Annotated in this window: 98 protein-coding genes, 2 pseudogenes and 1 riboswitch (1 of these 101 running past the window's edge); of the genes and pseudogenes, 52 read left to right on the top strand and 48 right to left on the bottom strand. The window is 71.8% G+C overall.

Annotation, left to right across the window (positions count from 1 at the left end):
• The 3 genes in view from IEZ11_RS07635 to IEZ11_RS07625 are tightly spaced (at most 52 nt apart) and all read left to right on the top strand, a layout consistent with a single transcriptional unit that may run on beyond the window.
• Positions 1-1064, top strand: partial view of an MFS transporter gene (locus tag IEZ11_RS07635; RefSeq protein WP_189261847.1) — the 3' portion only. 646 nt of this gene lie to the left of the window's left edge; the window shows 1064 of its 1710 coding nt (coding positions 647-1710); its start codon lies beyond the left edge, outside the window; it ends in the stop codon at positions 1062-1064.
• A gap of 30 nt (positions 1065-1094) precedes the next feature.
• A complete protein-coding gene (locus IEZ11_RS07630; RefSeq protein ID WP_189261846.1) occupies positions 1095-2057 on the top strand; it encodes an alpha/beta fold hydrolase in 963 nt (320 codons plus the stop codon).
• A 52-nt stretch (positions 2058-2109) separates the two neighbouring features.
• Positions 2110-3024 (top strand): squalene/phytoene synthase family protein, encoded by a 915-nt coding sequence (locus tag IEZ11_RS07625; RefSeq protein ID WP_189261845.1) that lies wholly within the window; start codon positions 2110-2112, stop codon positions 3022-3024.
• Positions 3025-3036: 12 nt separating this feature from the next.
• Here IEZ11_RS07625 and IEZ11_RS07620 read toward each other — a convergent pair whose 3' ends face one another.
• Entirely contained in the window at positions 3037-4938 is a 1902-nt protein-coding gene (locus IEZ11_RS07620; protein ID WP_189261844.1) for a glycoside hydrolase family 97 protein, read from the bottom strand.
• Between the two features lie 25 nt (positions 4939-4963).
• Positions 4964-7279 carry a glycosyl hydrolase family 95 catalytic domain-containing protein gene (locus IEZ11_RS07615; RefSeq protein WP_189261843.1) on the bottom strand — a complete coding sequence of 772 codons (2316 nt, stop codon included), beginning with the start codon at positions 7277-7279 and terminating at the stop codon, positions 4964-4966.
• Positions 7280-7520: 241 nt separating this feature from the next.
• On the opposite strand from IEZ11_RS07615, the gene IEZ11_RS07610 reads away from it, so the two are divergent.
• On the top strand, positions 7521-8183 hold the full coding sequence (locus IEZ11_RS07610) for a polysaccharide lyase family 7 protein (RefSeq protein ID WP_189261842.1): 663 nt from the start codon (positions 7521-7523) through the stop codon (positions 8181-8183).
• 94 nt (positions 8184-8277) lie between these two features.
• Positions 8278-8850 (top strand): MarR family winged helix-turn-helix transcriptional regulator, encoded by a 573-nt coding sequence (locus IEZ11_RS07605; protein WP_189261841.1) that lies wholly within the window; start codon positions 8278-8280, stop codon positions 8848-8850.
• Positions 8851-8885: 35 nt separating this feature from the next.
• Here IEZ11_RS07605 and IEZ11_RS07600 read toward each other — a convergent pair whose 3' ends face one another.
• From IEZ11_RS07600 to IEZ11_RS07555, 10 genes are all read right to left on the bottom strand, one after another.
• Positions 8886-9587 (bottom strand): gamma-glutamyl-gamma-aminobutyrate hydrolase family protein, encoded by a 702-nt coding sequence (locus tag IEZ11_RS07600; protein ID WP_189261840.1) that lies wholly within the window; start codon positions 9585-9587, stop codon positions 8886-8888.
• The gene (locus IEZ11_RS07595; protein WP_189261839.1) at positions 9584-11074 is read right to left on the bottom strand and encodes an aldehyde dehydrogenase; all 1491 of its coding nucleotides are present in this window, start codon (positions 11072-11074) and stop codon (positions 9584-9586) included. The genes IEZ11_RS07600 and IEZ11_RS07595 overlap by 4 nt, the downstream gene beginning before the upstream one ends.
• Positions 11075-11134: 60 nt before the next feature.
• Positions 11135-12580: an APC family permease gene (locus IEZ11_RS07590; protein WP_229712865.1), complete on the bottom strand. Its 1446-nt coding sequence runs from the start codon at positions 12578-12580 to the stop codon at positions 11135-11137.
• A 186-nt stretch (positions 12581-12766) separates the two neighbouring features.
• Positions 12767-13393 carry a TetR/AcrR family transcriptional regulator gene (locus IEZ11_RS07585; RefSeq protein WP_189261837.1) on the bottom strand — a complete coding sequence of 209 codons (627 nt, stop codon included), beginning with the start codon at positions 13391-13393 and terminating at the stop codon, positions 12767-12769.
• 43 nt (positions 13394-13436) lie between these two features.
• On the bottom strand, positions 13437-14282 hold the full coding sequence (locus tag IEZ11_RS07580; protein WP_189261836.1) for a fumarylacetoacetate hydrolase family protein: 846 nt from the start codon (positions 14280-14282) through the stop codon (positions 13437-13439).
• A gap of 10 nt (positions 14283-14292) precedes the next feature.
• On the bottom strand, positions 14293-15228 hold the full coding sequence (locus IEZ11_RS07575; RefSeq protein ID WP_189261835.1) for a 3,4-dihydroxyphenylacetate 2,3-dioxygenase: 936 nt from the start codon (positions 15226-15228) through the stop codon (positions 14293-14295).
• Positions 15221-16681 carry an aldehyde dehydrogenase gene (locus IEZ11_RS07570; RefSeq protein WP_189261834.1) on the bottom strand — a complete coding sequence of 487 codons (1461 nt, stop codon included), beginning with the start codon at positions 16679-16681 and terminating at the stop codon, positions 15221-15223. The genes IEZ11_RS07575 and IEZ11_RS07570 overlap by 8 nt, the downstream gene beginning before the upstream one ends.
• 96 nt (positions 16682-16777) lie before the next feature.
• The gene (locus IEZ11_RS07565) at positions 16778-17590 is read right to left on the bottom strand and encodes an acetoacetate decarboxylase family protein (RefSeq protein WP_189261833.1); all 813 of its coding nucleotides are present in this window, start codon (positions 17588-17590) and stop codon (positions 16778-16780) included.
• Positions 17591-17600: 10 nt separating this feature from the next.
• Positions 17601-18806, bottom strand: a complete 1206-nt coding sequence (locus tag IEZ11_RS07560) for an NAD(P)/FAD-dependent oxidoreductase (RefSeq protein ID WP_189261832.1) — start codon at positions 18804-18806, stop codon at positions 17601-17603.
• Positions 18807-18808: 2 nt separating this feature from the next.
• Positions 18809-18997: a ferredoxin gene (locus tag IEZ11_RS07555; protein WP_089104962.1), complete on the bottom strand. Its 189-nt coding sequence runs from the start codon at positions 18995-18997 to the stop codon at positions 18809-18811.
• A 362-nt stretch (positions 18998-19359) separates the two neighbouring features.
• Here IEZ11_RS07555 and IEZ11_RS07550 point away from each other — a divergent pair, with 362 nt between their 5' ends.
• Both IEZ11_RS07550 and IEZ11_RS07545 read left to right on the top strand, forming a co-directional pair.
• Positions 19360-20709 (top strand): glutamine synthetase family protein, encoded by a 1350-nt coding sequence (locus IEZ11_RS07550; protein ID WP_189261831.1) that lies wholly within the window; start codon positions 19360-19362, stop codon positions 20707-20709.
• 40 nt (positions 20710-20749) lie between these two features.
• Positions 20750-22024, top strand: a complete 1275-nt coding sequence (locus IEZ11_RS07545; protein ID WP_189261830.1) for a cytochrome P450 — start codon at positions 20750-20752, stop codon at positions 22022-22024.
• 9 nt (positions 22025-22033) lie between these two features.
• Here the strand turns inward: IEZ11_RS07545 and IEZ11_RS07540 are convergent, their stop codons facing one another.
• Positions 22034-22588: a cysteine hydrolase family protein gene (locus IEZ11_RS07540; protein WP_189261829.1), complete on the bottom strand. Its 555-nt coding sequence runs from the start codon at positions 22586-22588 to the stop codon at positions 22034-22036.
• Between the two features lie 180 nt (positions 22589-22768).
• Between IEZ11_RS07540 and IEZ11_RS07535 the strand changes: the two genes are divergently transcribed.
• Positions 22769-23383, top strand: coding sequence for a TetR/AcrR family transcriptional regulator (locus tag IEZ11_RS07535; RefSeq protein ID WP_189261828.1), 615 nt, complete (start codon positions 22769-22771; stop codon positions 23381-23383).
• Positions 23384-23480: 97 nt separating this feature from the next.
• On the opposite strand, the gene IEZ11_RS07530 is transcribed toward IEZ11_RS07535, so the two are convergent.
• Positions 23481-24371, bottom strand: coding sequence for an NADP-dependent oxidoreductase (locus tag IEZ11_RS07530; RefSeq protein WP_189261827.1), 891 nt, complete (start codon positions 24369-24371; stop codon positions 23481-23483).
• A 125-nt stretch (positions 24372-24496) separates the two neighbouring features.
• On the opposite strand from IEZ11_RS07530, the gene IEZ11_RS07525 reads away from it, so the two are divergent.
• Positions 24497-24901, top strand: coding sequence for a winged helix-turn-helix transcriptional regulator (locus tag IEZ11_RS07525; protein ID WP_189261826.1), 405 nt, complete (start codon positions 24497-24499; stop codon positions 24899-24901).
• Positions 24902-24930: 29 nt separating this feature from the next.
• Here IEZ11_RS07525 and IEZ11_RS07520 read toward each other — a convergent pair whose 3' ends face one another.
• Positions 24931-26226, bottom strand: coding sequence for a hypothetical protein (locus IEZ11_RS07520; protein ID WP_189261825.1), 1296 nt, complete (start codon positions 26224-26226; stop codon positions 24931-24933).
• A 1106-nt stretch (positions 26227-27332) separates the two neighbouring features.
• Between IEZ11_RS07520 and IEZ11_RS07515 the strand changes: the two genes are divergently transcribed.
• The 3 genes from IEZ11_RS07515 to IEZ11_RS07505 all read left to right on the top strand — a co-directional run bounded on the left by IEZ11_RS07515 (position 27333) and on the right by IEZ11_RS07505 (position 32835).
• A complete protein-coding gene (locus IEZ11_RS07515) occupies positions 27333-29603 on the top strand; it encodes a M4 family metallopeptidase (RefSeq protein WP_189261824.1) in 2271 nt (756 codons plus the stop codon).
• Between the two features lie 142 nt (positions 29604-29745).
• Positions 29746-30957: a glycoside hydrolase family 3 N-terminal domain-containing protein gene (locus IEZ11_RS07510; RefSeq protein ID WP_229712864.1), complete on the top strand. Its 1212-nt coding sequence runs from the start codon at positions 29746-29748 to the stop codon at positions 30955-30957.
• Positions 30958-31095: 138 nt separating this feature from the next.
• A complete protein-coding gene (locus tag IEZ11_RS07505; RefSeq protein WP_229712863.1) occupies positions 31096-32835 on the top strand; it encodes an esterase in 1740 nt (579 codons plus the stop codon).
• 102 nt (positions 32836-32937) lie between these two features.
• Here IEZ11_RS07505 and IEZ11_RS07500 read toward each other — a convergent pair whose 3' ends face one another.
• Entirely contained in the window at positions 32938-33729 is a 792-nt protein-coding gene (locus tag IEZ11_RS07500; RefSeq protein WP_189261823.1) for a COG4705 family protein, read from the bottom strand.
• 296 nt (positions 33730-34025) lie between these two features.
• On the opposite strand from IEZ11_RS07500, the gene IEZ11_RS07495 reads away from it, so the two are divergent.
• From IEZ11_RS07495 to IEZ11_RS07485, 3 genes are read left to right on the top strand one after another with little or no spacing between them, the layout of a single operon-like run.
• Complete coding sequence (locus IEZ11_RS07495; RefSeq protein WP_189261822.1) at positions 34026-34694, top strand: DedA family protein; 669 nt, start codon at positions 34026-34028, stop codon at positions 34692-34694.
• Entirely contained in the window at positions 34691-35383 is a 693-nt protein-coding gene (locus IEZ11_RS07490) for a response regulator transcription factor (protein WP_229712862.1), read from the top strand. Before IEZ11_RS07495 ends, IEZ11_RS07490 begins: the two co-directional genes overlap by 4 nt.
• A complete protein-coding gene (locus tag IEZ11_RS07485) occupies positions 35380-36756 on the top strand; it encodes a sensor histidine kinase (RefSeq protein ID WP_189261821.1) in 1377 nt (458 codons plus the stop codon). The genes IEZ11_RS07490 and IEZ11_RS07485 overlap by 4 nt, the downstream gene beginning before the upstream one ends.
• 46 nt (positions 36757-36802) lie before the next feature.
• Here the strand turns inward: IEZ11_RS07485 and IEZ11_RS07480 are convergent, their stop codons facing one another.
• Positions 36803-37651, bottom strand: coding sequence for a COG4705 family protein (locus IEZ11_RS07480; RefSeq protein ID WP_229712861.1), 849 nt, complete (start codon positions 37649-37651; stop codon positions 36803-36805).
• A 313-nt stretch (positions 37652-37964) separates the two neighbouring features.
• On the opposite strand from IEZ11_RS07480, the gene IEZ11_RS07475 reads away from it, so the two are divergent.
• Entirely contained in the window at positions 37965-38597 is a 633-nt protein-coding gene (locus IEZ11_RS07475) for a TetR/AcrR family transcriptional regulator (protein WP_189261820.1), read from the top strand.
• Positions 38598-38634: 37 nt separating this feature from the next.
• Here the strand turns inward: IEZ11_RS07475 and IEZ11_RS07470 are convergent, their stop codons facing one another.
• Both IEZ11_RS07470 and IEZ11_RS07465 read right to left on the bottom strand, forming a co-directional pair.
• Positions 38635-39642, bottom strand: coding sequence for a zinc-dependent alcohol dehydrogenase family protein (locus tag IEZ11_RS07470; protein WP_189261819.1), 1008 nt, complete (start codon positions 39640-39642; stop codon positions 38635-38637).
• A 123-nt stretch (positions 39643-39765) separates the two neighbouring features.
• Entirely contained in the window at positions 39766-40122 is a 357-nt protein-coding gene (locus tag IEZ11_RS07465; protein WP_229712860.1) for an ArsR/SmtB family transcription factor, read from the bottom strand.
• 372 nt (positions 40123-40494) lie between these two features.
• On the opposite strand from IEZ11_RS07465, the gene IEZ11_RS07460 reads away from it, so the two are divergent.
• Entirely contained in the window at positions 40495-40923 is a 429-nt protein-coding gene (locus tag IEZ11_RS07460; RefSeq protein WP_189261818.1) for a VOC family protein, read from the top strand.
• 88 nt (positions 40924-41011) lie between these two features.
• Here the strand turns inward: IEZ11_RS07460 and lpdA are convergent, their stop codons facing one another.
• Both lpdA and IEZ11_RS07450 read right to left on the bottom strand, forming a co-directional pair.
• Positions 41012-42409: a dihydrolipoyl dehydrogenase gene (gene lpdA, locus IEZ11_RS07455; RefSeq protein ID WP_189261817.1), complete on the bottom strand. Its 1398-nt coding sequence runs from the start codon at positions 42407-42409 to the stop codon at positions 41012-41014.
• 66 nt (positions 42410-42475) lie between these two features.
• Complete coding sequence (locus IEZ11_RS07450; protein WP_189261816.1) at positions 42476-43174, bottom strand: SDR family oxidoreductase; 699 nt, start codon at positions 43172-43174, stop codon at positions 42476-42478.
• A gap of 150 nt (positions 43175-43324) precedes the next feature.
• Here IEZ11_RS07450 and IEZ11_RS07445 point away from each other — a divergent pair, with 150 nt between their 5' ends.
• The 3 genes from IEZ11_RS07445 (at position 43325) to IEZ11_RS07435 (ending at position 45461) form a co-directional block, all read left to right on the top strand.
• Positions 43325-43825: a winged helix-turn-helix transcriptional regulator gene (locus IEZ11_RS07445; RefSeq protein WP_189261815.1), complete on the top strand. Its 501-nt coding sequence runs from the start codon at positions 43325-43327 to the stop codon at positions 43823-43825.
• An 80-nt stretch (positions 43826-43905) separates the two neighbouring features.
• A complete protein-coding gene (locus tag IEZ11_RS07440) occupies positions 43906-44412 on the top strand; it encodes an SRPBCC family protein (protein ID WP_189261814.1) in 507 nt (168 codons plus the stop codon).
• Positions 44412-45461, top strand: a complete 1050-nt coding sequence (locus IEZ11_RS07435) for an LLM class flavin-dependent oxidoreductase (RefSeq protein WP_189261813.1) — start codon at positions 44412-44414, stop codon at positions 45459-45461. Before IEZ11_RS07440 ends, IEZ11_RS07435 begins: the two co-directional genes overlap by 1 nt.
• 31 nt (positions 45462-45492) lie before the next feature.
• On the opposite strand, the gene IEZ11_RS07430 is transcribed toward IEZ11_RS07435, so the two are convergent.
• Positions 45493-45780, bottom strand: coding sequence for a hypothetical protein (locus IEZ11_RS07430; RefSeq protein ID WP_189261812.1), 288 nt, complete (start codon positions 45778-45780; stop codon positions 45493-45495).
• A gap of 390 nt (positions 45781-46170) precedes the next feature.
• Between IEZ11_RS07430 and IEZ11_RS07425 the strand changes: the two genes are divergently transcribed.
• Together IEZ11_RS07425 and IEZ11_RS07415 are read left to right on the top strand one after the other, a co-directional pair.
• Positions 46171-47145 (top strand): alpha/beta hydrolase, encoded by a 975-nt coding sequence (locus IEZ11_RS07425; protein ID WP_189261811.1) that lies wholly within the window; start codon positions 46171-46173, stop codon positions 47143-47145.
• Positions 47146-47971: 826 nt separating this feature from the next.
• Positions 47972-48742 (top strand): polysaccharide deacetylase family protein, encoded by a 771-nt coding sequence (locus tag IEZ11_RS07415; RefSeq protein WP_189261810.1) that lies wholly within the window; start codon positions 47972-47974, stop codon positions 48740-48742.
• A 26-nt stretch (positions 48743-48768) separates the two neighbouring features.
• Here the strand turns inward: IEZ11_RS07415 and IEZ11_RS07410 are convergent, their stop codons facing one another.
• Positions 48769-49215, bottom strand: coding sequence for a GNAT family N-acetyltransferase (locus IEZ11_RS07410; protein WP_189261809.1), 447 nt, complete (start codon positions 49213-49215; stop codon positions 48769-48771).
• A 124-nt stretch (positions 49216-49339) separates the two neighbouring features.
• On the opposite strand from IEZ11_RS07410, the gene IEZ11_RS07405 reads away from it, so the two are divergent.
• Positions 49340-51697, top strand: coding sequence for an FUSC family protein (locus IEZ11_RS07405; RefSeq protein WP_229712859.1), 2358 nt, complete (start codon positions 49340-49342; stop codon positions 51695-51697).
• Positions 51698-52003: 306 nt separating this feature from the next.
• On the opposite strand, the gene IEZ11_RS07400 is transcribed toward IEZ11_RS07405, so the two are convergent.
• Entirely contained in the window at positions 52004-52792 is a 789-nt protein-coding gene (locus IEZ11_RS07400) for a sugar isomerase domain-containing protein (RefSeq protein WP_189261808.1), read from the bottom strand.
• A gap of 165 nt (positions 52793-52957) precedes the next feature.
• On the opposite strand from IEZ11_RS07400, the gene IEZ11_RS07395 reads away from it, so the two are divergent.
• The 6 genes from IEZ11_RS07395 (at position 52958) to IEZ11_RS07370 (ending at position 62249) form a co-directional block, all read left to right on the top strand.
• Positions 52958-53842 (top strand): MurR/RpiR family transcriptional regulator, encoded by an 885-nt coding sequence (locus IEZ11_RS07395; protein WP_189261807.1) that lies wholly within the window; start codon positions 52958-52960, stop codon positions 53840-53842.
• A 122-nt stretch (positions 53843-53964) separates the two neighbouring features.
• On the top strand, positions 53965-58230 hold the full coding sequence (locus IEZ11_RS07390; protein WP_189261806.1) for a glycoside hydrolase family 38 N-terminal domain-containing protein: 4266 nt from the start codon (positions 53965-53967) through the stop codon (positions 58228-58230).
• The gene (locus tag IEZ11_RS07385; protein ID WP_189261805.1) at positions 58227-58856 is read left to right on the top strand and encodes a peptidyl-prolyl cis-trans isomerase; all 630 of its coding nucleotides are present in this window, start codon (positions 58227-58229) and stop codon (positions 58854-58856) included. The genes IEZ11_RS07390 and IEZ11_RS07385 overlap by 4 nt, the downstream gene beginning before the upstream one ends.
• Before the next feature lie 137 nt (positions 58857-58993).
• The gene (locus tag IEZ11_RS07380) at positions 58994-60364 is read left to right on the top strand and encodes an extracellular solute-binding protein (RefSeq protein ID WP_189261804.1); all 1371 of its coding nucleotides are present in this window, start codon (positions 58994-58996) and stop codon (positions 60362-60364) included.
• 131 nt (positions 60365-60495) lie between these two features.
• Complete coding sequence (locus IEZ11_RS07375) at positions 60496-61374, top strand: carbohydrate ABC transporter permease (RefSeq protein ID WP_229712919.1); 879 nt, start codon at positions 60496-60498, stop codon at positions 61372-61374.
• The gene (locus IEZ11_RS07370) at positions 61371-62249 is read left to right on the top strand and encodes a carbohydrate ABC transporter permease (protein ID WP_189261802.1); all 879 of its coding nucleotides are present in this window, start codon (positions 61371-61373) and stop codon (positions 62247-62249) included. The genes IEZ11_RS07375 and IEZ11_RS07370 overlap by 4 nt, the downstream gene beginning before the upstream one ends.
• Here IEZ11_RS07370 and IEZ11_RS07365 read toward each other — a convergent pair.
• The 3 genes from IEZ11_RS07365 to IEZ11_RS52375 all read right to left on the bottom strand — a co-directional run bounded on the left by IEZ11_RS07365 (position 62213) and on the right by IEZ11_RS52375 (position 66025).
• Positions 62213-64324 (bottom strand): glycoside hydrolase family 3 N-terminal domain-containing protein, encoded by a 2112-nt coding sequence (locus IEZ11_RS07365; protein ID WP_373294873.1) that lies wholly within the window; start codon positions 64322-64324, stop codon positions 62213-62215. The two genes, IEZ11_RS07370 and IEZ11_RS07365, sit on opposite strands and share 37 nt — an antisense overlap.
• Before the next feature lie 83 nt (positions 64325-64407).
• Entirely contained in the window at positions 64408-65655 is a 1248-nt protein-coding gene (locus tag IEZ11_RS07360; protein WP_229712858.1) for a BadF/BadG/BcrA/BcrD ATPase family protein, read from the bottom strand.
• 4 nt (positions 65656-65659) lie between these two features.
• Positions 65660-66025, bottom strand: coding sequence for a hypothetical protein (locus tag IEZ11_RS52375; protein WP_373294850.1), 366 nt, complete (start codon positions 66023-66025; stop codon positions 65660-65662).
• Here IEZ11_RS52375 and IEZ11_RS07355 point away from each other — a divergent pair.
• On the top strand, positions 66005-67015 hold the full coding sequence (locus IEZ11_RS07355; protein ID WP_373294849.1) for a glycoside hydrolase 5 family protein: 1011 nt from the start codon (positions 66005-66007) through the stop codon (positions 67013-67015). The genes IEZ11_RS52375 and IEZ11_RS07355 overlap by 21 nt on opposite strands.
• Here IEZ11_RS07355 and IEZ11_RS07350 read toward each other — a convergent pair.
• On the bottom strand, positions 66951-68447 hold the full coding sequence (locus IEZ11_RS07350) for a glycoside hydrolase family 3 N-terminal domain-containing protein (protein ID WP_189261799.1): 1497 nt from the start codon (positions 68445-68447) through the stop codon (positions 66951-66953). The genes IEZ11_RS07355 and IEZ11_RS07350 overlap by 65 nt on opposite strands.
• A 313-nt stretch (positions 68448-68760) precedes the next feature.
• Here IEZ11_RS07350 and IEZ11_RS07345 point away from each other — a divergent pair, with 313 nt between their 5' ends.
• Positions 68761-69423: an aggregation-promoting factor C-terminal-like domain-containing protein gene (locus tag IEZ11_RS07345; protein WP_189261798.1), complete on the top strand. Its 663-nt coding sequence runs from the start codon at positions 68761-68763 to the stop codon at positions 69421-69423.
• A gap of 30 nt (positions 69424-69453) precedes the next feature.
• On the opposite strand, the gene IEZ11_RS07340 is transcribed toward IEZ11_RS07345, so the two are convergent.
• The 9 genes from IEZ11_RS07340 to IEZ11_RS07300 all read right to left on the bottom strand — a co-directional run bounded on the left by IEZ11_RS07340 (position 69454) and on the right by IEZ11_RS07300 (position 80753).
• The gene (locus IEZ11_RS07340) at positions 69454-70359 is read right to left on the bottom strand and encodes a hypothetical protein (protein WP_189261797.1); all 906 of its coding nucleotides are present in this window, start codon (positions 70357-70359) and stop codon (positions 69454-69456) included.
• A gap of 4 nt (positions 70360-70363) precedes the next feature.
• Positions 70364-71446, bottom strand: a complete 1083-nt coding sequence (locus IEZ11_RS07335) for a C40 family peptidase (RefSeq protein ID WP_229712857.1) — start codon at positions 71444-71446, stop codon at positions 70364-70366.
• A 412-nt stretch (positions 71447-71858) separates the two neighbouring features.
• A complete protein-coding gene (locus tag IEZ11_RS07330) occupies positions 71859-75932 on the bottom strand; it encodes a beta-galactosidase (RefSeq protein ID WP_373294872.1) in 4074 nt (1357 codons plus the stop codon).
• Positions 75933-76323: 391 nt separating this feature from the next.
• Entirely contained in the window at positions 76324-76530 is a 207-nt protein-coding gene (locus IEZ11_RS07325; protein WP_189261794.1) for a hypothetical protein, read from the bottom strand.
• Positions 76531-76728: 198 nt separating this feature from the next.
• Positions 76729-78021 carry an ergothioneine biosynthesis glutamate--cysteine ligase EgtA gene (egtA, locus tag IEZ11_RS07320; protein WP_189261793.1) on the bottom strand — a complete coding sequence of 431 codons (1293 nt, stop codon included), beginning with the start codon at positions 78019-78021 and terminating at the stop codon, positions 76729-76731.
• 174 nt (positions 78022-78195) lie between these two features.
• Positions 78196-78441 carry a hypothetical protein gene (locus IEZ11_RS07315; protein WP_189261792.1) on the bottom strand — a complete coding sequence of 82 codons (246 nt, stop codon included), beginning with the start codon at positions 78439-78441 and terminating at the stop codon, positions 78196-78198.
• A gap of 76 nt (positions 78442-78517) precedes the next feature.
• On the bottom strand, positions 78518-79408 hold the full coding sequence (locus tag IEZ11_RS07310; protein ID WP_189261791.1) for a sulfurtransferase: 891 nt from the start codon (positions 79406-79408) through the stop codon (positions 78518-78520).
• Complete coding sequence (locus IEZ11_RS07305) at positions 79405-79680, bottom strand: hypothetical protein (RefSeq protein ID WP_189261790.1); 276 nt, start codon at positions 79678-79680, stop codon at positions 79405-79407. The genes IEZ11_RS07310 and IEZ11_RS07305 overlap by 4 nt, the downstream gene beginning before the upstream one ends.
• Positions 79681-79937: 257 nt before the next feature.
• A complete protein-coding gene (locus tag IEZ11_RS07300) occupies positions 79938-80753 on the bottom strand; it encodes a DUF427 domain-containing protein (RefSeq protein WP_189261789.1) in 816 nt (271 codons plus the stop codon).
• A 115-nt stretch (positions 80754-80868) separates the two neighbouring features.
• Positions 80869-80982: riboswitch (SAM riboswitch) on the top strand.
• Between the two features lie 34 nt (positions 80983-81016).
• Here IEZ11_RS07300 and IEZ11_RS52370 point away from each other — a divergent pair.
• The 5 genes from IEZ11_RS52370 (at position 81017) to IEZ11_RS07280 (ending at position 86590) form a co-directional block, all read left to right on the top strand.
• On the top strand, positions 81017-81133 hold the full coding sequence (locus tag IEZ11_RS52370) for a putative leader peptide (protein ID WP_373294847.1): 117 nt from the start codon (positions 81017-81019) through the stop codon (positions 81131-81133).
• Positions 81134-81363: 230 nt separating this feature from the next.
• Entirely contained in the window at positions 81364-82983 is a 1620-nt protein-coding gene (locus IEZ11_RS07295; protein ID WP_189261788.1) for an ABC transporter substrate-binding protein, read from the top strand.
• Positions 82984-82986: 3 nt separating this feature from the next.
• On the top strand, positions 82987-83946 hold the full coding sequence (locus IEZ11_RS07290; protein ID WP_189261787.1) for an ABC transporter permease: 960 nt from the start codon (positions 82987-82989) through the stop codon (positions 83944-83946).
• On the top strand, positions 83943-84866 hold the full coding sequence (locus IEZ11_RS07285; protein WP_189261786.1) for an ABC transporter permease: 924 nt from the start codon (positions 83943-83945) through the stop codon (positions 84864-84866). The genes IEZ11_RS07290 and IEZ11_RS07285 overlap by 4 nt, the downstream gene beginning before the upstream one ends.
• On the top strand, positions 84863-86590 hold the full coding sequence (locus tag IEZ11_RS07280; RefSeq protein WP_229712856.1) for a dipeptide ABC transporter ATP-binding protein: 1728 nt from the start codon (positions 84863-84865) through the stop codon (positions 86588-86590). The genes IEZ11_RS07285 and IEZ11_RS07280 overlap by 4 nt, the downstream gene beginning before the upstream one ends.
• Positions 86591-86784: 194 nt before the next feature.
• Here IEZ11_RS07280 and IEZ11_RS07275 read toward each other — a convergent pair whose 3' ends face one another.
• Entirely contained in the window at positions 86785-87291 is a 507-nt protein-coding gene (locus IEZ11_RS07275) for a cupin domain-containing protein (protein WP_189261784.1), read from the bottom strand.
• A gap of 140 nt (positions 87292-87431) precedes the next feature.
• Between IEZ11_RS07275 and IEZ11_RS07270 the strand changes: the two genes are divergently transcribed.
• The 14 genes from IEZ11_RS07270 (at position 87432) to IEZ11_RS07205 (ending at position 102453) form a co-directional block, all read left to right on the top strand.
• Positions 87432-87866, top strand: coding sequence for an RrF2 family transcriptional regulator (locus IEZ11_RS07270; protein ID WP_189261783.1), 435 nt, complete (start codon positions 87432-87434; stop codon positions 87864-87866).
• Positions 87863-88807: a DsbA family oxidoreductase gene (locus IEZ11_RS07265; RefSeq protein ID WP_189261782.1), complete on the top strand. Its 945-nt coding sequence runs from the start codon at positions 87863-87865 to the stop codon at positions 88805-88807. Before IEZ11_RS07270 ends, IEZ11_RS07265 begins: the two co-directional genes overlap by 4 nt.
• A gap of 396 nt (positions 88808-89203) precedes the next feature.
• On the top strand, positions 89204-90784 hold the full coding sequence (locus tag IEZ11_RS07260; protein ID WP_189261781.1) for an ABC transporter substrate-binding protein: 1581 nt from the start codon (positions 89204-89206) through the stop codon (positions 90782-90784).
• A gap of 46 nt (positions 90785-90830) precedes the next feature.
• A complete protein-coding gene (locus IEZ11_RS07255) occupies positions 90831-91928 on the top strand; it encodes an ABC transporter permease (protein WP_229712855.1) in 1098 nt (365 codons plus the stop codon).
• A gap of 2 nt (positions 91929-91930) precedes the next feature.
• Positions 91931-92848 (top strand): ABC transporter permease, encoded by a 918-nt coding sequence (locus IEZ11_RS07250; protein WP_189261780.1) that lies wholly within the window; start codon positions 91931-91933, stop codon positions 92846-92848.
• Complete coding sequence (locus IEZ11_RS07245; RefSeq protein ID WP_189261779.1) at positions 92848-93720, top strand: ABC transporter ATP-binding protein; 873 nt, start codon at positions 92848-92850, stop codon at positions 93718-93720. The genes IEZ11_RS07250 and IEZ11_RS07245 overlap by 1 nt, the downstream gene beginning before the upstream one ends.
• On the top strand, positions 93717-94778 hold the full coding sequence (locus IEZ11_RS07240) for an ABC transporter ATP-binding protein (RefSeq protein WP_229712854.1): 1062 nt from the start codon (positions 93717-93719) through the stop codon (positions 94776-94778). The genes IEZ11_RS07245 and IEZ11_RS07240 overlap by 4 nt, the downstream gene beginning before the upstream one ends.
• A 77-nt stretch (positions 94779-94855) precedes the next feature.
• Positions 94856-96196: an NtaA/DmoA family FMN-dependent monooxygenase gene (locus IEZ11_RS07235; protein WP_189261778.1), complete on the top strand. Its 1341-nt coding sequence runs from the start codon at positions 94856-94858 to the stop codon at positions 96194-96196.
• Positions 96197-96304: 108 nt separating this feature from the next.
• Positions 96305-97087 carry an alpha/beta hydrolase gene (locus tag IEZ11_RS07230; RefSeq protein ID WP_189261777.1) on the top strand — a complete coding sequence of 261 codons (783 nt, stop codon included), beginning with the start codon at positions 96305-96307 and terminating at the stop codon, positions 97085-97087.
• 70 nt (positions 97088-97157) lie between these two features.
• The gene (gene ssuE / locus IEZ11_RS07225) at positions 97158-97715 is read left to right on the top strand and encodes an NADPH-dependent FMN reductase (RefSeq protein ID WP_189261776.1); all 558 of its coding nucleotides are present in this window, start codon (positions 97158-97160) and stop codon (positions 97713-97715) included.
• A gap of 328 nt (positions 97716-98043) precedes the next feature.
• Positions 98044-99210, top strand: a complete 1167-nt coding sequence (locus tag IEZ11_RS07220; RefSeq protein ID WP_189261775.1) for an acyl-CoA dehydrogenase family protein — start codon at positions 98044-98046, stop codon at positions 99208-99210.
• A 300-nt stretch (positions 99211-99510) separates the two neighbouring features.
• A complete protein-coding gene (dacB, locus tag IEZ11_RS07215; RefSeq protein ID WP_189261774.1) occupies positions 99511-100845 on the top strand; it encodes a D-alanyl-D-alanine carboxypeptidase/D-alanyl-D-alanine endopeptidase in 1335 nt (444 codons plus the stop codon).
• A 260-nt stretch (positions 100846-101105) separates the two neighbouring features.
• Positions 101106-101432 (top strand): hypothetical protein, encoded by a 327-nt coding sequence (locus IEZ11_RS07210; RefSeq protein ID WP_229712853.1) that lies wholly within the window; start codon positions 101106-101108, stop codon positions 101430-101432.
• Between the two features lie 190 nt (positions 101433-101622).
• Entirely contained in the window at positions 101623-102453 is an 831-nt protein-coding gene (locus IEZ11_RS07205) for an SDR family NAD(P)-dependent oxidoreductase (protein ID WP_189261773.1), read from the top strand.
• A gap of 70 nt (positions 102454-102523) precedes the next feature.
• On the opposite strand, the gene IEZ11_RS07200 is transcribed toward IEZ11_RS07205, so the two are convergent.
• Positions 102524-102787: a hypothetical protein gene (locus tag IEZ11_RS07200; RefSeq protein ID WP_229712852.1), complete on the bottom strand. Its 264-nt coding sequence runs from the start codon at positions 102785-102787 to the stop codon at positions 102524-102526.
• A 760-nt stretch (positions 102788-103547) separates the two neighbouring features.
• Positions 103548-106268: an ATP-binding protein gene (locus tag IEZ11_RS07195; protein WP_189261772.1), complete on the bottom strand. Its 2721-nt coding sequence runs from the start codon at positions 106266-106268 to the stop codon at positions 103548-103550.
• A gap of 346 nt (positions 106269-106614) precedes the next feature.
• Between IEZ11_RS07195 and IEZ11_RS07190 the strand changes: the two genes are divergently transcribed.
• Positions 106615-107400 (top strand): alpha/beta fold hydrolase, encoded by a 786-nt coding sequence (locus IEZ11_RS07190; RefSeq protein ID WP_189261771.1) that lies wholly within the window; start codon positions 106615-106617, stop codon positions 107398-107400.
• A 19-nt stretch (positions 107401-107419) separates the two neighbouring features.
• Here the strand turns inward: IEZ11_RS07190 and IEZ11_RS07185 are convergent.
• The 4 genes and pseudogenes from IEZ11_RS07185 to IEZ11_RS07170 all read right to left on the bottom strand — a co-directional run bounded on the left by IEZ11_RS07185 (position 107420) and on the right by IEZ11_RS07170 (position 110343).
• Positions 107420-108267 (bottom strand): annotated as a pseudogene (locus IEZ11_RS07185) (IS982 family transposase).
• Positions 108268-108324: 57 nt separating this feature from the next.
• Positions 108325-108822 carry a VOC family protein gene (locus IEZ11_RS07180; RefSeq protein WP_189261770.1) on the bottom strand — a complete coding sequence of 166 codons (498 nt, stop codon included), beginning with the start codon at positions 108820-108822 and terminating at the stop codon, positions 108325-108327.
• Between the two features lie 281 nt (positions 108823-109103).
• A complete protein-coding gene (locus tag IEZ11_RS07175; protein ID WP_189261769.1) occupies positions 109104-109619 on the bottom strand; it encodes an SRPBCC family protein in 516 nt (171 codons plus the stop codon).
• Between the two features lie 28 nt (positions 109620-109647).
• Positions 109648-110343, bottom strand: coding sequence for a type 1 glutamine amidotransferase domain-containing protein (locus tag IEZ11_RS07170; RefSeq protein ID WP_189261768.1), 696 nt, complete (start codon positions 110341-110343; stop codon positions 109648-109650).
• 157 nt (positions 110344-110500) lie between these two features.
• On the opposite strand from IEZ11_RS07170, the pseudogene IEZ11_RS07165 reads away from it, so the two are divergent.
• A pseudogene (locus IEZ11_RS07165) lies at positions 110501-111423 on the top strand (LysR family transcriptional regulator).
• 167 nt (positions 111424-111590) lie between these two features.
• Here the strand turns inward: IEZ11_RS07165 and IEZ11_RS07160 are convergent.
• From IEZ11_RS07160 to IEZ11_RS07145, 4 genes are all read right to left on the bottom strand, one after another.
• The gene (locus IEZ11_RS07160) at positions 111591-113084 is read right to left on the bottom strand and encodes an MDR family MFS transporter (protein WP_189261767.1); all 1494 of its coding nucleotides are present in this window, start codon (positions 113082-113084) and stop codon (positions 111591-111593) included.
• Positions 113081-114013, bottom strand: coding sequence for an aldo/keto reductase (locus IEZ11_RS07155; RefSeq protein WP_189261766.1), 933 nt, complete (start codon positions 114011-114013; stop codon positions 113081-113083). Before IEZ11_RS07155 ends, IEZ11_RS07160 begins: the two co-directional genes overlap by 4 nt.
• On the bottom strand, positions 114013-114642 hold the full coding sequence (locus tag IEZ11_RS07150; protein WP_229712850.1) for a carboxymuconolactone decarboxylase family protein: 630 nt from the start codon (positions 114640-114642) through the stop codon (positions 114013-114015). Before IEZ11_RS07150 ends, IEZ11_RS07155 begins: the two co-directional genes overlap by 1 nt.
• 203 nt (positions 114643-114845) lie before the next feature.
• A partial coding sequence (locus IEZ11_RS07145) for an alpha/beta hydrolase-fold protein (protein ID WP_268239901.1) occupies positions 114846-115343 on the bottom strand: 498 nt, incomplete at its 5' end.

Genomic DNA, 115343 nt, shown 5'->3' with positions numbered 1-115343 from the left:
GCGAGGGGTTCCTCACCGCTCTCCTCGCGGCCCGCCGCTATGTGTGGAACGCCCCCGGCATCCGCCGAGTGCTGCTGCGCACCGCGCTGTTCATACCCGGTGCCGCCGCCGTGTGGTCGCTGCTGCCGCTGGTCGCCGGTGACTCGCTCGGCCTGGGCTCCGGCGGATACGGCCTGCTGCTGACCGCGGTCGGCTCCGGCGCGGTCGGCGGCGCCTTCCTGCTGCCCCGTCTGCGGAAGCTGCTCGGTGCCAACGGCGTGCTGGCCGCCGGCGCCGTCGTCTTCGGCGTGGTCCTGGCCGTCCTGGCCACGGTGCACGTCACCTGGGTGGTCGCGGTCGTGCTGCTGCCCGCCGGAGTGGCCTGGATCGCGGTCCTGTCCACGCTCAACGCGGCGACCCAGATTCGGCTGCCAGGCTGGGTGCGCGCCCGCGGACTCGCCGTCTACCTGCTGGTCTTCCAGGGCGGACAGGCCCTCGCCGCCCCGCTGTGGGGCGCGCTGTCCCAGGGCGCGGGGCTGTCGGCCGCCCTGCTCGTCGCGGCAGGCCTGCTGCTGCTCAGCGCCGTCACCGTCCCGCTGTGGCCGCTGTACGACGCCGCGCGGATCGACCCGACCCCGTCCGACCACTGGCCGACGCCACCCCTGGTCCACGAGCCCGGCCCGGCCGACGGTCCGGTCCTGGTCTCCATCGTCTACCACGTGGCCCCCGACCACCGGGCGGCCTTCGCCGACGCCATGGCGGACGTGGCCCGCTCCCGGCGCCGTACCGGGGCGCTCACCTGGGGTCTGTTCGAGGACGGCAACGAACCCGGCCGGTTCGTGGAGAACTACCTCGTCGGGTCGTGGGCGGAGCACCTCGCCCAGCACCACACCCGGCAGACGGTGACCGACCGGCGCTTCGAGGAGCTGGCCCGTTCCTTCCTGCTGCCCGGTACCAGCCCTGAGACCACGCATGCCTTCGACGCCGCCCTCGCCGCGGGAAGGGGCCACCGGCCGCTCGCGCCGCCGGCTCCGGACGCCGCGCCCGCGCCCGGGGCCGGGGCCGGGGCCGGGCAGGACGGGTAGCCGAAGATCGTCACGCGTACGCTCGTGCACATGGTTCAGCATCGAATGGTCGACGTGAACGGGATCCGGCTGCACATCGCCGAGGAGGGTTCCGGCCCGCTGGTCGTGCTGCTGCACGGCTTCCCCGAGTCCTGGCACTCCTGGCAGCACCAGTTCGGCCCGCTGGCCGCGGCCGGTTTCCATGTGGTCGCCCCCGACCAGCGCGGGTACGGCAGCAGCGATCATCCCGCGGACGTCGAGGCGTACAGCATCTTCCACCTGGTCGGCGATGTCGTCGCACTGATCCGGGAGCTGGGCGAGGAGACGGCGTTCGTCGTCGGGCACGACTGGGGCGCGCCGGTGGCCTGGCACACCGCGCTGTTCCGGCCCGACCTGGTGCGCGGTGTGGCCGGGCTGAGCGTGCCGCCGCCGTTCCGCGGGGAGCAGCCGCCGTTGCGGACGATGGACAGGAGGTTCGGCGGCCACTTCTACTGGAACTACTTCGACCGTCCGGGTGTCGCCGACGCCGAGTTCGGCCGTGACCCGCGCACCGCGCTGCGGAAGTTCTTCACCATGGCGTCCGCGGAGGGTGCCGGCACCGGTGAGATCAGGCAGCCGCTGGTCGACCCCGAGCGCGGCTGGCTCGCGGACATGCCGGATCCGGAGAAGCTGCCGCAGTGGTTCACCGAGGCGGACCTGGACGCGCTGACCGAGAGTTTCGCGCACGGCTTCACCGGGGCCCTCAACTGGTACCGCAATCTCGATCGCAACTGGGAACTGAGCGCACCCTGGCAGGGCGCCGTAGTCACCCCGCCCGCGCTGTACGTCTACGGCGACCGCGACCTGGTCCCGGCGTTCCCCGGCACGCCCGAACTCATCGAGCGCCTCCCGGCCCTGATGCCCAACCTGGTGCGCGAGCCCCTCAGGCTGGCGGGCTGCGGGCACTGGACCCAGCAGGAGCGGCCCGACGAGGTGAACGCGGCGCTTCTCGACTTCCTCACGTCCCTTTCCTGAGCCTCCTCGGCGGTCGGGCTCCGCCGAACGCGGGTGCCTCTACGATCATCTTGTGAGCACGTGGAACAAGACCCTGACCGCGGCGGGCATCACGGAGCCGGAAACGCGCCGGGACTACGGCATCCAGCGGCGGCGGGTGCGGCAGTACCGGCGCAGCGCCTACCTGGCCTGCCGGGTGCTGCTGCCGCCTGCCGTGCTGCCGCATGTGGTCGCCGCGACGGCCGTGATGCACCACGGGGACGAACTCCTGGACAGCGGTCCGAAGCCGGAGCGGGCGGCGGCCTGGGCCGCCTGGGAGCGGCGGGTGCGCACCGCGCTGGAGACCGGCTCCAGTGACGATCCGCTGATCCGGACCCTGCTGCACACGGTCTCCGCGTTTCCGCGGCACCGGGAGGCCGTCGAGGCGTTTCTGACCACGGCCGCGGTCGAGTTGGGGTTCGACGGCTTCGCGACGGAGGCCGACTACCAGGCCTATGTGGACGCCTACTCGCTGCCCGCCTTTCTGCCGATCGCCGGGCTGCTGGGGCCCGAGAGCGACACCGACGGGCGGTTCCGGGCGGGTTGCCGCACGCTCATCGACGGCAGCCAGCGGCTGGACTTCGTCAACGACCTGGCCGAGGACCTGCGGGAGGGGCATCCAGGGATCCCGGCGGAGACGCTGAAGCGCTTCTCGGTCACGGTCGAGGACCTCGAAGCGGGCCGGGCCTCCGAGGGGCTGCGTTCCCTCGTGGAGCACGAGGTCGAGACGGCCCGGACCGATCTGCGGTCGGGGCGGGAGGTGTTGGCTCTGATGCCGGCGGCGCACCGGCCGATGGTGCACGCCCTCATCGAGATCGAGCTGATGACCGCCGAGGCGGTACTGGCCCGCGGCACGGGGGTGCTGCGGGGTTCGGCGGCACCGTCCACGGCGGGCACCCTCAAGCTGTTGCTCGGTGCCCGCCGGGCGGCGGTGCGCGCTCGACGGTAGGGCGCTGCGCGCTCAGCGGTAGCAGGTGGTGACGCCCGGGTGCCAGCGGCAGGCGATCGCGGCGAAGCCGCCGTTGGCGACGACGTCGACACTCAACTCGTCGCCACCGCGGAGCACTTGCCGGTCCTGGACGAGGCCGTCGGCGCCGTCCCGGATCGTCTCCACCAGCCAGCGGCCCGGGCCGATGGTCAGGGGCACGGTGGCGGTGCGGGCGGCTCCGGCGTAGACCCCGCCGAGGAACCAGCGGTCCCCGCTGCGGCGGGCGAGGACGGCTTCCTGTCCGGGGCTGCCGGCCAGCAGCCGGGTGTCGTCCCAGGCGGCGGGCTCCTGGTCCATGAAGTCCCGGGCGAGCGGCCGTGCGTCGTACGACTCCGGGGTGCCCGCGAACATCTGGAGCCCCGACTCGTAGGCGACGGTGAGTCCGACCTCGGCCGCGTCGGAGTCGGGGCGCAGGCCGACGCGCTGGAAGCCGCCGGGGGTGAAGTCCATGGAGCCGATGACGTTGCGGGTGAAGGGCAAAGTGGTGAGGTGGGTGGCGGTGTTGGTGCGCTTCTCCTCGCCGCCGACGGCCTCCATGCTCATCACCTGGGGCCAGGTGCGCTGGATGCCCTTGGGCAGGGTGGCGCCGTGGAAGTCGACCATGAGGTGGTGGGCGGCGGTCTCCGCGAGGATGGTGTCGTACCACTGGAACATGGACTGCGCCTCGGAGTTCATGAAGTCGATCTTGACTCCCTTGACGCCCCAGCGCTCCAGCGTGGGTAGCCACTGAGCCCGTTCCTCGGGGGTGTCGAGGTCACGCTGGTGGATCCAGACGATGATCCCGACGCCCTTCGCCCGCGCGTAGTCGACGAGTTCGGGCATCCAGCTGTCGGTCTGCCAGTCGGGGTCGGTGACGTCCCACTCGTCCTTCTTGAAGTACCAGCCGGAGTCGACGGCCTCGTAGGGCCAGTGGTGTGCGGCCGCGTAGTCGACGTACGCCTTCTGCGCGTCGAGGCTCTGCCCTGCGGTGCGGCCGCCGGCCAGCCAGGTCCACAGCACGGTGCCGGGGCGGATCCAGGAGGTGTCGGCGACCTTGGAGGCCGGGGCGAGGTCGTCGGTGAAGGTGGATCCGGTGACGGTGGCCAGGTCGCCGGTGATCATGGCCCGCCAGGGGGTGGCGAGCGGGCCGTCGGTGTGCACCTGGCTGTCGGCGAGCTTCACGCGGTAGCTGCCGGTGCCCTGGGTGTGCGCGAGCCGGGCGCCGGAGTAGCTGCCGGTGAGGTCGGACTCGGCGAGCAGGGTGTAGCCGCCGTCGGTGGCGAACAGGGCCTGGTCCGAGTACTCGCCGGTCGGGGCGGTCGCGGCGGTGTACTGGTTGAACTGGCCCTCGTTGTCGACCCGGTAGGTGCTGAGCCAGGCATCCGCGTCCGCCGGCAGGTTGAACGCGGAGCTCTCGCCGAGGACGTCGCCGTACCCGGCGGGCAGCACGTACCGGTAGGCGATGCCGTCGGCGGCGGCGCGCACGACGAGGTCGAGCCGGGCACCGGCGACGGTGGCGAAGGAGAGCCGGGTCTCGTTCATCCGCACCCGGCGGTCCAGGCGCTTGCCTGACTTCGCCCGGTAACGCTCCTCGACCGTACGGTCCTTGCGGTGCAGGAAGCGCAACCCCTGGGAGAAGTCGGCCTGTTGGGTGACGATGCCGACGGGCGACGGTGCGATGACGGTACGGCCGGCCCGGGAGACCGTGAGGCTGAGGCTGCCGGTGGTGTCGTCGAGGGCTATCCGGGCGCGGGGCGCGTGCGCCGCCTCGGCCACTGTCCAGGTGTCCGGCTGCCGCGGCTCGGACCGTGCGGGCCCGGTCGCGGTCGCGAGGAGGGTGGCCGCCAGCCCGGTACAGAGCGCGGCGGCCATGGTTCTGGTGAGGGGAACTTCCATGAGAACCCTGCCTTCCGGTCGGTGGTTACGGCAGTCCCCACGCCGCGCCCGGTTCGCTGACGGCGACGGGGGCGATGACGAGGTCGGGGCGGGAGCCGGAGTGCACGAGGACCTCGCGGCCGCGGGGCAGGTCGATGGCGAGGGTGCCGTCGCCGAGGTCGTGGGTGCGGGCCGGGGTGCCGTCGTCGAGCAGGACGGTGAGCCGGCCGGTCAGGCCGTGCCGGAGTTTGAGCGGCTCGCCGGCCAGGCTGCGGATCCGGATGAACCGGGTGCTGCCCGCCTTGCGCACCGCGCTGACCAGGAAGGCGCCCTGGGTGCGGAAGTCGTGCAGGGTGAGGTCCGCCCAGGCGGTCGGGACGGCCGGGAAGACCCGGATGATCCCGCCCCAGCTCTGGCAGAACATGTCGTGCAGGGACTGCGAGGCGGACAGCGGGGTCTCGATGACCGGACCGGCCTCGGTGTAGTGGGTGTTGGCCCGGCAGGGATAGCGGGTCGTGGGGTCGAAGAACTTCCGCAGGTATCCGATGGCCGTGTCGCCGTCGCCGGTCATCGCGTACATCGAGGCGGCCCCGGTGTAGCTGTAGCCGCGGTGGGCTCCGGTCAGCGCGTGCCAGCGCACCACGGACTTCGTGATCAGGTCGCGGTTCTCGGGCTGGTCCCAGTTGACGAGGTACAGCGGGTACACCATCAGCAGGTGCGAGTAGTGGCGGTGGGACTGGTCGTACGGGGTGTCGGCGCCGATCATGAAGCCGTTGGCGTCGACCGGGTACGGGGTGAGCTTTGCCAGGATCTCCTGCCAGCGGGGCTTCAACTCGTCGTCGATGCCGAGCAGTTCGGCGGAGTCGAGGAGGGTCTGGCAGCCCCAGCGGATCAGGGCCAGGTCGTAGTTGGTGTCCTGCGGCGGGACGACCGGGTACTCGGGCGAGAGGGTGCTGGGCAGGTGCAGCCTGCCGTCGCTGCCCGGGGTGAGGAAGTGCCAGTAGTAGTTGATCGTGCGGCGCAGCAGCGGGTAGATCGTGTCGCGGAGCAGGGACCTGTCCATGGAGTGGCGGTAGGAGAGCCACACGTTGTGCAGGGCCCAGGTGAGGTCGCCGGTCTCGGCGCCGGTGCCCGGACGTCCCACCTCGCGGTCGGCGAACATGTCGGAGCTGCGGCCGATCCCGGAGCTGTCCGAACGGTAGGCGGCGGGCACGTTGGCGGTGAGCTGTTCCTGGCTCTGGCGCAGGGTGCTGGCGAGGGAGTCCAGTTCCGGGTGGTTGAAGGCATGGATCAGCCAGTATTCGAGCTGGACGTTGAGGTTCCACCAGACCGCGGGCCAGGGGGTGGGCTCCAGCCAGGGGCCGGAGGTGGCCATCACGGGGCCGTCGGTCCGGCTGGCGGAGGCGACCTTGTAGAGCTGGATCCAGTGGAAGCTCTGCAGCCGCTGGTCGGGGAACGAGACGAAGCTCTTCCGGTAGAAGGCGTGCCACCAGCGGGTGTGGCGGCGCCTGAGAGCGCGGTAGGACACGGCGCTCCGCAGGTTCCGCCGGGAGTCGGCCTCGGCGGCGCTGTCGGAGGGGAAGCTGTGGCCGACGCTCAGCAGCAGTTCGTCGCCGTTGCGGCGGTAGGAGGTGGCCGTCTGGCCGCCGCCGGTGAGCGGTTGCAGGACCTGCTCGGTGCCGTCGGCCGTGGTCTGCTGGGTCCAGGGCGGGTTGGCGGTGTAGCCGGCGGGCGGCGACTCCTGGATCTTGCGCGGGCTGATGGCCTCCTCGGGGTGGAAGGTCCAGGTGACGCGCTCGCCGCCGGCGGCCGTGGCACGGACGGCGAGGACCTCGTCATGGATGAGGGCGGCGAGGGTGAGGGTGCCGGCGCTGGTGGTGACGGTGCCGGTGAGCTCGGCGTTCCACAGGCTGAGGCGCCAGTCGACGGCGGTGATGGTGCCGACCGGTTCGAGGGTGAGGTGCCCGACGGGCAGGCGGGCGGTGCCCCAGCCACTGCCGAACTCCGGGCGGTGGTCCTGGACCCGGCCGTGCTGGACGGTGAGACGGATCTGGTTGGCGCCCGGCTCCTGGTAGACCATGCTGCCGAGCAGCCCGTCGCCGAGGAACGGCCCCTCGTACCAGAGGGTCGGCAGTCTGCTCCACAGCAGGTCCTGGCCGCGCAGGAACCGGTCCCAGGCGCCGTCGGTGGTCATGGTGTCGCGGAGTCTCCAGGGGCGTGCGGCGGCCCCGGCGGCGGCCGGTCCGCCCGCCGGTGCCGCGTGGGCGCTGCCGGGCAGGGCCGCGACCGCCGCACCGCCCAGCGCCGTGCCGAGCACGGCTCTGCGGGGCATCGGTAAACGGTTCTCCGGGTGCGAGGTCATCATCGTCCTCCATACCTGACGGACCCTCGATACATCGGGTGTATCCCGGAACCTAGGCACCCGACTTGCACCTGTCAACCGCCTCAACATCACCAACAGCATGCCCACTCGAGCCATTCCGTCGGCTTGAGCTTCGGGTTCACATCAATAACCCTGACTCAAGTCCTTGACTCCTCCGATGTCTTGAGGTTGCCTGCGTTCGCGCACTCCCGCTCGACTCCCTCACCGGAAAGGACACTCGATGAACCGGAGATCCTTCTTACGGGTCGGCACCGGAGCCCTGCTGGCCCTCCCGCTGACCGATGCCGTCGCCTTCGCGGCCGTCGCCCCGACCGACGGCTGGACGCAGACCTCGTTCAGCTACAGCTGGCAGAAACCCTGGAACCTCGATCTCAGCGACCGGCACAGCTCCAGCGGGGGCGTCGAGCGCATGTGGGTGTACGCCACCGACGAGCCGTTCGAGGAGGGCAGCGACACCGATCCGCGTACCGAGATGCGCTGGAAGGTCGACTACAGCACGGGCGACCACATGTGGGACGCCGACGTCTATCTGCCGTCCGGCACCGACGGCGCGACCTTCGTGCAGATCCTGCGCAGCGTCCATCCCTCGGGCACCCCGGCCACGGACATCATGCTGGACGTCTACGACACCGGCGGCGGCACCGTGCGGCGCTACGACGGCACGGTGCTCAGGACGGACGCGTACGACACCTGGTTCAACGTGAAGATCGCCCACCAGGCGAGCACCGGGACCGGGACCCTCAAGGTCTACTTCGACGACTCCCTGGTCCTGACCGTGGACGACCGGGGCCCGGCCACCCGCTACTTCAAGAACGGTGTCTACAACCACGGCTCCGGCCGGGCCGAGGCCCGTTTCCGCAACCTCCGCTACTGGACGAGGTGACCGGCTGAGAGACCACCGACGTCACCGTGACCGGGGTCGGCGCACTTCGTTCCGTACAATTTGAGACCGAACGAAAGTCGCGAAGGAGTCGCCCGTGCCCGGTCAGCGGTCCATCACCGAAGCCGAGAAGCTCGCCTCGGCGAAGCTCGGCGGGATCCCGATCCGCCGGGAGCAGATGGCGGCCGTGGCCAACGTCCACCGGGCCGCCTCCGCCGTGCGCCAGCACCTGGAGAACTCCGTGCTGCGCGGCTCGGACCTCACCTGGACCGCGTTCGTGGTGCTGTGGGTCGTCTGGGTGTGGGGCGAGTCGGAGACCCGGCATGTGGCGGAGGAGGCCGGGATCTCCAAGGGCACGCTCACCGGGGTGGCCCGCACCCTGGAGTCGCGCGGGCTGCTCGGCCGCGCCGGGCATCCGGGCGACGGCCGCCTGGTCCTGCTCAGCCTCACCGACAAGGGCGAGGAGCTGATGCAGCGGGTGTTCCCGGCCTTCAACGAGGAGGAGGCCTTCGTGACCTCCGGGCTCAGCGACGACGAGTGCCGGACCCTCGCGGATCTGCTGCGGCGGGTGGTGCTCCAGGTCGAGGACCACGGCGAGGAGCGGCGCCGGGAGCTGCTCGACGGCGCCGAACCCGCACCGCGCCGCAGCGGGCGGCGCGCGAAGGCCTGACCAGGCCTCCCGAAGGGGACCGGCCAGGCCCGCCTTCAGGCCGCCGCCCTTACGAACGCGTCGAACAGGCGCTGCTGCGCCGGGTCTTCGTGCGCGGTGTCCTCCGGGTGCCACTGCACGGCGGTGAACCAGCCCCGGGCGCCGGTCAGTTCGAGACCCTCGACGGTGCCGTCCGCCGCGCCGGCGGTGACGGTGAGGCCGCTGCCGAGGCGGTCCACACGCTGGTGGTGGTAGCAGGAGGCGTCAACCTTCGCCTCCCCCACCGCCTGTTCGACGTGCGAGCCGGGACGGACGGTCACCGGATGACGCAGGTGCCGGTGGGTGCGGTCCGGACCGCCCATGTCCTGCTCCAGCGTGCCGCCCAGCGCCACGTTCACGGCCTGCAGCCCACGGCAGATCGCCAGCAGCGGCAGCCCGGACTCCAGTGCGTGGCGGGCGACCCGGAGGTCGAAGGTGTCCTGGAGGTCGTCGACGTCGTAGACGGTGTCATGGGTCTGCGTCGCTCCGTAGCGGTACGGGGCGAGGTCGCCGCCGCCGGGCAGCAGCACGCCGTCGAAGCGGGCGAGCCGACCGGGCACGTCGGTGTCGGCGGGGTGGATGCTCGCGGGTTCGCCGCCGGCCCGCCAGACGGCCTCGATCAGGGCACGGGCGTTGACCTCGGCGGCGAAGCGCAGCGCCGAGGTGGTGGCGGAGAACCGGGCGGGCACGGCGATGAGCGGACGGGGCGCACGGGTCACAGCTGGATCCAGGTCGTCTTGAGTTCGGTGTACTTGTCGATCGCGTGCGCGGACTTGTCCCGCCCGTTGCCGGACTGCTTCATCCCGCCGAAGGGCACGGTCAGGTCGCCCTCCTCGTAGCAGTTCACCCAGACGGTGCCGGCCTTCAGGGCGCGGGAGACCTGGTGCGCGGTGGACAGGTCGGAGGTCCACAGGCCGGCCGCGAGCCCGTACTCGGTGGCGTTGGCGAGCCGGACCGCCTCCTGAAGGTCGTCGAAGGCGAGGACGGACAGCACCGGGCCGAAGATCTCCTCGCGGGCCAGCCGCATGCCGGGGTCGACCCGGTCGAAGACGGTCGGCTGCAGATAGCTGCCGCCACTCTCGGGCAGGGCGCGTTCGCCGCCGGTGCGCAGCCGGGCACCCTGCTCACGCCCGGTGGCGATGTGCCCCCGCACGCGCTCCAGGTGGGCCTCCCCGACCAGTGCGCCCATCTCGGTCGCCGGGTCGAGCGGGTCGCCGATGCGGAGTTCCTCGGCGCGGCGGACGACGGCGTCCGTGACGCGCTCTGCGATCGAGGAGTGGACCAGGAGCCGGGAGGGCGCGGTGCACATCTCGCCCTGGTTGAAGAAGATCCCCCAGGCGGCGGTGGCTGCGGCCCGGTCCAGGTCGGGGGCGTCCGGGAGGATGATGTTGGGCGACTTGCCGCCCAGCTCCAGCCAGACCCGCTTGAGGTTGGAGTCGGCGGAGTAGCGCAGGAAGTGGCGGCCGACGGCGGTGGAGCCGGTGAAGGCCAGTACGTCGACGTCGGGGTGGAGGCCGATCGCCCGCCCGGCCGTCGGGCCGTCGCCGGTGACGACGTTGAGGACGCCGGGCGGCAGGCCTGCCTCGGTGCCGATCCGGCCGAGGAGCAGGGCGGAGAGCGGGGAGGACTCGGAGGGCTTCAGGACGACCGTGCAGCCGGCCGCGAGCGCCGGGGCCACCTTCCAGCCGGCCAGGGTGAGGGGGAAGTTCCAGGGGACGACCGCGCCGACGACGCCGGTCGGTTCACGGGTGACCAGGGCGAGGGCGTCGGAGGCGGTGTGCGGGGACTCGTCGGTGAGCTTGTCGGCCAGCTGTCCGTACCAGCGGAAGGTGGTGATCGCGGCGCGCAGTTCGATGGCGTACGCCTCGGTGATCGGCTTGCCCGTCTCCAGGGTGATGGTGAGGGCGAGTTCCTCGCGGTGCGCTTCGAGGAGTTCGGCCATGCGCAGCAGGATCCGGCCGCGCTCGGCGGGTGCCAGGCGGGGCCAGGGTCCGGAGTCGAAGGCGCGGCGGGCGGCGGCCACGGCGTGGTCGACCTCGGCCTGACCGGCGTCGGCGACCTGGGTGAGGAGCTGTCCGTCCCGGGGTGAGACGACGGCGAAGGCCGCTCCGCCGCCCGGCTCGTCGGTGCCGTCGATGTGGTGCTGTGCGGGCAGGTCGAGGGCCTTGGCCCGGCCGAGCAGTTCGTCGGGGGTGAGGTCCAGCATGGTGTTCCCAATCGAGGGGTGGGGGCCCGGCCGTGCGGGGGCCGGGCCCGGCGGGGTGCGTCAGCGGCGGTGGACGAGCCGTGCGGTGCCCGCCCCGAGACCCAGGACGGCGGGGACGGCGAGGACGAGCCAGACGGCCGTGCTGGTGGCGCCGCCGATGAGGGTCGTGAAGTTGGCCAGGATCACCCAGATCATGGCGGCGATGCCGAGGGCACCGAGGGCCGGGGCGATCACCGTGTTCCAGAGCCGGGTGTCGAGGCGCTCGCGGCGGAAGAAGACGATCACCGAGACCGAGGTCAGGAAGTACAGCAGCATGCAGGCCAGGACCCCGACACCGCTGAACCAGGAGAAGAGGGTGAGGACCGGGTCCTTGTCGGCGAGGGCGAAGGGCATCACCAGGAGCACCGCGATCGCCGTCTGGACCAGGCCCGCGACCCACGGCGAGTGCCGGTGGTTGAGGGTGCGCAGCCGGCCCGGCAGCAGGCCTTCGCGGCTGAGGGAGAACAGGTAGCGGTTGGCGGAGTTGTGGAAGGCGAGGATGCCCGCGAAGAGGGAGGTGGCGAGCAGGATCGGCAGCACGTCGTTGACCCAGCCGCCGAACTGGTCGGCGATCGGCGCGAAGACGAACACCGTGGAGTCGCCGCCGGCCAGTGCCTTGCCCGCGGCCGCGGTGACCTTCGAGGGGCCGTACGAGGAGACCAGCATCCACGACACGAAGGCGAAGAAGCCGGTGACCACGGCCACCGAGAGGTAGGTGGCCCGGGGGACGGTCTTGCGGGGTTCGCGGGCCTCCTCGCCGTAGATGGCGGTGGCCTCGAAGCCGAACATCGAGGCGACGGCGAACATCAGGGCCACGCCGGGTGCGCCCTGGAGCACCGCACTCGGGGAGAAGGTGCCGCCGAAGTCGAGCCCCTCGGGCCCGCCGCCCTTGACGAAGGTGACCAGGGCGAAGGCGAGCAGGATGCTGAACTCGGCGAGCACGAACACCGCGAGCACCTTGGCGCCCAGCTCGATCCCGGCGGCGCCCAGCACCTGGACCACGACCATGGTCACCAGGGTCCACACCCACCAAGCGATGTGCGTGCCGGAGTAGTGCTCGACGAGCCCGCTGACGGTGTACCCGTACAGGCCGTACATCGCGGCCTGGACCGTGCAGTAGGCGAACAGCGCCACGGCGGCGCTGCCGCTGCCCGTCGTCCGGCCGAGTCCCTTGCCGATGTACGTGTAGAAGGCGCCGGCGTTGACCACATGCCGGCCCATGGCCACGAAGCCCACCGAGAACAGCAGGATCACCGCTCCGGCGAGGGCGTAGGCGGCCGGGGCTCCGGCGCCGTTGCCGACGGCGACCGCGATCGGCACGGCGCCGGCGATGCCGGTGAGCGGTGCCTGGGCGGACAGGACGAAGAAGAGGATGCCCAGGACACCCAGGGCGTTGCGTTTGAGGGCGGCCGCGGGCTGGTTGCCCGCTCCGGCCTGCGGAGAGGCGTCGACCGTCTGACTGTCCACTCGGATCACCTGCTGAGGGGAAGGGAGAGTTTTCGTTTTGAGCCAAACGAGTTGCCCCATGGTGGGCCGGAACTATCCATCTGACAAGGGGGTGGGAAGGGGAATTTACGCCAGGGAAACCGCTCTGCCCAGGGCATGGCAAACCCCCCGGCGCGACCGCGACGGGGGGTTCGGGGACGGGCACGCTCAGTCGCGGTTCTCCGGCGGCCGCTCACCGAGAGTGTGCAGGAGGGCACGCAGCTCGGACAGGGCCGCCTCGGTGTCGGCGCGGTCGCCGATGCCGGTGAGCTGGTGCAGCACCAGGCCGTCCAGCGCGGCGAAGACCAGCCGGTTGAAGGCCGGGCTCGCGCCGCCGGGCAGGATGCGGTCCAGCTCGCGCTGGGAGGCTCCGAAGTACTCGTCGTAGAGCGCGCGGACCTGCGGCAGCAGCTCGGGGCGGCGGCGGGCTTCCAGCAGCAGCTCGTACTGGTACGCCTGGCCGTCCGCGTCGTCCTCGACCATGTCCGTCAGCCCGGCCACGAAGTCCTCGGGCTTCCCGGTGCCGGGCTCCAGCAGGCTGCTGCTGAGGCTGAGGCGCACGGCGTAGGCGAGGGACTCCTCGATCAGCGCGTCCCGAGAGCCGAAGTGGTGGACGACGAGGCCATGGGTGACCCCGGCCTCCTCGGCCACGGCGCGGTAGGTGAGGTGCCGCAGGCCGCGTGCGCCGACGACCCGGACCGCGGCCTTGAGCAGCGCCTCGCGCCCCTCGCCGTAGCCGAGCCGTCTGCGCGACCGGTCGTCGGGGTGCTGCGAGGGCTCGGCGGATTCGGTCATGGCCGCGACCCTACCCGCCGGTTCCCGGCGCCTGCCGTGGCGTCTACCTGCGGGGCGCGCGGATGCCACGGAACTCCCAGTCGCCGCCGAGCGCCGTGGACAGCACTTCCTCGGACTCGGTGGGCTGGGCGCCGACGTCGGTCCGGATCGGGGTGGGTCCGGTGACGATGTGGTTGCTGAGCCGCCCGAGGCCCTCCACCTCGACCTCGACGACATCGCCGGGCCGGACGGGCCGTGAGTTGGCCGGGGTGCCGGAGAGCAGCACGTCACCCGGGTACAGGGTGATCGTTCGGGCGATGTCGGCGACGAGGTAGTGCATGTCCCACTTCATCTCGTCGGTCGAACCGTCCTGCACCACCTCGCCGTTGACGAAGGTACGCAGCCGCTTGCCGTGGAAGTCCCAGTCGGTGACCAGGCCGGGGCCCAGCGGGCACAGCGTGTCCGACCCCTTCACGCGGAGCATGGAGCCGGCGTCGGTGTCCCGGAAGTCGTGCAGCCCGTAGTCGTTGGCGACCGTGTACCCGGCGATGTACTCCCCCGCCTCGGCAGGCGAGATGTTCCGCGCGGTCCGCCCGATGACGATGGCGACCTCGCCCTCGTAGTTGAGCCACTTGCAGCCCTCGGGCCGGACGACGGCGCCCCGGTGGGAGTTGAGGGCGGAGGTCGGCTTGTGGAAGTAGGTCGGGGTGTCGGGCAGCCCGATCCGGAACTCCTCCACCCGGCTGCGGTGGTTGAGATGGACGGCGATCACCTTGGACGGCACGACCGGCGGCAGGTGGTGGGCCTCCTCGGTCTTGACGCGGCGGCCGTCCCCGGCGACGAGTTCGTCCCCGTCGACGGTGACCTGGACGGCGGCGCCGTCCAGAAGGATGCGGCGGAATTCGGGCATGGCGGCCTTCCTAGGGGCGACGGTGCGGATTGTTCGGCGCGGCTGTCACGGGCGCGCCGGTGCCGGTCCAGCCCGCTGCGGGCCGGTCGAACCAGAGGTGCGCCTGGCCGGTGCCGACGGAGTTCTCGTACTCGCCGTACTGCCGGGCCGGGGCGGCGCAGGACTGCTCGCCGAGGGCGCCGGCCAGCATCAGGTAGTGGGAGAACCGGGCCTCCGGCTTGAACTTCCAGAACGCGTCCATGGTGTCGAGAACCTTGTCGTGCCGGCCCTCCTTGAACCACTCGATGCGCTCGATGTCGGCCTCCCGGGCCTCCGGCGTACGGATGTGCACCGGGTCGCTGGCCTCGTGGTCGCGCAGCTCGCGCAGCGGCCAGAAGGTGTGCGACAGGGCACCGGAGGCGATGAGCAGCACCCGCCGCCCCGGCAGGGCGGCGATCCCGTCGGCGAGCGCCCGCCCGAGCCGCAGATGGTCCTCCATGTCGCCGGTCTGGCACACCCCGATGGTCACCCACCGCTTGTCCGGCAGGCCCTCCCCCAGGAACTTCCACAGATTGACGGTGGCGTAGTAGATCGGCAGGTACTCGTCGTCGATCGGGGTGATCCACGTGCCGTGCCGGTCGGCGAACGAGGCGATGCTGTGGGCGAGTTCCGGGTCACCGGGGAAGTCGTACGGCATCCGGCACATCCCGCGCGGCAGTTCCTCGGAGGTGAACAGCCCGGCCCTGCGCTGCTGTGCGCTGACGACGAACTCGACGGTGGTCGCCCAGTGGGAGTCGAGGACGACGACGGTGTCGTAGTCGTCCCGCTCGAAGACGTCCCTGCGGAGCTGCCGGAGGCCGGTGACGAGGGTGATCTCCTTGCCCTCGTTCAGCTCCAGCCGGTCGGCCTCCGGCAGCACGATGGTGGGGACGTGGGCGAGGAGCCCCGCCCCGACGATCTCACCCATGGTCCTTCCAGCCCTTCGGTGCGGTGACGGTGTTCTTCAGGTCGCAGTAGAAGTCGAAGCTCCAGGTACCGCCCTCGCGCCCGACACCGGAGAGGCGGGAGCCGCCGAAGGGGGCCTGGAGGTCGCGGACGAAGAAGCAGTTGACCCAGACGGTGCCGGCGACCAGCGCCGCGGTGACCCGTTCGGCGCGCTCGGGGTCTCCGGTGGCGAGGGTGGCGGCGAGCCCGAACCGGGTGTCGTTGGCCAGCCGGACGGCCTCGTCCTCGTCGGCGAAGGTCTGGAGGGTGAGGACGGGCCCGAAGACCTCCTCCTGCACGACCTCGCTGTCCTGCGCGACGTCGGTGAGCAGGGTGGGCGCGTAGAACTGCCCGTCCCGGCGGTGCCCGCCGATCACGGCCCGCGCCCCTGCGTCGACGGCCCGCCGTACGAACCCGTCGATCTTCTCCAGCTGACGCGGATGGATGTTCGGCCCGATGTCGGTGGCCTCGTCACGGGGGTCGCCCTGGCGCAGCGCGTCGGCCCTCGCCACGAACCGCCGGGTGAACTCCTCGGCGACGGACTCCTCGACCAGCAGCCGAGTGCCCGCCAGGCAGACCTGTCCGGCGTTGTCGTACTGCTCCACCGCCAGGTCGACGGCGAGCTCCAGGTCCGCGTCGGCGAACACCAACAGGGGTGACTTGCCGCCGAGTTCGAGACTCAGGGGAGTCAGGTTGGCGGCGGCCGAGGCGGCGATGCGGCTCGCCGTGGGCACGGACCCGGTGAAGCTGATCCGCCGCACGTCCGGATGGGAGGTGAGCGCGTCGCCGACCTCGGCGCCGTATCCCTGCACGACGTTGAACACACCGGCCGGCAGTCCCGCCTCGGCGGCGATGTCGGCGAGCAGGGAGGCGGTGAGCGGGGACCACTCGGCGGGCTTGAGGACGACGGTGTTCCCGGCGGCGAGGGCCGGGGCTACCTTCCAGGTCGCCAGCATGAGCGGGGCGTTCCACGGGGTGATCAGCACACAGGGGCCGGCGGGGTCCCAGCTGACGTGGTTGCGGTGGCCTCGGGTATCGAAGTCCTCGTGGTCGAGCCTGAGCAACCAGTCCGCGAAGAAACGGAAGTTGTGGGCCACGCGGGGCATGACACCGTGTCGGTGCGAGCGCAGCAGGGCCCCGTTGTCGGTGGTCTCGACGATGGCGAGCTCTTCGACGCGCTTGTCGACACCGTCGGCGATGGCGTGCAGGATCCGGGCACGTTCGGCACGGGGGGTGGCGGCCCAGGAGGGGAAGGCGTCACGGGCGGCGGCGACGGCGGCCGCGGCTTCGGGGGGACCGCCGCGGGCGATCTCGCCGATCGGCTGCCCGTCGATGGGCGAACTGTCGGTGAACGTCTCGGCAGAGGCGACCCGTCGGCCGCCGATCCAGTGCCGGGTGTCGACTGACACTCCGGAGACGACGATCTTTTCAGTCATGAGAGGGGCTCCTGACAATGGGGGGAAACTGGACCTGCTCAGGGGCGCGGGGAACTGCGCGACCAGCCACAACGCACCCGCACCCGACCACGCACCTCACCCGGCAACCACTGCGGACGTCCCGCTCTCCAGCAGCCGCCCCCCGTCCCAGACCACCCCGACCTGCCGGTAGTACGCGGCGACCGGCTCCCGGACCTCCAGCCGCGCCAACTCCTCGGTGGGCGCCTCGAACAGCTCCAACTCGGCCTCTCCCACCCACGGTTGCCCCCCTTCGAAGTCCGCGGCCCCCGTCTCGATCAACTCGTCGAGAGCCGGTCCCGCGCCCTTCTCGATCCCCGGCAGCCACCGGTGATGAGCCATCGGATGCGCGTTGACGAACCCGTTCGTCGCGGACGGCTCCCGCAGCGTCACCACCGCCTGTGCCAGCCGCCGGTCGGCCGCCGCCAGCGTCGCCCCGAACCGCGCCCCGGCCTCGATCCGGGGCGCCGGCCCGTACGGATGCGGCCGCGTCTGGTGGATCGATCCGAGCTTCTTCGGATACCCCTGGTGCAGCCCACGGGCGATGGCGAAGTCCTTGTCGACCCAGATGTAGACGCACCGCGAGTACGTCCGGCCCCGGAACGTGCAGCGCACGACCGCGAAGGCCTCCTTGTACTGCGCCCGCACCGGGTCGAGCAGTTCGTCCCCGGCCGCCGCGCAGGACTGCCAGTCGGCCCAGATCAGCGCGACCGCGCCGGGGTCCTCGTCGGCGAGCTCCAGCGGCTCGGGGAGGAGTTCACGCACCCGCGCGGGGTCCGTGCGGTACTCGACGGTGAGCAGGTCACCGGAGTACCGCCAGGGCGGCGCCGGGATCAGCGACGACGCTCCGGTCGCCGTCCTGGGGTGGAAAAAGCCACGTACACCGGTCACTTGGGGCTCCTTAGCCGGAAACGGTCTCGGTCAGGGCGGGCTGCTTCAGCAGCTCGGCGCGGTAGCGGGCGGCGGACGCGGTCATGGCCTGGCCGCCGAGCGCGACGACGCCGACGAGCCGGCCGTCGTGGTGGTAGCCGACGAGCACGTCCCCCTCCGGGTCGCCGTCGAGGACGCGGACGTCCCCCTTGCCGAGCACCGGCGCCCCGAAGGACTGGAGCCGGAAGTCGTGCTGGTCGCTCCAGAAGGACGGCAACGGCGCGAAGGGCACCGGCTCGGCGTCGCCGACCAGCGTCTTCGCCGCGTGCTTGGCGGTGTCGGTCGGGATGCACCAGTGCTCGACCCGGCGCGGCACACCGTCGTAGCGGGCGTTGGGGAACCGGGCGACGTCTCCCACCGCGACCACGTCCGGCCGGCCGCCGGCCCGCAGACGGGCGTCGGTGAGCACCCCGTCGGCCAGGTCGAGCCCGTTTCCGTCGAGCCACTCGGTGTTGGCGACCGAGCCGACCGACTCGACCACCACGTCGGCGGCCAGCACGGAACCGTCGCTCAACTCCACGCCGGTCACCCGCTCCTCGCCCGTGAACCCGGCGACCCCGGTCCCGAGCGCGAAGCGCACCCCGCGTGCCTCGTGCCGCTCCAGCATGGCACGGCCCAGCAGTTCGCCGAGCGGCCCGGCCATCGGCAGCGGCAGCGGATCGACGACCGTCACCTCGGCGACGCCGAGACCCACCGCGGTCGCGGCGACCTCGCAGCCGATGAATCCGGCACCGACCACGACGACCCGGGCACCGGGCCGGGTGAGCGCCTCGCGCAGACCGCGGGCGTCGTCGAGGGTACGGACCGTGTGGCGGCCGGCCGCCGGTCCCGGGCAGTCCAGGCGCCGGGGGCGCATCCCGGTGGCGACGACCAGCCCGTCGTACGACAGCTCGGTGCCGTCGTCGAGCCGTACCGTCCGCTCGTCCAGAGCCGCGGCGACGGCCTTCCGGCCCAGCCGCCACTCGACGTCGGACACGCTGGCGCGGGGCCGGAAGGCCAGCGACTCGAAGGAGGCCTTCCCGGCCAGGACCTCCTTGGACAGGGGCGGCCGGTTGTAGGGCGGGTGCGGTTCGTCGCCGACGAGGGTGATCGCGCCGCGCCAGCCCGCCGCGCGCAGTTGCTCGGCCGCACGCAGGCCGGCCATGGAGGCACCGGCCACGACGATGCGCGCAGTCACGGTCAGGCCTCGATCCGGATGGCCTGGAGCGGGCAGACGTCGGCCGCTTCCTCGACCTCGTCACGCAGTGCGTCGTCCGGGTCGGAGACGTAGGCGAGGTGGCCGGCGTCGTCCAGGGAGAAGACGTCGGGGGCCGCGAAGACGCACTGGCCGTGGTCCTGGCACTTGTTCATGTCGACGACGACCTTCATGGCCGGTCCTCCTGGGGGAGCGGGAGCGAAGGGAGTGGGAGAGGGGTAGTGGGCCCGGCCGGTCGTGCCGACCGGGCCCCGCCAACGGGTTGCGGCGAACCGCGTCCCGGACTCGTTTGGCTTCAAACAAGGTAGGCAGCCGCCACCCCCTGGTCAATACCTATCCGTATGGATAAATTCTTTGCGTCGCCCTCTTGCGGCAAGGTGCACCCCTGCCTACCGTTTGGCTTCAAACAGCAGGCCGGAGAGCTCCGCGTCATCGCGCCCCGGCCCTCGCCTCCCACTCCGCCCGCCTCCCGGATCCCCGGTTCACCGGCTCCCCCGGGCGGTGTCCCGACGTCCGTCCGCCCGAGGAGACAACGGTGAGCGATCAAGACCAAGCAGAAGTCCGCCGGCACCTGGACCGGCTCGCCGCCGACGGCATCGATGTCGTCCGGGTGACGTATCCCGACCTCATCGGCACGGACCGGGCACGTGACGTGCTCGTGGAGGAGCTGCCCCGGGCCCTGGAGCACGGGCTGGCCTTCTGCCGGGCCGTGTACCACACCAGTCCGCAGGGGGACGTGGTCCCGGTCAGCGGCGGCCTGGACGCCGGTCTGCCGGACGTCTGCGTACGGCCCGACCTCACCACCCTGGTCGCGCTGCCCTGGGAGCCGGGCGTGGCGGCCTGCCTGGCCGATGTCGTCGATCCGGCCACCGGGGCGCCCGCCCCCGAGTCACCGCGCGACCTGCTGCGGTCGGTCCTGGAGCGGTGCCGGGAACACGGGCTGAGCCCGGTCGTCGGACCCGAACTGGAGTACTTCCTGTGCGAGCCGGACCAGGCCGGCGGCTGGCGGCGCTACGGGAACACCCCCGGTGTCGTCTACACCGCGGGCCTGCGCGCCGACCCCGACAACCACCTGCTGCGCACCCTGCGACAGGTGCGCGACCTGCGCATCGGGGTGCTGAGCGGGAACCACGAGTTCGACGGCGGGCAGTTCGAGATCAACCTGCTGCACTCCGAGGCCCTGTCCGCCGCCGACCGGGCGTTCCGCTTCAAGGCCGCGGTGAAGGAGCTGGCCCGGCGCGAGGGGCGGCTCGCCACCTTCATGGCGAAGCCCTTCAACGACGCGGGCGGCTCCGGCTTCCACCTGCACCTCTCCTGTTCCGACGCCGAGGACCGCAACACCTTCGACGACCCGTCCGGCGCGTACGGCCTCTCGGCCACCGCCCGGCACGCCGTCGCCGGCGTCCTCGCGCACGCACCCGCCCTGGCCGCGCTGCTGAACCCGACCGTGAACTCGTACAAGCGCTTCGGGCCCGACACCCTCGCCCCCTGGCTGATCGACTGGGGCCTGGACAACCGCAGCGCGATGGTCCGCATACCGCCCGAGCGCGGCGCCGGGGCCCGGCTCGAACTGCGGCTCGGGGACGCGAGCGCCAACCCGTATCTGGCGATCGCCGCGACCACGGCCGCCGCCCTGCTCGGTGTCCTGGCCTCCGAGGAGCCGCCCGCCCCGCTGGAGGGCTACGGCTACGACACCGCGAAGGCGGCCGTGCTCCCCATGGAGCTGTCCGCCGCGCTGGACGCACTGGAGGCGGACACCGCCCTGGCCGAACTGTTCGGCAAGGACTTCACCGCGTCGTACCTGACCTACAAGCGCAACGAGGTCGAACGCTTCCGACGGCACGTCACCGACTGGGAGTTCACCGAGTACGCCTACCACCTGTGACCGCCTGCGCCGACCTGCGACCCCCCGTGAAGGACCAACGATGACCACAGCCACCGGCGTCGAGGCCATGCGCCTCGCCGATGTCGACCTCGCGAACCTCGACAACTTCACCGACGGGGTCACGCCCTGGCGGATGTTCCACACCCTGCGCCATCAGGACCCGGTGCACTGGCAGCCGGAGGAGGCGCCCAACTCCGGTTTCTGGGCGCTGACCCGGCACGCCGACATCGCGCGGGTCGACCGGGACGCCGAGACGTTCACCTCCACCCGGTTCGTGAACCTGGAGGAGCTCGACGAGGACCAGATCCGCAAACGCGCCTCGATCCTGGAGCTGGACGGGGTGCGCCACCGCGCCCTGCGCAGCGTGATCCAGCGGCAGTTCGGGGCGGGGATCATCAACAGCTACACCGACTTCCTGCGCGGACTGACCGCGAAGACGCTGGACGCGGCGCTGGCCAAGGGGACCTTCGACTTCGTGAAGGAGGTCTCTGCGGACTTCCCGATCAACGTGCTGGCCCGGCTCCTCGACGTGCCGCCGGAGGACAACCAGCAGCTCATCGACTGGGGCAACCGCATCATCGGCAACACCGACCCCGACTACGCGGACGTCCTGCTGCACAGCGCGGACAGCGAGAAGTACCGCGACCTGCCGTTCCGTTCCCCCGCCTCGCTCGAAGTCTTCGAGTACGGACGGGAGCTGGCCCGGCAGCGGCGCGGCGGCGCGGGGACGGACCTGGTCTCCAGGCTGGTCAACACCACCCCGCGCGACGGAGTCCCGCTCTCCGCACAGGACTTCGACAACTACTTCCTGCTGCTGGTGGTGGCCGGCAACGAGACCACCCGGCACACCATCACCCACTCCATGCTGGCCCTTCTCCAGCACCCCGAGCAGCTGGCCCGGCTCAGGGACGACCCGTCGCTGATCCCGACGGCGGTGGAGGAGTTCCTGCGCTGGGCGTCCCCGGTCTACCACTTCCGCCGTACCGCGACCCGGGACGTCGAGCTCGGCGGCAAGCGGATCAGGGAGGGCGACAAGGTCGTCATGTGGTACGCCTCGGGCAACCGCGACGAGGAGGTCTTCGGCAACCCGTACGACTTCGACGTGGCCCGGCAGGACAACGACCACGTCACCTTCGGCAAGGGCAGTCCGCACCTGTGCCTGGGCAACCTGCTCGCGCGCACCGAGATCCGGATCATGTTCGAGGAGCTCATCCCGCGGCTCGCCGGCATCCGGCTCGTCGGCGAGGTGCCGCGGGTGCGCTCGAACTTCGTGAACGGCATCAAGAGGCTGCCGGTGGAGGTGACACTCGCCTGACGGCCCGGCTCAGAGTGCCGCCGCCCAGGCGTCGACGGTCGTGACCTCGGCCTGCATGGGGAACACCTTCTCCGTGAGCACCCGGTGCACCTCCGGGTCGGAGTCGAGGCAGCCGTCCGACAGGACGGTGAGCTCGAAGTCGAGGTCGGCGGCCTGGCGCAGGGTGGAGAGCACGACACCGCTGGTGGCGATGCCGGTGAGGACGAGGTGATCGATCCCGCCGGCCCGCAGCAGCATGTCGAGGTCGCTGCCGGCGAAGGCGCTGACGCGCCGCTTGGTGACGACCGGCTCGCCGGGCGCGGGAGCCACGTCCGGGTGGACCTGGGTGGCCCGGTCGTCCCCGGCCGGCCGCGCCACGGCGCCCACCAGGCCGCGGAACATCTTGTTGCGGGCGCTGACCTCCGGGTAGCCCGGCCGGAAACCGACGACCGCGTAGACCACCGGAACACCCGCGGACCGGGCGGCGTCGATCGCCTTGCCCAGCCGGGGCAGGTACTCGGCGTCGGGAAACCGGTCGACGACGACCTGCTGGACATCCATGACGAGAAGCGCTTGCTGCGGCACCGTCTCTGTTCCTTCCACGTGGCCCCGTCGGTCATCGGGCGATCACTCGCCGGACGGTTTGTCATCAAGTGATTACTTGGCAACGTAGCCCCCGCTGCGGGATCATGTCAACGCATGATTACTTGGTGGCGGACCCCGTCCCCCGAGGGGTTCGTGGTGGCGTTGACGAGAGGAGCCGCTGTGTCGTCGGACGACGTGACCGGTCAGGCCGCCGACGGGCCCCGGCGCCGGGACGCCGCGGCGACCCGCCGGGCCCTGCTCCTGGCCGCCCGCACCCGGTTCACCCGGCTGGGCTACGACCGGACGACGCTGCGGGACGTCGCCGCGGACGCGGGGGTCAACCTGGCGCTCATCAAGCGGTACTTCGGCTCCAAGGAGGGCCTGTTCAAGGCGGCGCTGGCGGAGACGCCCCGGTTCCTGGGCGGCACCGGGGAGTTCCCGCGCGGCCGTGCCGCCCTGGCCGAGGCGCTCAGCCGGCAGCTGGCGGCCGGGGCGTGGGCGGAGTTCGGCGAGCATCCGGTGCTGATGCTGCTGCGCGACTCGGGCGACGAGCAGGTGGCTCAGCTGCGCCGACGGGCCCTGGCGGAGTTCGGCCGGCAGGTGCTGGAGGCGTCGGGCGGCTCGTCGGCTCCCGACGCCGAGCTGCGGGCGGAGCTGCTGGTCGCGCTCGGCGTCGGGGTCGCCGTCGTACGCTCGGCGGTGGGTCTGCGGCCGCTGGCCGACGCGACACCGGAGGAACTCCTGGGTCCCCTCCACGACATCGTGGAGGGGCTCCTCGGACCACCGTCGGACTGATCACGACGGAGCCGCCGCGCCGGAGACCGGGAGCGTGGCGGCCGAGCCCGTCGGCCCTGCCGTTGCCGAACGTTCGCGGGGACCCACCGGCCGCGGCCTAGGGCACCAGCACCAGCCGCCCGCGCACCCCGCCCTCCGCGAGCCGGGCGTGTGCCTCGGTGGCCTTCTCCAGGGGGAAGGTCCCGGCCACCCGGAGGGTCAGCACGCCCTCGTCCACGAGTGCGGCGAGTTCCGCGAGCCGGGCGCCGTCGGCGGTCACGGCGACGGCGGTCGTCCGGATCCCGCGCACCGGCGCCGGCTCGCCCCCGGGCCGGACACCGACGTAACCGCCCCCGTCCCGCACCCACTCCAGGGCCGTCTCGCCGAGCACCGCCGCGTCCAGTACGGCGTCGAAGCCCCCGGCCTCGACGGCGCCCGCCGTGAACTGGGCGGCCCCCAGGGACCGTACGAGTTCCTCGTCAGCCTCGCGGGCCAGAGCGGTCACCGATATCCCCCGGTGCGCGGCCAGTTGGACGGCGAAACCGCCGACCGCACCCGCCGCACCGGCCACCAGGAGGGACTGCCCCTCGGTCAACTCCAGCAGGTCCAGGGCCTGTACGGCGGTCAGCCCGTTCAGCGGCAGGGTCGCCGCGTGCGCCGCGTCCACCGTGGCCGGTGCCGTGGCCACCGCGTCGGTGTCCACCACGACGTACTCGGCGTGGGTGCCGAGCGGCCGCACCATGCCGGGGTCCAGCGCCACCACCTGGTCGCCGACGCCCCAGGCGGTGGCGACGCCGGTCGCGTCCACGGTCCCGGCGACGTCCCAGCCGAGCCCGATCCGCTTGCCCGCACCGCCGAAGAAACCCGCCCGCACCCCTTCGTCCACGGGGTTCAGCGCGGCCGCCGCGACCTTGATCCGCACCTGGCGCGGGCCCGGCTCGGGCCGCTCGGTCTCCACGACCTCCACGACCTCGGGTCCGCCGAACCTGTTCACCACTGCTGCACGCATGACGGTCTGCTCCCTGTCCGGATCTCTCGCCTCGGCCTCTCCTCGGCGCTCCGCAACCCTAGGAAGAGCTACTATCCATTGGTAAGTAGTTACCTGAAGGTGCCTAGGTCCCCCAGAGGTGAGCGATGCCGACGACGACGGCGGCCCAGCGGCGCGAGCAGGCGCGCGTCGAGTACGACGCGTTCATCCAGTCCTGCCCCACCAACCAGCTCCTCGACCGGATCAGCGACAAGTGGGTCAGCCTGGTGGTCTGCGCGCTGGCCCCCGGCCCGATGCGCTACAGCGAGCTCGCCCGCAAGATCGCCGGCGTCAGCCCCAAGATGCTCACCCAGACCCTGCGCGCACTGGAACGCGACGGCATCCTCGCCCGCGCGGTCACCCCGTCCGTCCCCGTCCGCGTGGACTACGAACTGACCCCGCTCGGCGCCAGCCTCTCCCTCCTCCTGGCGGGCGTGAAGGACTGGGCGGAGAGCCACATCGAGCAGGTCCACGAGGCGCGCGAGCGCTATGACGGGGAGGCCGACGGCTGAGCGCCACGTCGCCTCTCACGGCAGATGCCTCACCGGCTCTTCGTCAGCGCCCCTGTCGGCATCTCGGCAAACCCGCTGTCGATCAATTCGAGTCCGTACCGCGCAAGGAGGGTGTTCATGTCTCCCACCGTCGGCTTGACATTCTCTCCCTCACTTGAAGGGGAGACGGTCACCGCAATGGCCGGATTCCGCAGCACCCACCACGTGGTGAGATGCTTCGGCCTTCTTGTCGCTGCAGTCAGATAACTTCCCTCACGCATAGGAAACGTCCACTTCAGAAAATCAACGCCAGAGGGTGCGCCAGCCCTCACCCATTCCGGAGCGTCGCTGATGTGTTTAAGCGATGATTCATCCCAGGACTTTCGCACGTCGGGAGCGTCGAGAGACACTCGGTCCTTTCTTATCAGAATGGCTTCCGCGTAAGCCATGAGGGTCTGGTACTTGATATCCCTTGGCAGCCGGACGACGCGATCCACGGTCCGGGTTTCTCCGGGGTCCAACCATGTGTCCGTGCCGGGATAGAAGATCATCCCATTCTCGATCACGGCCACGCCCTTGATCTGGAAATCGTCCCGGACGACGCCATTCGATGCGCCATACAGCCAGTTCTTGCGGGTTTCCGCCACCTGGCCCGTTTCCTCGTACTGCCCCTGGACCACGTAGATGCTCTGGGGGACGTACGCGGAGACCTTCCCGCCATTCTTCAGCGTCAGACGCAGTGGCACTGCGGTGCCACCGGTGGCATCGTCCGCCACAGGCTTTTCGAACTCCGCCGTGACCGAGACGAGCATAGGGGTTGAATAGGGTAGATAAACTTGCGAGTACGCAAAGTTGCCGAACGCCAGAAGCGTTGTCGCCAAGGCCCCCACGGCGAACGCGCGGGGTGCCGGAATGTCCTTCCAGACCTTTTCGCGCCGCAGGAGCAACCACAGTGCCCAGCCCGACCAGGCTATAAGAGCAATCCAGGCGATCAGCCAGTTCGTGAGTTCGCGTCCCTGTATCTGTATCGCCAGAAGTCCGGTGTTGATGATCAGGACAAGCAGAACGGCAGCCAGGATGAGCATTCCAGATGCCCTGAAACTCCGCCCTCGCCAGTAGTCACAGGCGGCGATTGCGGCAAGAAACATCACCAGGGCGACAACCAATGCGGAGAAGCCGGTTATCCGGCCCGCGAACGACAACGCCCCGCTGACATCCTGCAACCCGAACCAGGCGAGTACGCCACCGCCGGTCACCAGACCCGCAGCCATCACGATCGCCGCGGGAAGGTCTCGGACCCGTCCACCGGCGTCTTCGTGCGGCCGGACACCATCCGGTTCTTCCATAGAGCCACCATGGGCGCAACAGCTGGGCAGAGCGCGCCGAATTGCGCCATCCGTGGCATGGCGGAGCTCGCTTCACACGCGGCGTGCCCTCACTCCCTGACAGGACCCACCGGGCTCGGCCTCAAAGAGCGGACCGGGTACGGTCATGCTCGCGTCCGCGTTGACACCGTCACCCCAGGACGTTGTGCGTGTTGTTTGTGTTGGGAATGCCGGCACCGGGACGCTGCGAGGTGTCCGTCGCAGTCGGCGTGCGGGGCGTGTTGGGAATGTGGCCGCCACCGCTTCCCCCACCCGGCGTACTCTGCGCGTTTGACGGGAGCGGTGGGCGCGGGCTGCGGACCGAATGCACCACTGCGCCGTTCCGAGTCACGGTCACAGCCTCGGCGCTGACCAAGCCGGCTGCTGCAGCGAGCAGCGCGGCAGCAGAGGAAACCCCTGCTATGCGCGCGATTCGATGTCGATTGGCAAACACGAGAGCCTCGCTATCCGCCGCTCCACTCGTAGCAGCGCCCGGCGTGTCAGCCGCCGGATATGAGGAGTCGGCCAATGCAACAAGGGGCGGATGCCCAGGAGAGTTCGAACTTCGGCGATCACCACCGTGGACCCGCTCTGGCAGCCGTAGACATCATCCTGGCACGGGAACGGGAAGCGGGCGAGCGCTACGCGTCAGCCCCCAAGCCGCCAGAGACGGCCCCGCCAGAGGCTGACGCACCGATCGGGACTCCCCCGGGCCGGATCCCCGGACTTCATCCACTTCTTGCCCTTCACACCGGCACGCACACACGGCCGCACCGAGGTGGCGGCCGAAAGCACTCGCTGGGCGCTAGAACCCCCCGCTCGCAACCGCCAGTTCAAGCCGTTGTACTGACACGGTCATGACAGCTCCGCTTCCCGGATGTCAATCTGCTCTCCGAACGTTCACTGTCTGCTCACAGGTGTCTCACACAACTTCCTTGTCCGACCCCTGTCTTCAACCCCGCACGGCAGCGAGGACCTGACCCCTCCTCGAACCGTGCCACCCACCCGCGCGCCGCCGGACGGCCTCACCAGGCCGACCCGCTCTCCCGGGCCCCACCGGGCCCGACCACCCCACAGAAGGAGAACGCATGTTCCGGCAGGACCGTCATCACCGTCGCGCCAGACACAGCGTCGCTCTGGCACTGACAGCCGCAAGTGCCATGCTCGTGGCCGGAATCCAGCACGGCACCGCCGTGGCCGCGTCCGACAGCCACGCCCCCGCCAGGATCCGGGCGACCCCCGACGCCGGCGCGGCCCCCGCCGCGCTCTCGCCGGCGAAGCGTACGGCGCTGCTCAAGTCCGCCACGACCGAGGCGCCGGACACCGCGAGGCTCCTCGGGCTCGGCAGCACCGAGAAGCTGCGCGTCAAGGACGTGAGCCAGGACGCCGACGGCACGACACACACCCGCTACGAGCGCACGTACGCGGGCCTGCCCGTCCTCGGCGGCGACCTGATCGTGCACGACAGCGCAGGACGGCTCACGGTGACCCGGGCCACGAAGGCGGCCCTCGCGCTCCCGTCCACCAAGGCGAAGATCTCCTCGGCCACGGCGAAGGCCCAGGCGCTCACCGCCGCAGCGAAGGCCGGCGGCGAGCGGACCGCGGTCGACGCCGGCCCGCGTCTCGTCGTCTGGGCCGCCTCGGGCCACCCCGCCCTGGCCTGGGAGTCGGTGGTCGGCGGCTTCCAGGACGACGGCACCCCCAACGAGCTCCACGTGATCACCGACGCCACGACCGGAAAGCAGCTGTTCCGCTACCAGGGCGTCGAAACCGGCACCGGCACCGGCCAGTTCAACGGCACCGTGCCGCTCAGCACCACGCTCTCCGGCTCCACCTACCAGCTCGTCGACGGCGACCGTGCCGGACACCGCACCTACGACCTCAACCAGGGCACCTCCGGCACCGGCACGCTCTTCACCGACGACAACGATGTCTGGGGCGACGGCACCCCGGCCAACCGGCAGACCGCGGGCGTGGACGTGGCCTTCGGCGCGGCGGCGACCTGGGACTACTACAAGAACGTCTTCGGCCGCAACGGCATACGCAACGACGGCGTCGCCGCCTACAGCCGCGCCCACTACGGCAACAACTACGTCAACGCCTTCTGGCAGGACGCCTGCTTCTGCATGACGTACGGCGACGGCTCGGGCAACACCCATCCGCTGACCGCACTCGACGTGGCCGCCCACGAGATGAGCCACGGCGTGACCGCGGCCACCGCGGGCCTCACCTACTCCGGGGAGTCGGGCGGCCTGAACGAGGCCACCTCCGACATCTTCGCCGCCGCCGTCGAGTTCTACGAGAACCTGCCGGCCGACGTCCCGGACTACCTGGTCGGCGAGAAGATCGACATCAACGGCAACGGCACCCCGCTGCGTTACATGGACAAGCCCTCCAAGGACGGTGCGTCCAGCGACAACTGGAGCCCGTCACTGGGCGGCCTCGACGTCCACTACTCCTCGGGCCCGGCCAACCACTTCTTCTACCTGCTCTCCGAGGGCAGCGGAGCGAAGACCGTCAACGGGGTCGCCTACGACAGCCCCACCTACGACGGCCGGCCGGTGGCGGGCATCGGCATCGAGAACGCCCAACGCGTCTGGTACCGGGCGCTCACCACCTACATGACGTCGAGCACGAACTACGCGGGCGCCCGCACCGCCACCCTCCAGGCCGCGGCGGACCTGTTCGGCGCCTACAGCCCCTCCTACCTCGCCGTGGCCGACGCCTGGGCGGCGATCAACGTGGGCAACCGGATCGCGCTGGGCGTCAACGTGGCGCCGATCACCGACCAGATCAGCGGCATCGGGCAGGCCGTGTCCCTGCAGACGGACGCGTACACCACGAACTCCGGCGCGGGCCTGACGTACACGGCGACCGGCCTGCCGGACGGTCTGACGATGAGTGACACGGGCCTGATCTCGGGCACCCCGACCACCCTCGGCACCAGCGCCGTCACCATCACGGTCACCGACGGCACCGGCGCGAGCACCACCGTGAACTTCTCCTGGACGGTGGCCTACGTCTACGGCAGCACCACCCGCGTCGACATCCCCGACAACGGCGCCGCGGTGGAGTCCCCGGTCACCGTCACGGACCGCGCCGGGAACGCCTCGGCGACCACCCAGGTCTATGTGAAGATCATCCACACCTACCGGGGTGACCTGACGGTGGACCTGGTCGGGCCCAACGGAACGGTGTACTCGCTCCTGAACCGCAGCGGCGGCTCCGCCGACAACGTCGACCAGACGTTCACCGTCGACGCCTCCGCCCAGCCCCTGAGCGGCACCTGGAAACTCCGCGTCCAGGACCACGCCGCGATCGACGTCGGCTACATCGACCAGTGGCGGCTCACCCCCTGAGCCACGCCGGAGCCGTTGTCCCGGGACGCCCTCGGTGGCCCGGGACAACGGCTCCGCCCATGTGCCGACACCACCCGTCCGGCGTAACGTGGAGGAGGAATGCCGCGGCGTGGCGTGCACCCGCATGAATCAGGAGCGCATCATGGGGACACCTGTTCGTCGGCGCGCTGGCGGCGGCTCCGCCGCGCAGCGCGCCGCTGTTGGAATCGTCACCACCGTGCTCGCCGCCGGTGTGTGCACCGTACCGGCCGCGGGGGCGACCGCACCGCGGGTACCCGCCGCCTTCGCCGCGACCTCCGCCACCACCTGCGCCGACACGGTCTACGCGGGCATGACCCAGGCACAGCGCGTCGGCCAGCTGTTCATGGGCGGCGTCGCGGCCACCCGTCCGAGCACCACGGACCTGCAGACGCTGCACACCTACCACGTCGGGTCGGTCATGCTCACCGGGCGCAGTTCCGCCGGAACGACCGCGACGCGCAAGGTGGTCGACGGGGTCCGCGCGCAGGCCGACACCGTCGGCGGACACAAGGTCGGGCTGCTCGTCTCCACCGACCAGGAGGGCGGCCAGGTCCAGGTGCTCAGCGGCCCCGGCTTCTCCGTCATCCCCAACGCACTGACCCAGGGCAGCTGGAGCACGGCCACCCTGCGCAGCCGCGCCGAGACCTGGGCAGGCCAGCTCAAGGCGGCGGGCCTGGACCTCAACCTCGCCCCGGTCGCCGATGTGGTGCCCGCGAGCCTCGGCACCCGCAACGCTCCCATCGGCCACTTCTACCGCGAGTACGGCCACACCCCCGCCGTCGTGACCTCGCACACCGGCGCCTTCGCCGCGGGCTTCCGGACGGCCGGGGTGATGACCACGTTCAAGCACTTCCCCGGGCTGGGCCAGGTGATCGGCAACACCGACACCACCGCGAACGTCGTCGACTCGGTGACCACGACCACCAGTTCGAGCCTGCAGCCGTTCCAGAGCGGGATCAAGGCCGACGCGCCGTTCGTGATGATCTCCTCGGCGAAGTACACCAAGATCGACTCCAGGCACCTGGCCGCGTTCTCACCGGCCGTCATCAACACGCTGCTGCGCGGCAAGTTCGGCTTCAAGGGCGTCGTCATCTCCGACGACCTCGGCCAGGCGGTCGCGGTCCGCGCCTACACTCCGGCGCAGCGGGCGGTGCAGTTCATCGGCGCCGGCGGCGACATGGTCCTCACGGTCAGGGCGTCGACCGTGCCGGCGATGGTGCAGGGAGTGCAGGCCCAGATGGCGAAGGACGCGACCTTCCGCACCAAGGTCGCCGCCTCCGTACACCGCGTTCTGGCGGCCAAGGCGGCCGCCGGCCGCCTGACGTGCGGCTGAGCGCCTTCTAACAAAATTATCATCAAAATTGTCAACAATCCTCGGCCTCCTTGTCTACAGTCTGGGACTCGTACGAGCCGCACCGCAGGTACGGCTGTGACCACGTAACCCGCTGTACAAGGAGGTCCACGGGTGGACATGAACCGCAGAACCGTGATCCGGGGAGCCACCGCCGTAGCCGCGTTCGGAATCGCCGAGGGCACGGCGGGCGCGGCCTTCGCCGGCACCTCGTCGTCGGACCGTTCGTCGAGCACGTCCTCGGCGTACTCGCTGGCGTTCGACTCCACCGCGTGGTCGTACGACTCGGCCAACGACGTGTACTACCAGACCGGGAAGGTGTACGTCACGGACCCGGCCGCGCCGGACATCGAGAACCTGTCGATCTACGTGCCGGGCGCCTACCTGACGGCCACCGCCAACGACGACGGGACCACGTACACCGCGACGGTCGACCCGAAGGGCACCGTCGGCGACTACTCGGGACGCACGGCGCCGATCGTGATCCCGGTCAACACCCCCGGCTACGCCGCCCAGAAGCCGGCCACGTCGTACAGCTACAGCAGCGTGTCGCAGTACCTGACGGCCGGGCACATCTACGTGTGGCCGGGCCTGCGCGGCCGGGACACCTCGACCGGCACCCGCTCCGACGCGGCCCCCTGGGGCGTGACCGACCTCAAGGCCGCGGTCCGCTTCCTGCGGTACAACCGGAGCGTCCTGCCCGGCAGCACGGACGACATCGTCCTGTTCGGGATGAGCGGCGGCGGCGCCCAGGACACCGTGGCGGGCGCGTCCGGTGACAGCCCCCTGTACCACCCCTACCTGCGCACGATCGGCGCGGCGATGGCGGACGCCCAGGGCCGCCCCCTCAGCGACACGGTCGCCGGTGTCATGGCCTGGTGTCCGATCACCAGCCTGCACGAGGCCAACCTGTCGTACGAGTGGAACATGGGCCAGTTCGCCTCGACCGGCACGCGCGCGTCCGGCACCTGGACCAGCGCCTACTCGGCGGACCTCGCCAAGGCCTGGCCGAGGTACGTCAACCGCCTGGGGCTGCGCGACGAGCACGGCAGGCGTCTGACGCTGACCGAGTCCGGCAGCGGCACCTACCTGGCCGGCAGCTACTACGACCACCTGATCGAGGTGATCACCACCTCGCTGAACAACTTCCTGTCCGACAACACCTTCCCGTACACCATCACGACGATGGGCGGACCGCCCGGATCGGGCCAGCCGGGGTCCTCGACCACGTACGAGACGGTCGACGACTACATCGCCTACCTCAACACCGCCGACACATGGGTCACTTACGACGCGACGACCAACACCGCCACGGTGTCCGGCCTCGAAGGCTTCGTCAACAGCCAGAAGAACGCGAACAAGCCGGTCGGCGCGTTCGACGGGTACTCCCGCGGGCAGACCGAGAACGGCGTCTTCGCGATGGGGCTGAACGCCCCGGCGCACTTCGCGCCGCTCACCCGGGACGTCGTGAAGGCGAACGAGGCGACGTACGCCGGATACTCCGACTGGAGCTCCGACTACGGCTCCCCGGCCTACGACAGCGACTTCGCCAAGAGGGACAGCGTCGGCAAGGACATGGCCTGGCGGGGCGACGCGTACAACCCGCTGTACTACCTCTCCCCCGCCTTCGACGGCTACCGCCGGTCGCAGGTGGCGCGCCACTGGCGCATCCGTACCGGCATCATGCAGGGTGACACCGCCAACACGACCGAGATCAACATCCGGTTGGCGCTCCAGAACTACGGCATCCGCGACGTCGACTTCGCCACCGTGTGGGCCCAGGGACACACCATGGCCGAGCGCACCGGCGACTCGACGACGAACTTCATCAGCTGGGTGGCGTCCATCACCAGGAAGTGACCACCGCTCCGGGCGTCTGATCGACAAGCCTCGATCAGACGCCCGGCCCTGTCCGCGATCACGCGCCGCGCGCGAGGAGCCGGTTCACGGGGTCGGCGCCGCTCAGGCGGCGTCGAGGCCGCCCGTGTCCCGCTGGGATACGGCCAGGTAGCCGACGAAGCAGGCGATGGCGGCCGTCCACGCGAGGGTCACCGGCGCCAGCCCCAGGGCGAGCCCGCCCCGGGTGTGGCCGACCGCCATCCAGTCGGCGAGCGAGGCACCGAGGGGGCGGGTGATGACGTAGGCCGTCCAGAAGGCGGGTACGGCGCTCAGGGCACCGGCGCGGTGGGCGACGGCGGGGACGCAGATCGCGACGGCGAAGAGGACCACCGAGCCGAGGTAGCCGAGGCCGGCGGTGGCGGTCAGGTCCCCGGCGGCGGTACCGAGGGCGAACGTGGCGAGCACGGCCGCCCAGTAGAAGGTCTCCCGGCGGCGGGTGCGGATGCCGTGGATGGACAGGGTCCGCTCGACGGCGTACCAGAGGGCGAAGACCGCGGTCAGCACGACCAGGAAGAACGGGGTCGACAGCATGTAGGGCACGCCGAGGCCGACGTGCAGGACGTCGGCCGCCATCGTGCCGAACACGCTGACCATGACGACAGCGGTCCAGTACACCCAGGCGATGTACCGCCGTACGGCGAACTGCACGGCCAGCGCGGCCGCCAGCGCGAGACCACCGAGACCGACGGCCGGGATCGGGCCGAGGAGCCGGGCCAGCAGGTCCGACGCGGTCTCGCCCATGCCGGTGGTGAGCACCTTGATGATCCAGAAGTAGACGGTCACTTCCGGCACCTTGTTGGCCATGGTGCGCAGAGGAACGCGGGAACGATCGTCGAGGAGGTGCTCTGTGGTCATGGTCGGCACCATGACACGCCGGGCTCCCGGCACCACAGAGGACTTTGCCAATGCTTTGGCGCCTCTGGTGCATGAGTTTCAAGTCGGCGCGCCCGGCCTGAACACAACCTGAACGTCTCGACGAAGCACCTGGTCAGGGCGGTCAAGCCGGTGATAAAGGCCGACGCCGGGGGGCGCGCGCGGAACCGGGCTCGCCGCCTCCGGGCCCGGCGATCGACTAGAGTTCCGACGACGTCTACAAGGATGTAGTCCCCCAGGCGTCCACGTAAGGCCGTCCGCCGGAAAGGCCCCCGTTCATGACCACTCCGATCGTCGCGGCGTCACAGCTGGCCGTGAACGTGCTCGACGCCCATTCGCTGCTGGCGGCCTTCGGCGTGCTCGGCGTCGGGGCGGTGATGTTCGCCGAGACGGGGCTGCTGGTCGGGTTCTTCCTGCCGGGCGACTCCCTGCTGTTCACCGCCGGCCTGCTGTGCACCGGCTCGGCGCAGGGGAGCCTGCACCTGTCCCTGGGGCCGCTGCTCGTCGCGGCGGCCGTGGGCGCGCTGGCCGGGGCACAGTTCGGCTACCTGCTCGGCCGCAAGGCCGGCGGAACGCTGCTGGCACGCAGCCGGTCCCGGCGCCTGCACGAGGGCGTGAAGCGCGCCGAGGAGTTCCTCGACCGGTACGGCCACGCGAAGGCCATCGTCCTGGCCCGCTTCGTGCCGGTCGTGCGGACGGTGCTCAACCCGATGGCGGGCGCGCTGGAGGTACCGGTACGGACGTTCACCCAGTGGCAGGTCGTCGGCGGACTGGTGTGGAGTGTCGGCCTCACCCTCGCGGGATACGCGCTGGGCTCGTCGATCCCGAACGTCGACCGCTATCTGCTGCCGCTGGTGGCACTCATCGTGGTCGTGTCGCTGCTCCCTGTTCTCTCCGAGGTGTACCGGGGGCGGCGGGCCGCCGCGTCCGAGGAGGGACGCGGGTGACCGTGACCCGGGCCGGGCACGGCACGACGCGCCACAAGATCCTGGTCGTCGAGGACGATCACGCCCTGCGTGACGTACTGCGGCGCGGACTGGCCGACGAGGGGTTCGAACCCGTGCCCGCCACCGACGGCGCCACCGCCCTGCGGCTGGCCACCACGGGCATCGGCGCGGCCGTCCTGGACGTCGGACTGCCGGACGCCGACGGCAGGGACGTCTGCCAGGCGATGCGCGCCAACGGGTTCGCGGCGCCGATCATCTTCCTGTCGGCCCGCGGGCACCTCACCGACCGGCTGTCCGGGTTCTCCGCGGGGGCCGACGACTACCTCCCCAAGCCGTTCCACCTCGCCGAACTCGTCGCCCGGCTGCGGGCGGCGCTCAAACGGGCCGGGCCGCCGACCGTGTCCACGGCCGGTGACCTGGTCCTGGACGCGACCCGGCACAGCGCGAGCGTGGGCGGAGCCCGGATCGAGCTGTCTCCGACGGAGTTCCGTCTGCTGGCCACCCTCGTGACCGCGGGAGGCACCATCGTGAGCCGCCGGGAACTGGTACGGGCCGCGTGGCCGGACGGGGCCCAGGTCAGCGACAACACCCTGGACCAGTATCTGAGCCGGCTGCGCCGCAAGCTGCGCCAGGCGGGCAGCGGCCTGAGCCTGGGGACGGCGCGCGGGATCGGCCACCGGCTGTCATGACCGGCCTTCTGCGGCGGCTGGCCCCCCGGACCCTGCGCGGCAGGCTCTCGCTCGTGGCACTGACCACCGCGGCCCTGCTGATGACGGTACTCACCGTGGCGTTCAACATCGTGCTGGAGCGGCACCTGCAACATCAGGCGGACGCCGAGCTGAGCAACCGCGCGGACGCCGTCGCCACCACCGTGGACACCAGCGGCCCTCGGGTACGGGTCCTGGAGACCGTCAACGACCGGCTCCTCGACGGCAACGTCTGGATCTACAGCGGGGCACGGCTGCTGGAACGGCCTCCCTCCACCGCCGCCGACAGCGCACTGACGAAGGCCGCAGCGGGGCTCGCCGCACGGCGGGACGGCGTCTGTACGACCGTGGCGGCCGGGAATCCGGGATCCGTACGCCTGTGCGCCCACTTCCTGGCCGGCAGCCGCAGCACGGCGACGGTCGTCACCGCCCTGGACCTCGCCCCGTACCGCAACTCGGCGGACGCCGTGCTGCTGGGTTCCCTGGTGCTGGACTCCGTCATGCTCGCCTGCACCTACGCGCTGACCCGCCTCGCCGTCGGGCGGGCGCTGCGTCCGGTGGGGACCATGACCGACCAGGCCACCGAGTGGAGCTCCGTGGGCTCCGACGAACGCTTCGGCGCCGCCCACCAGCCGGCCGAACTGGCCCGCCTGGGCGCCTCGCTGGACGCGCTGCTGGACCGCACCCGGACCGTGCTGGGGCATGAGCGGCAGCTGACCGGGGAGCTCTCCCACGAACTGCGGACCCCGCTCACCCGGATCGTCATCGAGCTGGACTGGTGGCGGGCCCGGCCGCGCTCCGACGCCGAGACCCGGGCCACGCACGAGGTGATCGCCGAGGCCGCCCAGGCCATGCGCACCATCTGCGACACCCTGCTGGACGACGCCCGGGAGGGCGCGCGTGCCACCGCCACGGCCCCCGGCGCCACGGCCGTCGAACCGGTCCTGTCCCGGTTGGTCGACCGGTTCGGGGCGCCGGAGCAGGTGAAGGCCGTCGTCGACACGGCGGTTCCGGAGCTGACGGCGGGGGTCCGGCCGGCTCTTCTCGAACGCATCGTCAGCCCGCTCCTGGCGAACGCGGTCCGGTACGCACGCTCCACCGTGACCGTGTCCGCGCATCCGGTACCCGGCGGGGTGCGGATCAGCGTCACCGACGACGGTCCCGGCGTACCGGAGGCGTTCGTGGACGACCTGTTCCAGCCCGGCCGCCGGGCCGATCCCGAGGACGGGCACGACGGCGCGGGCCTGGGCCTGCCGCTGGCCCGGCGCCTGGCCCGGACCGTCGGCGGCGAGGTCTCCCACGATCCCGCCCACACCGGCGGGGCCCGCTTCCGCACCGACCTGCCCGCCGGGTGAACCACGACGGGACCGGCTCCCGTTCCCTGCGGCTCGCGGCTCGCGGCTAGGCGGAAGCCCTGCGTTCACGGAGCTGGGCGTAGGTCATGAGTCCGAGCAGGACGGCGAGCAGGACAGCCGAGGAGCCCACCGTGCCGAGGTTCAGACCGCCCTTGGCGACCGGTTTGGTCAGGAAGTCACCCGCGGTCGCGCCGAGCGGGCGGGTGAGGACGAACGCGATCCAGAACAGCAGGACGTTCGGCACCACGGGCACCTTCATCAGCGCGACCAGGACGGCGAGCAGCCCGGTCACCAGCAGCGCACCGCCGGCGTAGCCGAGGCCTGAGCTGTCGGAGAGGAAGTCGCCCATGGAGGTGCCGAGCGTGTTGGAGACGAGGATCGCCGACCAGAACAGGGCCTCGCCGCGGAAGGTGACGATGTCCCGGATCTGGAAGGTCATGCCGGACACCTTCCAGACCGCGAAGACGACCAGGAGGAGCGAGATCAGGACGGCCGCGCCGACCGGGTAGCCGAGGCCGAGGCCCTGGGGTCCCCAGCCGAGTGAAGTGGCGCCGCCCGAGAGGTACTTGGCGCTGGCGTCACGGTTCATGAAGTCGGACATGGTGGTGCCTGCCATGCTGGTCGACAGGATGACCGTCCAGTAGAAGAACGGGTGGTAGCGGCGGGACCCGAGCTGCGCGGCCAGCGTCACCACGAACATCAGGAACAGCGCGATCGTGGTGAGGAAGTAACCGAGCTTCAGAGTCTGCGCGAAGAGGTCGCCGGCCGTCTCCCCCAGGGTGGTCGCGGCGATCTTCATGATCCAGAACGCCAGCGTCACCTCCGGAAGCTTCTTCGTCACCGACGTGACCCTGCCCCGGGCCGCGGCACCGGTGAGGACTTCGGACTGCTCCAAGGTGGGGGGCTCCTGTTCGGTCGTACCGCAGGGCGCACGCCCCGCGAGGCGACGCGCGCACCGTCGTGAGCGGCTGCGACGGCGCGAACGTTTTGACCGACTTTGTCAGCATGTACCTGAACAGATCCTGAACACCTGCCGCGTGTCCCCCTGGACGGCCCACCACGTGACCCACCTCGGCGGCCGCGGACCGTGCCCGCGGTTCGGCGTCCTCGCCGGCAGGCGGTTCCTGTTGTAGGGGATGCTCCAATTAGAGTGCTCACCGGAGAGGCGGCCGTCGCAGGGGCCGCCGCGATCCCCGAGGGGCGCAGAGATGAGCGGGCCGCAGACGACGCGCAGGAAGCGTGCGAACGGGGTGGAGTCGCGCCAGCGCATCCTGGACGCCACCGTCGAGATCGCCGGTGAGCGCGGCTACGACGGCACGTCCATCGCGGCCGTCAGCGCCAAGTGCGGGCTGCCCGCCAGCTCGATCTACTGGCATTTCAAGGACAAGGACGACCTGATCGCCGCCGTCATCGAGCGCAGCTTCGAGACCTGGCTCACGACCGTCGAACTGCCCGGTGCGGACGTCGGCACCCCGCTGGAACGGGTCGTCCTGATGGCGGCGAACGTGGCGAGGTCCCTCGTCGCCGCCCCCGACTTCCTGCGCCTCGGCCTGATGCTCGCGCTGGAGCGCCGCCCCTCCGAGCCCCGCGGCCGTACGGTCTTCCTCCAGGTCCGGGAGACCGCTCACCGGCGCGTCGCCGAGATCGTCGCCGACCTGTTCCCGGCCCTGACCGAGGACGTCGTGGACACCCTGACCACCTATGCCGTCGCCGGCGCCGACGGCCTGTTCGTGCACCGGGAGGTCAAGGGCGACTCCGTCGACCTGGTGGCCCTGTTCGAACTACACGCCCGGCTGATCCACGACGCCGCCGCCCGGATGGCGGCTTCGGCGGAGCGCTGACGGCCGGCCCGACAGCGCCCCCCGAGCGGGTCCGGGCTCAGGTCGCCGCACCCTCGTGGGTGACGGTGACGACGATCTTGCCGACCTGTTCGTTGGCCGCCATGTAGCGGTGCGCCTCGACGATGTCCACGAGGTCGAAGGTGCGGTCGACGACGGGGTCGAAGGCACCGGAGCCGAGGCCCGCGTCGACGAAGGCGACCGCGCGGCGCAGCCGCTCGGGGTCCGTGGTGATCTCGAAGAGGGTGTACGTGCTACTGGTCAGCGCGGGGAAGGACTGGGCGTTGGGCAACGGGGTGGGGCGCGCGTCGAGGGCGCCGTAGACCACCAGGAAGCCGCCCGGGGCGATCCCCTGGGCGAGGACCTCCACGCCGGGTCCCGCGACGGGGTCGAAGGCCAGGCGGACGCCCTCGCCACCGGTGATCTCCTTGATCCGGGCGGGCAGGTCCTCCTCGTCGGTGACGATCACGTGGGCCGCTCCCGCGTCCAGGAGGCGCTGTTTCTTGCCGGAGCCGCGTGTCGTGGCGATCGGGACCGCGCCGACGTGGCGTGCGATCTGGACGGCGGCGAGTCCGACGCTGCTGGAGGCCGCTGTGATCAGGACATGGTCACCGGGCCGTACCCGGCCGCTCTCGACGAGGGGACCGTAGGCGGTGATGTAGGCCATCCAGACGGCCGCCGCCCGGACCGGGTCGACCTCGGCGGAGCGCGGCACGACGGCCGAGGCCGGGACGATGACGTGGTCGCCGTAGGTGCCGTAGTCGGTCTGGAGGAACTGCGGCACGACCGCGACCGGGTCGCCCTCGGCGAGGCCGTCCACGCCCGCACCGACCGCCTCGACGACGCCGACGGCCTCGTAGCCGAGCAGGGAGGGGAAGTCCGGGGCGTAGAAGTAGCCGCCCTCGCGGAACATGATCTCGGCGCGGTTCAGGCCGATCGCGTCGACGCGCATCCGGACCTCCCCCGCGCCGGGCTCGCCGACCTCGACCTCACGGAGGGTGAGGACCTCGGGTCCGCCGGTCCGGTCGAACTGAACGAGTCTTGCCATGGCGCATCCGTCCTGGGGGCAGGGATTCGATGGGGGAACGCGCCGGGTCGGGGCCCGGCGTCGCCACCCACCCTGCCCCAAGGTTCGACAGCCGTCAAATTTTGAGCACCATCGAAATAGCGTTCACCGGGCAGGACGGGACGGTTCCGCCTCCGCCGCCGCGGCGGCCAGCACCGCGGACAGCAGTCCGGGGAAGCGCAGCTCCATCTCCTCGGTGCGCAGCGTGTTCATCTTCGCCGTCCCGACGTAGTACTGCCGGATCACACCGGCCTCGCGCAACACGTTGAAGTGGTGCGTCAGCGTCGACAGCGAGACCGGCGCGACGAACGTCCCGCAGCTCAGGTCCTCCGCCGCGCCGGCCAGCTGCGACACCACCAGGCGCCGCACCGGGTCCACCAGCGCCTCCAGCACCTGCTGGAGCGGGACCTCCGACAGCTCGGGGTGCTCCACGGTGCGGGCGGTGGTGCGAGGGCGGGCCACGGTGACTCCTCGGGGCGGCTGCTGGGCGGTCAAGTCATAGTACGACCGCCATCGAAACCGCCTCCGTCCCCGCGCCCGTCCCCGAGATCGCCCGCCGGAGGGCCCGCACGCCTCCTGCGGGACCGCCCGTCCGGGGCTCGCAGTCGTCCGGCGCGGCGGAAGACCGCCATCGCGTTGCCCCGGCTCGTGACGATCACTACAGTCGTCCGGGTGACTGCCGGGTCGGCCATGGGCCATGCACGAGTGAGGTTCCCGGCCTCGGCGTGAGCCCGAGGCGGGCACGAGGCCCGCCACCCTCTCCGCGTCTTCGCCCCGGCGCCCTTGCGCGGCGCCCGTCCGAGCGGAACTTCCAAGACCGGAGAGACCACAGTCATGCCCCTTGACCAGCCACACCCGCACGCGTCCGAGCTGTCGACGGCCGCCGTCCAGCTCAACCACACCGCCGTGTACGCCAGCGACCGGCAGCGGTCCGCCGGGTTCCTCGCCGCCGTCCTGGGCCTGGAGGTCGGTGCCCCGCTGGGGCCGTTCCTGCCCATGGACCTCGGCAACGGCGTGACGCTCGACTTCTACGAGAAGCGCGACGAACCGATCCAGTCGCAGCACTACGCCTTCCTCGTGCCCGAGGAGACCTTCGACGGCATGATCAGCCGTCTGGAGGCGGCCGGGGTGACCTACTACGCCGACCCGCACCACTCCCGACCGGGGCGGACCAACGGCCTGTTCGGCGGCCGCGGCGCGTACTTCGAGGACCCGGACGGCCACAACATGGAGATCATGACGCGGCCCTACGTACGTCCGTAGGACCCGCGCCCCGGAGGGGGCGTCAGGCCTCGCCCGGCAACTCGCTTACGACAGGGGCAGGTTCCGGCGCGGCCCTCCGGAGTCCGGTTCAGAGGTTGATCATGTGTCCGGCGAGGCCGTGCAGGGCGTCCTGGACGGCCTCGCTCAGCGTCGGGTGGGCATGGACGTTGCGGGCGAGCTCGTGCACCGTGAGGTCCCATTTCTGGGCGAGCGTCAGCTCGGGCAGGAGCTCCGTCACGTCCGGTCCGATCAGGTGGCCGCCGATCAGCTCGCCGTACCGGGCGTCGCTCACGAGCTTCACGAACCCGACCGTGTCGCCGAGGCCGTGCGCCTTGGCGTTGGCGGTGAAGGGGAACTTCGCCACGCGCACGTCGAAACCCTGGGCGCGGGCCTCGGCCTCGGTCCAGCCGAAGCTGGCGATCTGCGGCTGGCAGAACGTCGCGCGGGGGATCATGCGGTAGTCCAGTTCCATGGTCTCCGCGCCGGCGATGCTCTCCGCGGCGACGATGCCCATAGCCTCGGCGGTGTGCGCGAGCATCAGCTTCGCCGTGACGTCGCCGATGGCGTAGATGTGCGGCCGGCTGGTGCGGCAGTACCCGTCGATGTCGATGGCACCGCGCTCGGTGAGCCGTACCCCGGTGCTGTGCAGTCCGTAGCCGGCCGTCCGCGGCTGGAAGCCGGTGGCCTGGAGGACCTTCTCCGCCTCCAGGACCTGCTCCGTGCCACCGGAGCGCACCGTCACGCGGACGTCGTCCGCGGTCTCCTCGATGGACTGCACGGCGGTGGAGGTCAGGACCCGGATGCCCTGGCGCTTGAAGCGCCTGGTCAGCTCGGCCGAGACCTCCTCGTCCTCCAGCGGGGCGATGCGGTCCAGGAACTCCACCAGCGTGACCTCGACGCCGTACGACCGCAGCAGATAGGCGAACTCGACGCCGATGGCCCCGGCACCCGCGATGACCAGGCTCGACGGGAGGCTGTCGGAGAGGATCTGCTCCTCGTAGGTGACGACGCGCCGGCCCAGCTTCGTACCGGGCAGCAGTTTGACGGTGGAGCCGGTCGCGATGATGCAGGAGCGGAAGGAGAGCGTCGTCTCGCCGTCCTTCAGGCGTACCTGAAGGGTGTGCGGGTCGAGGAAGGTGCCCTGGCCCTCGAACTGCTCGATCTTGTTCTTGCGCATGAGGTAGCCGACGCCCTTGACGCGCCCGTCGGCCACCACCCGGCTGCGCTCGTAGGCGGCACGGTAGTCCAGGCCCACCTCGCCGCTGATCTTCACGCCGAACTTCTCCGCGTCGTGCAGGATCAGCTGGGCCACCTCGGCGTTGCGCAGCAGCGCCTTCGCCGGGATGCAGCCGATGTTCAGACAGACACCGCCCCAGAAGCGGCCCTCCACGATGGCCGTGCGCAGGCCCAGCTGGGCGGCGCGGATCGCGGCCACGTAGCCGCCCGGCCCGGCTCCCAGGACGACGACGTCGAAGTCGGTCTGCATGGCTCCACCTCACCGTTGTGTCGGGTAGATCTGCTGACTCCACCGTCGCACGCCCAGGTCGCGCGATCAGGGGGTCGGGTAGAGGAGATCGAGCGGGCCGGACAGCGCGGCGCGTACCCGGCGGGCGGTCTCGTCGACCAGGACCTCGGGCTCGTCGCGGGCGATCGCGTCCATGGTCCGCGCGGCGACCTCGGCCGCATCCGTCTTCGGCTCGTCGACGCTCATGGTGGCGTCGGTGTCCACCCAGCCGACGTGCACGCCGACGACGAGCGTCCCCTGCTCCCGCAGCGCGACCCGGAAGGCGTTGGTCAACGACCACTGTGCCGCCTTCGACGCGGCATAGCTGGGGAACCGCCAGGTCGAGCGCCAGGACGCCACGGACAGCATGTTCACCAGGGCGCCGCCGCCATGGGCCGCGAGCACCGGCGCGAAGGCCCGGGAGACCGCCCAGGTGCCCAGGTAGTTCACCTCCAGCTCCTGCCGCGCGCCGTCCAGGTCACCCTCCAGCAGGCCCGGTCCGGCCTGGATGCCCGCGTTGTTGATCACGATGGCCGCGTCGGACGCCGTCCGTGCGGCGTCCGCGATCTGCCCGAGGTCGGTGACGTCGAGGCGCAGCGGTTCGAGACCCGGCTCGGTGAAGTCCTCCGGCTCTCGTACGCCCGCGAACACCTTGGCCGCGCCCCGGGCCAGCAGGGCCCGGCAGAACGCCAGCCCGATCCCCCGGTTCGCTCCGGTCACCAGCGCGACCGATCCCTCGATCTTCATGGTCGGACACCTCGCCTCGCAGTGAGAAACCCTCATGACCAGTGAAGGCGCGTCGAGCAGCGCTGTCCATGCGGCCCCGACGGCCGCTCCGTTCGGCAGGCTCCCCTGCCGTCAGCTGGGTTTCGTCATGAGACTCGCTATCGTGGAGCCATGAAACGGACGTCGTTCGCCAAGTGGCCGTGCTCCATCGCACGGACCGTCGATCTGCTGGGTGACCACTGGACACCGCTGGTGGTGCGGGAGGCGTTCTACGGGATCCGTCGTTTCGACGAGTTCCAGCAGCAACTGGGCATCGCCCGCAACACGTTGACCGACCGGCTGCACCGTCTGGTGGACGAGCGGATCCTGGAGAAGCGGCTGTACGAGGCCGAGCCGCCACGTTACGACTACGTCCTCACGGAGAAGGGGCGGGACCTGTTCGCGGTGCTGGCCGCGATGTCCGCGTGGGGCGACCGGTGGCTGGCCGGGGAGCAGGGTGTCCCGGTGGTGTTCCACCACGAGGCCTGCGGCCACGACACCACCGCCGAGGTCGTCTGCTCCGCGTGCCGTACCCCGCTGCGGTCCGGGGAGACCTCGATGCGGCTGGGGCCCGGATATCCCGAGCGCCTCGGACAGCGGCCGGACATCCGCCGGCGTTTCGGCGTCGACTGAGCATCGCACTCCCTCTTGACATGGAGAGTCTTAACTAGCAACCCTGGTCGGAACGCTGGACGGCAAGGAGGCCGACGGTCTTGGAGTGGACGGGCGCACGTTACGCGGACAGACCCACGGTCGAGGTGCGGACCTGGATCGACGCCTCGCCGGCCACGGTGTGGGCGCTGGTCAGCGACATCGGGCTGATGCCGGACATGAGCGCGGAGCTCCGGTCCGTCACCTGGCTGGACGGGGCCGCCGGACCAGCGGTGGGGGCCAGGTTCGTCGGCCGCAGTGAGCACGAGGCGCTCGGGAAGTGGGAGACCACCTCCCATGTGATCGAGTGCGAACCGGAGTCGGTGTTCGCCTGGGCGGTGCAGGATCCCGCCGACCCCTCCGCGGTCTGGCGGTTCCGGCTCAGCCCGCGGGACGGCGGGACCGAACTGTCGGAGTGGATGCAGCTGGGGCCGGGGCGTTCGGGTCTGTCCCTCGCCATCGACCGGATGCCGGACAAGGAGCAGAAGATCGTGTTCGTGCGGCTGCGGGAGTTCGAGCGTGGCATCACCGCCACCCTCGCGCAGATCAAGAAGCGGGCGGAGGCGTGATGCGGACGGCCACCACGATCGAGGCCTCGGGCGGCGAACACTGGTCCCAGCAGGGCGACTTCGTCGTCGAGGCCGAGAAGCTGGGCCTGGACGTCTGCTGGGTCGCCGAGGCCTGGGGCTCCGACGCGCCCGCCGCGCTCGGCTACTACGCGGCGCTCACCGACCGGATGCTGCTCGGCTCCGGTGTCATGCAGCTGGGCACCCGGACCCCGACGGCCGTGGCCCAGACCGCCATCACCCTCTCCAACCTGTCCGGCGGGCGCTTCCTGCTCGGCCTCGGCGCCTCCGGCCCGCAGGTGATCGAGGGACTGCACGGCGTCCCCTTCGCCCGGCCGCTGCGGCGCATGCGCGAGACGGTGGAGATCGTGCGGCAGGTCGTCGCGGGCGGCCGACTCGCCTATTCCGGCTCCGAGTTCACCCTCCCGCTGCCCGGCGGAGAAGCCGTCCCGATGCGGCTGTCGATGCGCGCCGAGCACCCGATCCCCGTCTACCTGGCCTCGTTGTCGCCGGCGATGCTACGGCTGACCGGCGAGGTCGCCGACGGCTGGCTGGGCACCAGCTTCGTGCCCGAGGGCGCCGCCGACGCCTACTTCGCCCACCTCGACGAGGGCCTGGCCCGCAGCGGCCGTACCCGCGCGGACCTGGACGTCTGCCAGGGCGCCGAGGTCGCCTTCGCGGCCGACGAGGAGGCGCTCGGCGCGATGGTCGCCGGACGCAGGAAGGAACTGGCCTTCAGCCTCGGCGGGATGGGGTCGGCGTCCACCAACTTCTACAACGGCGCCTACAGCCGCCAGGGCTGGGCCGATGCCGCCGCCGCGGTGCGCGACCGCTGGCAGGCCGGCGACCGGGACGGCGCGGCCGCCCTGGTGACCGACGAGATGGTGCTCGGTACGACGCTCATCGGCACCGAGGCCATGGTGCGCGAGCGTCTCGCGGTCTGGCGCGACGCCGGCGTCGACACCGTCCGCCTCTACCCGGCCGGCGACACCCTGGAGGCCCGGCTCGGCACGCTGGGGCGGGCGATCGAGCTGGTCCGCGAGGTCGGCTGAGCCGTCCGGGCCCTCGTGGCCGCCGCCCGGATCACTTGAGGACGTCGGTGCGAGCCGGCTCCTGCCGCGGTGACTGCCGCTCGTTCCAGAGGTCGGCGAGCTCGCCGAGTGCGCGGGTGACACGGCCCAGTTCCCAGAGCAGGTAGCCGGCGGCCGCGGCGAACGGGATCCACTGGCCCCAGTGGAAGAGCAGCACCGGCATGTACAACAGGCCGACCAGGACCAGGAACTTGACGAGGACCTCGGCCGCGTACGCCCGTCGGGGAGCGACGACGGCGCGCTCTTCGCTGCCGTGGATCCACTGGAGACGCGAACTCATAACTGCTCCCTCGAACAAGCCGCCACCGGCGCACAGTCGACAGTTTCGAGGTACGTGCCGCCGGGAGCCAGCCTCACCCCAGGACTTCGGCATATCTCCATGTGATCACCGTGAACGGTGGGCCACGTTCCGGGTCACGCCGAGGTGCGCCGGTCCCGGCGGGCGGCAGGGAGTCGCCTGCCGCGGTCCGTGGTGCAGGGGCTCCCGTACGGTGCCGGCCACGTGATGCCGCCTCCGCGGTCCGATGTCAGGCTGGAAGGCGATGCCGCCCGCCCGGCCCTGCCGCCGACGCACCCGCGGCGCCGCGCTCGACCGGTGGTGCCCCACGCAGGCGAGCGGCCGGCCGAACCCCACCGCCGCGGCATCGGCACTTTCGTCTGGAGGTTCGTCATGAAGAATCTGCCCCCGCCGCCCACCCCGTACCTGGAGCCCGCGGCCCGCGAACTCGCCGACGCCACCGCGCCCCACCCGCGGATCTACGAGGTGTCGCCCCCGCAGGGCCGGGACATACTCGCCGGTCTCCAGACGGGCGAGGGTGTGGCCAAACCACCGGCCGACGAGAGCTGGATCGACGTCGACACCGGCGAGTGGGGCACCGTACGCGCCCATGTCATCAAGCCCGAGGGCATCAACGGACCGCTCCCGGTGATCTTCTACATCCATGGCGCCGGGTGGGTCTTCGGCGACGAGAACACCCATGACCGTCTCGTCCGCGAGCTGGCCGCCGGGGCACGCGCGGCGGTGGTGTTCCCGGTCTACGACCGGGCGCCCGAGGCCAAGTACCCCACCCAGATCGAGCAGAACTACGCGGTCGCCCGGTGGGTCGTGCAGCACGGCACCGAGTACGGCCTCGACCCGTCCCGGATGGTCGTGTGCGGGGACTCCGTCGGCGGCAACATGTCGGCGGTGCTCGCCCAGATGGCCAAGGACCGCGGCGACATCGACCTCGCCGCGCAGATCCTGCTCTACCCGGTCACGGATGCCGACTTCGACACTCCGTCCTACCAGCAGTTCGCCGACGGCTACTACCTCACGCGGGACGGCATGATCTGGTTCTGGGACCAGTACACGTCCGACGACACGCAGCGCCGGGAGCGCTACGCGGCCCCGTTGCGGGCCTCCGTCGACGATCTCAGGGGGCTGCCGCCGGCCCTGGTGATCACCGACGAGGCCGATGTGCTGCGCGACGAGGGCGAGGCCTACGCGGCGCACCTGCGGGAGGCTGACGTCCCGGTCACCGCGGTGCGGGTCCAGGGCATGGTCCATGACTTCATGATGCTCGACAGCCTGCGCGACACGAAGGCCACGAACGTCGCACGGCACCTGGCCGTCGACTCCATCAGGGAGGCCCTGCACACCACCTGAGACTCCACCGCCTCCGGCCGCCGAGCCCCTTGCGGGTCGGCGGCCGGAGGCATGAACGGAGGCATGAACGGCGGCATGACCGTTCCGGCCGCCGTCCGAGGCGTGCTCGACACCGCTCCGCGTGCACGGCACCCCGGCCGCCGACGAACGGGCGCGACACGGTGCGGCGCATGCGGGAGCTCGTCGGCGTGACCGCCGGGCGGGTCCGGGGCCCTGCCGGTGCACAGGAGGTCCGGCCACACCGTCGTGGTCGTGGCCGTCCCCGTGGGCAGCGCCGTCAGGATGCGGGGGGGCCGAGGCTCGGCGTCGACGACCGCAAGCGCCGACTCCGCGGCCGCACGGTCGCTGATCCCCGGCAGCTCACGCAACACCGCTGCCAGCGCGGCGACTTCGGCGAGGCGGACCGTCCTGAACGCGTACGCGGACTCCGGCGACACGTTGCGTTCCAGGTCCGGCGGCGCCTGGGCGAGAAGGTCGCAGAATCACGGCCGGGCCGCGATCCGGTCGGGTCCGGCACCGGCAGCCTCGGCCGGCCGTGCGCGCAGTGCCGCCCACCACTGCCGCCGGCCCTGCGCGGTGAGGGTCGACACCGTTGCACCGGCACGGCCGTCGGCAGTCCCTTCGGCCCGCTTTCGCCGACCGCTGATCCCGTCCGCCGGGAACCGCCAACACCCATCGGCCGTCCCCGCGTTAAAGGCCTCGCAGGGAGCCTGTCGCAGAACCCTCGCGGAATTGTCCGTGATCGGTGACGAACGGATCCGGTGCCCGCCGCCTTCCGTCCTGACGGGTGCACGAGGTCGGCTCAACGACAGGGAACGAGGCGGACATGGCGCGGCACGGCGGACGGGGATGGTACGGCCAGGTGGCCGCGGCGGCGCTCGGGGTCACAGCCGTGACCGTGGCCGCCTCGCTGTGGACCGCGCAGGCCGGTCCCGTCGACGGGCGGGCGGAAGCCAGGACTTCGACGCACCACAGCGCTCCGAAGGCGGCCCCGGTGTCGGTGGAGATCGCGCACGCCTCGGACCGGGGCGCCCGGGGCGTCAACATCACCATCGACGACGGACCGGACCCGGTCTGGACCCCCGAGGTGCTGCAGGTCCTCAAGGAGTACGGCGTGAAGGCCACGTTCTGCATGATCGGACCGCAGGCGCAGGCGCACCCGGACCTGGTCAAGGCGGTGGTGGCGGCCGGGCACCGGCTGTGCGACCACACGGTCTCCCACGACGTCACCATGGACACCAAGCCGCAGGCCTACCAGTCCCGGCAGATCCTCGACGCCGAGGCCATGATCACCAAGGCCGCCGGAGGCGTACGGCCGCTCTACTACCGCGCCCCGGGCGGCGCCTTCACCCCGTACAGCCGCAAGGTCGCCGCCTCCCACGGCATGCGTCCGCTGGGCTGGAACGTCGACTCGAAGGACTTCGAACGCCCCGGCACGACCGCCATCGTCGCCACGGTCGAGGGGGAGATGCCCAACGGGCCGACCATCCTCTTCCACGACGCCGGCGGCGACCGCTCCGAGACGGTGGCAGCCCTCCGCGAGGTGCTGCCGTGGCTGAGGGAACAGGGGTACACGTTCGGCTTCCCGGTGCGCTGAGCCGGGGCGCTGCCGGCGGGGGCAGGTCATCCGGTGGGCCACTTGAGGTAGGCCGCCGTCTCGTGGAAGCCCAGGCCGCGGTAGAACACGGCAGCCCTGCGGGTCGGCACCGTCACCTCCACGTCGTGTGCCTTCCGCGCCCGCGTCTGCACCGCCCGGACCAGTGCGGAGCCCGTGCCGCGGCCGCGCAGCGGGACGTCCACCGTGAGCTCCAGCAGTTCCAGGACCGTGCCGCCCGCGAAGAGGGTCGGCATGCGTACGGCGAGGACGTATCCGGCCACCCGCCCGCCGTGCTCGGCGACCAGGAACTCGGCTTGGCCGTCGGCCGCGGCCGCGATGACCAGGGGGAAGGTCGTGCCGTCGAAGACCGCGCGGTCGGGGCGGTGGCTCGTGACGAATCCGGCCAGGAGGCGGTACACGTCGGCGGAGTCCGCGGGTACGGCGGCTCGGATCGTCGTCCCGGGAGCGCTCACCTCGCCGACGCTACCGTGACCGTCGTCCCCGGAAACGGCGTTTCTCCCCCACGCGGGCGCACCGGCCCGCTCGGGGAGTCCCGCGCCCCGGCAAATGTTGCGGACGGCCCGGCGGTGGCCGCATATGGGTGGTGTGCGCGGTGCGGCGGCGGGGTCGGCCGCCCGGGGCCTGCGGGAGGCGGACATGTCGGGGCGGGCACCACGCTGGGTGAGGTGGCTGCGCGGCAGGGACCCGGACCTCGGGGCGACCAGGCGGGCGGCGCGTACGGCGCTGGTGATGCCCGCCCTGTTCGCCCTGTGCACCGAGGTGCTGCACTCCCCGACGATGGCGAGCTACGCCGCGTTCGGTTCGTTCTCGATGCTGCTGCTGGTGGACTACTCCGGGCCGATGGTGGAGCGGCTGCGGGCACAGGCGGCGCTCGCGGTGGCCTGGCTGGTCCTGATCTGCGCCGGCACGCTGGCCGGCCGGGATCTCCGGCTCGCCGTGGCGGCCACGGTCGTGATCGGGTTCGTGGTCCTCTTCGCCGGTGTCGTCAGTTCGGTCCTGGCGGGCAGTTCGACGGCGCTGCTGCTGGCCTTCGTCCTGCCGGTCAGCGCCCCGGTGCCGCTGTCCCAGCTGCCCGCCAGGCTCGCCGGTGCGGGCCTGGCGGCGGCCGTGGCGCTGCCTGCCGTCGCCCTGCTGTGGCCACGCCCGGTCGCCGATCATCTCAGCGCCCCGGCGGCCGCCGTCTGCCGTGCCGCCGCCGGGTATCTGCGCATCCGTGCCTCGCTGCCGGGCCCGGACGGTCCGCTGCCCGACGCCGAGCGGTGCCGGGCCGGTGCGGAGCAGACCGCCCAGGTCGGCGCGGAGCTGCGCGAGGCCTTCGACGCCACCCCGCACCGCCCCACCGGTCTGTCCGCGACCTCCCGTGCCCTGGTCCGGCTCGTGGACGAGTTGACCTGGCTGTGCGGCATCCTCGTCGACCGGTCCGAGTACACCGACGAGCCCCCGGGCTGCGATCCGGCCGCGCACACCGTGCGCCGGGCCGCCGCCCACGTCCTGGAGGCGGCCTGCGACCTGCTCACGGACCTGAACGGGGACACCGGTCCGCTGCGGACCCGGGAGGAGAGGCTGCGGACGGCCCTGGCCGGGATGGAGCACAGCTCGACCGTCCGGGTGCCCGCCGAACATCCGGGCGGCACCGGTACGGCGGAGGTCTACGGGTTCATCGCCACGCTCGACGTGTCCTTCCGCTCCCAGGAGCTCGGCTTCGCCGTGCTGCAGATCGCCGACAACGTCGACGCGGCGGCCACCGCCTGGCAGCGCAGCTGGCCGGAGCGGCTCCTCGGCCGTGAGCCGGGCGCGCTGGCCGCGCCCCTGGCCGCCGCCCGGGAGCGGGCCGTCGCCCATCTCCAGCCCGACTCGGTGTGGCTGCACAACAGTCTGCGCGGTGCCGTCGGCCTCGGCATCGCCGTGTTCCTGGCCGGGGTGACCGGTGTGGGGCACTCCTTCTGGGTGCTGCTCGGCACTCTGTCCGTGCTGCGCTCCAACGCGCTCAGCACCGGGCAGAACGCGGTGCGCGCCGTGGCCGGCACCGTGGCGGGGTCCGTGATCGGCGCCGGGTTGCTGCGTCTGATCGGCCACCACGGCACGGCTCTGTGGTTCGTGCTGCCCGTGGCCATCCTGTGCGCCGGGATCGCGCCCTCCGTCATCTCCTTCGCCGCCGGGCAGGCCGCGTTCACCGTCACGCTCGTGGTGCTCTTCAACATCGGCCAGGACCCCAACTGGCACATCGCCCTGCTGCGCGTCCAGGACATCGCGCTGGGATGCCTGGTCAGCGTCCTGGTGGCGGTGTTCTTCTGGCCGCGCGGCGCCCGGGCCGCCGTACACAGGGCTCTCGCCGACGCCTACCACGACAGCGCCGGTTACCTCGGCGGCGCCGTCGACTACGCCCTGGGCCCGCGCCGCCCCGCCGGCCCCGATCCGCGGGGCCGGGTGGCGGCGGCCTCCGCCCGCCGTCTGGACGACGCGTTCCGCAGCTATCTCGCCGAACGCGGCGCCAAGCCGCTGTCGCTGTCCTGTACGACCACCCTCGTCACCGGGGTCGTCGGGCTGCGCCTGGCCGCCGACGCCGTCGTCTCGCTGTGGCAGGGCGAGGACCGGGCCCGCTCCCAGGCCGTCCGGGCCGACGCCCACCGTGCCGTCCTCGGCTCGACGTCCCTGGTCACCGACTGGTACCACGTCTTCGCGGCGAGCCTCTGCGACCGGTCGCCCGTCCCCGACGTCGTCCCGCTCCGGGCCGAGGAGGCGGTACGGCTCGTGGAGTCCGTCCGTACCGAACTCAGCGACGCGCAGGGACGGGCCACGCCCGTCGCGGTCCGGATCATCTGGACCGGCGACCACGTGGACGCCGCCCGCCGCCTCCAGCCCGCCCTCGCCGAGGCAGCCCGGGCCCAGGCGCGAGCACACCACCGCCGGCCCCGCAGAGGTGCAGGCAGCTGAGCCGAGGCCGGATCGACCGACACCGCACGACACATCCGGCGAACCGATCCGAAGACCGATCGGGCAGCGCCCTTGAGGACCGGCCCCGAACCCGCCCGCGCAACCCGCCTTCGCCGCCGGTCTCGGCCTGCTGGTCACGCCGACGACGGCGGGTCTCCCGCCGCACGTCGGCGCCTGGCGGGCGGGTGCCGAGGAGCATCCGCCGACGGCTGTGCCGAACGCCTGTCCGATGGGCGTGTCCAGCTCGGTGTCCGACGTGACGACCGGCCGGCGGTCTCGCCGGCCCTCCGCCACGACGACGCCAGGTCAGCTCGCGGTGCGCCGGATCCGTCCGGCGTACCGCTTCTCCAGTTCCAGGTTGCCCTCGAAGCCGCCGGGCACGTTGGCCGAGACGTAGACCGGCGGGCGGTCTCCGGAGGCGAGCAGGAGGCCGGCCGCCTCGGCCACCGCCATCTGTACGAGCATCACCCCGGTCAGCGTGGACAGCGCGCAGACCGCGCCGCCGCCCGGGAGTTCGAGGAGGGCGTCACCGCGCGGAGCCGCGTTGTCGAGGACCACGTCGGCCAGGTCGGCGAGCTTCCTGCCGCTGGGGTGGCCGGCCGGGACCGCCCTGGTGTGGGCGAGGGAGGTCAGGGCGAGGAGCCGGTGTCCGCGCTCCTTGGCGTGCAGGGCCATCTCCACGATCACGTTGTTCACCCCGGAGTTGGAGATGACGACGAAGAGGTCCTGGGGGTGCGGGGCGGCGAGTTCGTAGAGGCGGGCGGCGACGCCGGGCTCGCGCTCCAGGAGCGGGTCGTCGAGGACGCTCGGGTGCTCGCCCCCGTAGAGGACGAGGTCGGCGATGCTGATCCGGTTGGTGGGCACCAACCCGCCCGCGCGGCCCGCGACTTCGAGGACCATGGCCTGGGAGTGCCCGGTGCCGAAGGCCTGGACGACCCCGTCGGCGCGGATGCAGTCGGCGATCAGTGCGGCGGCCCGGGTGACGTCGTCGCGGGCTGCCCCGGTGAGGCGCTGGAGGGCGGCGAGGCCCTCGCGGGCGAAGCGCTCGGCGTTCACCGGGCCGGTGCCGGACTCGTTGGCGGACTCGACGGACACGTGCGCACTCCCCACTGCCGGGTACGACCGGATGGATTGAACCACCCCAACTACACCGCTTTCGATGAATCAATAAATCATGCGCGCCGTACGCAGTGCAATGCCGCGTCCTTTCGGTCCTGGTATTCACCAGACCGCTCAAAGGGTGGCTGATACCTTCTCCTCATGCCCTCGACCGACGTCACCACACTCATCCGGACCGAGCTGCCGCGCCTGGCCGGCTCCCTGCGGAAGGTCGGCGAACTGATCCTGGAGGATCCGGCCGCCGTCACCCACTGCTCGGCCGCGGAGCTGGGCCGCCGCACCGGCACCTCGCAGGCGACCGTGACCCGGTTCTGCCGGGCCATCGGCCTCGACTCCTACCAGCACCTGCTGATCGCGCTCGCGCAGGAGCGGGGCCGCGGCGAGGTCTCCGACTGGGGCACCGCCGAGATCGGCCCGGACATCTCCCCTGACGACAGCCTGGAGCGGGTCGTGAAGGTGGTCGGCACCGCGGACCTGCGGGCCGTCCAGCAGACCCTGGACCGGATCGACCTGGACGCGGTCGAGCGGGCCGCGCAGGCCATGGCCCGGGCCCGCAGGATCGACGTCTACGGCGTGGGCGGCAGCGGCGCGGTGGCACAGGAGACCGAGACCCGGCTGTTCCGGATCGGCTGTACGGTGCGCGGCTGGACCGAGGTGCACGCCGCCGCCACCTCGGCCGCCCTGCTCACCCCCGCCGACGTCGCGATCGGCATCTCCCACTCCGGGGCGACCCGCGAGACGACCGAGCCGTTCGAGACGGCCAAGGAGCGCGGCGCGACCACCATCGCCCTCACCGCCGACCCCCGGTCCCCGCTCGCCCGCGCCGCCGACATCCGGCTCATCTCCTCCACCTCCGAGACCAGCTTCCCCACCGGCATCATCGGCGCCCGCCACTCGGTACTGGTCCTCATCGACTGCCTGTACGTCCGGGTCGCCCAGCTCTCCTACCAACGGGCCAGCGCCTCACTGGCGTTGACCGACCACATCGCCGGACAGCACACGGTGAAGTCCCGCCGGTCCCGGTGAGCCGACGCCGTCCCCGCATGGCACCTCCTGCATGGATGAACCATCAATGACTAACATGCATGGTTGATTGAACCACCACTCGATGCCAGGATGGGGCTCCGCCGAGCACTCGTAGGAGCCCCATGCGTGTGACCTCTGTCGAGTCGACCGAGCTCTTCACCGGCACTCCCGAGCGACCGCTGCAAGTGATCACGGTCCACGTGGAGCACATCCCGGGCCGTCCGGTACTGCTGGGCGTCGAGGGGCCGGGGGTCCGCAGCGTCGGCGAGAACCGGGCGGTCGCCGACGCGGACGGGACCGTACGCGCCGAGGTCCCCGTGTCCGCCGAGCGGCTCGCGCCCGGCGACCGCCGCACGGTCACGGTGACCGTCGAGGACGCGGGCGCGGGCCGGCTCCTGCGTCACGCCGCCGAGTTCACGGCCGCCGAGCCCGGCTGGACCATGTTCATGGTCAGCCACTTCCACTACGACCCCGTCTGGTGGAACACCCAGGCCGCCTACACCGAGACCTGGGACGTCGCCGACGACCCGGAAGGCAGCGGTCTGCCCGCCCGTACCTTCGACTCGCGCGGCCAGTCCGGGATGAGCCTGGTACGCGCCCACTGCGACCTGGCCCGCCGCGACCCCGCGTACACCTTCGTGCTCGCGGAGGTCGACTACCTCAAGCCCTACTGGGACGCCTTCCCCGAGGAGCGGGCGTTCCTGCGCCAGCTGATCCGCTCCGGACGCGTAGAGATCATGGGCGGTACCTACAACGAGCCCAACACCAACCTCACCGGCGCCGAGGCCACCGTGCGCAACGCCCTGTACGGGGACGGCTTCCAGCGCCGGATCATGGGCGCGGCGCCCGAAACCGCCTGGCAGCTGGACGCGTTCGGGCACGATCCGCAGTTCCCCGGGCTGATGGCGGACGCCGGGATCACCTCCAGTTCCTGGGCCCGCGGGCCGTTCCACCAGTGGGGGCCGACGCTCTCCGTCTTCGGCGAGGAGCCGCGCGATCCCGGGCGGATGCAGTTCCCGGCCGAGTTCAGCTGGATCGCGCCCTCGGGGCGCGGACTGCTCACCGCCTACATGGTCAACCACTACGGCGCCGGCTGGGCGATCGACAACGCACCCACCCTGCCGGAGGCGGAGGCGGCCGCGCTCAAGCTGTTCCAGGGGCTGAAGAAGGTCGCGCTCACCAGGAACGTGCTGCTGCCGGTCGGCGGGGACTACGCTCCGCCCTGCCGCTGGGTGACGGCCATCCACCGCGACTGGAACGAGCGGTACGTCTGGCCGCGCTTCGTCAGCGCCGTCCCCCGCGACTTCTTCGCCGCCGTGCGCGCCGAGTTGGCCGCCGAGGGCCGTACCGCCTCGCCGCAGACCCGGGACATGAACCCGGTCTACACCGGCAAGGACGTCTCCTACGTCGACACCAAGCAGGCCCAGCGGTACGGCGAGACCCTGCTGACCGACGCCGAGGCCTGGGCGACCCTCGCCTCCCTCGTCACCGGGCACCCCTACCCGGAGGCGGCGCTCGACAAGGCCTGGCGGCAGTTGCTCTACGGCGCCCATCACGATGCCATCACCGGCTCGGAGTCGGACCAGGTGTACATCGATCTCCTCACCGGCTGGCGGGAGTTGTACGACCTGGCCGAGACGGTGCACGCCGACGCCACCGACGCGCTGGCCCGCGCGGTCGTCCCGCTGCCCGGTGGCGCCCCGGACCTGGTCGTCTTCAACGCGGCCGGCCGGCGACGCCGGGACGTGCTCACGGTCGACGACCCGGGCGGCCTGGTGCCGCTGGACCTCACCGGCCTGCCGCTGCCGGCCGTCCGGGAGGACGGCCGGCTCCGGGTCGTCGTACCGGACGTCCCGGGACTGGGTCTCAAGACCCTTTCGTTGGCGGACGGTTCGGTACCCGGGTGGGCACCCGGCGAAGGGTTCGCCATCCGCAACGACTTCTACGAGGTCACCGTCGACCCGGTGCGCGGCGGCGGGGTCTGCGGGCTGCGCCGGCTCACCGAGGACGGACGGGAGTTGCTGCGCCCCGGTGACCTCGGCAACGAACTGGTCGTACAGGAGGAGTACCCCCGGCATCCGCGGTTCGGCGAAGGGCCCTGGCATCTCACCCCGACCGGCACGACCGCCGCCCGGAGCCGGGACGTCACCGCGGACGTCGCGGTCGAGCACTCCCCCGCCGGGTCGCGGATCACCGTCCGCGGTGACCTCGGGCTCTTCCGGTACACCCAGCGGCTGACCCTGTGGACGGGGGTCGACCGGCTCGACGTGACGACGAGCATCGACGGGTACGACGGCGCCGACCGGCTGATCCGGGTGCGCTGGCCCTCGGACGTGCAGGGCGGGCTGCCGGTGCACGAGGTCGCGGACGCGGTGATCGGGCGTGGCTTCGGGTTCGTGGAGGTGGACAGCGAACGGTTCCCGTGGACGCTCGACAATCCGGCCAACACCTGGTTCGGGCTGGGCTCGACGGCCCGGATCGCCGTGCACGACGACACCGGCCGGCTGCTCGGGCACCGGGCGGTCGGGGTCGCCGAACTCGTCTACGCCGACTGGGACACCGCCGGCGAGCTGGGCACCCCGCTCGCGGCGGCCCTGGTGCGGGCCGGTGTCACGGCCACGTCGACGGTCGCGGACGGTCCGCGCTACGGCGACCTGGAGGTGGACTCCAACCTGCCCGACATCCGGATCGCCGTGGGCGGCCCGGATCGCAACCCGGTGGTCGCCGAGGCCCTCGGCTGGGATCCGGCGGCCGCTCGGGAGGTGGACCGGCAGCTGGCCGGGGGCGGCCTCGCGGCCGTCTGGGTGGCCCCGCGCGCCTCACTGCGCGAGGAGTGGGTACCGGGCGCCGATCTTCGCGAACTGGAGCAGCTGCCCCTGCTGGTCGTGGCCGGCGCCGAGGACGACGCGAAGGCGGTCGACGCGCTGATCGCCGACCTGGACGACGCGGTCGTCCGGGCCACGGCGGCGGGGCGCGGTGAGGCGCTGCCGCCCGGCGACGCCTGGGACGGGCGCAGCTTCGCCGTCCTCAACCGGGGCACGCCCGGCTGTGTGGTGACCCCCTCCGGTGACCTGTACATGTCCCTGATGCGGTCCTGCACCGGCTGGCCCTCCGGCATCTGGGTCGATCCGCCCCGCCGCACCGCGCCCGACGGATCCGGGTTCCAGCTCCAGCGCTGGTCGCACACGTTCGACTACGCCGTGGTCGCGGGTACGGGCGACTGGCGGGAGTTGGGGCTGCCGCGGGCGGGGCATGCCTTCAACCACCCGCTGACGGCCCGGATCCGGCGGCCCGCCGAGGCACCGGGCAGCCTGCCGCGCACCGCGACCCTCCTCGCCCTCGAACCCGAGGGCCGGGTGCTGCTGGACGCGTTGAAGCCGAGCGGTGCGCCCCTCGCGCGCGGCAGCGCGGCGGCCGCGGATCCGGCGGACGGGGTCGTCGTACGGCTGCACGAGGTGGACGGGCGACCGGTGCGGGCCCGGATCACCGGGCCCCTGCCCTGGACGGCGGGCACTCGGACGGACGTCCTGGAGACGCCAGGAGAGCCGCTCGTCCCCGACCGCGGTGCACTCGGCCTCGACCTCGGCGGCTTCGAGGTGGCCACGGTACGGGCGGCTCCCGGGAACGCGCCGTCCGCGCCGGGTCCCGGGGTCGCCGCGCACGAACCCGCCCAGCCGGTCGCCACCCGCTACTGGCTGCACAACTCCGGGCCCGCGCCGCGCGGCAACCTCCCGGTCGCCGTCCACCTCTCGCCGTCCGTGCTCACCGCCTCGGGACCCGTCACCGCGACCCTGCGGATCTCCTCGGAGCTCACGGACGCCCCGGCAGCGGGCACGGTCGGCCTCCGGCACCCGCCCGGCTGGACGGCCGAACCCGCCTCCCTCCCCTATGCGTTGGGCCCCGGCGGCTTCACCCTCACCGAGGTCACGCTCACCCCGCCGCCGGACACCCCACCCGGCCGGTACTGGCTGGCGGCACGACTGGTCCGGGACGGGCAGGCGTACGAGGACGTGGTCGCCGTCGATGTGCCGGGGGCCGTGCCGGAGGGCGAGCCGGACGGGCGGACCGGGCCGACTCTGCTGGCCCGCCTCGGAGTCGAACGGATCGCCGTGCGCCGGGGTGAGCGGATGACGGTCCCGGTCGTGCTGCGCAACCCGACCCGTGGGCCGGTCCACGGCACCCTGTGGGCGGTGTCCTCGTGGGGGACCTGGGCCGGCGTGGCCCCGGGCTGCCAGGGGTTCACGGTGGCCGGCGGGGAGTCGCTGGAGTGCGGGATCGAGGTGGACGCCACGGCGGTGGAGTCCGGGGCGTACTGGCTGATGGCGAAGGTCGCCTGGCACGGGTGTGTGGCCTATACCGAGGCGGTCGTACTGGAGGTGACACCGTGAGCGAGCAGGCGGCGGTGGTGGACGGGACGTCCGTGCCGGCGGAGCGGGTGGACGCGCTGCTGGCGGCCGTTCCGGCCCGGGACCGCGAGAGACCGCGCCAGGAGGCGCTCGCGCGGGCCGAGCGGCAGCGCAGGCGGTGGGCGACGCAGGTCGTCGTCACCGACGAACTCGCCCGGCGGGCCTGCGTGGAGCGCGGCCTCGCACCGCCCCGGGAGGTCTCCCCCGAGCGCGTCCTGGCCGTGTCCGGGACCGATGTCGCCGACCTGGGCAGCATCGTCGCGGTGGCGCTCGCCCACTCCCCCGCCGCCCGCGCCCTGTTGGCCGCCCTGGAGGCCGAACAGCGGGTGCCGGAGGAGGCGGTGCGGGACTACTACGTCCGCAACCGGGACCGCTTCCTCACCAAGGACGCGCTACGGCGGGGCGTCGACGCCTTCACGACGGCGGCGGCCGGGGACTTCCAGCCGTTCGAGCGCGTACGGGACGACGTGGCAAGGGAGTTGCGGCGGGCGCGGGGACGCCAGGCCTTCTTCGACTGGCTGGACCGGGCCCGGGCCGGCGTCGAGTACACGGCCGGGCACGAGCACCCCGGCGACCCGGCGCATCCGGACCACGAACACCGGCACTGAGCCCCCCGCGTCGGCGCACGGAACCGAAACGCAACACGGAAACCATTGACCTCCGATGAATTTTGGTCCACCTTTTCATCAACCAGGCTGCAAGTTGGTGATTTGAACCATCCGGAAGCGGCCGCAGGAGGGCAACCATGCGTGCGAAGAGACTGACCGGATCCATGGCGGGCGTCCTCGTCCTCGCCCTGACCGCCGCGGGCTGCGGGCTGTCGGGCGGGTCGGGCGGCAAAGGCGCGACGGCCGGCGGCTGCAAGGTGGACCAGGGAAACGTCGGCTCCGGGAAACTCACCGGGGACGTGAAGGGCCAGATCACCTTCCAGACCACGAACCTCAAGAAAGACTTCGGGGCGTTCTTCAACGGAGTGATCAAGGACTTCGAGAAGGCCCACCCCGGTGCCACGGTCAAGTGGATCGACGACCCCGGCGACAACACGTTCACCACCCGTACGGTCGCGGACGCCCAGGCCTGCACCCTGCCGGACGTCATCAACCTCAACTCCGAGACGGCGACGGCCCTCACGAAGGCGGGGTACCTGCTGAACCTGGGCGTCAAGGACCCGGACGCGGCGAAGCCGTTCGTGCCCGCGTTCTGGAAGTCCAGCACCATGACGGACTCCTCGGGAGCGACCGTCCACACCGTGCTCCCCTGGTACACCGGCGGCATCGTGCTGACCTACAACACGGACCTGCTCCGGAAGGCCGGCGTCGACACGTCGAAGGCGCCGAGCAGTGTCTTCGGTCTGTTCGCCGACTACGAGAAGGTCGCCAAGGCGGCCAAGGGCGCCTACTTCGCCACGATGGCCAACCCGGTGTGGCGGATCCCGGCCGACTGGGACCAGATGAACATCAAGACGCTCTCCGACGACGGGAAGTCCGCGGTCTTCGCGAATGATCCGAGGACTGCGCAGTGGGTCGCCTGGATGGCGAAGCTGTACAAGGAGGGCGCGATGCCGAAGGACTCGCTGTCCTCCAGCAACGACCCGTCCACGCTGTACAGCCAGGGCAAGGTGGCGTACGGATCGACGAACCCGAGCTTCGTGCGCTTCGTGAAGCAGAACAGCCCGTCGGTGTACGCGAGGACGGGCGTCGGGCAGCAGCCCTTCGACGCACTGGGCCACACCACCGGTGCCCCGCAGTACATATCCGTCGCCGCGACCAGCAAACACGCCCCCGTGGCGCTCGCGTTCGCCGAGTTCCTCACCAACGCGGAGAACCAGACGGCCTGGTGCAAGGACCCGGACGTCGTCATCTTCCCGACGACCACGGCCTCCCTCGACGACCCGTTCTTCCAGCAGGTGTCCGGGAACGACCCCTTCTCCGAGGCCCGCAAGCTGGTCGCCGAACAGCTCAAGACGGCCACCGCCTACCAGACCAACCTCTCCCCGGCGGTACAGAACGCGATCGTGGCCCAGGTGCAGCTGGCCATGCAGGGCAAGAAGAGCGCCGCGCAGGCGGTCAAGGACGCCCAGGCCAAGGCGAACGAGCTGCTGAAGCAGGCGGGTTGAGCGTGACGACCGACACCGCCCGTCCGGTGCCGGTGCCCGGGGCGGAGCGGACCGCCACCGCTCCGGGCACCGCCGCCGCTCGCCTGCGCCGGCTGCTGCCCGGCCCCGCACCCGGCGCCAACGGGGCCGCGATGTACCGCCGTTGGTGGCTGCCGTGGCTGTGGACGGCGCCCGCGATCGGCTGTGCCGTCGTCTTCGGGGTGTTCCCCTTCCTCAACACCCTGCTGCTCTCGTTCACCGACGCCAAGCCGCTCGGCGGCGCCGCGGGCTTCGTCGGCCTGGACAACTACACCCGGATGCTGGGCGACTCGGACTTCTGGCTGGCGACCCGCAACAGCGTGCTGTACGCGCTGATCGTCGTCCCGCTGATGGTGCTGCTCCCGCTGCTGCTGGCCGTCCTGGTGGAGAAGAACCTCCCCGGTATCGGCTTCTTCCGGTCCGCCTTCTACACCCCGGTGCTCGCCTCCAGCGTGGTAGTGGGCCTGAGCTGGCAGTGGCTGCTCGCCGACGACGGGCTGGTCAACACCTGGCTCCAGAAGGCCCACCTGATCAGGTCGGCCATCCCGTTCCTGTCCGACTCCTGGCTGATCCTGCTCTGTGCGATGGGCCTGACCCTGTGGAAGGGCCTCGGCTGGTACATGGTCTTCTACCTGGCCGCCCTCGGGAACGTGCCCAGGGAGCTGCACGAGGCCGCCGCGATGGACGGCGCCGGACCGGCCCGCCGCTTCTGGCACATCACCGTCCCGGGCGTACGGCAGGCCATGATGCTGGTCGGCACCCTGACCGGCATCGGCTCGCTGCGCGTCTTCACCGAGATCTACATGCTGGGCAGCTCCACCGGCGGACCCGGCGGTGCCGACCGCACCCTGCCGTTCTACATCCGGGACGTCGGCCTGGACCCGCTGACCGGCAACGCAGGCTACGGCTCGGCGGTCAGCGTCGCCCTGTTCGTGCTGACGCTCGGTCTGACCCTGCTGGCACAGCGGCTCACCAAGGAGGACGAGGCATGACGACCGCCGTCGAGAAGCCCCGGCGCCTGCTGCCCCGCTGGCGGGAGTACGGCCGCCCCCGTGAACTCGTCGTCCGCTACCTGCTGTTGCTGCTCGTCCTCGGCCTCACCGTGGGTCCCCTGCTCTGGCAGTTCCTGGCCTCCCTGAAGGGCACGGGCGAGGACGTCTTCGGCCGGAACGCGAGCCTGCTTCCGCACCACCCGACGCTGCGCGCCTACCGGGAGGTGTTCGAGCAGGTGCCGGTGGCCACGTACATCAGGAACAGCCTCCTCGTGGTGGTCCTCTCCGTCGCCAGCCAGCTGGTGTTCTCCACCACCGCCGGCTACATGCTCTCCAAACCCGGCTGGAAGGGCCGCAAGGCGGTCTGGGTGGTCCTGGTCGCCTCGATGATGTTCCCCTTCGAGTCGATCATGGTGTCGCTGTTCCTGAGCATCCGCGACCTGGGCCTGGTCGACAACCTGGTGGGGGTGTGGCTGCCCGGGTTCGTCGGCGCCATCAACGTCCTGCTGATGCGCGGCGCGTTCCTCGCCGTCCCGCGCGAGATCGAGGACTCGGCGATGCTGGACGGCGCGAACGAGTGGCAGCGCTTCCGGCACCTCTACCTCCCCTCCGCCTGGGGCGCGATCATGGTGGTCGTCGTCAACACCTTCATCAGCGCCTGGGACGACTTCCTGTGGCCGCTGATCGTGCTGCGCTCGGAGAACCACATGACGCTGACGCTCGGCCTGTCCCGGCTGCAGAGCTCGTCCTTCGGCTACGACCAGCGGGTGGTGATGGCCGGGTCGGTGATCTCCGTCGTCCCGGTGCTGGTGCTGTTCGTGATCACGCAGCGGTGGTTCTACAAGGGCGTCTCGGCCGGTGCCGTGAAGCTCTGATCCACGACGAGCGGGGTCGCGGCGAGCGCCTCGCGCGCGGAGCCGCCGACCCTGATCTCGACGGCTTCGTCGACCGCCGGGCGCAGGACGACCGTACGGCGCTCCCCCGGGGCGAGCTCGACCCCCTCGAACGCGCGGAGTTCGAGGGTGCGCGGCCAGCTGGCGGGACGCAGCCTGCGGATGTACAGCTGGACGACCGTACGCCCGTGCCGCGCACCGGTGTTGGTGACGTCGATCTCGACGGTGCGCCCCGACAGACGCGGCTCGCCGTAGCCGAAGCACGTGTACGACAGGCCATGGCCGAAGGAGTAGAGCGGCTCGGCGCTCTCGTCGGCGTAACCGCCGTACTCGGTGTCCTTGTGGTTGTAGTAGACGGGGAGTTGGGCCGCCGACCGGGGGACGGAGACGGGGAGCCGGCCGGCGGGCTCGGTGCGGCCGAGCAGGACCTCGGCGATCGCGTCGCCGCCCCAGGGACCCGGGTACCAGGCGGTGAGCAGTGCCCCGGCCCGGCCGGCCGGCTCGGGGACGGCGTGCGGGCGGCCCTGGACCAGGACGACCACGGTGGGCGTGCCGGCCGCGGTGACCGTCTCGAACAGGGCCCGCTGGTCTGCCGGGAGCCGCAGTCCGGCGAGGTCGACGCCCTCCCCGCAGGTCGTCTGCGGGGCGGCGGTGCGGGCCGCCCCGTTGGCGTCGAACTCGGTGCCGGGGGTGCGGGCGCTGCTGCCGCCGAGCACCAGGACGGCGAGGTCGGCCGGGCCCTCCCCCTGGTGGATCTCGACGCCGGGCGGGGCGAGCCGGCGCAGCGCGTCCAGGACGGTGCTTCCGGTGCCCGGGTGCTGCGGCGCGGTGTAGTCGCCGAGTTGGTGCGCGGTGGTCGAGGCATGGGCACCGAGGACGGCGATCCGGCGGACCTCGGGTCCCACGGGCAGGACCCCCGCGTCGTTGTGGAGGAGGGTGACACAGCGGCGGGCCAGTGCGGTACTCAGGTCCCGGCCGCCGTCCGGCAGCGGTGTCCGGCGGGTGTACGGCCGCTCGAAGAGGCCGAGGCGGAACTTCAGCCGGAGCACCCGGGCGACGGCGGCGTCGAGAACGGACTCCCCGACCAGTCCCCGCCCCACCGCCTCCGCCAACCGCGTGAACCCCTCGTCCCAGAGGCTCAGGTCCACACCGGAGTTGAGGGCGAGGGCACCCGCCGAAAGCGTGTCGCCGGTGATCCGGGCCAGCCGGTCCACCGCGAGGCCGTCGGCCATCACCAGCCCGTCGAAGCCCCAGCTCTCCCGCAGGATCCCGGTGAGCAGCGCGCGGTTGCCCGCGCAGGGCATCCCGTCGACCTCGTTGTACGCGGCCATGACGGCGGCGGCCCCGGCGCGGACACCGGCACGTGCGGCGGGCAGGTGGATCTCGTGCAGTTCACGGAGACCGAGTTCGGACTCGGCGGAGTTGCGGCCGCCGACGGTGGCGCCCTGTCCGGCGAAGTGCTTGAGGACCACGGGCGCCCTGTCGGCGGCGAAGAACTCGCCGCGGTCGCCCTGCATGCCGTGGACGAGGGCCTCCGTGAGGCGTGCGGCGAGGTACGGATCCTCGGCGAAGCACTCCTCGGTGCGGCCCCAGCGCGGGTCGCGGGCGATGTCCAGGGCCGAGACGAGGGCCAGATGGCCGCCGCGGGCGCGGAGTTCGGCGGCGGCGTGGGCGGCGGCCCGCTCGAACAGGCCGGGGTCCCAGGTGGCACCGACGGCGAGGTTGACCGGCAGGACCGTGCCGTCGAGGGCCATGTGTCCGTGCGGGACCTCCTCGACGAACAGGGCGGGGATGCCCAGGCGGCTGCTGTCCAGGACGTGCCGCTGGACCAGGTCGGCGAGTTCGGCGCTGTCGTCGGCACCCGGTCCGGTGCCGTGGCCGACGCCGGACCAGGCGTCGGCGCGCATCAGGCCGTAGAGGGCGCCGAGTCCGGCACAGCGGTGGGTCTCGGCGCGCAGCGCGTCGGTGAGTTCGAAGCTGCCGTCGGGGGTGCGGCGGTAGGCGTGCCAGCCGTACATCCGCTGGTTGAGCTGGCCGGCCTTCTCGCGCAGGGTCATCCGGGAGAGGAGGTCGGCGACCCGGTCGTCGAGGGGGGCGGTCGGGATGCGATAGGTGGGAGTGGTCACGGGGCCTCCGCAGGTCAGCGGCCGGCGACGAGGAGCCGGGCGAGCGCCACGGCGCCCGTGCGGCCGTCCGGCACCGGGGTGATCGTGAGGTCGAGGTCAAAGAGTCGTTCGGCGAGCGGGGTGAGCAACGGGCCCTCCGGGGCGAGCAGTCCGCCCGTGACGACCAGGGCCTCACCCGGACGCGGCCCCAACGCGGCCACGGTCGCGGCCAGATGGGCGGCCGCGTCCCGGAGAACTGCCGCGGCGACCGCGTCCTTCCGGGCCGCCGCACGTGGCACCAGGGGCGCGAGATCGGCCAGCCGCACGGGCGGGCGGTCCATCACGGCCGGCAGCAGGTACGCCCGGTAGGCGGCCCGCAGCGCGGGCGCCCATACGCGGTCGTCGGCCGGGGGCACGGGCGGCCCGCCGTGAGCCGACGGCACCGACCGCCCACCGTGAGCCGGCCGCACTGACCGCTCGCCATGGGCCGGCCGCGCCTGCCGCTCGCCATGGGTCAGCCGTGCCGACGGCCCATCGGCAGCCGGGCGTACCGATGGTCCGCCGTCGGCCGGGCGTGGCGACGGTCCCCCGTCGACCGCGCATACCGCCGGGCCGCCGTCGGCCGAGGGCGGCCCGGGCCCGCTGCCGCCCAGGGGCAGTACGCGGTCCGGAATCCCCAGGGCCTGTCCGACCATCGCCGTCAGTGCCGTCGGTTCGCCCCGCCCGTCCGCCGCCCGCAGGGCCGCGCGGGCCGCCTCGCGCCCGATCCAGAACCCGCCGCCGTCGTCGCCGAGCAGCCAGCCGTCCCCGCCGGAGGTGGCGACCAGGACGCGCCCCTCGATCCGGGCGGCGACCGCACCGGTGCCGGCCACCAGGGCGAGTCCGTCGGCCGGCTGTCCGGGTGCCCCGGCGAAGGCCGCCTCGATGTCGCTGTAGACCTCGACCGCCGCGGTGCCGATGCCCAGCCGGTTCAGCGCTGCGGTCAGAGCGGCCCGCGCCCGCGCCCGCCCCGGCTCCTCCTCGGGAGCGCGGGCGGCCCCCGCGAAGCCGCCGACCACTGCGGCGACCCGCGCGCGACCCGCCTCCGGCACGGCCGACGCGACGGCCTCGGCCAGGTGGTCGGTGAGTTCCGGTGCCGACACGGTCAGCGCGTTGCCCGGCCCGGCCACGCCCTCCCCGAGCACACGTCCGTCACCGGCGTCCGCGTCCGCGTCCGCGAGGACGGCGCGGGTCCGGGTGCCGCCGGCGTCGATCCCGACGACCCATCTCGATCTCGGGTTCAAATCACTATTCATTGTCGTCCATGGTGGTTGATACATTCGCAACAGGCAAGGACCGAGGAGTGTCCGAGGCCCCGAGGAGGACGCCATCAGCACGCCCCCGCCCGTCCCCGAACTCCGCTTCGGCGTCAACTACACCCCACGTCGCGGCTGGTTCCACGCATGGCACGACGTCGATCCGGACCACATCCGCGCGGACCTGGCCCAGATCGCCGGACTGGGCCTCGACCACGTCCGTGTCTTCCACCTGTGGCCGCTGCTCCAGCCCAACCGCCATCTGATCCGCCCCGCCGCCGTGCAGCAGTTGGTGCAACTGGTGGATCTGGCGGCCGAGTTCGGCCTTGACGTCCTCGTGGACGGCATCCAGGGCCATCTGTCGAGCTTCGACTTCTACCCGGAGTGGACGCGCAGCTGGCACCACCGCAACGTGTTCACCGATCCCGAGGCCGTCGCGGCCCAGGCCACCCTGCTGCGCACCCTCGGCCGCGCCCTGACCGGCCGGTCCAACCTCATCGGCCTCCAGCTCGGCAACGAGCTCAACAACCTGGTCGAGCACAACCCGGTGACGGTCGCCGAGGTGGACCACTACCTGGACACCCTGCTGGCGGCGGCACGGGAGGGGCTCGGCGACGGCGTCGGACTGGTCACCCACTCCGCGTACGACGCGGCCTGGTACGGCGACGACCACCCGTTCACCCCGGAGGCCTCGGCCCGCAAGGGCGACCTGACGACCGTGCACCCCTGGGTGTTCTCCGGTGACTGCGCCCGCCGCTACGGCCCCCGCTCCCCCCAGGTGCGGCACCTCGCCGAGTACGGCACCGAGCTCGCCGAGGCCTATGCCGTCGGCCCCGCCCGCCCGGTCTGGGTCCAGGAGACCGGTGCGCCCGAACCGCACGTCCCGGCCGCCGACGCCCCGGACTTCGCCCGTGCGACCCTGCTGAACGCGGCGGACTGCGCACAGTTGTGGGGTGTCACCTGGTGGTGCTCCCACGACGTGGACCGGGCCCTCGCCGATTTCCCCGAACTCGAATACACACTGGGCCTGTTCGACTCCGCGGGCCGGCCCAAGCCGATCGCCCATGCGCTCGCGGAGACCGTGGCGCAGCTGCGCGGCCGGCGTACGGTGCCGGTCCGGGAGACCGCGCTGGTCCTGGACTGCACCCCCGCCACCCGCGCGGTCTCCGGTCCGGGCGGCGCCTTCTTCGAGGCATGGACGAGCCTGCGCGCGACAGGCGTCAGGCCGGCGATCGTCCTGGCGGAGCGGGCCGGGGACGAGGGCCATCTCGCGGCCCGGGGTATCAGGGAGCTGATCCGGCCGTCGGCCGGTTCCCCGTCAACACCTCCGCCACCGCACGGAGGTTGACCTGCCCCCGCCCGTACGCGCAGAGCGCCTCGCCCTCCGGGAGCCCGGTCGTAACGAGCAGCGCGTCCGGGCGGGCGGCCAGCAGGGTCTCGCGCAGCCGCCGCTGCCAGGGATACAGTCCGGCGTCACAGACGGCGACCACGAGCGGCCGCCCCCGCGCCGCCCGCAGCAGCTCGGCCACGACGGCCTCGCCGGGCTCGCCGGTCAGCGCCGTCCCGGTGGCCGCCGGGTCCAGGGCCCGCACTTCGGTGAGCAGGTCCTCGCCGCCCCAGTTCAGGGCGGGATGCGGCGGCGGGAACAGGTCGACGAGGTACGCGCCCGGCACCGGCGGGGGCAGCGCGCCACGGCTCCGCACGGCCCGCCGCGCGGCCTCCGCCCCGGCGCCCTGGTCCCAGGGGACCACCTCCGCGGGTACGGGCGGGGTGGCGTACCGGCGCGCGAGCCGTCGTACCCGGGTCGCCGCCTCCTCGACCCGCTCGGGTGCCAGCTCTCCGGAGCGCAGTCCGTCGAGGACGGCGTCGCGGCAGGCGAGGGTGGTCTCCAGGTGCGGTACGGCGACGATGACCTGGTCGGCTCCGGCGGCGAGCGCGAGCCGGGCCGCGGCGGCCTCGCCGTAGCGGTCGGCGATGGCCTTCATCTCCAGCGCGTCGCTCACCAGCACGCCGTCGAAGCCGAGTTCGCCGCGGAGCAGGTCGCCGAGGATGCGGGGGCTGAGGGTGGCGGGACGGTCGGGGTCGAGGGCCGGGAAGACGACATGGGCGCTCATGAGCATCGGTACGCCGGCGTCGATCGCGGCCCGGAACGGGGCGAGGTCCAGTTCGTCGCAGGGTCGCGGGTCGGCGGCGGTCTCGTGGTGGCTGTCGGTGACCGTGCCGCCGTGGCCGGGGAAGTGCTTGGCGCAGGAGGCGACGGAGCGCGCCTCGGTGGCGGCGATCCAGGCACGCAGGTGCCGGGAGACCAGGTCGGGGTCGGCGCCGAAGGCACGGGTGCGCACGATCGGGTTCTCGGGGCGGTGCTGGAGGTCGGCGACCGGTGCGTAGGAGACGGTGATGCCGAGTGTGGCCAGGTGCCCGGCGAGGGCGTCGGCGCAGGCGGCCGTGAGGGCGGGGTCGTCCACGGCGCCCAGGGCCAGGGAGCCTGGCACCTCGGGGGCGCCGGCACCGGTCAGGTGGCCGATGCCGCCGCCCTCGTTGTCGATGGCCACCAGCAGATCCGGCCGCAACTCCCGGAGAGTGGTGGTGAGTTCACGGACCTGGTCGGCGTCGCGGATATTGCGGGTGAAGAGGATGACGCCGCCCAGGCCGCGGTCGACGAGCCGTTTCAGGGGGTCGGGTACGGCCGTCGTACCGTCGAATCCCGCGACCAGACAGCGGTGTGCGGCCTCGTCCAGGGTCTCGGACAGGCCACCGGGGCCGTACGCATGGTGGGTCACTCCGGGAATCCTCTGGCTCACCAAGCCAAAAGTCAACAGTTCATCGGTTCGTTCATTCACACCCGGCTCGTACCCGCCCCGGCCGAACCGGTGATGTCCAGGCGTCCTGCCACAACTCCGTTGACCTGCACGCGCGTTCGGACGGGTGTGGCGTGGAGGCACCGGTGTGGCGAGGGGTGTGAGGATCCGCACTCCCCACGGCATTGCGTCGGGCGGGCCGGGACGCAAGAGTGTTCCAATCGCCCGGCCCATCGGGCGAGACACTTCCGTCGACCGCCGCACAGGTGGCCCGGGCGAAGAGGAAGAGAAGCGCGTGAGCCGCATATCGGTCCGGGGAATCGCGGTGGTGTCGGCCACCGCGGTCACCGCTGTCGGAAGTGTCGTCGGTGTCGCCTCGGGCAGCAGCGCGCAGAACAACGACGCGGAGGCGGCGGCGACCGACGCCACCCTGCTCGCGGACCTGCCCGCGGGGCAGCAGGCGCAGGTGCAGACCGCGTCGCTGACGCAGCAGGCCGACGCCATGGCCGTACAGGCGGACCTGAGCGCCCGGAAGGACGCCGAGCAGAGCGCGCGGGCGGCCGCGGCCAAGGCCGCGCAGGCCAAGAAGAACGCCGCCCAGGAGCGCGCGGCCGCCAAGGCCGCGGCCGGCGATCCCGCCGCCAGCTTCCCCGTGCGGAGCTCCTACACCGTGGCGCAGCTCAAGGCCATGGCCGCGCAGATCGTGGGCAGCGGCCAGTTCCAGTGCTTCAGCAACATCGTGGACCACGAGTCCACCTGGAACTACCTCGCGGTCAACCCCGAATCCGGCGCCTACGGCCTCGTCCAGGCCCTGCCCGGCAACAAGATGGCCTCCGTCGCCGCCGACTGGCAGACCAACCCGGCCACGCAGATCAAGTGGGGCCTCAACTACATGAACACCACCTACGGCAGCCCCTGCCAGGCCTGGGCGTTCTGGCAGGTGCACCACGCGTACTGAGCGTCCCTGACGACGAGCCGCCCGGGACCGTCACTCGGCGGACCGGCCCGGCCTCCGGGTGAAGCGCCGCAGCCCGCGCCGGGTGGGCCTGAGGGGCTCGTCCTCGGGGGCGGCCGGCCCCTCGCCCACCGTCAGGGCCGGTGCCGCGGCCGGGGCCGGTACCGAACGGTCGCCCCTCGCGAGCCGGGTCCGCACGGCCTGGGCCATCGCCTGGTGGGCCGGCTCCCGCAGATAACCCTCCGCGGACAGGTGCTCCCACATGTGCAGCAGCTCCTGCCCCCGGGTGGCCACCTGACCCTCGTCCAGCAGCCGCTGCCACGCCGCGGTGGCGCGGGCCACCTCGGGCGCCGCCCGGCTCAGGTCGGTGCGGCAGCGGATCCGCGCCACGGTCAGCGCGAGGACGGTGGAGAGCATGTAGTCGCCGCGCAGATACGCGAGGTACGCCTCGATCGCCCGTGCCTCCAGGGCCAGTTCGTCCTCCGCGCCCCTGCGCAGCGTCAGGTGCTCCCGCAGCGCGCTGGCGAGGACGGACGCGGCGTGCAGTTCCCCGCGCTGCGCGTGCTGGGTGATGCGTTCGACACGGGCCAGCGGAGGGAACGCCTCCTCCTCCGCGGCGGTACGCTCGCGGCCGGGCGGCAGGTCCTCCTCGTCGGCGATGGTCCGGCTCGAACCGTCGGGGTACACCCGCAGGCGTGCCACCTGCAGCACGGTGCGGTCGATGACGGTGGCCGCCACCGGTGCCCGCAGGGTGCGGGCGAACATGGCGATCGCGTCGAGGATCGCCTCGTTGGGGGGCCGGGTGCCGCCCATCTCCAGCAGATGGCCGTTGACCACCGTCGACCCGTCCTCGGCCACATAGGCGTCGAGCCGGATCAGCGGCGGTGCGCTCAGCGCGGGCAGGTTTCCCTCGTTGCGGGGGGTCAGTGAGTAGGTCATCCGCTCAGACTCCGGGTCGGACGACGCCGAGAATGGGCATGGAGGCGGCCGGGGCGGTCGTGACCGTGCGGCCGGGCCGCGGCGCGTGCACGATCTGTCCGTCCCCTATGTACATGCCCACGTGCGTGGCGTCGTAGTAGATGATCAGGTCTCCGGGCCGCACGGAGTCCAGGCTGACCCGGGTCAGTCCCTGCCACTGCGCCTGCGAGGTACGGGGTATGGGGTGCCCGGCCGCCGCCCAGGCCGCGGAGGTCAGTCCCGAGCAGTCGTACGACGAGGGGCCGGCGGCGCCCCACACGTAGGGCTTGCCGATCTGCGCCAGCGCGAAGTCGACGGCCTTCCCCGCTGCTCCGCTCACCTTCGTCCGGCCGCCGCCCGAACCGGTCCCGGTCGAGGTGCCGCCGGAACCGGGGCCCGTCCACCTGGACCTGGCCTCCTGCGCCTGCTCCTTCTCCAACTGGGCCAGCTCGCGGGTCTGTTCCTTCTTGAGCCCGGCCTCGATCCGCTCGGCCTCGGCGATCTTCTTCTCGATCTTCCGCTTCGCCTCGGCCCTGTCCGCGCGGGTGCTCCTCAGCTCCCGCAGCTTCGCGGCGGCGGCGTCGGTCTGCCGGTCCAGCTCCGCGCGGGCCGTCTGCTGGATCTCGGACACCGTGACCAGGTTGCGCAGGGCCTGGCGGGCCTGGGCCGCGTCGTCCAGGGCGTGGTCGGGGTGGTCGCCGAGCAGCAACTGGATGCCGGTGGAGTCGAGATTGCCCCCGCGGTACTGCGTGCGCGCGGCCGCGCCGGCGAGGTCGTGCAGATCGTCCAGCCTGTTCTCGGTACGGCCCAGGTCCTTGTGGAGCGACGCCAGCCGCTTCTCCTGCTCGGCCGCCTTCACATCGGCGGTGTCGTACGCCTCGGTGGCCACCTCCGCCTGGCGGTAGAGGCCGTTCAACTCGTTCTGGATGTCCTCGATCGACTTGCCGTCCCCCGGACCGGGTGCGCCCGGCGCTGCGTAACTCGGGCCGGATAACAGGGCGATCGCGCAGACGAAGGCTGCTGTGGCGGCTCGGCTCCGCAGCCGTCTGCCGCGAGTCGACACGTTCACTCGATCACAGTACCTCCCTTGAACCGCACGCCCCTTGGGTGTCCGTACCTGCCGACCTCCCCCGCGCGACACGTCCACCGCTGCCGCGGCCGGCCCCGGTCGGCGGGAGGAGCGAGCTCGCCGGCATCGTCCCGCACCCCGGGGTTCGCCGGCCCCGGGGTACAGCATGGAAGGAAGAACGGCTGGTCAGGGCAGTGCTCAACGAGGTCCGTCGAGCGGGACGGTCGCGGGCGGAAGCCGCCGCCGGGCCTCCGCCCGCCCCCGCTCGCCACCACCCGGTCGGCATCGCACCTTCGCGGTGCACTGCCGTCCGGGCGTCGGCTCCCTTCCGAAACGGTCGGCCCGGCCAGGAGAACGGACACGGGCAAGTGCCCCCGAGCCCGCGAACACTGCGCTGGAGGCCGCCACTTCGCTAGCCGCAGGTCAGTTTCGGCACAGCCCAGTCACCGTGGTCGTTGCCGTTGCCGTCGCCCGCGTCGCCGACCCTGAGGTCGAGGACCTGGGCGCCGCTGACGTCGACGTCGACGGGTACCGCGGCCTGTTTGCTGCGGATCGTCGGCGTGGTCACCAGGGTCTTGCCGTCGGCGATCACGGAGAACGTCACGGTGCCCGAGCCACCCGTCTCGTCGTCGACACCGACCTGCGCCGTCAGCCGCGAGCAGCGCCCGGCGAGGTAGAGCTGGACGTCGCTGACCGAGTTGGTGCCGAGGCCCTTGGCGTACCCGACGCCGGCGATGGTGATCGGACGGCCGTCCCCGGCCGCCTGTTCGCCGACACTGGTGTCGCGTTCCACCGGGCCCCATCCGTTGGTGGCGGACAGGAACGGCAGGTCGCTCACCGCGCTCTCGCCGGACGGCGGAGCCGGCGGGATGCCGCCGACGATGCGCTCGTCACCGCCGGTGGCCTGCCGTCCGCTCTGTACGTACGCCACCGTCGCGGTGAGGGCCGAGGCGGACGGCAGGGTCCCGTCCGGTGGCTGGACCTTCCAGGTGAAGGTGGCCGATCCGCCGGGACGCACCCGCTTGACCGACGTCGGACCGGTGGCGGTCACGCTCCAGCCGTCGGGTGCGGCGAGCGAGGCGGTCAGGCGGGAGACGGACGCCCGGTCCTTCGGCACCCGTACCGTCGCCTCGGCCGTGAAGGCCTGCGCGGCCTGCGCGGTGTCCGGCACGTCCAGGGTGACGTCCGCTCCCGGGCGCTTCGGCATCGCGTACTTCACGGGGTCGTAGCGGGGACTGTCGTTCTGCGCGACGCGCAGGGAGGAGGCGTAGCTGCCGTAGTCGGTGAGGGAGACCTTGCCGAGGCCGCCGGTGCTGCCGTCCAGGTTCCACACGGCGATGGCGATGCTGTTGTGCCCGTTGGTGTCGAGGATGCCGTTGGGCACGGGGAAGGTGTGCTGCGGGCCGAGGTAGTTGACGTAGTTGCCGACCTGCCAGCCGTTCACGAAGATCGTGGCGCGGTACTTGCGGGACGGGTCGTCGGTGAACGTCAGCCCGATCGAGGTGTCCTGGCCGTGCGGCAGGTCGAGGTCGGCGTCGGTGCGGTACCAGGAGACGCCGGGGCGGGTGTCGGTGGCCGGCAGGGACACCTGGTCCCAGTTCCGGTCCGGGTAGCCCGGCAGGGACCAGCCGGCCCGCTCGCCGTACAGGCCGCCCGTGGAGAGCGGGCCGCGCACCGTGTCCTGGAGGTCCTCGCCGCCGCGTACGCCCTGCACCCGCCAGGTGACGGAGGTCAGCGGAGCGCCGACGAGGGAGGCGCTGGTCAGGCCCCGGGCCGTCTTGTTGCCGTTGGTGGAGTTGTAGTCCTCCTCGTGCCCCATGTTCACGGTGAGCACGGAGATGACGTTGTCACCGGTGGGGTTCACCGCACCGGCGGGGAAGGTGAAGTCGGCGCTGCCGGTGGTGGAGCTGCCCAGGAAGGTGCCGTTGAGCCAGGCCGAGAACGCCTGCGCGTCTCCGCCGGAGTCCGAGACCAGGTGGACGCCGGTCTCCTTGCCGGTGGCGCGGAAGCGGCCGCGGTACCAGGTGTTGCCGGTGTGGAAGCCGTAGTCGTCGGCGTAGAGCACAGGCAGCGAGTTGGTGCCGGAGACGCTGTTGGTGGTCGTTCTGTCGGCCACCTGCCAGCTGGAGTCGTCGAAGCCGGGGGCCGACTCGGGGGACTCCTCGGCGTGCTTCCAGTTGGTGAGTGCCGGCAGCTGGACCGGGGCGGCCACCGGGATCGTCCCGGTGCGGCTCGCGGTGCCGGTGGCCTGGGTGCGCACCGTTCTGCCGTTCCAGGTGACGCGGTCGGCGGCGGTGAAGACCTCGAAGTTCTTGTCGTCGGCGTTGTCACCGGTGAGGGCGACGGTGCGGCCGCCGTCCAGGCTGGTCGCCGTGCGCAGCAGGTGGGTGCCGCGGACGAGGACCGGGCCGGTGGCCGTGTCCTGGCGCCAGAAGGTCCTGGCCGTGGCCTTGTCGCCGACGAGCAGCAGGAGCGGGCGCTGTCCGTCGCCGCTGATGCTGATGCGGATCAGGCCCTGGTGGCCGTAGTTCAGGCGCAGATCGCCGGTGGCCGCGTCCCAGGTGGTCGTGACGGTGCCGCCGGTGGCGGTCACGGTGGGCTCGGTGGCGTAGCGCAGGACGGTCTCGCCGTCGCTGCCCTGGTCTCCGTAGAGCACGGCGACGTCCCGGTCCCCGATCGTCGCGTCGGTCATGATCTCCGACGTGGAGTACTGCAACTGGCTCTCACCGAGCCGGTAGTTCGCCACGATCACGTGCGAGTCGCGGCCGTCGAGGGTGATCGCGGTACCGGGCTGCTGGGGCACGACCGGGTAGGTCGGCTGCGTGGCGGAGTCGCCCGTCGGTACGTCGATGGCGTCGACGGCCACGTAGTTGTCCGTCGACCCCGAGCCGTGGCTCCCGTCGACGACGATCTTCAGGGTGTGCGATCCGGGCGTCAGGCCGGTCTTCTGGAAGAGCACCGCCTGGTTCTCGCTGCCCGAGTCGTCGACCGTGGCTTCCTTGGTGCCGTCGAGGTAGACGTCGGCGTAGCCGTGGTTGTTCGTCTTCGAGCCGATCCAGCGGATCGCGGTGCCGTCGAAGGGGACGGTGAGCGAGTCACCGGCCTTGTTCGAGAACGACTCGGTGTGCTTGTAGTCGCCGCCGGTGTAGCTGGTGTTGGCCACGTGCGACCACGAACCGGCGTACTGGAGCGCGGAGTCGGGATCGTCCCAGCTGTAGGTGGTGTCCGCGGCCGGCTGGGCGTGGAAGTCCAGCGAGATATGGGTCTTGTCGACCGCGGTGGACGTGGAGTTGCCGTGCCGCAGGACGTGGAACTGGGTCCTGGTGTCGGGGTTCATCCGCGCGGTGTCGACGACCGCGGAGTCGTCCGGCGGGGTGGCCCTGATCGCCTCGGTCTTGGTCAGCGGGGCGACGGCCTGGGTGAAGTACCCGATCAGCTTGTCCTCGTAGTACTTCGGGTCGAGCTGGCGGGTCTCGCGGATCGCGGCCCCGTAGTCGTACGACGTGTAGTTCTCCGGCATGCCCAGCCAGCCCCAGTTGGTGCCGCCGTAGGTCATGTAGAAGCTCTGTGCGGTGGTGCCGACGGCGATGTTCTGTTTGTAGAAGACGTCGGCGAACTGGTCGTTGATCAGCTGGGCGCACTTGTCGTAGCCCGGTCCGCCCCAGGGGTCGAAGGCGCCGCCCTGGAACTCCGGTGAGTACAGCGGCTTTCCGGTGGGGTGGTCGTAGCTGATGTCGGGGACGCCGTTCCACTTCGAGGGGTTCGAGCAGTCGAAGCCCTGCGGGTAGGAGTCCGGGCCGTCGACGTCGAGGGCGCCGGTACCGGAGTTGAAGGTGCCGTTGTTGTTGCCGGTCAGCGGTACCGTGATGCCGTCGGCGCGGGCCTTGTCCTCCAGGTGCTGCATGTAGGAGCGGCCGGCGGCCGAACCGTTGTAGTACTCGTTCTCGACCTGGTAGGCGATCACCGACCCCGTGCCGTTGGTGAGTTGGTGGCGGGCGATGATCCGGTCGATCTGCGTCAGCCATTCGTCGGCGTACTTCAGGAACCGCGGGTCGTCGCTGCGGTTGTTCCCGGCCTTGGTGGTCAGCCAGCCGGGCAGGCCGCCGCTGTCCACCTCGGCGTTGATGTACGGCGCCGGGCGGGCGATGACGTAGAGGCCGGCCTCCTGGGCCATGTCCAGGAGCTTGTCGACGTCCCGGACCCCGGTGAAGTCGTACACACCCGGCTTGGGCGAGTGGTATCCCCAGTCGAAGTACAGCGAGGTGGAGTTGAACCCGGCGGCCTTCATCTTCTGGAAGATGTCACGCCACAGGTCCTGGCTCGGCAGCCGGAAGTAGTGGAACTCCCCGGACCACAGGTAGGTACGTCTGCCGTCGACGAGGAAGGAGTAGCCGTCCAGACTCACCGTGTGCGTCTGCGGGACGGCGGTGGCCGCGGCGGCGGGCGCCTGCGCGTCGGCCTCCCGCGCCGCGGCCGGTGCCACCATGCCCACGGCCAGGGCTATGGTCGCCGCCGCCGCGAGGACGGGCCGCCACCATCGGCGCCCACCGGGTCTCGCAGCCTCTGAACCGATCCGATCACTCCGCACCGCGGCCTCCAGACCGACTGAGCAATCAACACCAAACAGACTCAGGCAAAGTCGAACAGTAGGGGCGCGCAAGGCCCAACACAATGGGTCGGAAGAACACAGCTGAGATGGCCGGGACGACACCTGACTCCGGCCGGTCGACGGCTCCCTGACCTCGCGTCAGCCCGCGCAACCGCCCTTCGCGGTACGGCCGGTGTGGCGACACGCACGTTCCGTGGGCCCGGACGTCGGGCAGCACCAGGTGTGCCCGGGCAGGCCGCCGCCGCAGCACACGCGTGAACCGAGGTCATCATTCGGCGCGACCTCGGAGTCGCCGGGGGGACTGCGGGGCATCGACCTGTCCGGCCGCGACGCCGACGGGCCGCTCACGGAGGACCCGGTGGTCGCCGAGAACGACGGCTCCTTCGGGGCCCGGCGGATGGCCGACCCGCGGGGTCCACCGCACCGAGCGCACCAGCACCAGCACCAGCACCAGCACCAGCACCAGCACCAGCACCAGCCTGCGCGAACACCTCGGCCTGCGTGCCCCTCTCAGTCACCGCTCCGTGACCGAGCAGCAGGAGGCGAGCTGACCGTCACGACGACGGGTCCCGGCGCACCGGGGCCGAGCCAGGCCGGGCCGGAGACGGGCGGCGGTCCGGGCCGGCGTGTCCGCGTGGTCCGCTGTCGGTGCGGTGGGGGCCGTCCGTCCGGGTCACCACCGGGCCCGGCGCCGTGCGGAGGCGTCGCGGTCGTGGTGCCAGGCGAGCACGTCGTCGGCCGGGCAGCGGCCGCGGCGGACGTAGCGGTCGGCGTAGGCCGCGACGGCGTCCGTGACCCCGGTGCCCGCGCCCAGCCGGGGCAGGGCGTCCAGCGCCGCGGCGAAGCAGGTCACGGCGGCGCGCTTCAGCTCCGGGTCGGCCAGTCCGCGGCGCGCCGCGTCGGCCCACAGCGGGTTGTGCGGTGCCGGGGCCCCGGCGGCCCGCTCGGCGAGGGGTGCCACCGCCCGGTGCGCGGTCCCGGCGGCCCCCGGGTCGTCGAACAGGGCCGTGACCACCGCGAGCGGCACGATCCACCCGTCGTCGCCGGGCTGCGCGTCGATCATGCGCAGTTCCAGGTGTCCGCGCGGCCTGACGGGCGGGAACAGGGTGCTGATGTGGTAGTCGAGGTCCGCGTGGGTCGGCGGTCGCATGGTGTGCGAGCGGGTCCACTCGCGGAAGCTCACGCCGTCCGGCACCTCCCAGGGGCCGTCCCGCCGTACGCACATCACCGGTGCGTCGAGGACCCGCCGGACCCAGGCGCGCCGCGGATCGGGGGCGAGGGAGGGCCCGCCGGCCCGGCCCGGGTCGAGTTCCGCCCACTTCAGCTGCCGCGTGGACAGCCAGCCCGTGGCGCGGCCTTCGGCCATGGGCGAGTTCGCGAACGCCGCGACCAGGACCGCGCCCAGGTGGTGCGCCAGCCACCAGCGGCGGGCGAATCCCGTCACGCCGGGTTCCTCCCGTCCGGCGTCGAGGCAGACCTGGACGGAGGCCGAGGTGCACATCAGGGTCCGCCCCGCCGGGCCGGTACGGTCGAGGCAGGCCTCCATGGCGTCGTAGCGCCGTTCCCGCAGGAACCGGCGAGGCCGCTGCCAGGGGTCGACCCCCATGCCGGCCAGTGTCAGGCCGTGCCCGCGCAGTGCGGTGCGCACGGCCGCCAGATCGGCGGAGACCTCCGCGACGCACCGGGTCAGCGACGGGGCCGGCCGGGAGCTCAGCTCCACCTGGCCGCCGGGCTCGACGCTCAGCCCCGACGTCAGCGACAGGGTGCGCAGGTCGGCGTGGGCCGCCTCCAGGTCCGCCCGGCCCACGGAGTCGTGCGACGCACCCTCCCGGTGGACGAGCCACTCCACTTCGACCCCGACGCTGCGCGGCGGGCCGGTCTTGAAGCAGATGCCCTCGACCAGGGCCGCCGCCTGGTGTTCGGTGAGGGCAGGGCCGTCGACGCCGCACTCCGGTGAAACCGACATCCGGGAGCCTCCTGAGCCGCCTCAGGGCCGTCGGGGATCCGACGTCCGGTACGCGTTCCGCTGTGCCTGCTGACAGAGTCCGCCGTCCCGCCCCGTCATCACAAGGGCGCACTTTCCGGACGACTGGGCATGCGGCAACCCGCGTGGGGCGACTCGGACGATCCCGGAACGCCCTCAGTCCGGTGCGGGCCCGCCCCCGGTGTCCCGGCGCACCTTCTGCCGGATGCGGGTGTCCCTGTCGTGCTCGTGGTGTTCCAGCACGCGCAGCCGGGCCGCCTCGGCGTCCCCGTCCCGGATCGCCTCGGTGCCCACCAGGAGTCCGTCGCGCTCCAGCAGGACCAGGGAGGCGTCCTGCGGGTAACGGCCGGAGGTGAGCCGGTGCCGTAGCTCGTCGTGGATCGTGTCCCTCGTGCTCTTCATCCGGTGCCTCGTCGCGGGGCGGCCCGCGAAACGGATCGCGGGCCGCCCCGGATCATGCCCGATGCCCGGACCGCGGTCAGCCCCGCCCCACCGTGACGTCGTCCTCCCCCGGGCCGACGACCAGTGGCAGGGCCGGGTCGGCCCGCCACTGCGCGAGTGAGCCGTCGTAGAGGAACACGTCGTCGATGCCGATCTCGTGCAGGGCCAGGGCGAGTCCGGCCGCGTTGACCGCGCCGCCGCAGTACAGGACCGTGCCGTCGCCCGCGCGTATCCCGTGGGCTCGGGCGAGACGTGCGGTCCGCTCGCGCGTGAGGGTGTTGCCGGGGCCGAGGAGGTCGGCGTACGGCAGGCTCGTCGTGCGCGGTATGTGGCCGGAACGGGGCTGGTCGGGGGCGCCGAGGTACTCGGAGCGGCGCAGGGCGCAGACCGCCGGGGTGGGGTCGCTGCCGTCGGCTATCCGCTTCATCCGCCCCAGGTCCACGAAGCCGTCGGCGGCCGGGCGCGCGACGACGTTCCCGGGGGCGGGGGCCGGCTCGCGGCCGTCGGTGACGGGCAGTCCGGCGGCCTCCCAGGCGGTGAGGCCGCCGTTGAGGACGTGCACGCGGGTGATACCGGCGGCGCGCAGCACCCACCACAGGCGCGCCGCCCAGGCTCCCGTCAGCCGGTCGTAGACGACCACCGTGGAGTCCTCGCGGATGCCGAGTCCGCGAGCCTGGGCGGCGATCCGGGACGGGGACGGGCAGGTGAAGGGGAAGGGCGCGGCCGGGTCGGAGAAGCCGGCGACCAGGTCGGCGAAGTGAGCGCCCGGGACCCGGCGTTCGGTGTGCAGGCCGAGCCCGCTGACGAAGACCTTGCCGCCGCCGTCGGGGGCGGTACGCCGGTCCACGGTGGCGTCGAGGACGATCACGTCGTCGAGCCGGTCGTACAGCGGGACGGCGTCGACGAGGGCACTCGTGCGGGACGTCATGGCCGCACCCCCGCTGCCGTCCCGGTCACCGCCGACGTCGCGGTCGCCGCCTCCGTCGCCGTCTTCCTCGAAGTCGCCGTCCTCCTCGAAGTCGCCGTCGATGCGGCGCGGTTGCGCCGCCCGCCGCGTTCCGGCCGGGCGAGGGCCAGGTCGAGGAGACGGTCGGGTGTCGCCATGCCGCGGGCGACGTGGAAGGGCTCCTGGCAGCCGGTCGAGACGGTGGCGGCGACGCCGTCGGCGATCGCGGGGCACTCCCGGGTGAGTTCTTCCATGGCGGGGTGTCTCCGTGGCTCTCGGATGCGGACGGCGGGACCAGGTGCATGCAACTGTATGCAGCACGGAGTGCGATCCCGCCGCCCGCGGATCCTCATTTCACGGAGCCGCAATGTTCGCGGCCACCAGGGAACGGCCGAACACCCGTTCTCACACCGACGGGGCGACCGGCGGCTTCACTCGGGGGATGGCGACCTCCGCCGCCGCGCTGACGGGCTGCCGGCCCTCGCGCGTCAGGGCGAACCCGGCGCGGCCGTCAGGCGGGCGGTGGCGCCGCGAGCGTCGTGGTGAAGTGGGTGACGGGGCGCTCCTGGCGTTCGCCGTCGACGGTGATGTCCACCGCCTCGTCGTAGAAGGCGAGCAGTCCCTTGACCGCGCCGGCCGCGGGCAGCGGGTCGGGGTAGCTCCAGACGATGTTCGGGGGTACGTCGGACTCGCCGCGCCAGGACCAGTACTCCGCCGTGCCCTTGTAGGGGCAGCCGGTGTGGTGGTCGGTGGGTTCGAGCAGGTCGAGGCGGACGTCCTCGGGCGGGACGTAGTAGCGGGTGGGCAGGCCGGTCTCGAACAGCAGCACGGGGCGGTGGGTGTCCGCGACGACCGTGCCGTGGATCTCGACGACGAGGTGACGGCTGCTCGGGAGGGCGTCCACACGTTTGTGCGGGTCGCGCGGGTGCACGAAGATCTCTTCCTCCTCCTCGTACCAGTGGTCGAGCCCCCGGCCGACGCGCCGGAACCATTCGAAGGCGATGTGGTCGGCGAGGTCGGCGGCGGGGAAGGTCCAGGCGGCGTTCTCCAGCGGCTCGCCGCCGAGGTCGAGGTCGTAGAAGACCCGCGAGCCGGTGTGCGTGCCCGTCGCGGGGTTCTTCGCGGGGCGGAGCAGGTCCTCGCGGACCTCGGCACGCGGGAAGGCGTACAACGGGACGGGCACGCCCGGCTCCCAGACCAGGACGGGGTGCCGGCTGTCGACGACCGTCACCTCGCCCTTGCGCCCGCGCACCCAGCGCCCGCTGGGCTCCCACAGGAGACCTTCCGGGGTGGTCCGCACGGCCGGTGCGGTGGGGAACGTGGTCATGGGCGACTCTCCTCCGGCCGGCACGCACAGGTACCCGTCGACGTTACCGCCGGGCGGAGCCGACCGGGCATCCCGGCATTGACGTACGACAAATCCGATCCGTACGATCGCCAACGGCATTGAGTGTCAGCGTCAAGCCCTGGCTCGCTGACCGGCAACCCTCCCCCGCGGTGGGGTGCTCCAGGTGAAAGCCCGGCGGGATCACCGACGACTCCCGCAAGCGCGTGGCCCCGTGACCGGGGCCGGAGACGAGGAGGACCGGCATGCGACACAGCTCCGACCCGGCCGCCTCCCCCGCCGACGCCACGGCGTACTCCCGGCTCTCACGCCGACGCCACATCGATCTGAAGCGCTCGACCAGCTGCCTCTGTCGGGTCTGACCGGCCCGTCCGCCGCCGGCTGAGCCACGTCACCGGCCCCGGCCCCCTCGTGCCGCCCTTCCCCGCGCCACCGGTTCTCGGTGGTGACGTCCCCTCGTCATTCCCCCGTCCGCGCAGCGCTTCCCCGGCCGGTCCGACCCGGCGCGGGCCGCACACCCCTGCACGGCCGTGCCTCGCGCCCTGGTGCCCGGCACCCGGTGCCGGGTGACACGAGTAGGAGAAACCCCTCCGTGACAGCACTCCCGGATCTCAGACCCTCCCGATGGGCGCCTCTTGCCGCGCTCCTGACCACCAGTGTCCTGCTGACCGCGTGCGGTTCGGGCGACGACGGCTCCGGCGCGGCGAGCGGCCCGGCGAAGTCCGGTGGCACCCTCACCTTCGCGGTGGGCTCCGACTCCGGCTGCGTGGACCCTCAGCAGGTCGGCAGCAACGACACCATCTACTCGGTGCGCCAGATCGTCGACTCCCTGACCGACCAGGACCCGAAGACCGGCAAGATCGTGCCGTGGCTGGCCAGGAGCTGGGACGTCAGCGCCGACGCGACGACGTTCACGTTCCATCTGCGGTCGGGGGTCACCTTCAGCGACGGCTCGAAGCTGACCGCGCAGGTGGTCAAGGACAACTTCGACGCGGTGCCGCGCCTCGGCGCCCTGGGCACCCTCGCCGAGGGCTATCTGAGCGGCGTCAAGAGCACCACCGTGGTCGACCCGCTCACCGTCAAGGTGGCCTTCAGGCAGCCCAACGCCCAGTTCCTCCAGGCCACTTCGACCCATTCGCTGGGCATCGAGTCGTCGGCGAGCGTCGAGAAGACCCCGCAGCAGAAGTGCAGTGACGGCGTGGTCGGCTCCGGGCCGTTCGTGCTGAAACAGTACGTGCAGAACCAGTCGGTCACCCTGACCAGGCGGACCGGGTACGACTGGGGTTCCGCGCTGTGGTCGAAGAAGGGCGAGGCCTACCTTGACAGACTGGTGTTCAAGGTCGTGCCCGAGGCGGGGGTGCGGGCCGGCAGCCTCCGGTCCGGGCAGGTGGACGCGATCAGCAGCGTCGGCAAGGCCAACGAGGCGGCGCTCAAGGGCGGCCAGGTCACCCTGGTGAGCCGGGCCAACCCCGGTGTGGTGTTCGGCCTGGGGCTGAACAACGCACGGCCCCTGCTGAAGGACGTGAAGGTGCGCCGGGCGATCCTGGCCGCCGTCGACCGCAAGCAGATCGCCGACACCGTCTTCCCCACCGGCACCCGGCCGGCGACCAGCGTCCTGGCGCACACCACGCCCGACTACACCGACCTCTCCACCGACCTCGCCTTCGCTGCGGCCAAGGCCAAGTCCCTGCTGAACGAGGCAGGTTGGCAGACCGGCAGTGACGGCATCCGTACCAAGGGCGGCAGCAGACTGGCCCTGACCATCAACTGGTTCCCCAACGCGGCCACCAACCAGCCCGCGCTGGAGCTGGTCCAGCAGCAGCTCAAGGCCGTCGCGATCGACGTGGTGCTCAAGCAGCTTCCGGTCACCCAGTTCGCCACCACACTCCAGTCGGGCGACTTCGACGTGGTGTGGGCCAACGTGACCCGCGCCGACCCCGACATCCTGCGCAGCTCCTTCTCGACCCGGCTGGCCAACTTCTACCGTCTGCCCGCCGGTTCGCTGGACACGGCGCTGTCCGCGCAGGCCGCGACCGCGGACCCCGCCGAGCGCGGGCGGCTGGTGGCGCAGGCGCAGCAGCTGATCGTGCGGAACGCGTACAACGTGCCGGTGGTGGAGCTCCAGACCCAGCTCGGCGTCTCGAACAAGGTGCACGACCTGGAGTTCGACTCCGGCAGCCGCGTCCAGCTGCACGACACCTGGATCGGCTAGCGGATGCGCCGCTACGTGGTCAGACGGCTGGCGCAGGCGGTCGGGGTGCTGTGGGCGGCCTACACGGTGTCGTTCCTGGTGCTGGACTTCCTGCCCGGTGACCCGGTCTCCGCGATGGCGGGGGCCGGGATGGACTCGGGTCAGCCGGATCCGGCCCAACTCGCCCGGCTGCGGCACGAGTACGGCTTCGACAAGCCCGTGCTGGTGCAGTACGCCGAATATCTGGGCCGGGCGGTGCGCGGCGACTTCGGCGACGCGGTCTCCACCGGCCGTCCGGTGACCGCGACGCTGGCCGACGCGTTGCCGCAGACGCTCCAGCTGACCGGTGCCGCGCTGCTGCTGGCGGTGGTCCTGGGCGGCGGGCTCGCGGTGGTGGCGACGTACACCTCGCGGCGGTGGCTGCGCCAGCTGCTGTTGTCACTGCCCCCGCTTGGGGTGTCGGTCCCGACGTTCTGGGTGGGACTGCTGCTCGTCGAGGCGTTCTCGTTCGAGCTGCGCTGGTTCCCGGCGTTCGGCAACGACGGGCTGCGCGGCCTGGTGCTGCCGGCCCTGACACTGGCGGTCCCGACCGGCGCGCAGGTCGCCCAGGTGCTGGCCAAGAGCCTGCTCACCGCACTGGACCAGCCCTATGTGGAGACCGCGCGGGCCAAGGGCGCCGGCCGGTGGCGGGTCCATCTGCGGCACGCGCTGCGCAACGCCTCGTTGCCCGCGCTGACGGTCGTCGGCCTGCTGGTCGGGCAGCTGATCGCCGGTTCGGTGGTGGTCGAGACGGTGTTCTCCCGGGACGGCCTGGGCCGGGTGACCGCGGCGGCGGTCACCACCCAGGACATCCCGCTGGTCCAGGGGGTGGTGGTGTTCGGCGCGCTGATCTTCGTGGCCACGAACCTGCTCGTCGACCTGGTCTATCCGCTGCTTGACCCGCGGATCGTGGTGGCCCCGGACCGAAGGGCGGGCTTCGCATGAGTCAGAGCCTTGTCGACGACCAGGCCGAGGCCGGCCTCGGCCCCGGCCGGCCGGTCGGGGACGGCTCCCCCGCGGAACGCGGCCGGCCCGTCGGCATCCGCCGGGTGCTGTCGTTCCTGATCCGCCGCCCGGGTCTGCTGTTGTCCGCCGCCGTCCTGGTGCTGGTGGTGCTCGCCGCCTTCCGACCGGATCTGTTCACCTCGCAGGACCCGTTGAAGGGGGTGCCGGCCCAGAACTTCCGCGGTCCGAGCGGGAGTCACTGGTTCGGCACGGACGAACTGGGCCGCGACGTCTTCTCCCGGGTGGTCCACGGCGCCCAACTCTCCCTCCGGGCCACGCTGATCGCGGTGCTGGTCGCCTTCGTGACCGGCGCTCTGCTCGGCGTGGTCGCCGGGTTCGTGGGCCGCTGGGTGGACGACGTGCTGATGCGCTTCGTCGACGTCCTCCTGTCCATCCCCGCGCTGTTCCTGTCGCTGGCCCTGGTCACCGCGCTCGGGTACGGGACCGTGAAGGTGGCGGTCGCGGTCGGTATCGCCGGCGTGGCCTCCTTCGCCAGGGTGGCGCGGGCCGAGGTGCTGCGGGTGCGGCAGGCGGTGTTCGTCGAGGCGTCCCGCTCCTGCGGGGCCCGCTGGTACTCGGTGCTCGGCCGGCATGTCCTGCCCAACGCCGCGGGGCCGGTGATCGTGCTGGCCACCCTGGACTTCGGCTCCTCGATCCTGGCGGTGTCGGCGCTGAGCTTCCTCGGCTACGGCGCGCCGCCGCCCGCCCCGGAGTGGGGCACGCTGATCTCGGACGGCCGCAACTACCTGGCCAACGCCTGGTGGCTGACCGCGCTGCCCGGACTGGCGATCGCCGCGACCGTACTGGCCGCCAACCGTGTCGCGCGGGCCCTGGACGGCGAATGGGCGAGGCAGCGATGACCGACGACGCACCCGGGAAGGGTGCTCCGGACGAGAACGGTGAGGACGTGACGGCACCACTCCTGGAGATCCGCGGCCTGTCCGTGTCGTATCGCACCCGGGGCGGCGTGGTGAAGGCCGTACGGGGCGTGGACCTCGACGTATGGCCCGGACAGGTGACCGCCGTGGTCGGCGGGTCCGGCTCCGGCAAGAGCACCACCGCGCACGCCGTCATCCGGCTGCTGGCGGCGAACGGCACCATCGACGCGGGCACGGTCCGTTTCGGCCGGCACGACCTGGCCGCCCTGTCCGAGGCGGAGCTGCGTACCGTGCGCGGCGCGCGGATCGGGCTGGTGCCGCAGGATCCGACGGTCTCGCTCAACCCGGTCAAGCGGGTCGGCGAGCAGGTCGCCGAGGTGCTGCGCATCCACGGCCTGGCGACCCGCCGGTCGGCGGCGGCCGAGGCGGTCGCCGTCCTGGACCGGGCCGGGCTGCCCGACGCGGCCGTCCGGGCCCGGCAGTACCCGCACGAGCTGTCCGGCGGCATGCGGCAGCGGGCCCTGATCGCCGTCGCGATCGCCGCGCGGCCCGCGCTGATCATCGCCGACGAGCCGACCAGCGCGCTCGACGTCACCGTCCAGCGGGTCATCCTCGACCGTCTCCAGCACCTGACCGAGGAGTCGGGCACCGCGATCCTGCTCGTCACCCACGACCTCGGGGTGGCCGCCGACCGGGCCCACCGGCTGGTGGTCATGGAGCAGGGCAGGGTCGTCGAGGCGGGCGAGACCCGCGCTGTCCTGGCCGACCCGCAACACGAGTACACCCGGCGGCTGTTGGCGAGCGCCCCCAGCCTGACCACGGCCCGCCCCCGCACCCCGGTCAACACATCCCCGGGCTCCGCCGCGCCGCCCGACACGGCGGTTCCCCTGGTCGAGGCGCGCAACCTGGTCAAGGAGTTCAGGCTGCCGCGGGCCGGCGGCGAGGCTCGCACCCTGCGCGCGGTCGACGACGTCAGCCTCACCCTGCGCCGCGGCCGGACCCTCGCCCTGGTCGGGGAGTCGGGCTCGGGCAAGTCCACCACCGCCCGTCTGGTGCTGCGCCTGGCCGAGGCGACCTCCGGACAGGTGCTGTTCGACGGCACCGACGTCACCACCGCCGGCGGCGCCTCGGTCAGGCAGCTGCGCCGACGCGCCCAGCTCGTCTACCAGAACCCGTACGCCTCGCTCGACCCGCGCTTCTCCGTCGGCGAGGTGATCACCGAGCCGTTGCGGGCGTTCAAGGTGGGTGACCGTGCCTCCCGGCTCGACCGCGCCCGCGAACTCCTGGACCGGGTCGCGCTGCCCGCCGCGACACTGGAGCGCCGCCCGGCCGAGCTGTCGGGCGGTCAGCGCCAGCGGGTGGCCATCGCACGGGCCCTCGCCCTCTCCCCCGACCTGGTGGTGTGCGACGAGCCCGTCTCCGCGCTCGACGTGTCCGTGCAGGCCCAGGTCCTGGACCTGCTGGCCGAGTTGCAGGCGGACACCGGCGTGGCGTACCTGTTCATCTCCCATGACCTGGCCGTCGTACGGCAGATCGCGGACCAGGTCGCCGTCATGCGGGCCGGACGTGTCGTGGAGACGGGCCCGCCCGAGGAACTGTTCTCCGAGCCCCGGCACGCGTACACCCGCGAGCTGCTGGCGGCGATCCCGGGCGGGCGGGCACCCTCCCCCAGCACGGTGACCGCCACCGTCCGAGGACCGCTGTGAGCACTCCCGCCCTCACCGCCCTGACCCTTCTCACGCCCGGCGACTTCGCCGACGACGACCCCTTTCCGGGCCTGGCGGAGACCCTCCAGCTGTTCGGGTACGGCGAGCGGCTCGGCTACGGCGGGGCCTGGATCCGGCAGCGTCACCTGTCTTCGCGGCGGAGGAGCTACGACCGTCGCGTGGTCAGCGAGGTGTCACGCGTCGTCGGCCGAAAGGGCGTACAGGCCGGGGAGGTTGACCACGATCGCCTCCTGGGTGCTGCGGGCGATGACGACCACGGCCTCCTCGGCGGGGTCCGGGTTCTCCTCGCGGTGCGGGACGAACGGCGGGACGAAGACGTAGTCGCCGGGCGAGGTGCGCAGCCGTACCTCCTCCGGTCGTTCGCCGGTGTCGTCCAGGAAGACGAACTCGGGGTGCCCGCTCACCACGTAGATCGCGGTCTCGGACTCGCCGTGATGGTGGTCGGAGCTGGCGGTCGCGGGGGCGACATGGGTCTGGCCCATCCAGAGCTTCTCGGAGCCGACGGTCCGTCCGCTGACGGCGGCGAACCGCCGCATGCCGCCGGACTGTGCGGTGCCGCCGTCCAGGGCGTCGGCGCGGATGTGGTGCAGCCGGGTGCGCAAGGGCGTCGCCGGGCGGTCCTGGGTGTCGTGGAGATGGGGGTGGAATCCTTCACCGGGGGTCGTCAGCGACTCGCTCATGGCGGGGACGCTAGGACCGCCCCAGAAAGGATGTCAAGAGGTGTCCTTTGGGGTTCACCTGCGGCAATGTTGCCGCAATGAACGAACCGGGTGGTGCCGGGAACCTCCGTCCGGCACCACGGGTCCGGCATGATGGGGGCATGTACATCTCCGCGAAGGCGGACTACGCCGCCCGCGCTCTGCTGGAGCTCGCCCGACAGCCGGACCGCCCGCTGACCTGTGAGGCGGTGGCGTCCTCGCAGGACATCCCGTTCCGGTTCCTCAAGTCCGTGGTGGGCGAGTTGCGCCGGGCCGGCCTGGTGCGCAGCCAGCGCGGCTGCGAGGGCGGGTACTGGCTGGGCCGGCCCGCCGCCGAGATCACCCTGCTGGATGTCGCACGGGCCGTCGACGGCGAGGTCATCACCCTGCGCGGCGAACCGCTGGCCGGGCTGGACTACCCCGGGCCCGCCACCGGCCTGCCGGGGGTGTGGCGGCGGATCGAGGAGGAGGCCACGGCCGTGCTGGCCGGGGTCACCATCGCCGGTCTGCTGCTGTCGGAGACAGCTGGCCGGGCACACACCAAGGGCGCTGCATGACCGGCGACTCCGGCATCGGCTCCGGCTCCGGCCTCGGTGTCGAAGCGAAGGTCGAAGTCGAGGTCGAAGTCGTCGAGTACACCGACCCGTTGTGTCCCTGGGCGTGGGGATCCGAGCCCGTCTTCCGCGCGCTGCGCACCGCGCTGGACGGCCGGGTCCGCTGGCGCCGGGCCTACTGCATCCTCTTCGACCTCGACGACGACCCTGCACCCGACCCTGCGGCCGAGACCGCCTGGTACGCCCGCTACGTCGAGGACATCGGCCGGCACACCCGGGCCCCGAGGGCGGCGCGGCTGAGCCGGGTCGCGGCGAGTTCCTGGCCCGCCTCGCTGGTCGCGAAGGCGGCCGAGCTGCAGGCGCCGGACGTGGCCGACCGGGTGCTGCGGCGGCTGCGGGAGACCGTGTTCGTACTCGGGGAGCCGGCCGACACGTTCGAATCGGCGCTGGACGCGGTGGCGGGCGTACCCGGGCTCGACGCACGGCGGCTGGCCGCCGACGCGGCCGGAACGGCCGTACGGGACCTGGTCCGCGCCGACCACGCGGAGGCGCGCCGGCCGGTGCCCGAAGTGCTGTCCGCGCAGGGGGACTCGCCGCATCCCGGGGCGGCCCGGGAGACCCCCGACGGCGGTCACCGGTACGCGCTGCCGACGCTGCTGCTGCGCGGGCCCGGCGGGCGGCGGGTGGTGCCCGGGTGGCAGCCGTACGAGGCGTACGCAACCGCCGTCGGCGCCGTCCGTCCGGGGCTGCCGACGGCCCCTCAGTTGCTGTCCGGGGCGGCGGCGTTGGCCCGGTACGGCACCCTGACCGAGCCGGAGCGCGCGATGCTGACGCGGGGCGCCTGGCCGCCGCCGGACGCCGTCCGGGTGGCGACCGCGGGCGGGCCGCTGTGGCTGGACCCGGCGGAGGCCACGAGCCATCCCGCCACCCGGCAGGCGTCCTGACCGGCGGCGGAGCACCGTCCCGCCAAATGAGACACCAATTGGTGTCCATTGACAGCCGTACCCCACGGACCCCACGATGTGAGGCATGCACACGACCCACCCCGGTGTGGTGTGCCGCTATGTGGATCTGCGGCGCACCTGCAGCGCTCTCTGTCGCTGACCGCCTGCCGCCCTCTCCCCGCAGGCGCCTGACCGCAGCCACCGGTACCGGCCGCTCTCCGCTCCGCCGGACCGACCGCTCTGCGTGCCCCCCTCCCCGCGCCGTGACGTTCTCCGCGCCACCACCGGCCGCCGTGCCCCCATCGGACCCCGACAGGCCTCCATGTCCCTGTCGTGACAGGTCCGTTGCGGCGCGGCCCCGGACCGCCGCCCGACGCTCCTGACAGAGAGACAGCCATGTCCACACGCCTCACCCCGGCACGCCCCGGACCGGCCGCCCACCACACTCCCCGACCCACCGGCCGGCTGCGCGCCACGGCCCTGGGCACCGTCCTCGCCGCCGTGCTCGTCCCCTCCCTCAGCGCCTGCGGGGACGGCTCGGGCACCGCCTCGGGCGGCACCGCCACGCTGAAGTGGGCCTCCTCCTACTTCCCCGCGCACTGGGACCCGGTGGTCTCCGGAAGCGGTGCCCAGTTCCGTGAACTCTCCCTGGTCTACGCCTCGTTGACGCGCACCGACGCGAAGGGCAACGCCGTCCCCGACCTCGCCAAGAGCTGGGACTACAACAGCAGGGGCGACCAGATCACCTTCCATCTGCGCCCTGGACTGAAGTTCAGCGACGGCACCCCGGTCGACGCGACCGCCGTGAAGGACGCGGTCGTGCGCGCCCAGAAGCAGAAGAACTCCGCCCTGTTCGGCGACCTGACCTCCATCAAGTCGGTGGATGCCGAGGGGTTGGACGCGGTCGTCCATCTCACCCAGGTCGACTACCAGATCCCGCAGCTGCTCGGCGAGCGCGTGCTCCAGATCGCCAGCCCGAAGGCCGCCGCGTCCCCGGCCAAGCTGGACCAGAACCCGGTCGGCGCGGGCCCGTTCATCGTCACCCAGCTGGTACCCGGCACGAAGGTGGTCCTGAAGAAGAACCCGGACTACTGGGACGCGAAGAACATCCACATCGACCATGTCGAGCTGGCTTCCGCCCCCGACGCGTCGACCGTGGTCTCCGGACTCCAGACCGGCGTCTACAACTTCGCCGACATCGCGCCCAGTCAGGCGGACGCCGCCAAGAAGGCCGGCCTCGACGTCTTCGTGCAGCCGGGGTTCAACGCCTCCAACATCAGCCTGAACATCAACAAGGCGCCGTTCGACAACGACAAGGTCGTCGACGCGGTCCGCCACGCCGTCAACCGCCAGGAGTTCGTGGACAAGCTGACCTTCGGCTACGGCGAGGCCACCGACCAGCCCTTCCCCAAGGGGTACGTCGCCTACGACCCGAAGTCGGCGGACGCCTACCCCTACGACCCCGCGAAGTCGAAGAAGCTGCTGGCCGAGGCGGGCTACAAGTCCGGTGACATCAAGCTCGACCTGGTCATCCCGGCGGAGGACCCGCAGGCCGAGATCGTGCAGTCGCAGCTGGCGAAGGTCGGCATCACCGTCACCATCAAGATCGACAAGAACTGGGCCACCCCGTTCTTCGCCAAGGACCTGACGTTCTCCGTGTACGGCACCACCGGCCGGGACTCCGCGCTCCAGACACTGACCGCGCACTTCGGCCCGAACGGTCCGCTGAACCTCAGCTCCCCATACGAGCCGTCCGGGTTCGAGGCGGCCGTGGCCAAGGTGCGCGAGACCCCGCTGGACTCGCCCGACTACACCCAGGTGCTCCAGGCGGCGACCCGGGCCGGGCTGAAGAGCAGGGCGCTGGTCTTCACCTACTCCTCGCCGAACCTCTTCGCCAAGAGCAAGTCGGTCTCCGGGCTGCCGAAGAACCCGGCCCACATCGACTGGACCGGAGTGACCGTCTCCGGCTCCGACTGATCGCCGCCCACTGGAAAGAGACACCGAGAAGAGAGGGGGCAACACCATGACGACAACCGACGCACCGACGACGACCACGACCGCGACCGCGGCACCGGCCACGGCCACGGCCACGGCAGGCGTACCGGTCGCTCCGGCCGCGCCGGTACCGCGTCGCCGGGGTGCCGCGGTCAGGATCCGGCGCGCATCGGCCCGGGTCCTGACCACCCTCGCCCGGTCCGTCGCGATCTTCGTGCCCGTCTTCCTGGTCGCGACCTTCGTGACCTTCGCGCTGCGGTCGTTGAGCGGGCTCAGCCCGGCCCGCATCCAGCTGGGCGAGGACGCGACTCCCGAGGCGATCGCCCGTATCGAGGCCCAGTGGGGACTGAACCGGCCCTTCCTGGTGCAGTACTGGGACTGGCTCACCGGCGTCCTGCACGGGCAGCTCGGCACCAGCTGGGTCAACGGCGCCGACATCTCCACCCTGATCGGCCTCGGGCTCGGCGTCAGCCTGTCCGTGGCGGTCCTCGCGCTGGTGATCGGCGTGGTCGCGGGTTTCGCCCTGGGCACGGTGGCCGCGCTGCGCCGGACCACCTGGGTCGACCGGGTGATCACCGGGTTCGTCACGGTGATCTCGGTGATGCCGGCCTTCGTCGTGGGCATCGTACTGGTCTCGGTCTTCGCGGTCGGGCTGCACCTGTTCCCGTCGGCCGGCTACTTCCCGGCCGCCCAGGGGATCGGACCGTGGCTCGCCCACATCACGCTGCCCGCCTTCGCGTTGAGCTTCGACGTGGTCGCCGACGTCGCCCGCCAGCTGCGCACCAGCCTGGTCGCCGCGTACGGGGAGAACTACGTGACCGGGGCCGTCGTACGCGGGCTGAGTCCTCGTCGGATCTTCTTCGGTCATGTGCTGCGCAACGGCCTGGGACCGGCGCTGGCCACCCTCGGACTGAAGTTCCCGGCGCTGGTCGGCGCCTCCGTGGTCACCGAGTGGATCTTCGGCTTGCAGGGCTTCGGCAGGTTCGCCAACGACTCCGCGCAGGCCGGTGACGTGCCCGCCGTCCAGGGCGTCCTCGTGGTGTCGATCGTCCTGGTCGTCACCTTCAACCTGATCGTCAACCTGGTGCTGGCCCGGGTGACCCCGGCCGCCCGGCGGGGGGTGTGACCATGGTCCGCCGCGTGCTGTCCCTCGCGTCCGGCAGGATCGCCGTCGGCGTCCTCGTCCTGGTCGCCCTGCTCGCCCTGTTCGGGCCGCTGCTCGCCCCGCACAACCCGCTGGGCACCGGCGACGACACGCTCGCCGGTGTCTCCGGGACACACTGGCTGGGCACCGACTACCTCGGCCGGGACGTGCTCAGCCGGCTCCTGTCGGGGTCCCGGATCAGCGTGCTCGGCTCCCTCGAAGTCGCCGTCACCGCACTGGTCGTGGGTGTCGTCCCCGGCATCCTGTCCGTGCAGCTCGGCCGGGTCTTCGAGTGGATCACCCTGCGGCTGGCGGACACCCTGGTGGCGCTGCCGTTCCTGCTGTTCGCCGTCGCCGTGGTCGCGCTGCTCGGCAACGGCATCACCCAGGCGATGCTGGTGACCGGGGTGCTGGTGTCGCCGCTGTTCTACCGGGTGGCCCGGGCGGCGACCCTCTCGGTGACCCGCTCCCCGTACGTGGAGGCGGCGGTCGTCTCCGGCGCGTCCACCGGCTGGATCGTGCGCCGGCATGTGTGGGCCAAGGTGCTGCCGCCGATCGCGGTCGCGCTGGCCCAGACGATCGGCGTCGGCTTCGTCATCGTCTCCAGCCTGACGTTCCTGGGCATCGGCGTACAGCCGCCCGCGCCGACCTGGGGCGGGCTGCTCGCCTCCGACCTCGGCTACCTGGCCCAACGGCCCTGGGCCCCGCTCACCCCCGCCCTGCTCATCACGGTCACCGTCTGGGCCTGCAACCTGCTCGCCGACGCCATCCGGGACGTCTCCGGGGAAGCCGGGCGTGCCCTGGTCAACGACCGCAGGGCACGGGCCAACCGGGCCGGCGGCCGCGGGCCCCGTGCGGACCGGCCCGGCAACGCCGACCCCGTCACCTCCGGAGGTGTGTGATGACGACCCTGTCCGACGACCTCGTCCCGGCCGCGACGCTCACCGCCGCACCACCGGCCGCCGCCGTGCTCTCGCTGCGCGGCGTGCGGATCACCGACCACGCGGGCGGCCGCGAGATCGTGCACGGCGTGAGCTTCGACCTCGCCCCCGGCCGGACGGTCGGCATCGTCGGCGAGTCCGGCAGCGGCAAGACGCTCACCTGCCGGGCCGCGCTCGGCATCCTGCCTCCGCACTTCGAGGTCACCGAGGGCACCGTCGAGATCGCCGGCACCGACATCGCGGCCCTGACCGCGCGCCGGTGGACCGAGTTGCGGGGCGCCACCGTCAGCGCGGTGTTCCAGGACCCGGCGTCCTACCTCAACCCCTCCATCCGGGTCGGCGCCCAGATCGCCGAGGTGGTCCGGGTCAAGCTCGGCCTCAAGCGCCGGGAGGCCCGGCGGCGGGCGCTGGAACTGCTGCGGGCGGTCCGGCTGCGCGACCCCGAGCTGGTCTACGACCAGTACACCCACGAACTCTCCGGCGGGATGCTCCAACGGGTCCTGATCGCCACCGCGGTCGCCGCCGACCCGCTGGTCCTGATCGCCGACGAGGCCACCACCGCCCTCGACGTCACCGTGCAGGCGGAGATCCTCGACCTCCTCGCCGATCTGCGCGAGCGCACCGGGCTCGCCCTGGTGCTGGTCTCCCACGACCTCGCGCTGGTCGCCCAGTGGTGCGACGAGGTGCTGGTCATGCGCCAGGGCGAGGTGGTCGAACAGGGCCCCACCCACACGGTCCTGCACCGGCCCCGGCACGAGTACACCCGGCTGCTCATCGCCGAGCACGAACAGTACGGCCTGGAGAAGTTCCTCGCCGCGGAGGAGGAGACATGACCGGCACCGCCGACCCCGGCCCGGGGAGACCGGTGCCCGCCGGCACCTCGCCCTTGCACCCGTTCCTCACCGCTGCCGGACCCGCGGGGCCGGTGCCCGGAGACATGGCAGCCGCGGGTCCCACGTCGGCCGACGCCGAACCCGCGAGCGCGCCCCCCACCGACGCCAGACCCGCAGGCCCGACCCCCACCGACGCCAGACCCGCAGGCCCGACCCCCACCGACGCCGGACCCGTCAACCCGGTTCTCGCCGTCGCCGGGCTCGACGTCGACTTCGGGTCGCGCCGGCGGCGGCGACGGGCGCTGCGCGGCGTGTCGCTGAGCGTCGCGCCCGGCGAGACCGTGGGGCTCATCGGGGAGACCGGATCCGGCAAGTCCACCCTCGCGCGTGCCGTCCTCGGTCTGGTGCGTCCGGCGGGCGGCTCGATCGCCGTCGCGGGCGAGGACGTCACCGGATACGGGCGCCGCCAGTGGCGCGAGCTGCGTCGCCGGGGAGTCGTGCAGTACGTCTTCCAGGACCCCTTGCGCAGCCTCGACCCCGACCTCACCGTCGCGGACTCCCTCACCGAGCCACTGCTCATCCGCGGTGTCCCCCGCCAGGAGGCCGTGGACCGGGTCCGGGCCCTGCTGGACCGGGTCCGGCTCGCGGCGGAACTCCTGGACCGGCTGCCGGGCGAGCTGTCCGGCGGCCAGCGGCAGCGGGTCGCCGTGGCCCGTGCGCTGATCACCGAGCCCCGACTGGTCATCCTGGACGAACCGGTGAGCGCCCTGGACTCCGCCAACCGCGTCCAGGTCCTGGAGATCCTCAAGGAGCTCCGCGACACGGGCGTGGCCCAGATCTTCATCTCCCACGACCTCGGCTCCGTGGCCGGCGTCGCCGACCGCATCGCGGTGCTGTACCGGGGCGAGCTGGTGGAGACCGGCACCGCCCGGGACGTCATCGCCCGCCCCCGGCACCCCTACACCCGGCTGCTCGTCGGCTCGGCACCCACCCTCCGCGGCGCCGCCACCGTCGGCCGCGCCGAACGCGAGGCCCTGCGCGCGCTGCTGCCCGCCTGACACGTCCCATCGGCTTCCCCGGACCCATCGGCTTCCCCGAACCCGTCGGCCTCCCGAAGACCGCGGAAAGGATCCCCATGTCCCGCAAGATCCACCTCGCGCTGCACCCCTACGGCGTCGGCGGCCCCGGCCAGCACGGTCTCTGGAAGGACCCCCGGATCGCCAAGGACGCCAGCATCGACATCAACTACTACATCCGGCAGGCCCAGGCCGCCGAACACGCCCTGTTCGACGCCCTGTTCATCGTGGACAGCCAGTTCATCAACGCCACCTACCCGGCGCACTACCTCAACCGCCTCGAACCGCTGACCCTGTTGTCGGCGGTCGCCACCCACACCCGGCACATCGGTCTGGTGGGCACGGCCAGCTCGACGTACAACTCGCCCTTCAACCTGGCCCGCCGGTTCGCCTCGCTCGACCACATCAGCGGCGGCCGGGCCGGCTGGAACGTCGTCACCAGCTTCGACACCGGCACATCCAGGAACTACGGCCTGGACGAGCACCTCGACTACGCCACCCGCTACGGCCGGGCCCTGGAGTTCGTCGAGGTGGCGCGCGGTCTGTGGGACTCCTACGAGGACGACGCGTTCCCGGCCGACGTGGTGCGCGACCTGTTCCTGGACCCGGCCAGGCTGCACGAACTCAACCACGTGGGCGAGCACTTCAAGGTCGCCGGCCCGCTCAACCTGTCCCGCTCGGCGCAGGGCCAGCCGGTGATCTTCCAGGCCGGGGTGTCCGAGGAGGGCCGCGACCTCGCCGCCCGGGTCGCCGAGGGCATCTACGCCCCGGGCGGCTCGCTGGAGCAGGCCCAGGACTACTACGCCGACATCAAGCGCCGTACCGCCGCCTACGGCCGGGACCCCGAGCACATCAAGATCTTCATCCACGGCGGCCCGGTCGTCGCCGCCACCGACGAGGCGGCCCTGCGCCGGGAGCGGGAGATCTTCGAGGAGGACAACGACCTGGTGCGCAACCTGGCGCTCCTCGGCCGGTCGTTCGGCGCCTACGACTTCGGTGCCCATGACCTGGACGCGCCGTTCCCGGACATCGCCCACCTCGCCGAGAAGGGCGGCCGCACCAGCGCCGCGGGGATCATCGAGCGGGCCCGCGCCGAGAAGCTGACGCTCCGCCAGGTCGCCGCATCGGCCAACGAGTTCCGCCGCTCACCGTTCGTCGGCGCGCCGGAGACCGTCGCGGACACCGTCGAGCGGTGGTTCGCCGCCGGCACCTTCGACGGCATCAACCTCGCCTTCCGCACCGAGGAGGACCTGGAACTCTTCGTCGACGGCGTGGTCCCGCTGCTCCAGAAGCGCGGCCTGTTCCGCACCGAGTACACCGCCGACACCCTGCGCGGCAACCTCGGCCTGCCCGTCCCCGTCAACCGTCACACCCGCGAGCGCGCGCTCGCGAACGACTGACGGCGGCCACCGACCACAGACCGTCCACGGCCTCCACCCGAGAGCCGAGAACCGAGAACCGACCGCAGACCGCCGATACCGCCGACCGCAGACCGCAGGAGTGAGGACATGACCACGACCGAGTACACCGACCACCACGGCCCCGAAGGCCTGCTCGTCCGCGGCACGGTCGTGGTGGTGCCGGGCCGGGGCGAGAGCCGGGCGACCTACGAGCGGTTCGGCAGGCGTCTCGCGGCCGACGCCTACCTGGTCCGGGTCGTCGACCCCCCGGCCCTCGACGCCGCCGACCTCCCCGGCGCCCTGGACCGGTTCGGCGCCGCCCTCGCCGCGGCCGCCGAGGGCACCGCGCCGGACGGCGCCGACGGTGTCGTACGACCGCTCGTGCTGGCCGGAGCGGACCTCGGGGCCCTCGCGATCGCCGCGCTGCTCGGCCGCCCGGAGGGCGGCGGGGCGCCGCGGCCGGACGCTGTCGTCCTCGCCGGCCTCCCCGGACGCACCGCCACCACCGCCACCGCTACCTGGGAGGAGGAACTCGACGCGCGCACCTCCTGCCCGACCCACCGCGCCAGGCTGACCGACGACACCCGGTTCCGCCGCGGAACCCTCGCCGACGCGGTGGACGAGACCCTGCTCACGGCCGCGTACGACGGCGAACTCGCGGTACCCGCCCTGCTGCTGGCCGGTGACGCCGATCCGCTCGCGGACCGCGACGCGCTGGACCGTGCGGCCAAGAACTGGCCCCGCGCCCGGCTCGCGGTCGTCCGCGGTGGCCACCACGACATCCTCAACGACCTCCAGCACCGCTCGGTCGCGGCCGAGGTCGTCACGTTCCTGGAGACACTGCGCACCGGCCTGGTGCCGGTGCTCACGGTCGAGTCGAGCGCCTGGTGAGCACGTGGTGAGCGCCGTGGACAGCTCCGCCCCCCGACCGACTCCCCGCCCCGACCCTGGAAGGCTCACCATGGCCACTGTCCTGTCCGTCTCCGGAAGCCCGTCCGCCACCTCGCGCACCGGGCGCCTGCTGCGTCACCTGGACCGCCGACTGGCCGCGCAGGGCCACGAGGTGATCGCCCTCGACGTCCGGACCCTGCCCGCACAGGCCCTGCTGGGCGCGGACTTCGCGCATCCGGCCGTCGTCGAGGCCGCCGCGCTGTTCGAGCGGGCCGAGGGGGTGGTGATCGGCACGCCGATCTACAAGGCGGCCTACTCGGGCCTCCTGAAGTCGCTCCTCGACCTGCTCCCCCAGTACGCGCTGGCCGGCAAGACCGTGCTGCCGCTGGCGACCGGCGGCAGCACGGCGCACGTCCTGGCCATCGACTACGCCCTGCGCCCGGTGCTCACTTCCATGGGCGCCGCGCACATCGTCCCCGGCTGGTTCACGCTCGACAAGGACATCACGACGGACGCCGACGGCAGGGTGACCGTGGCCCCCGCGTCGGCCGCGGCACTGGCGGAGGTCACGGACCGCTTCTCGACGGCGTTGCGCGGCCGGACCGCTCGGCTGGCGGCGGCGGGCTGATCCGCTGCCGTGCGTCGCGCACCCGCCGGGCCCGTGCCCGGCGCGGAACTCGGCCCCGGTCCGGAGGAGCCGCGCGATCAGTTCGGCGGAGTCATCTCGCGCTTCCGTACCGGCAGTTCATGGCGGAGATCGCCCGCCCGAGTGACAGCCACACCCGGCGTGTCACCCGGGCACTTCCGGGTCACCGCCGACTGTGACGTCCACGGTCCCGGCCCCCTGCCGGCGCCGTCCCGGAAATTCATGGGGACATGACGAATTTCCAGTCCACCTACATGTCCGTGATTCCTCATGATGGTGACCCCCGTCGTCTTCCGGGAGTACGCCCAACATGAGCACTTTCGACATCCTGTCCGATGACGAGCAGTCCGTAGTCCGTACCGTTCGCGCCTTCGTCGACAAGGAAGTAAGGCCTGTGGTACGGGAGTTGGAACACTCCGACACCTACCCCGAGACGCTGGTCGAGCAGATGAAGCGGCTCGGCATCTTCGGGCTGGCGGTGCCCGAGGAGTACGGCGGCACCCCGGTCTCCGTCCCCTGCTACGTGCTGGTCACCGAGGAACTGGCCCGTGGCTGGATGAGTCTGGCCGGGGCCATGGGCGGCCACACGGTCGTGGCCAAGCTGCTGGCGCGGTTCGGCACCGAGGAACAGCGGCGTCGCCACCTGCCGAAGCTGGCCACCGGTGAGATCCGGGCGACCATGGCCCTCACCGAGCCGGGCGGCGGCTCGGACCTCCAGGCCATGCGCACCGTCGCCCGCCGCGACGCCGAGGGCTATGTGGTCGACGGGGCGAAGACGTGGATCACGAACTCCCGGCGCTCCGCCCTGATCGCCCTCCTGTGCAAGACGGACCCGGACGCCACGCCCGCCCACCGGGGCATCTCGATCCTGCTCGTCGAGCACGGGCCCGGCCTGACGGTCTCCCGTGACCTGCCGAAGCTCGGCTACAAGGGCGTCGAGAGCTGTGAGCTGAGCTTCGACGGCTACCGGGCGCCGGCCGACGCCGTCCTCGGCGGGGTGGAGGGCAAGGGGTTCGCGCAGATGATGAAGGGCCTGGAGACCGGCCGCCTCCAGGTAGCCGCGCGCGCCCTCGGTGTCGGCCGGGCCGCGCTGGAGGACTCGCTCGCCTACGCCCAGGAGCGGGAGTCGTTCGGCAAGCCGATCTGGCAGCACCAGGCCATCGGCCACTACCTCGCCGACATGGCCACCTCGCTGACCGCCGCCCGGCAACTGACCCTGTACGCGGCCAGGGAGGCGGAGGCCGGGCGCCGGGTGGACATGGAGGCAGGCATGGCGAAGCTCTTCGCCTCCGAGACGGCGATGCAGATCGCTCTCAACGCCGTCCGTATTCACGGGGGTTACGGCTACTCCACGGAGTTCGACGTCGAACGCTACTTCCGCGACGCCCCGCTGATGATCGTCGGAGAGGGCACCAACGAGATCCAACGGAACGTCATCGCCGCCCAGTTGGTCAAGCGCGGCGGGCTGGACGCATGAGGCGGAGACCGGGGCCGTAGAACTCATGAGCGCGCGGGTCCTCAAAGGCCGGTTGGCAGTGCGACGGCTCACCCCGCGTGCGCGATGCCCCGTGGTCGTCCCGCTCTGCCGGTTCACGCGGCCCTGGTGCTCTCGGCCGCCCGGATCAGATCCCGGGAGCTGCGGTGGTGCCGAGCCGGGACGCGCCGTCTTCACAGGAAGCACCTCGGAAACGGGATCACGCCTGTAACTTTCACTCTCAAGAACCCGGGTTCTCTCTCACAACTCCCGTTCTCCCACGAGCACTTCATAGAGGCCTGCATGTCCAACCCCCCATCCCCCGTCCACTCCACCGGTCGTCACCGCAAGGCGAGAACGCTCAGCCCCGCATTCCGCCGAGTCGCCGTCGTCGCGGTGACCGCCCCCGTCGCCGGAACGATCCTGTTCGGCACGACCGCCTTCGCCGCCGGCAACACCGCCTCCAGGACCGCGGCCACCGCACTCGACCCCGCCGAGCAGACGATCGCGGACAACCTCGACACGCGTGTCCAGGACACCCGCCTCGGCAGCACGCTCAGCGGCGTCGTCATCGACGCCACGTCCCGCAACGTCGTCTGGGGCCACGACGCGACCACCGCGCTGATGCCCGCGTCCAACACCAAACTCGGCACCGCCACCGCCGCGTTGACGGTGCTCGGCCCCGACCACCGGTTCACCACCAAGGCCGTCTACGGCAACGGCACGCTGACCCTCGTCGGCGGGGGCGACCGCACCCTGACCAGCGCCGACCTCACCACCATGGCGAAGACCGCCGTCGCGGGACTCAAGAGCGCCGGGCTCACCTCCGTCAAGGTCCGGGTGGACGACAGCCTCTTCCCCGAGCCCACGCTCGCCACCGGCTGGAACGACGGCTACTACCCCGACTCCGTCACGCCGGTGCGGGCGTTGGTGGTCGACGGCGACCAGGTCACGGACACGTCTCTGGACGCGGGCCAGACCTTCGCCAAGCTGCTCGCCCAGCAGGGCGTCACCGTCACCGGTGCCGTCGCCCACGGAACCGCCGGGACGGGTGACGTGCCGGTGGCCGAGCACCGGTCCGACACGCTGTCCACCATCGTGAAGCACATGCTGAAGGTGAGTGACAACGATATCGCCGAGACACTGCTCCGGATGACCGCGATCGGCGCCGGCCACCAGCCGACCTTCGAGGACGGCGCGGCGGTCGTCCGCGAGGTGCTCGGCCGGTACGGCGTCTCGCTGGACAACTACGAGATCCACGACGGCAGCGGGCTGTCCCGCGCCAACCGCATCCCGGCCCGGACCATCGCCGACATCCTCGACGTGGCCGACAGCCCCGGCAACGCCCAGACCCTCTCCGCCATCATCGACGGCCTGCCCGTGGCCGGCGAGGCAGGTTCCACCCTGGGTCCAGAATGGGGCCGGTTCGACACCGCGGACTCGCAGTGCGCAGTCGGCAAGGTCCAGGCGAAGACCGGCACCCTCACCGGCGCGATCGCCCTGAGCGGGCTGACCAGGGCCGAGGACGGACGCTGGAAGATCTTCTCCTTCATCGAGAACAACTCCACCGCCGACCCGGCCGCCACCAAGGACGCCCTCGACGGACTGGCGGCCACGGTCAACGGCTGCTGGGCATAGGCCACTACCGGGCTCGACGGGCTCCGGGCGGGCAGCGGCCTCCCGGAGCCCGTGCCCGCTTCTTCACCGCCGGTTCCACGGAAGCCGGTTCGTTCTGCCCGCCGGTGACGCGTCGATCACCCGGCTGCCGACGCGACCACGATCCCGCACCGGTTGGGGCAGCGGCAGGTCCTGGACCCGGACACCGGCGGCACACCCGCCGCCCCGCAGCGTCGGAAACGTCATCGCGTCCAGTCAGCCGACTCGGCTACCCTCCGCCCATGGAGCAGGAGCACCCCCTCATTCGCGACGTCTTCCCGGATCTCATCGCCGAGTTGACCGCCCTCCTGGAGGAGGAAGGAGAACGCGATCTGGCTGTCTGCGCGTGGGATCTGCGCCTGGTCGACGAGTGCGACTGCGGCGACGACTTCTGCCAGAGCATCCTGACGGCAGATCATCCGCGAGGGCAGCCGTACGGCCCGGGCCACCGGTGTGTGCCACTCTCACCCTCCAAAGGCATGCTGATCCTGGACGTCGTGGACGGCCGGATCATGTACGTCGAGATACTCGACCGGCCACCCATGCACCGCCGGAGTGCACAGCCATGACGCGAGTGACGACCTGAAGAAGGGCACCCGTACCGTCGGGGCCGCCGTCCGCCTCGTCCGCCCCGGCGGGTGGGAGCGGGACACACGGCGTACGAGAAGAGCATTCTCATATTCGCAATACCGCATTACACTTTCGGAGGCTCCGAGACTCGGCGACGCCCACCCCTACGTGCCTGCCCAGGGAGATTCCATGCCGCAGACGGACTTCACCGGCCGACGAGTGCTCGTCGTCGGAGCGTCCTCCGGGATCGGGCGTTCCATCGCCCTCACCGCTGCCGGCGGCGGCGCACGCGTCGCTGTCGCGGCGCGACGCAGGGACCTGCTGGAGTCGGTGGCGAACCAGGTGGACGGTCTGGCCGTACCGGCGGATCTCGCCGACCCCGACGACTGCGCGCGCATCGCCGAGGAGGCCCTGGCCGGGCTGGGTGGGATCGATCTGGTGGTGCACTGCGCCGCCGTCTCCCCCATCACACCGATCACGAAGACCACCGCGCCGGTGTGGCAGCGGTTGTTCGCCACCAACGTGGTGGGGCCTCTCCTCGTCACCTCCCACCTGTTGCCCGAGCTCTCCCCGGGCAGTCTCACGGCCTTCGTCTCGTCACGAAGCGTGGGGCGTCCCTACCACGGTGTCGGCGCGTACAGCGCGAGCAAGGCCGCTCTCGACCAGGCACTGCTGAGTCTGCGCCTGGAGCACCCCCGACACCGCTTCACCCGTGTGGAAGTGGGAGACACCGCGGGCACCGACTTCAACCGCGACTTCGATCTCGACACCCGCAAGGAGTTGCTGCCCCTCTGGCTGGCCCACGGCGCGCTCTCCGAGACGCTCCTCGACTGCGACGACGTCAGCGAACTCATCAGCGCCTCGCTCGCCCAGCTCCTCGACCGTCCCGGCATCAGCGCCAACAACCTGGTCTTCCACGGGGCGGGCGGCATCATCACCTCCCCTGACCAGCGGCCGATGATCGGAACACGCGAAGGACGCCGGCACGCCCGCGCGGGGGCCGGCGGCCAGCAGGTCTGAGGCAGGACACCAGACCTCGGCTTGGAGAGGGACCCGGAGGGTGGGGCATCACTCGCCCGGGAGCAATCCGTCAGGGTAGGGGTGGGGCAGGAAGGGGAAGCAACCTGCCACTCCAACGCTCGTCGTCGACGTCGTCCGGTCGCCTCAGCCGGATCTCACCTGCGCTCTCTACCAGTGCCAGGACGCCGTGCAGGGGCGCGACCTGCCCGGGAACGAGCCCAAGGGGGTGGAGCGTGTGGAAGTCGACGATGATCTCGCCGCCCACCGCGTACGTGAACCAGCGCATCGGCTTCTCGTTGTCGTGCAGCACCACGGCCTCCGTGCCCACGCCCACGAGCCGTCGATACCGCTGGTGACGGCGGGTTCCTCGTCGTCGAACAGGTCGTCACCGAAGTCGTCCACCAGGTCTGCGGCGTCTCGAAGCGCCAGGGTCTCCGGGGCCACCCCCATGCGCTTGAGCAGTTCCGCCGGGGGCAGATCCCGCACGAAGGTCAGCGTGCAGATGGGGAAATCGCCCTCTCGGAACAAGTCCGGTCCGCGGCCCACCCCTGTGCCCGTCATGCCGTGGATGCTGTCGCACACCACTGCCACGGGGCACCGGTCCCGGTCCGCCACCGCATGCCGTCCCTCAGTTGCCGCCGCGGCCGCACCGGCGGACGACCCGGCCTGCTGCGTCGCGGTGGCAATGGCTCGCGACGGTCAACGAGGCCGGACGTCGTGTGTGGCGATGTGGCCGCCGATGCCCGGGAGACGAAAGTCCATGGCCCGGCCGACCTCTCGCCAGGTCGCCTCTGCCGTCTTGCGCGCATCGGCGGCGACATCGCCACGTTCGCGTATGAGCCGTTCGTAGATCGGGGCGTCGCTCCACACCGTTGCACTCAACGTACTGGTCCCTTCCTGATGACAACACCCGCTTGCCCTCCAGGCCACAGGCGGGGCGAGTCTATGGCGCCCGTTCCGCCAGCATCGTCCGGTTCCACCAGGCGGGACGCGAAACGGACCAGCACGCCGACGAGGTGCTCTGGGGAACCACTCGCGCCTCGCACGAAGGCGAGGTCCAGGGTGCGTCCGACAGATCTGTCAGGCCTGAGGAATCACCGATGCAGGCGGAAGCGACGGGCTCGGGGTACGGGGCGGGTGAGCGCGCCGGCTAGTCCGGTGTCAGGAAGGTCGGGGAAAGGCATTCCGGCAGCGTGGTGATGGGTTCGGGACTGCCGGACGGTATGGAGCACGTCCTGGTGCCGGCCGGCGGCGCCGTAGAGGCGAGCCAGCCGGAAGCTGGCCTGAGCGGCGCCGACGTGGTCGTGGGGGCCGTTGAGGGCTTGTTCTGCCAGTGTGATCGCGTCACTGAGGCGGTTTGTCTCAGCGCGTAACAGGGCCTGGACGGTCAGCGCTCTACTGTGGCCTCGGTGGTCGCCGCAGGCGTCGGTCTCCCGGAGCGCGCGGCTGATCAGCTCGGCGGCGGTGTGGTCGTCCTCGTAGAGGGCCATGTCGGCGAGTCCCAGAGTGGTCCAGGTGTGCCCGCGGTGGTCTCGGACGGCGTACAGGAGCCGGGCAGCGTGCTCGTAGTGGGTGCGGGCTGCGGCCCATCGCGGATCCTGTTCGGGACGGCCGACGACACGATGGCCGGGCCAGGGGCCGGTGTACCAGCGGCGAGGAAGCGGGCAGCCGTCCAGCACGCTCTCCTTTTCGGTGTCGGCTCGGGTGCGCAGGACCCACCCGACACCGCGGGGTTCATCGTTGGCGGCGAACAGGCCCTGTGCTTCGTCGAGTTGGGCGAGAGCTCGGGTGTAGTGAGCCTGGTGCCGACCGATCACCGCTTTTTCCCGCAGGGTCCAGGCCAGCCCACGCTCAAGCGGCAGGCCCCTGAAGAGCATCTCTGCCGCGGTGAGCGTTCGCGCGGCTTCCCTCAGTACGCCCTGTTGTCGCTGCAGGATTCCCAGGTTGCCCAGGGCGTCGCTCTCGCCGTGTGCGTCGCCCGAGTTCTGGAAGAGCTCGATCGCTTCCCTGAAGCAGTCAGCCGCCCTGCCCAGGTCGCTGCCGCCGTCACGTAAGGCTTCGCCGAGGTTGCGCAGCAGAGCGGCACGGGCTCGGCCGTCTCCCAGGCTGTCGGCCGCATCCAGAGCGAGCTCATGGGTCCGAACACTGATGTCCCAGCGCCACTGATGCTCAAGAGCGACGCTCATCGCGTCGGTGATCTCCCAGCACAGCTCCCACCACCCACGCGCGTGCGCGTGGGTGACAGCTGCCACCAGCACGACCCGCTCGGCTTCGAACCACTCGACGGCCTCCCGCACGTTGCCGGCCAACGCGTCGTCTGGCGGCGCATGACGGACCGCCCCGTCACGGCCGCCGTGCCGGGCGCCGGCCGGCCGTAGCCGAGCGTCGGCTGCGTCGGCCGCGCCGAGGAGGGCACCCAACAGGCGCCGCACGGCGCTGTCGGCCTCGTCTGCCTCGTCTGCTTCATCTGCTTCGTCGGCCAGATGGCCGGCCGCCCGCTCCTTGGAATACCCGCGCGCGAGATCGTGCAGCCCGATGCGCTGGCCGGCTGTCCTGTCGCGCCGAGCCTGAACGAGATGCGCAAGGAGCAGTCCTTCCAGGCATGCGTCGGCTGCACCGGCATCCACGTCGAGCAAGGGTGACAGCGCCCAGGCCGGCAGGTCGGGAGTGTCCAGGGCCGACAGCAGTCTGAACGCACGCTGCTGCAACACCGGGAGCGGCTGATAAGCGGCGCGGAAGACCGCGCGAACGCTGCGCTCGCCCAGGCTCAGCACGTCCAGCCGTCGGTGGTCGTCGGCGAGGTCGCGGGCGAAGGAACTCACGGTACGCGCCGGAAACGTGGCCAGCCGCGCTCCCGCGATGCGCAGGGCCAGCGGGAGCCCGCCGCACAGACGGACCACGTCGCGACCCGATTCCGGGTCCTCGTCCACCCGGTCCGCGCCGCCGATCCGTCGCAACAGATCCCAGGCGGTGCCCTCGTCCAACCCGGACAACGGGACCCGCTCGTCCACGGCCAACGTAGCAAGAGGCCGGCGGCTGGTGATCAGGACAGCGCACGCGGACCCACCTGGTATCAGCGCGCTTGCCTGCTGTTCGTCGGCCGCGTTGTCCAGGACGACCAGGACACGCCGGCCGGCCGACTCCGTTCGGAACTGCCGTGTCCGTCCGGCCTCGTCGTCGGGGATTCCTCCGCGCGGCACTCCCAGCGCCGCCAGGAAGTCGCCAAGGACCTCCGCCACGACAGCGGGGCGTTCTTCCGCCCCGTTCAGGTCGACGAAGAGCTGACCGTCAGGGTAGGACGCCGTCAGCCGGTGCGCGGCCTGCACCACGACAGATGTCTTGCCGATCCCGCCGGGACCGTGCACCAGGCAAATCCTGCACCCACCCGGACGCTCAGCTGCCTCCACCAACCGTGCGATCTCCTGGCCCCGGCCAGTGAAATCCGCCAGTGCCGACGGCAGTTGACGCGGGACGCCAGGCGATTCGCGGAGAACGGAACCGCCATGGGCAAAGGCCGACGCGGGCGCCAGCAGCAGCCGCAGTTCCTCAACTCCCGCAGGATCCTCGCTCAGAGCCCGTACCAGCCTCCGTCTCAGCAGCGCTTGGGCAGCGGGAGAACGGCCTGCCTCGTGGACCAGGACCGCGCCCTCCTCGCCCGGCAGCCGTCCGGCGATCCACCGGTACAGCCGCCCCAACCGGTCGACCACCGACTGCTCAACACCCTGCACCGCACGATCCGCCAGACCTGCGCCCAGCCTCTTCGCAGACACGACTGCCAAGGCGACCACTGCCGCCACGAGTTCCTCGACTGTCATCGCCCCCGGTCCCTCGCTGTGACGTGCGCACCGTTCCCCGAACGCACCACCGCCACCCCGACGTGAGTCATGCCCACCACACCGTCAAACGGCACCTGGCCGCCACGCCTGCAGCCCGCGGGTCCGGAGGCTGGGGCCGGCAGATGGAGCAGGCCGGGGGACTCAGTTTCCGCTGCAGCCGGGGATGGCGCACGACCTGATGATGCGCGCCAGTAGCGGTCCGGTTCACCGGAGGACCGCACTCGCCCCCCCCCGGAGCTGACCGTTCGTCGGGTCCGGAGAGGGAGGGCAGCGGCCTTGCCCTTATTGAGTGGCGGGCGCGCAGTCGTCCTGCGAGCATCTGCGGATGCTCACACTCGTCGATGGTCTGGGGCATCTTTCCTACGTCGTCGCCGGCGACGGACCGCCCGTCGTACTCGTGCACGCCGGGGTCGCCGACCACCGGATGTGGGACGCGGTCGTTCCCGACCTGGCGAAACGGCACACCGTCGTTCGCTATGACCTGCGCGGCTTCGGTGAATCCGCCCCGCCGGGCGGCCCGTTCAGGGAGAGCGACGATCTGTGCCGTCTCCTGGACCACCTCGGCCACGAACGTGTCCGGCTGGTCGGCGCGTCCTGGGGCGGTCGGGTGGCCGTGGACTTCGGGATCGCCCACCCGGACCGGGTGCACTCCCTCGCGCTGCTCGCCCCGCCATGGCCGGGATACGACTGGTCCGCGGACATGGTGGCCTACGACGAGGCGGAGACGGTGGCCCTGGCATCGGGTGACCTCGACGCCGCGGTCCAGGTGAACCTGGACATGTGGCTGCGCGGGCCGGCTCGGCAGTGGGCGGACGTCGGCGCCGGACTGGCCGACCGGCTCCGTGGCCCGCTACGGACGTCGCTGGTGAACCAGGGCGTCGTCGCGGAGTGTTCCCAGGACCCCGTGAAGAGCGGCCTCTCCGCCGTCTCCGTCCCCACGCTCGTCGGAATCGGCAGGCTCGACGTCGCCGACTTCCAGGACATCGCCCGGCGCTACGCCTCGGAGATCCCCGATGCCACCCTGGTCGAGTTCGCCACCGCCGCCCACCTCGTCGCCCTGGACGCCCCTGCCGAACTCACCGCGGTGCTGGGTCCGTTTCTCGCCCGCTAGACGAGTAAGTCCGATGTGTTCAGTGATCGAATGCGATCAGGGAACGCATGACAGGCTGGCCAGTCTTGTGATTACGCCAGATGGCTGCGGCCAGGGCGAGGACGCGCTGGGCGACGCGGACCGCGACGCCCTCAGCGGTGCGGCCGCCGTGCTGTTCGAGATCGAGCTGGCCCTTGAGAGTGTCATTCGCAGATTCGATCAGCTGCCGCACCGACTTCAGCAGCCCCTCTCCCCGGCGTTTCTTCTCGCGCTTGAACGAGGGCCGCAGCAGCTCGATCTCGCGCATGGCAAGGTCGTTCTCGAACTCCTTGGAGGCAAAGCCCTTGTCGGCGATCAGCAGCAGCCCGGGCCGGACGGCTACCAGGCCGGCGTCGAGGTCGAGCATGGCCTGCAGCACTTCGCGCTCGTCCACACCAGGTACAGGCGCAGGCCCCAGAAGAACCGGGAGTGCGAGGCGCAGTACCCGTATCCGGCCCAGCCAGCCAGGTCCGACCGCTTCACCGTCGGGCGGGACATGCCGCACGGCACCGGTGTGGAGTCGACGATCCAGTGGGTGTCGAACCAGAAGTCCGTGTCCGCCGCGAGCATCCGTATCGCCTTCTTCACCAGCGGCAATGCCGCTTTGAGGCGCTTGTTGTACCCAGACTGCTGCGGCAGATACGGGAACATCGACACCAGGTGCACGTTCGCGTAACGCAGCCAGCGTGTCTCGGAGTGGAAGCCGAGGAGAGCCTGCGCGACCGCGAGGGTGACCAGTTCGGAGTCGCTCAGCCGCGGTGGCCTGCCCATCCAGCGATGGGTCTCCAGCCCGTCATCGATCTTCACGTACAGTGCAGTCAGCAGGGTGCCCAGGTTCTCGTTCGTCACACAACGATCTTGGGCACCCTCTTCTCACCCTGGTGTGGCAGGCAGGACGGTGGCTACTCAGTCGAGGTCAGGGGCTCGGTCTGGGAAGAAGTCGGCGCTTTGGACGTACTCCATCGCTTTGGTGAACTCCGGGTCGTCGAGGCGGCGTTCCATCTCCTGCGGGCTCAGGTCTTCCACGCGGGTCTGGATCCAGTACAGGTTGCCCAGCGGGTCGCGCACCCGCCCGACCAGGTCGCCGAAGAACAGGTGGGTGACCTCAGTGACCGAGGTCCCGCCGGCCGCAACGGCCTGCCGGTGCACGGCATCGGCGTCCTCGACGTAGAGGCGGAGGAAGCCGGGGGTCGGCGGCCACTCCGGCCGCGCGTCGAACATCATCACCACCGAGTCGCCGATCCGCACCTCCGCATGCTCGATGCTTCCGTCCTTCCCGGCCAGGCACGCGAGTTCTTCCGCGTCGAACGCCCTCTTCATGAAGTCGATGAGCTGCACTGTGTCGCGCGAGACGATCCACGGCGTCACGGTGTTGTAGCCCTGGGGAACCGGCTTGACGGACATCTGACTGCCTCCTGGGGGCGAGTGCCTCAACGCGGGTGATGACGCTAGCTCCGCACTAGGTCGATTCCTGTCCTAGAGGTGCCCGATGGATGACGACGCACGTCACCCACGCCGCGCCCTGAAGGGTGGAACCCGCTGTGCCACGGATCAGCCGAGGCGCTCTGCACGGAACCCGGGACGCCGGCTGTCCCGGTCCTGCCGTGCGAGCAGGAGGAGACGGCTGCCGGCGAGCGGGAGGGCATGCGCCCCCCGAGGGCCGGAGGCGGTCCCTGGGGCACGGGTCACTCGGCGGCGGCGCGGACCAGGCCGTCCAGCCAGGCCTGGTGGCCGTTGAGCATCGGGTTCGGCCGCTCGCCGGCCAGGGCCGCGGCCGGTTCGCCGATCTGGGTCTCCTGGGTGAGGATCCGTACCCGGCCGCCGGGCAGGTCCTCCACCAGCCAGGCGTGCAGCACGTCCAGCCGCTCCTCGGGCTTGCCGTCCTGCTTCGCCGTCCAGGACAGCCGGCCAGGGACGCCGTCCGCCGGGGCCTGGAACTCGACGACACGGGCGTCCAGGGGCGGGAAGCCGAAGGTGCCGAAGCTGAAGTCCTGGTCGTCCTTGAGCACGGGACCGCCGGCCACGGGGAAGGAGATGTCGGCGACGTTGTCGTAGTAGCCCTCCCACTCGGAGGTGTCGACCAGGTAGTGCCAGACCCGGGCGGCCGTGAGGCCCTGGACGATCACCTCGTTGGAGACGAAGTTGTCGCCGGTGCCGGGGAGGTACTTCGCGGGCCAGTTGATCGCGTTCTGCGTGGTCATGCGGGTGTCCTTACGGTGAAGTGCGGTGTCAGGAAAGCTTCTTGAGGAGTTCGGCGGCGAGCGGACCGGCGGAGGCCGGGTTCTGGCCGGTGACGACGCCCCGGTCGACCACGATGTGCGGGGCCCACGGCTCGCCCGCCTCGACCTCGAGACCGGCCTCGGTGAGTCGGTCCTGGAGCAGCCACCTGGCGCCGTCGGCGCTGCCGGCCAGCCGCTCCTCCGTGTTGGTGAACGCGGTGATCCGGTAGCCGGCAAACGCGTTGGTGCCGTCCTCCTTGACGGCGGCGAGCAGGGCCGCCGGGCCGTGGCAGACCACGCCCACCGGCAGACCGGACTCCAGCGCCCGGGTGAGGAGCCGGCCGGAGTCGGCGTCGACCGCCAGGTCCTCCATCGGGCCGTGTCCCCCGGGGACGTACACGGCGTCGAAGTCGTCGAGCCGTACGTCCGTGAGGGCGACCGGGGCGCGGAACTCCGGGGCGCCCGCCACGACGGCGCGGACCGCCGCGGCGTTCTCCTCGCCGCCGCCCGCCTGCGGGGCCAGGCTGGCGGGGTCGACCGGCGGGACCACACCGCCCGGGGTGGCGACGGTGACCTGGTGGCCGGCGGCCGTGAACGCCTCGTACGGGACGGTCGCCTCGTCGGCCCAGAAGCCGGTGGGGTGTGCGGTGCCGTCGGCCAGTGTCCACCGGTCGGCACCGGTCATCACAAAAAGGATCTCCGCCATGCTGCTCCCTGCTTCTGCCTGCATCGTCGCCACTCGGGTGGGCCGCCGCCACCCGGCGGCGTCTCTCACGCTAGGACGGACAGCCATCCGATCACCAATAAGGAAGCCGATTCCCGGTATCGGGATGCCGATGGACTGCCCGGTTAGGCTGGAGGCCATGAAGCACCGGACGCATGCCACGGTCCCGCCCCCGGGAGCCGGTGGCGGACAGCTCCCGCAGCACGCGGACCTCAACCTGCTGCGGACCTTTCTGGCGGTGTACCGGGCCGGGTCGTTCACGGCGGCGGCGCCGCGGCTCGGGCTCTCCCAGCCCACCGTGACCGCGCAGATCCGCACTCTGGAACAGCAGACCGGCCGCGAGCTGTTCACCCGGCTGCCCCGAGGCGTGGAGCCCACGCCGTACGCCCACGAGATGGCGGGCCGGCTGGCCGCCCCGCTCGACGCGCTGAGCGGTCTGGAGGGGTCCGGCTCGCTCGCCGCGCCGGTGCACCTGGCCGGTCCCTCGGAGCTGCTGTGCGTACGGGTCCTGCCCGCACTCGTCCCGCTCGTCGCCGACGGCGTCCAGCTCCGCGTCGCCCAGGGACTTCCCGAGCCGCTGCTGGAGGAGATGCGGGCCGGTCGCCACGACCTGGTCATCGCCACCCGGCGGCCCCGCGGCCGGGCGCTGGAGTCGGTGCCGCTCGCCGACGAGGAGTACCTCCTGGTCGCGAGTCCGGTCTGGGCCGCACGCCTGGCCGGCCACCCGGAGGCGGGCGACCCCGGTGCCGCCCTGCGGGAGGTGCCCATGGTGACGTACGCGGAGGACCTGCCGTGTTCGGCAGACAGCTCACCGCACGAGCCGCCGTCACCGTGCCCAACCTGTACGCGGTGCTCTCCGCGGTCAACGCGGGCGCGGGCTTCAGCGTGCTGCCCCGTTCACTGTGCCAGGAGTACCTCGACTCCGGCCGGCTCGTTCTCCTCCACGCGCCGCAGGAGCCGCCGCTCAACACCCTCTTCCTCGTCCAGCGCCCCGGCGCCGAGGCCAACCCCGACGTGGTCCGGGTGCGCGACACCCTCCGGCGCACCGCCCGCACCTGGTAGCCGGCCTCGCCCGCGCGGAACCGCCCGGTACCGCGCGGGCGTCCGATACCGGGCGGACGGGGCCACGTCCCGTGGTCCGCCGAGGACTCTCCGTGCCCCGTGGGTTTCGGCGTCGGCCTCCGGCACCGGCACGCCGACGGCGAGGATGCCGGTGGCTGCCGGGTCGGTCACGGTCTCGGGTCCGGTTCCGCGTCGGGCACGGCGCGCCCCGGTCGCACGGGCTCTGCACGGGCGGGACGCGGGGCGGCGGCGTCGTACGCCTCCCTGACCCGTCGGTCGCTGACGCGCAGGGCGAGGACGGCGGCGCCCAGGCACAGGGCGGCCAGGGTGAGAAAGGCGATGCGGTCGGCGTGGGCGGTGCCGGTGCCGGCCGCCGGGACGAGCGACGCCGTCAGGGTCCCGGCCAGGGCCACTCCGAAGGCGCCGGCGGTCTGCCGCTGCATGTTGAGGAGGGTGGTGGCGTCGGCCGTGCGGGCGGGCGGGACCGTGACGAAGGCGGCGTTCTGGGCGCTCGCGAAGAGCAGGCCCACGGAGGCTCCGAGCAGGTACATCGACGGGTACAGGGCGAGGGGGTGCGGGGCGGTGGTGAGGATCGCCAGGAAGACGACGACCAGGGCGGCTCCGGCGCCGCCCACCACCATCAGGCGGCGGGGGCCGACCCGGTCGTGGAGGCGGGGCACGACCTGGGAGGCGGTCAGCATGCCAAGGGCCTCCGGGAAGGTGGCGAGGCCCGAGTGGAGCGCGTCGTAGCCCAGGTCGGTCTGCAGGAACTGGGGATAGAGGTACAGCACGCCCATGAACGCCGCCCCCGTCGGCAGCAGGACCAGCTGGGTCGTGCGGAACAGGTGGTCCTCGGCGACCCGCAGGTCGATCATCGGATGGCCGGCGCGCAGCTCCCACGGGACGAGCGCGGCGAGGAACGCCACGCCGCCCACCAGGGGAACCAGGGTGTCCGCGCTTCCCCAGCCGCGGTCCGGGGCGCCGGTGAGGGCGTACAGGACCGCCGCGAGGCCGCCGCCCGCGAGGACGAAGCCCGGTACGTCGAAGCGGGGGGCGCCCAGGCCGGGGAAGTCGGGCAGGACAGCCGCCCCGAAGAGCAGGGCGAGGACTCCGACGGGGAGGTTGACGAGGAACACCCAGTGCCAGGAGGCGGTGTCCACCAGCCAGCCGCCGAGGACCGGTCCGAGGGCCGGGGCGACCGCGGTCGGCAGCATGACGTACTGCTGCGCCCGTAGCCGCTCGGCGACGGGGAACGCGCGCAGCATCATCGTCATCCCGACCGGGGCGAGCAGCCCCCCGCCGACGCCCTGGAGGACGCGGTACGCGGTGAGCGCTTCGAGGGAACCCGCGGTGGCGCACAGTGCGGAGGCCACGGTGAACAGCAGCAGGGCGGCCAGGGCGGTGCGCCGGGTGCCGAAGCGGTTGCCGAGCCAGCCGGAGACGGGGATGAACACCGCGAGGGCCACCAGGTAGCCGACGTTGACCGAGCTCAGACCCGAGGTGTCGACGGCGAAGTCGCGGCCGATGGCCGGGAGGGCCACGTTGACGATCGTGGTGTCCATGATGGCCATGAAGTTCGCGGCGACGAACACCCCGCACACCGCGACCTTCGCGGAGACCCGGTGACCGAGGCGCGGCCCGGTCGACTGCCCGGAGCTCACCGGCCGTGGCGGAGCCAGTGGACCTGCTCCTCGGTGAGAGTGAGGCGGCGCGCCTGGAGGGAGTTGTCGATCTGGGCGGTGGTCCGCGCGCCGATGGACGGCCACACGCCGGGGTGGTGGAGGGTCCAGGCCAGGGCCACGGTCTCGGGCCGGGAGCCGAGTTGTCCGGCGAGCTCCAGGCAGCGCTGCCGCCGGGCGCGGTTGTCCTCGGTGTCGTAGGGATCGGGCTTGCCGTGGTGCTCCTTGGGTCCGGTGCGGGCGAACCAGCCGCGGGCCTGCGAGGACCAGCCGAGCAGGGGCAGCCGGTGTCCGCGGACGACGTCGAGGACGGTGGTGTCGGCGTGCAGGCTGCCCTCCAGCAGGGCCGGGTCGGGTTCGGCGAGGCTGAACTGGTAGCTGGCGACGGGCGTGTGCCCCCTGTCGACGAGTGCGGCGGCGAGCTCCGAGAGCCGCTCCGCCCGCCAGTTGGAGACGCCGACGCGGCGGACGTGTCCGGCGTCGACGAGACTCACGAGGGTGTCCGCGAGCTCGGCGACCGACCGGGTGGGGTCGTCACAGTGGTAGAGGAGGACGTCGATGACCTCGACCCCGAGGTTCACCAGTGCGGACCGCACGTGGGCGAGGACGGTGTCCTGGTCCAGCGGGATGTCACCGCCGGTCGTGTCGTGGCCGACCTTGGTGGCCACGCCCAGCGTGCCGGGGTTCGCGCGCAGCCACGCGCCGACCGCCGCCTCGGCCCGGCCGCCGGCGTAGCTGTGCGAGGTCTCCACCAACAGTCCGCCGGCGTCGGCGAAGTGGGCGAGCCGTTCGGCGGTGGCCTCGGCCGGCTCCGCGCCGAACGGGCCGCCGAGGACGAAGCGGTGCGCGGCCGTCTCCATGCCGTCCTGGTCGAGGAGCCCGTCGAGCAGCTGCAGCGGGGAACGGGGCATCAGGCGTCGCCTCCGGACACCCGTCGGAAGCCGTCGACGTCGGCGAACGGCCGGGGCAGATGCGGCCGGAGCGGAACCTGGAAGGTGTTGAGCATCATCGCGGACATGCTGAAGCTGCCGATGCAGCCGATCAGGTCCAGTACCCCGTCCTCGCCGAACAGTCCGATCGCCTCGGCGTAGGTGTGGTCCGTGACGAAGTGGTCGTGGAGCATCTCGTGGGCGAAGGCGTGGAAGACGCGTTCGTCCTCCGCCTTGAAGCCGGGGTCCTCGCCCCGCGCGAGGCGGTCCAGGCTGTCGGACGGGACGCCTTCCGCGACGGCCTGCTGGATGTGGGCGTTCCACGCGGACTGGCTGTCGAAGTGCCGGGCCGCGATCAACACGCTCAGCTCACGCAGGCGTTGGGGGAACCGGGACTCGTTGCGGCAGTACCGGCCGAGGTTCTCCACCCAGTGGGCGAGTTCCATGTCGCGGGCCCAGACGAGAAAGGGCGGGGGTGGTTCGACGCCGGGGCCGACGATGGTTTCGAGCAGTTCGGTCTGCTCGGGGGTGAGGCTGGTCAGCGGGGTCAGTCGCATGGTCGCGCTGCCTTTCAGGGGGAGGTGGATCACCGAGTCGTCGTCCGCGCTCACGGGAGTCGACGGTGCTGGTCCGTCGGAGCGGCCCGCGCCCGGGGGCAGGGTCCGGGAGGCGCCCCGGGGCGCGGGCGGCCGCACCGGTGGGCCGAGGGCGATGGCCCGTCGGCGACCGGTGGAAAGGGGGCGGTACGGCGACTCGGGTGGGGAACACCCCGGACGGGGTGCTCAACCCGCTGGAGCAGGTGGGGCGGAGGCCGTCAGGCGGTGCGCCACCAGGCGTAGTACTTGTCGCCGTAGCCGTCCATGATGTCCGCGTACTCGTGGTCCGCGTCCGGGAACTCGAAGAAGTCGTGCGGCACTCCGAGGTCCGTGAAACGGGTGTCCAGGTCGCGGATGGTGGGCGCGAGGCGGGTGTCGAGCCGGCCGGACAGCAGCCGGACCTGGCTGGTGCGGCGCAGTTCCGGGGCGTTGGCCAGGACCAGGCTCCAGGGGTGGCAGAGGTCGTAGTACTCCTGGTCGCCGAAGTAGGTGTTGTTGACCCGGTCCTCCGGCTCGTCCTTGAGGAAGCGCAGGATCGCGGGGGCGACCGCGGACACCTTGCCGAAGATCTTCGGGTACTTCAGGCCGAGGTGCAGGGCGCCGAAGCCGCCCATGGAGAAGCCCTCGACGGTGCGGGCGGCGGCCTCGGGGATCGTCCGGTAGGTGTCGTCCATGTGCCGGACCAGGTCGAAGGCGGTGATCTGGGCGAGCGGGCG

It is taken from the genome of Streptomyces fuscichromogenes (assembly GCF_014645815.1).
In the GTDB taxonomy this organism is placed as follows: Bacteria; Actinomycetota; Actinomycetes; order Streptomycetales; family Streptomycetaceae; genus Streptomyces; species Streptomyces fuscichromogenes.
The sequence above is the reverse complement of the archived record's forward strand: the minus strand, read 5'-3'. Positions and strand labels throughout refer to the sequence as shown.

Excerpts from the sequence above, each read along its gene's own strand:
- IEZ11_RS07630 (WP_189261846.1), top strand. The coding sequence starts at position 1,095 with ATGGTTCAGCATCGAATGGTCGACGTGAACGGGATCCGGCTGCACATC.
- IEZ11_RS07620 (WP_189261844.1), bottom strand. The coding sequence starts at position 4,938 with ATGGAAGTTCCCCTCACCAGAACCATGGCCGCCGCGCTCTGTACCGGG.
- IEZ11_RS07615 (WP_189261843.1), bottom strand. The coding sequence starts at position 7,279 with ATGACCTCGCACCCGGAGAACCGTTTACCGATGCCCCGCAGAGCCGTG.
- IEZ11_RS07610 (WP_189261842.1), top strand. The coding sequence starts at position 7,521 with ATGAACCGGAGATCCTTCTTACGGGTCGGCACCGGAGCCCTGCTGGCC.
- IEZ11_RS07595 (WP_189261839.1), bottom strand. The coding sequence starts at position 11,074 with ATGCTGGACCTCACCCCCGACGAACTGCTCGGCCGGGCCAAGGCCCTC.
- IEZ11_RS07585 (WP_189261837.1), bottom strand. The coding sequence starts at position 13,393 with ATGACCGAATCCGCCGAGCCCTCGCAGCACCCCGACGACCGGTCGCGC.
- IEZ11_RS07580 (WP_189261836.1), bottom strand. The coding sequence starts at position 14,282 with ATGCCCGAATTCCGCCGCATCCTTCTGGACGGCGCCGCCGTCCAGGTC.
- IEZ11_RS07575 (WP_189261835.1), bottom strand. The coding sequence starts at position 15,228 with ATGGGTGAGATCGTCGGGGCGGGGCTCCTCGCCCACGTCCCCACCATC.
- IEZ11_RS07570 (WP_189261834.1), bottom strand. The coding sequence starts at position 16,681 with ATGACTGAAAAGATCGTCGTCTCCGGAGTGTCAGTCGACACCCGGCAC.
- IEZ11_RS07555 (WP_089104962.1), bottom strand. The coding sequence starts at position 18,997 with ATGAAGGTCGTCGTCGACATGAACAAGTGCCAGGACCACGGCCAGTGC.
- IEZ11_RS07545 (WP_189261830.1), top strand. The coding sequence starts at position 20,750 with ATGACCACAGCCACCGGCGTCGAGGCCATGCGCCTCGCCGATGTCGAC.
- IEZ11_RS07530 (WP_189261827.1), bottom strand. The coding sequence starts at position 24,371 with ATGCGTGCAGCAGTGGTGAACAGGTTCGGCGGACCCGAGGTCGTGGAG.
- IEZ11_RS07525 (WP_189261826.1), top strand. The coding sequence starts at position 24,497 with ATGCCGACGACGACGGCGGCCCAGCGGCGCGAGCAGGCGCGCGTCGAG.
- IEZ11_RS07520 (WP_189261825.1), bottom strand. The coding sequence starts at position 26,226 with ATGGAAGAACCGGATGGTGTCCGGCCGCACGAAGACGCCGGTGGACGG.
- IEZ11_RS07515 (WP_189261824.1), top strand. The coding sequence starts at position 27,333 with ATGTTCCGGCAGGACCGTCATCACCGTCGCGCCAGACACAGCGTCGCT.
- IEZ11_RS07510 (WP_229712864.1), top strand. The coding sequence starts at position 29,746 with ATGGGGACACCTGTTCGTCGGCGCGCTGGCGGCGGCTCCGCCGCGCAG.
- IEZ11_RS07505 (WP_229712863.1), top strand. The coding sequence starts at position 31,096 with ATGAACCGCAGAACCGTGATCCGGGGAGCCACCGCCGTAGCCGCGTTC.
- IEZ11_RS07500 (WP_189261823.1), bottom strand. The coding sequence starts at position 33,729 with ATGACCACAGAGCACCTCCTCGACGATCGTTCCCGCGTTCCTCTGCGC.
- IEZ11_RS07495 (WP_189261822.1), top strand. The coding sequence starts at position 34,026 with ATGACCACTCCGATCGTCGCGGCGTCACAGCTGGCCGTGAACGTGCTC.
- IEZ11_RS07485 (WP_189261821.1), top strand. The coding sequence starts at position 35,380 with ATGACCGGCCTTCTGCGGCGGCTGGCCCCCCGGACCCTGCGCGGCAGG.
- IEZ11_RS07475 (WP_189261820.1), top strand. The coding sequence starts at position 37,965 with ATGAGCGGGCCGCAGACGACGCGCAGGAAGCGTGCGAACGGGGTGGAG.
- IEZ11_RS07470 (WP_189261819.1), bottom strand. The coding sequence starts at position 39,642 with ATGGCAAGACTCGTTCAGTTCGACCGGACCGGCGGACCCGAGGTCCTC.
- IEZ11_RS07460 (WP_189261818.1), top strand. The coding sequence starts at position 40,495 with ATGCCCCTTGACCAGCCACACCCGCACGCGTCCGAGCTGTCGACGGCC.
- lpdA (WP_189261817.1), bottom strand. The coding sequence starts at position 42,409 with ATGCAGACCGACTTCGACGTCGTCGTCCTGGGAGCCGGGCCGGGCGGC.
- IEZ11_RS07450 (WP_189261816.1), bottom strand. The coding sequence starts at position 43,174 with ATGAAGATCGAGGGATCGGTCGCGCTGGTGACCGGAGCGAACCGGGGG.
- IEZ11_RS07445 (WP_189261815.1), top strand. The coding sequence starts at position 43,325 with ATGAAACGGACGTCGTTCGCCAAGTGGCCGTGCTCCATCGCACGGACC.
- IEZ11_RS07435 (WP_189261813.1), top strand. The coding sequence starts at position 44,412 with ATGCGGACGGCCACCACGATCGAGGCCTCGGGCGGCGAACACTGGTCC.
- IEZ11_RS07430 (WP_189261812.1), bottom strand. The coding sequence starts at position 45,780 with ATGAGTTCGCGTCTCCAGTGGATCCACGGCAGCGAAGAGCGCGCCGTC.
- IEZ11_RS07425 (WP_189261811.1), top strand. The coding sequence starts at position 46,171 with ATGAAGAATCTGCCCCCGCCGCCCACCCCGTACCTGGAGCCCGCGGCC.
- IEZ11_RS07415 (WP_189261810.1), top strand. The coding sequence starts at position 47,972 with ATGGCGCGGCACGGCGGACGGGGATGGTACGGCCAGGTGGCCGCGGCG.
- IEZ11_RS07405 (WP_229712859.1), top strand. The coding sequence starts at position 49,340 with ATGGGTGGTGTGCGCGGTGCGGCGGCGGGGTCGGCCGCCCGGGGCCTG.
- IEZ11_RS07395 (WP_189261807.1), top strand. The coding sequence starts at position 52,958 with ATGCCCTCGACCGACGTCACCACACTCATCCGGACCGAGCTGCCGCGC.
- IEZ11_RS07390 (WP_189261806.1), top strand. The coding sequence starts at position 53,965 with ATGCGTGTGACCTCTGTCGAGTCGACCGAGCTCTTCACCGGCACTCCC.
- IEZ11_RS07380 (WP_189261804.1), top strand. The coding sequence starts at position 58,994 with ATGCGTGCGAAGAGACTGACCGGATCCATGGCGGGCGTCCTCGTCCTC.
- IEZ11_RS07375 (WP_229712919.1), top strand. The coding sequence starts at position 60,496 with ATGTACCGCCGTTGGTGGCTGCCGTGGCTGTGGACGGCGCCCGCGATC.
- IEZ11_RS07370 (WP_189261802.1), top strand. The coding sequence starts at position 61,371 with ATGACGACCGCCGTCGAGAAGCCCCGGCGCCTGCTGCCCCGCTGGCGG.
- IEZ11_RS07365 (WP_373294873.1), bottom strand. The coding sequence starts at position 64,324 with ATGACCCTGCGCGAGAAGGCCGGCCAGCTCAACCAGCGGATGTACGGC.
- IEZ11_RS52375 (WP_373294850.1), bottom strand. The coding sequence starts at position 66,025 with ATGGCCCTGGATGCCGTCCACGAGGACGTCAAGGCCGAACTCGGCCGC.
- IEZ11_RS07340 (WP_189261797.1), bottom strand. The coding sequence starts at position 70,359 with ATGACCTACTCACTGACCCCCCGCAACGAGGGAAACCTGCCCGCGCTG.
- IEZ11_RS07330 (WP_373294872.1), bottom strand. The coding sequence starts at position 75,932 with ATGGTGGCACCGGCCGCGGCGCGGGAGGCCGACGCGCAGGCGCCCGCC.
- egtA (WP_189261793.1), bottom strand. The coding sequence starts at position 78,021 with ATGTCGGTTTCACCGGAGTGCGGCGTCGACGGCCCTGCCCTCACCGAA.
- IEZ11_RS07315 (WP_189261792.1), bottom strand. The coding sequence starts at position 78,441 with ATGAAGAGCACGAGGGACACGATCCACGACGAGCTACGGCACCGGCTC.
- IEZ11_RS07310 (WP_189261791.1), bottom strand. The coding sequence starts at position 79,408 with ATGACGTCCCGCACGAGTGCCCTCGTCGACGCCGTCCCGCTGTACGAC.
- IEZ11_RS07305 (WP_189261790.1), bottom strand. The coding sequence starts at position 79,680 with ATGGAAGAACTCACCCGGGAGTGCCCCGCGATCGCCGACGGCGTCGCC.
- IEZ11_RS07300 (WP_189261789.1), bottom strand. The coding sequence starts at position 80,753 with ATGACCACGTTCCCCACCGCACCGGCCGTGCGGACCACCCCGGAAGGT.
- IEZ11_RS52370 (WP_373294847.1), top strand. The coding sequence starts at position 81,017 with ATGCGACACAGCTCCGACCCGGCCGCCTCCCCCGCCGACGCCACGGCG.
- IEZ11_RS07290 (WP_189261787.1), top strand. The coding sequence starts at position 82,987 with ATGCGCCGCTACGTGGTCAGACGGCTGGCGCAGGCGGTCGGGGTGCTG.
- IEZ11_RS07285 (WP_189261786.1), top strand. The coding sequence starts at position 83,943 with ATGAGTCAGAGCCTTGTCGACGACCAGGCCGAGGCCGGCCTCGGCCCC.
- IEZ11_RS07280 (WP_229712856.1), top strand. The coding sequence starts at position 84,863 with ATGACCGACGACGCACCCGGGAAGGGTGCTCCGGACGAGAACGGTGAG.
- IEZ11_RS07275 (WP_189261784.1), bottom strand. The coding sequence starts at position 87,291 with ATGAGCGAGTCGCTGACGACCCCCGGTGAAGGATTCCACCCCCATCTC.
- IEZ11_RS07270 (WP_189261783.1), top strand. The coding sequence starts at position 87,432 with ATGTACATCTCCGCGAAGGCGGACTACGCCGCCCGCGCTCTGCTGGAG.
- IEZ11_RS07265 (WP_189261782.1), top strand. The coding sequence starts at position 87,863 with ATGACCGGCGACTCCGGCATCGGCTCCGGCTCCGGCCTCGGTGTCGAA.
- IEZ11_RS07260 (WP_189261781.1), top strand. The coding sequence starts at position 89,204 with ATGTCCACACGCCTCACCCCGGCACGCCCCGGACCGGCCGCCCACCAC.
- IEZ11_RS07255 (WP_229712855.1), top strand. The coding sequence starts at position 90,831 with ATGACGACAACCGACGCACCGACGACGACCACGACCGCGACCGCGGCA.
- IEZ11_RS07250 (WP_189261780.1), top strand. The coding sequence starts at position 91,931 with ATGGTCCGCCGCGTGCTGTCCCTCGCGTCCGGCAGGATCGCCGTCGGC.
- IEZ11_RS07245 (WP_189261779.1), top strand. The coding sequence starts at position 92,848 with ATGACGACCCTGTCCGACGACCTCGTCCCGGCCGCGACGCTCACCGCC.
- IEZ11_RS07240 (WP_229712854.1), top strand. The coding sequence starts at position 93,717 with ATGACCGGCACCGCCGACCCCGGCCCGGGGAGACCGGTGCCCGCCGGC.
- IEZ11_RS07235 (WP_189261778.1), top strand. The coding sequence starts at position 94,856 with ATGTCCCGCAAGATCCACCTCGCGCTGCACCCCTACGGCGTCGGCGGC.
- IEZ11_RS07230 (WP_189261777.1), top strand. The coding sequence starts at position 96,305 with ATGACCACGACCGAGTACACCGACCACCACGGCCCCGAAGGCCTGCTC.
- ssuE (WP_189261776.1), top strand. The coding sequence starts at position 97,158 with ATGGCCACTGTCCTGTCCGTCTCCGGAAGCCCGTCCGCCACCTCGCGC.
- IEZ11_RS07220 (WP_189261775.1), top strand. The coding sequence starts at position 98,044 with ATGAGCACTTTCGACATCCTGTCCGATGACGAGCAGTCCGTAGTCCGT.
- dacB (WP_189261774.1), top strand. The coding sequence starts at position 99,511 with ATGTCCAACCCCCCATCCCCCGTCCACTCCACCGGTCGTCACCGCAAG.
- IEZ11_RS07210 (WP_229712853.1), top strand. The coding sequence starts at position 101,106 with ATGGAGCAGGAGCACCCCCTCATTCGCGACGTCTTCCCGGATCTCATC.
- IEZ11_RS07205 (WP_189261773.1), top strand. The coding sequence starts at position 101,623 with ATGCCGCAGACGGACTTCACCGGCCGACGAGTGCTCGTCGTCGGAGCG.
- IEZ11_RS07195 (WP_189261772.1), bottom strand. The coding sequence starts at position 106,268 with ATGACAGTCGAGGAACTCGTGGCGGCAGTGGTCGCCTTGGCAGTCGTG.
- IEZ11_RS07190 (WP_189261771.1), top strand. The coding sequence starts at position 106,615 with ATGCTCACACTCGTCGATGGTCTGGGGCATCTTTCCTACGTCGTCGCC.
- IEZ11_RS07180 (WP_189261770.1), bottom strand. The coding sequence starts at position 108,822 with ATGTCCGTCAAGCCGGTTCCCCAGGGCTACAACACCGTGACGCCGTGG.
- IEZ11_RS07175 (WP_189261769.1), bottom strand. The coding sequence starts at position 109,619 with ATGACCACGCAGAACGCGATCAACTGGCCCGCGAAGTACCTCCCCGGC.
- IEZ11_RS07170 (WP_189261768.1), bottom strand. The coding sequence starts at position 110,343 with ATGGCGGAGATCCTTTTTGTGATGACCGGTGCCGACCGGTGGACACTG.
- IEZ11_RS07155 (WP_189261766.1), bottom strand. The coding sequence starts at position 114,013 with ATGCCCCGTTCCCCGCTGCAGCTGCTCGACGGGCTCCTCGACCAGGAC.